The following is a 115,343-nucleotide window of genomic DNA, read 5'->3' on the forward strand; positions in this document are numbered from 1 at the left end:
AGCCGGCCACTTCTGTGACCGGGGTTCTGCGGCCCGGTCCCAGCTGCTCCTGCTGAAAAACCGCGTGTGGCGTGACCTCAGGGCCTGTGAGGGATTGAGGTCACGCCCGGCACGGAATTCCAGCAGGGCCGAGCCGTGGACCGTTCCTCCCCACACCCCGTTCATCCACAGGATCCGCGCCGCCCTGGAAGCGCCGCGTCGTGCCGAGGACGCTGAAGTCCATCGGCACCGTGCCGAGGCCGGGATGGTCCCGGCACCTCAGGAAGGACGACGCACCATGCGCGACATCCAGACCAGCATCACCGGCAACGCCACCGCCGACCCGGCCATCCACAAGCATCGCGACGGCAGCGAGAGCACCTCGGTGCGGATCGCGGTGACCGGCAGCTACTTCGACCGCGAGAAGGGCGAGTTCGTCGACCGCCGCACCGAGTTCATCACCGTGTACGCCCGGCGCGGACTCGGCCAGAACCTCGCGCACTCCGTGCGCAAGGGGCAGCCGCTCGTGGTCAGCGGTCGCCTCGGCAGCTCCGAGTGGGTCGACAAGGAGGGCGTGACGCGGTTCAGCCTCACCCTGTGGGCCGAGACCATCGGTCACGATCTCCGCTACGGCAGTGCCGTGTTCACCCGCCCGACCCGCGCCGCCGATGTGCCCGTGTTCGACCACGACACCGGCGTGATCCTGCCGGAGGACGTCTCCGACGGAGCGGACGATCTCCGTCAGGACGATGCCGAGGAGGAGACCTCCGAGGAGCGCGAGCTCGCCGGATCCGCGCCTTTCTGAGCGCAGCGACCGCGGCGGGCGCTCAGTCCGAGGCGAAGGTCTGCTGGAGGGCCGTGGTGATGTCCGGCAGCAGAGCAGCGCCCAGGGCGTATCCGCGCCCGTCGCCCCGGTCGACCGCAGACCAGGTCGTGCCGTCCGCCAGGGCCGCGACGACGACCCGCAGCTTTCCGAGAGGCCGGGCATCCGGCGCCTCGATCCCGCGAAGCTCCACCGCAGAAGGCGCCAGGTCAGCGGCGAGCGCGCCACCGGCGGCCAGGTCCGGCCACTGCACCTGCTCGAGGGCGGCCAGCGGATCGGTGGACTGGTCCGCGGTGCCGTCGTCGAGGTCGATCGGGGTGAGGTGCAGGGGATCCGGGGCCGTCGCCTGCCCGATACCCAGCAGGGCGGCGAGCGAGGGCGAGGCCTCCATCAGCTCGGCGCTGCGGGCCAGGGCGAACAGGCGCGGTGCGGGGAGGTCGCTCTCGCCGACGTGGCGGGCGATCTCCAGCACGCTCGCGGCCAGTGCCGCGGTGGGGGCGTCGAGGGGGTCCTGGGCGGGGATCGTCATCAGATCGAGAACTCTCTTCCAGGAAGGCCTGACAGAATGGTGTGGCCCTCGCCCTGCGCGGGGGCACTCCACTGTACCCGGACGTCGAGGACCGGTCCCGCGCTGCGGCGGGTGACCACCACGGCTCCGACCCCGAGGCCCTTTGAGGTACCCCGTGAGCTTCTCCGCCCCGTTCGGCGACGTCCCCCGCCCCTCTCCGAGACCGGCGTCGGGCGCCGGCGAGGAGGGGCCGCGTCGGATCTCCCCGCTGGCCATCACCGCCCTCGCGATCGGTCTGCTGCTCGTCGGCCTGGTCATCGCCTCGGAGGTGTGGACCAAGTACCTGTGGATGGATCAGCTGGGCGCGGCAGACGTCCTCCTGGTGCGTTGGGGGACGCAGGCGGTCCTCTTCGCGATCGCCTTCGTGGTGCTCGCCGTCCCGCTCTTCTTCAGCCTGCGGTTCTCCTACACGCAGCGTCCCGTCTACCCGCCGATCACCCGCGAGCAGGAGGCGCTGGAGCAGTTCCGCGCGGCCGTCGACCCGTTGCGCCGGGGCCTGACCTACGCCGCGCCGGTCGTGATCGGGGCCTTCGGCGGTCTCGCCGCCTCGCGCCGCTGGCAGGACGTGCAGCTGTTCCTGCATTCCCAGGACTTCGGGCAGACCGATCCGGTCTTCGGCAACGACATCGGCTTCTACGTGTTCACCCTGCCGGTCATCGACATGGTCGTGTCCTACGGGCAGTTCGTGCTCCTGGTCGCGATCGTCGGCGCCGTGATCGGCCACTTCATCTACGGCGGCGTCGCCTGGGGCCAGGAGCGCGGTCTCGAGGTCACCACCGCCGCCCGCCGTCATCTCGGCGTGCTCGCCGCGCTGTACGTGCTCTTCCTCGGCGCGGGGCACTGGTTCCAGCGCTACGACATGCTGGTCAACGAGCACGACCGCTTCGACGGGGCGAGCTTCACCGACGTCACCGCGATCCTGCCTGCCCAGACCATCATCGCGATCTCCTCGATCGTGGTCGCCGCGCTGTTCGTGCTGTGGATCCTGCGGGCGGACTGGCGGATCCCCGCCGTCGGCGCCGGACTGATGCTGCTGACCACCCTGGTGGTCGGCAACGCCTACCCGTGGGCGATCCAGCAGTTCCGCGTCCAGCCCAACGAGCGCGCCCTCGAGCAGCCGTACATCCAGGACAACATCGACTCCACCCGCGCGGCCTTCGGCCTCGATGCGATCGAGGAGGTGCCGTACACGGCGGCGACCGATGCGGAGCCCGGTGCCCTGCGCGCCGATGCCGCCACCACGGCGCAGATCCGCCTGATGGACCCCAACGTCGTCTCCCCGACGTTCGTCCAGCGCGAGGCGAACCGTCAGTACTGGGGCTTCGACGAGGTGCTCGCCGTGGACCGTTACGAGATCGGCGGGGAGCTGCAGGACACCGTCGTCGGCGTGCGCGAGCTGCGCCCTGACAAGTTCGGCCTCGCCGAGCGCTCCTGGGTCGATCAGCACATCATCTACACCCACGGCTACGGGCTCGCCGCGGCCTACGGCAACCGTCGCAGCTCCGACGGCGAGCCGAGCTTCCTGCAGTCCGGCGTCCCGGGGACCGGCGAGCTGGGGGAGTACGAGGAGCGCGTCTACTTCGGCCGCCACTCGCCGGACTACTCGATCGTCGGCGCCCCCGAGGGTGCGACCCCTGAGGAGTTCGACTACCAGCGCGGCAGCACCGACAGCGAGGAGGGCGGCGACCAGGTCTACAACACCTACCAGGGTGACGGCGGCCCCTCGGTGGGCAGCTTCGTCAACCAGCTGCTCTACGCGATCAAGTTCCGCGACCCGAACATCGTGATCTCGGGCTACGTGAACGAGGAGTCGCAGATCCTCTACGACCGCGATCCGGCGCAGCGGGTCCGCGAGGTCGCCCCCTTCCTCTCGCTCGACTCGCAGATGTACCCGGCGGTCGTCGACGGCGAGATGGTGTGGGTGATCGACGGCTACACGACCACCACCGAGTACCCGTACGCCCAGGAGGTCGACCTCGACGCGGTCGTGAACGACTCGCAGACCGACCCGCGGGCCAGCGCCGGCAACCGGTCCCGCAGCGCGAACTACATGCGCAACTCCGTCAAGGCCACCGTCAGCGCCTTCGACGGCTCGGTCACCCTCTACACCTGGGACACCGAGGATCCGATCCTCCAGGCCTGGTCCGAGGTGTTCCCCGAAGCCCTGCGCCCCGCCGATGAGATCAGCGACCAGCTGATGTCGCACCTGCGCTACCCGGCAGACCTCTTCAAGGCACAGCGCCAGCTGATCTCGACGTACCACATCACCGATGCGGACGACTTCTTCACCCAGCAGGACTTCTGGCAGGTCTCCCCGGACCCGACGGTGCAGCCCACCACCAACCCCGACGGGAGCGCGGGCACCCAGCCGCCGCAGCCGCCGATGTACCTCACCATGCAGATGCCGGGCGATGACTCGCCGCGGTTCATGCTCTCGTCGAGCTTCATCCCCTCGGACGGCCAGAGCGTGCTCACCGGCTTCCTCGCTGTGGACTCCGAGACCGGCAGCGACGGCGGCAATCCCGCCGAGACCTACGGCAAGATGACCCTGCTGGTCCTGCCCACCTCGAACCCGGTCAACGGCCCGGGACAGGTGCAGGCGACCTTCAACTCGGATCCGACCGTGTCGCAGGCGCTGAACCTGCTGCGCGAGGGTAACTCCGAGGTGATCAACGGCAACCTGCTCACGGTGCCCGTCGGCGGCGGCCTGCTGTACGTCCAGCCCGTCTACCTGCAGTCCTCGGCCGCCGGCGGCGGTACCCAGTACCCGCTGCTGCAGATGGTGCTGGTGTCCTTCGGCGACAAGGTCGGCTTCGCGCCAACCCTCGACGAGGCGATGGACCTGGTGTTCGGCGGCGATTCCGGCGCCGACGCGGGTGACGCCGAGGTGACCGGCTCGACCGAGCCCGCGGCCGGTGACGAGGAGTCGCTCTCCGGCGCCGTCGACACCGAGGGCGGCGAGAGCACCCCGGCGGAGCCGCCGGCGGACGGTGAGACCGCCGAGCCGACGCAGGCCCCCACGGAGGGGGGCACGCCGCAGCAGCGCCTCGACCAGGCCCTCGCGGACATGGACGCCGCGGTGATCGACGCCGAGGAGGCCATGGCCGCCGGGGACTGGGCCGCCTACGGCGAGGCCCAGGACCGGCTGACCGACGCGCTCAACCGCGCGAACACCGCCAACCAGGAGATCAACGGGGGAGGCGCCTCCGACGGCGGAGAGGGCTGAGAGCTCATCCCTCGCGAGGGCACCCCTCCCATGGCGCCCGCCGACTCGACCACGGTCGAGTCGGCGGGCGCCGTCGTGTCCGGGGCGGAACAGCCCCGCCCGGAGCGGACCGGACCTCTCCGGGTCGGAACCGTCCTGTCCTGGCCGTTCCGCCGTGGTCTGGAGCGGTCCGCAGTGATGCCGGTGCCCCGTGAAATCCCCGTGAACGTGCGATGGCACACGTCCGAGGGATCTCGCCTGGACTCGGCGGCCGGCTCGTCCTAGAGTTGTCGATGTCGCCGCGGGGTGGAGCAGTTCGGTAGCTCGCCGGGCTCATAACCCGGAGGTCGTAGGTTCAAATCCTGCCCCCGCTACGAATAAGGCCCCTTCTCAGCAGAAATGCTGAGGAGGGGTCTTTTGCTGTGCCCCCGGAGCCGCTCCACGGCGTCTGAGGGAGCAAGTTCGGCGTGGGATGCTCCCTGAGGCGCCGCTACAGCGCGACGGGACCCGGGGCCAGGGGTGGAGCATCGCCTCGGCGGGTCGGCGGGTCGGCGGGTCGGCGGGTCGGCGGGTCGGCGGGTCGGCGGGTCGCTCACCGTCGGGTCCCTCCGATGGCAGGATGTGCGCATGACCACGACGTCCGCGCCCACGCCGCGCACCCTCCTGTTTATCGGGGACTCCATCACCGACTGCGCGCGCGCCGAGGACCCGGCGGGTCTCGGCTTCGGCTACGTCCGCCTCCTCGCCGAGCACTTCGCGGCCCATGAGCCGACGGCCACCGTGATCAATCGCGGCATCAGCGGAAACAAGGCCCGCGACCTCCGGGCCCGCTTCGACGGGGACTGCCTCGACCTGAACCCGGACGTCGTGACGATCTACGTGGGCGTCAACGACGTGTGGCACGGCTTCACCAGCGGCGACGGCGTCAGCGACGCGGACTTCGAGCGGGACTACCGCTTCCTGCTCGACCAGCTGTCGGCGACCCGTCCGGCGGTCCCGGTGCTGCTCGTGGTGCCCTTCGTCGCCGATGTCGACGAGGAGAAGGCCGGGTATCACGGGGAACTCGACAAGAAGGTCGCGATCATCCGCGCCCTCGGCAAGGAGTTCGGGGCCGCGATCGTGGATCTCGAGGCGGTTCTCGAGGAGGCGTGGACCGTCGGGCACGCCCCGGCGAGCATCGCCGAGGACGGCGTGCACCCGACGATCGCGGGCCACCGCCTGCTCGCGGATGCGTGGCTGGACGTGTTCCGCACCGTCGACCACACCCTCGCCCGCTTGCGCTGACGCTCACCCGCCCGCTGCTCCACGCAGCGGGCCGGTGACGTCCACGGAGAGGAAGCCCCGGCGGAAGGTGCGCGCGTCGATGCGCAGCACCCGACCGGGCCGCACCGGATTGCGCAGCAGCACGTGGCCGGTCGTGGCGTCGGCACCGACCACGGCGAAGACGTGGCTGGGCGGTAGCGGACCCTGAGCGGTCCCGACCCGCGCACTCAGCGGATGGGTCGACGCGGCGATCGCCCGGCCCTCCTCCCGCCACGCGAGGATCTGCTCGGCCGAGGGGAGCCGCAGCTGCGTGCGCACCCGCTCCCCGAGCAGCAGCTCGAGGCCGAAGCGGGCGAAACCGCGCTGCAGCATCCCGTACCCGCCTGCGACGTGTACCGCCACGGCCTTCTCGAGCACTCCGGCCCAACCCGGGTTCGCGCCTTCGCGGCGTGCGTAGAGAAAGGCGCCGTCGGCGCCGACCGGCATCCGTCGATCCACCACGATCGGCTCGGCCACGGCGGGCAGGCGCACTGCGACCCGGCCGTCCTCCTGCACCGTGAGCAGGTCCGTGAGGCGCTCGGGTGCGGTCTCGTGAATCGCGAGCATCGAGGCGATCACCCAGCAGTCGCCGAGCTGCCCCTGCTGGGGGCGGAGGGGCCGCGGGGAGTCCAGCGGGCCGCTGTCCCGCCGCCATCCGACGGCGCGCGGGCCGGGCGGCGGATCCGCCAGCCCCGTGCTCCGCTCCTCCCGCTCCTGGAATGCGAGAGCGCGCGCCCGCCCGGTGTGGGCGAGCGCGCGCAGGCTGCGGCGCCAGGTCCGCACGCGGGGACGGGGGAGGGGCGATCCTTCGGTGCTCATCGGCTCCTCCTCCCGTCCCGCGGGGCGGGTCAGTGGGCGGCCGCGGGGGTGATCGTCTGGCCGGTGCGCTCCATGACGTCCGCGAACCAGGGCTGCTCGATGTCGAAGGCCTTGTGACCGGCGACCCGCTCGAACTCGACGGCGCGCAGCACGTTGCCGCGCTCCTCGTCGTGGCCGATGAGGCCCGAGCCGCCCTCGAGGGCGACCTGCACGGCCAGGTCGGTCATCGACTTGATCAGGCGCAGGTCCTCGGGGTTGGCCTTCGCCGACCGCGAGAAGTAGCCGGACTTCTGGACCATGACCTTCTCGGCGCCGAGCTTCTCGGCGAACTGCTTCGCGAACCACTGGCCGGGGTTGATGGTGTCGATCTTGACGTGGCCGAAGGGGTCCTTCTCCGGCTCCTCGCCGCGGGCCTGCATCTCGGCGACGATCTCGGGGATGCCCGCGCCCTCGGACAGGAAGATGTTCACGTTGCCCACCTCGTCCATGACGGTGCGCAGGCGCGCCGCCTCGGCCTCGATGTCGAGCGCCAGCTCGGGCAGGAACACGGCGTGCACGTCCCACTTCTCCGGGGCGAGGCCGATCTCGGGCAGCCACTCCTGCTTCGCGTGCCAGTCCTGGTAGTAGGCGGCGGCCTGGGCGGTCAGATAGCCGCAGGCGCGGCCCATGATCTCGTGGACGATCAGCATGCGCGGGTTCGAGCCGTGCTCGGCGATGATGTTCTGCGCGAAGATGCTCGTCTGCTCCGCGGCGGACATCGCACCGAGGGACTGACGGATCGGCACGATGTCGTTGTCGATGGTCTTGGGCAGGCCCACGACCTGGAGCGGGTAGTCGTTGTCCGCGAGGTACTTCGCGAGATCCGCGGCGGTGGTGTTGGTGTCGTCGCCGCCGATGGTGTGCAGCACGTCCACCCCGTCGGCCTGGAGCTTCTTCGCGGCGACCTCGAGGGCGTTCTCGCCCTCGGCGATCAGGCCGCGCCCCACGAGGTCCGCGGTGTTGGTGAGCTTCACGCGCGAGTTGCCGATGGGGGAGCCGCCGAAGTCGTGCAGCAGGCCGGCCTTCGCGCGGACCGTCTCGTCGACGACGATCTTCTCGTCGGAGAGCAGGCCCCAGTAGCCGTGCTTGTAGGCGATGATCTCGACGTCCGGCACCAGCTCGTTGTACCGCTCGATGAGGCCGCCGACGGCGGAGGACAGGCACGGGGCGTAGCCCCCGGCGGTGAGCAGTGCGACGCGCTTGACGGTCATGAGGCGAATCCTCCGAGAGTCCGGGAACGGGCGCGCGAGAGGGCAGGGGTTTCTCCCGACCTCCTCGCGACGCTGGGTCCGCTCATCGTAGCGAGGCCGCGCCGGACACGTCGCCGCGCCGGTCCCGACGGACGCCGTTCGCCTTCTCGTCACAGTGACTTGATGAAGTTTCGACGTTCCTCCTCGCCGTCCGACGGTCCGCGCTCGCGCCCCTCTCGCCCCCAGTGCGCTCGCGCGAGGGCCGGTGGACCCTGCAGAAAGGCCTGCCCATGTCCCGCACCTCCCGTGCGGCCCGTCCCGTGATCGCCCGCCTCGGCGCCCTCGCCGCGTGCGGTGCGATCGGTCTGACCGGTGCGCTCATGCTCCCCGCCCTCGCCGCCCCGGGGAAGTCCCACGGCGAGGCCCCGTACTCCACCCGCGTCGCGACCCTGCCGGCGTACGCGAACTCCGACGTCTCCGCGTCGGCGGTCGCCGAGATCTCGTCGGTCAGCCCCGACGGGATGACTGTGTACTCGACCGACGCCGGCGGCGGCCGCGTGGGCATCATCGACATCTCCGACCCATCGAACCCGCGCGCCCTCGGCGGCGTGGACGTCGAGGGCGAGCCCACCTCGGTGTACGCCCTCGAGGACTACGTGCTCATCGTCGTGGACACCACCGACGGCGAGTTCACCGACCCCTCGGGTCGCGTGTCCGTGCTCGACGCCGAGACCCTGAAATGATCCGCACGATCGAGCTCGGCGGCCAGCCCGACTCGATCGACACCACCTCCGACGGCTCCGACGACAATGCAGCTGGCGGCACCGGCGGCTCCAGCACTGGAGGCACCGGATCCGAGCAGTCGGCCGACGGCTCCCGTCCGGGTGCTCTCGCCCGCACCGGCGCCCAGGGCGTCGTGGCGCTGGTCGCCGGGGCGCTCGGCCTGACCGCGCTGGGCGGCGGCGCGCTCGCCCTCCGCGCCCGTCTGCGCCGCTGATCCCGCCCGCGGGAGCAGTTCCCGCGGAACGACGCAGCGTCCCGGTCCCCGTCGTGGGTCCGGGACGCTGTGCGTTGGGGGGCGGATCGTTCAGTGGGCGCGTCCGGGAGCAGACCCGGGGCGACTCGGCGCGCTCAGTCCTCGCCGGTGAGCGCGGCGAGGACGTCTTCGTGGAGCAGACCGTTGCTCGCGACCGCGCTGCCGCCGAAGCAGCCCGGCTCGCCCTCGAGGGAGGTGAAGCGGCCGCCCGCCTCGGTCACGATCGGCACCAGCGCGGCCATGTCGTGCAGGGCCAGCTCGGGCTCGCAGGCGACGTCCACGGCTCCCTCGGCGACGAGCATGTAGGACCAGAAGTCGCCGTAGGCGCGGGTGCGCCAGAAGCGCTGCATGAGGTTCAGCATCTCCCGCAGCCGCTCGCGCTCGGCCCAGCCGTGCAGCGACGAGTAGGACAGCGAGGCCTCTTCGATGCGGTCCACGCCCGAGACCTGCAGCCGCGTCGCGCTGCTCAGCCGGGAGCCGGTCCAGGCCCCGGCGTCCGTCCCGCCCCACCAGCGGCGCCCGAGGGACGGCGCGGAGACCAGACCCACGACGGGGCGGCCCTCCTCGATGAGCCCGATGAGCGTCGCCCAGACGGGCACGCCGCGCACGAAGTTCGCGGTCCCGTCGATGGGGTCGATCACCCACTGCCGGGGCGAGGACCCGGTCGAGCCGAACTCCTCCCCGATCACCTGGTCGCGGGAGCGGGAACGGGAGAGCTGGGCGCGCACCAGCTGCTCGGCGGCGCGATCGGCATCGGTGACCTCGGTGAGGTCCGGCTTGGTGGAGACCTCGAGGTCCTGCGCCTTGAAGCGGGACATCGTCAGCTGGTCCACGGCATCGGCGAGCACGTGGGCCAGGCGCAGGTCATCGGCGTAACGGCTGGACATGGGGGTCAGCCTAGGGGGAGGACCCGGCGGTGACCGGGAGCGACGCGGGGGCGGCGGCGCCGCGGCGTCCTCCGGGCGGGAGCGGGAGAGCTCCGAGCGGCCGACGGCGGACGGCTCAGAGCGCCCAGGGGTCGTTCTTCCGCAGCGCGACGGCGAGCCGGCGGAAGGAGGTCAGCCGGGCGGGGCCGGCGCTGCCCGCGGCGCCCGCCTCGACCTGCTCGTCGAGCGCGCAGTCCGGGGCGTCCTCGAGATGGGTGCAGCCGCGAGGGCAGGACTCCGCGAGGTCCGCGAGGTCCGCGAAGGCGTCGAGCAGCTCGTCGGGGTCGACGTGGCCGAGTCCGAAGGAGCGCACCCCGGGGGTGTCGATCACCCAGCCGCCGGCGCCCTCGGGCAGGGGCATGGCGAGCGCCGAGGAGGAGGTGTGCCGGCCACGACCGGTCACGTCGTTCACGTGGCCGGTGGCCCGGTCGGTGCCGGGCACGAGCGCGTTCAGCAGCGTCGACTTGCCGACCCCGGAATGGCCGATGAGCACGCTGACCCGTCCCGCGAGCCGCTCGCGCAGCGCGTCGAGCCCGTCGATCCCGCCCGCGGCGGTGCGCTCGGTCACCACATGCTCGAGGCCGAGCGGGGCGTAGGTGGTGAGGAAGTCATCGGGCGAGCGCAGGTCCGCCTTGGTGAGCACCAGCAGGGCATCGATCCCGGCGACGTACGCGGCGACGAGGCAGCGGTCGATCATGCCGCCGCGCGGCTCGGGGTCGGCCAGCGCGGTCACCATCACCATCAGGTCCACGTTCGCGACCAGGGGCCGCTCGGTGGGGTCGTCGTCGTCCGCGGAGCGGCGCAGGAAGGAGGAGCGCTCCTGGACCCGCACGATCCGGGCGAGGCTGCCGTCCCGGCCGGAGGTGTCGCCGACGAGCCCCACCAGATCGCCGGGGACGACGGGGGAGCGGCCGAGCTCCCGCGCCCGCATGGCCGTGACCTCGCGCGGCCCGTCGGGGCCGTCCTCGACCACGGTCCGCCAGCGGCCGCGGTCCACCGACACCACCCGCGCGGTGATCGCGTCGGCGTGGGCGGGACGGTCCTTGGTCCGCGGGCGGGAGCCGCGCCGGCTCGGCCGTACGCGGACGTCGGACTCGTCCCAGTCGCGTCGCGACCTGCTCACGCGTTCCCGTTCGCCGGCATCTCGGTGTGCAGCATCGACAGCCACATCCCCTCGAAGTCCGGGAGGGTCTTGCGGGTCGTGGCGATGTCGACCACCTGCAGGTCCGGGACGCGCAGCCCGATGATCGCTCCCGCGGTCGCCATCCGGTGGTCCTCGTAGGACTCGAAGACGTCGCCGCGCAGCGAGCCCGGGGTGATCTCCAGCCCGTCCTCGAGCTCGACGGTGTGCGCCCCGATCTTGGTCAGCTCGGTGGCGAGAGCCCGCAGCCGGTCGGTCTCGTGACCGCGCAGGTGCGCGACCCCGGTGATCCGGGAGGGCGAGTCGGCGAGGGCCGCGAGGGCCGCGATGGTGGGCACGAGCTCGCCGACGGCCGACATGTCCGTCTCGAGCCCGTGGATCGCCCCGCTGCCGCGCAGCGTCATCGCCCGGCCCTCGCGGAACACCTCGCCGCCCATGCGGGTGAGCAGGTCGCGGTAGGCATCGCCGGGCTGGGTGGTCGAGCGGGGCCATTCGTCGATCGAGATGGTCCCGCCGGTCACGAGGGCCGCGGCGAGGAAGGGACCCGCGTTGGAGAGGTCGGGCTCGACGGTGATGTCGAGGGCGTGCACCGCGCCGCGGCTCACGGTCCACACCGGGCGTCCCAGCTCGTCGCGGTGCGCGGCGGCCTCGATACCGACGGCCTGGAGGGTCTCCAGGGTCATCTCGATGTGCGGCAGCGAGGGCAGCGTCTCGCCGGTGTGCACCAGCTCGAGATCCGCCTCGCCCCGTGCTCCGACGAGCAGGGCGTTGGAGACGAACTGGCTCGAGGCGCAGGCGTCCAGCAGGATCCGACCGCCCGCGAGCCGACCGGTGCCGTGGACGGTGATCGGCAGGTGCCCGGGCACGCCGTGCTCGGTGACCTCGACCCCCTGCTGGCGCAGCGCGTCGATGACCGCGTGCATCGGTCGGACCAGCGCCGCCTCGTCCCCGGTGAAGCGCACGTCGCCGTGATGGAGCGCGGCGAGCAGCGGCACGAAGCGCATCACCGTCCCGGCGAGGCCGGTATGGATATCGATCAGCTCCGCGGGCTCGGCCGTGGCCGGGGGGATCGGGGTGATCCGGAGCGAGTCGCCGGCCACCTCGAGGGTCGCCCCGAGCCGCTCGAGGGCATCGCGCATCAGGCGGGTGTCACGGGAGATCAGCGCTCCGCGCAGTTCGGACGGGCCCTCTGCGGCGGCGGCCAGCACCATCCACCGGGCGGTGAGGGACTTCGAGCCCGGAACGCGCACCAGGGCGTCGACGGGGCCGTCGGCGACGGGGGCCCGCCAGAGCACCTCGGAGGCCACGGTCAGCGCTTCTGGTCGGCGAGCTGCTTCTGCGCGGTCTGCACCGCGTCGCGAGCCTGCGCCTCGAGCCTGCCGGCCTTCTTCTCGAGGCCCTTCTGCGTGGCGGCGGCCTTCTTCTGGCTGCGCTCGACGAACTTGTTCACCTGGTAACCGAGGGACGGACGTCCGTCGTGGTCCACGGCGGCGAGCAGCAGGCCGCCGAGCAGACCCGCGTCGGTGAGGATCGACTGGATCTCCGTGACCCGCTCCTCCCCGCGCAGCTGCAGCACGTTGCGGCGCCCGGCCCAGCCCACCGAGGTGGTCGCGAGCAGCGCTAGCGCGGCGAGGCGCGGGTTGCGGTTGGTCGCGTAGAGCACGCCGGCACCGGCGGCGACGACTCCGGAGACGCGGATGATGGTGCGCGCGTCGACGAAGGAGGGCAGGGAGGTCTTGGCGAGGCTTGCGTCCGCCGCGTCGAACGCCGGCGGGTAGACCTCGATCTCCCGCTCCGGACGCAGGGCGGTGCGCACACCCTCGAGGATGAAGGGTGCAGCGAGCAGGGGACGGGCGATGCGGCGGACCAGGGCCATGGTGTCCTCACGTTCTGGGCGTTCTCGGGCGGAGGCGGCCGCAGGGCCGACGGACGGCGTCGGCGGTCGCCGGGTCCACACTACCGCGCACGCGTGATCCGCAGGACAGCGGGAACACACCCGCGACCCCGGACGTTGAGACGGAGGACGAGACCGGACGAGACCGGACGAGACAGGACGAGAGAGGACGAGGAATGATCGCAGCTGTGCTCCCGCAGCCCTCCCCGTGCCGCGACGCGCCGTCGGCCGTCCGCTCAGCGGGCCTGCCTGACGTAGGTTGGGACGCGATGAACGCGACCGAACCCGCCCCCTCCGATGCCCTCGGACCTCAGGGCACCCCGGACACTCAGGGACCTCTGGGCACTCCAGACTCCCGAGGGGCCGAGGTGCCCGAGCCCTCGGCGGACTCCGAGACCGCGGAGCCCTTCGACTTCGAGGCCGAGGCGCTCTCCCACGTCGACTCCCTCTACGGCGGCGCGCTGCGGATGACCCGCAATCCCCATGACGCCGAGGACCTCGTCCAGGAGACCTTCATGAAGGCCTTCCGCGCCGCGGACCGCTTCACCCCCGGCACCAACATGCGCGCCTGGCTGTACCGGATCATGACCAACAACTACATCTCGACCTATCGCAAGCAGCAGCGCCGCCCCAAGGAGGCGTGGACCGACACGGTCGAGGACTGGCAGCTGGCCGAGGTCGAGTCGCACAGCTCGCGGGGCCTGCGCTCGGCGGAGAACGAGGCGCTGGACCACCTGCCCGACTCCGCCGTGAAGGAGGCGCTCGGCGAGCTGCGGGACGACTACCGGATGGCGGTCTACCTCGCCGACGTCGAGGGCTTCGCCTACAAGGAGATCGCGGAGATCATGGACACGCCCATCGGCACCGTCATGTCCCGCCTCCACCGCGGCCGCGGCCAACTGCGCGAGAAGCTGACGGACTATGCGGTGACCAGCGGCTACCTGCGCCCAGCGCGCGAGAACGAGACCACGACCGGCCGCGCCGATCGGGAGGAGGAACGATGAGCGAGGACCGCACCGGGGCGACGCCTGACGCCGAGACCGCGCGGGAGGCGCGCTACCGCCTGGCCGAGGCGCTCGACGGCGAGCTGCCGCGCGAGACCGTCGATCGCATGCTCGACCACGCCGCGGACTGCGTCGAGTGCCATGACGAGATCGAGCGCCTGCGCCGGCTCAAGGAGCTGGTGCGCCGCAGCTGCGTCGACCGCGCCCCGAGCACCCTGCGGGAGCGGATCGCCGTCCAGTGCCGCACCGTGTCGGTGACCAGCCGTGCGGACGGCACCGCCGCCTCCGTGCGCATCACCACCACGCGCCGGGAGATCACGGGTCGCTGAGCCGAGCTGCCCCGCAACAGAAGACCGGAGGCTCCTCCCCGCCAAGGGGAGGAGCCTCCGGTCTTCTCGCGCAGGGCGCGATCACGGTCAGGCGTTGGGGCGCTTGCCGTGATTCGCGCCGCTCTTGCGACGGGACTTGCGCTTGCGGCCTCGCTTGCTCATCACGATCTCCTTCCTCACCCGGGTAACCCGACGATTGTGCCACAGTGCCGTCGGAGCACCGAGGGTCCGTCTCTCACCGGCCCCGCGATGGGGCGCACCTCACGCGGAGGTGCCCAGCCAGCTCCCGAAGCCGCCGTGCAGCACGAGCCAGGCCATCAGCCCGTATCCCGTCTGCCCGGGGTGGTCGCCGCCGGAGCGCGCGATATCCGACTCCCACTGGTCGTGGCCGGAGAGACCGCCGACCGTGTCGATGTAGGGCACCCGCCGGCGCGAGCAGACGTCCTCGAAGGCGGCGGACAGCTCGCGGACCCCCGCGGTGGTGCCCGCATCGCGGCTCGGCGGCGGGCCGACCACGAACACCGGGACGCGCAGCCGCTCGAGGCCGTCGAGGACCTTGGCGAGGTTCAGTCGGGAGCGGGCCAGGGACAGGCCGGAGGAGACGTCCGCACGGCCGAGGGCCAGGACCACCTTGTGCTCGATGCTGCCGTCGGCCTGTGCCTCGGTGTCGGTGCGCAGCCGTACCTCCTCGTCCCACCGCTCCGCGAGCGCGGCGGACGTCTCGCCCGGCAGGGCCGCGGTGAAGACGTCCACCCGGTTGTCCGCCCCCTGCTCGCTGGCCACGGCCCGACCGAGCCAACCGAGCACGCGGGCGTCCCCGACGCCGGCGAGCAGCTCGTCGCCGAGGGCGATCAGACGGATCCGGGACTCCGCGGACGGAGCGGACTGCGTGGGCACGGACTGCACCGAGACCTCCAGGGGTGGGGATGGGGACGACCACTGTATCGGCGGGCTGCGGAGAGGGGCGAACCCTCGCCGCAGCCCGCCGTCGGCTCAGGCCTCGAAGGCCCGCACGAGCAGCTCCTCCTGCTCGAGCTTGTGGGTCGAGGTGGAGCCGGTGGCCGGCGAGGCCGAGGCGGGACGGGCGACGACCTTCAGCGTGCGACCGACGGAGACCGCGAAGTTCATGGCCATGAACCCCCAGGCGCCCTGGTTCTCCGGCTCGTCCTGGACCCACACCAGCTGCGCGTCGGGGTAGGCGGAGAGGATCGCGGTGAGCTGCTCGGCGGGCAGCGGGTACAGCTGCTCGATCCGCACGATGGCGGTGTCCTCGGCGCCGATCTGCTCGCGGCGCGCGACCAGGTCCCAGTAGAGCTTGCCCGAGACCAGCAGCACACGGCGCACCGCGGCGGGATCCGCGGTGGTGTCCGGCAGGACCGGCTCGAAGGCACCGGTGGTGAAGTCCTCGATCGGGCTGACCGCGGCCTTCAGGCGCAGCATCGACTTCGGGGTGAAGACGATCAGCGGCTTCTTCGGCTCCGTCCGGGCCTGCTTGCGCAGCAGGTGGAAGTAGCTCGCCGGGGTCGAGGGACGGGCCACGCGCATGTTGTCCTCGGCGCACAGCTGCAGGAAGCGCTCGATGCGCGCGGAGGAGTGGTCGGGACCCTGGCCCTCGTAGCCGTGCGGGAGCAGCAGCACGACCGAGGAGTTCTGGCCCCACTTCTGCTCCGAGGAGGACAGGAACTCGTCGATGATGGTCTGCGCGCCGTTGACGAAGTCGCCGAACTGCGCCTCCCAGAGCACGAGGGACTCGGGGTTCTCGACCGAGTAGCCGTACTCGAAACCGAGCGCGGCGAACTCCGAGAGGGAGGAGTCGTAGACGTTGAACCGTGCCTGGTCCTCGGAGAGATAGGTGAGGGGGGTCCAGGTGTCGCCGTTCTCGTGGTCGATGAGCACGCTGTGACGCTGCACGAAGGTGCCGCGGCGGGAGTCCTGGCCGGCCAGGCGCACGCGGGTGCCCTCCATGAGCAGGGTGCCGAAGGCCAGCAGCTCGCCGAAGGCCCAGTCCACCCCGCCCTCGACGGCCATCTGCTCGCGGCGCGAGAGCACCGTGGCGAGCTTCGGGTGGACCGTGAAGCCCTCGGGGACCTCGCCGTGCGCCTGTCCGATGCGCTGCAGGACGGAGGAGTCCACCGCGGTCTCGACCGGCTCCGCCGGGCCCGAGGAGCGCTGCGAGGCGGGCAGGTCCAGACCCTGCACGCTCGTCGCGGGATTCGCCTCGGAGCTGTTGCGGTTCGCGGCGAAGGCCTCGTCGAGGTGCTGCTGGAAGTTGCGGACCAGGCCCTCGGTCTCCTCCTCGGTGAGATCGCCGCGCTCGATCAGGGCCTCCATGTACAGCTTGCGCGTGGAGGGCTTCTCCTGGATCAGGCGGTACATCTCCGGCTGGGTCATCGAGGGGTCGTCGCCCTCGTTGTGACCGCGGCGGCGATAGCAGACCATGTCGATGACCACGTCGCGGTGGAACTTCTGGCGGTACCGGAAGGCGATCTCGGCGACCCGCACGCAGGCCTCGGGGTCATCACCGTTGACGTGGAAGATCGGCAGCTGTGTCGACTTCGCGACGTCCGTCGAGTAGTACGAGGAGCGCGACGAGTCGGGCAGGGTGGTGAACCCGATCTGGTTGTTGATGATCACGTGGATCGTGCCGCCGGTGCGGTAGCCGCGCAGCTCCGAGAGGTTCAGCGTCTCGGTGACCACGCCCTGGCCCGCGAAGGCCGCATCGCCGTGGACCAGCACGGGCAGCACCGGGAACTCCTCCGGCCGTTCGAGGCGGTCCTGCTTGGCGCGCACGATGCCCTCGAGCACGGGGTTGACGGCCTCGAGGTGCGAGGGGTTCGCGGCGAGGTAGACCTTCGTGGTCTCGCCGTCGTGCGAGGTGTAGGTCCCCTCCGTGCCCAGGTGGTACTTGACGTCGCCCGAGCCGAGGGTCTGGCCGAAGTTGCCCTCGAACTCCTGGAAGATCTGGCCGTAGCTCTTACCGGCGAGGTTCGAGAGCACGTTGAGGCGGCCGCGGTGCGACATGCCGATGCACACCTCGTCGATGCCCTCGTGCGCGGCGCCGTGGAGGACCGCATCGAGCATCGGGATGACCGACTCGCCGCCTTCGAGGGAGAAGCGCTTCTGGCCCACGAACTTGGTCTGCAGGAAGGTCTCGAACGCCTCCGCGGCGTTGAGGCGGTCCATGATGTGCGTGTGCTCGGCCTTGTCGAAGGCGCGCCGCGGGGTCTCCATCTCCCGCTGCAGCCAGGCCCGCTCCTCCGGATCGGAGATGTGCATGTACTCCACGCCGATGGACCGGCAGTAGGCGTCGCGCAGCACGCCGAGGATGTCGCGAAGGGTCATCTCCTCCTTGCCGCCGAGGCCGCGGGTGGGCCAGGTGCGGTCGAGGTCCCAGAGGGTGAGCCCGTAGGTCTCGACCTCGAGATCGGGATGGCTGCGGACCTTGTAGCGCAGCGGGTCGGTGTCGGCCATGAGGTGGCCGCGCACGCGGAAGGAGTGGATGAGGTCCATGACGCGGGCGAGGCGCTCGGACTTCGAGTCCTTGAAGGGGTTGTCCGGCACCCAGCGGATGGGCTGGTAGGGCAGGCGCAGCGACGCGAAGACCCGGTCGTAGAAGCCGTCCTTGCCCAGCAGCTTGTCGCTCATCCGCTTGAGGAACTCGCCCGAGGCGGCGCCCTGGATGATGCGGTGGTCGTAGGTCGAGGTCAGGGTCATGACCTTGGAGACCGCGAGCTCGGCGAGCGTTGCGGGGCTCGCGCCCTGGAACTGCGCGGGGTAGTCCATCGCGCCGACGCCGACGATGACGCCCTGGCCCTGCATGAGGCGCGGGATCGAGTGGACGGTGCCGATGCCGCCGGGGTTGGTCAGCGAGACCGTCGTCCCGGTGAAGTCCTCCATGGTCAGCTTGCCGGCGCGGGCCTTGCGCACGACCTCCTCGTACGCCTTCCAGAAGCCCTGGAAGTCGAAGCGCTGGGCGGCCTTGATGTTGGGGACCACGAGCCCGCGGGAACCGTCCGGCCGAGGCATGTCGATGGCCAGGCCGAAGTTCACGTCCTCGCGCTGGAGGAGGAGCGGCTTGCCCTTCTCGTCGACCGAGAAGCCGTTGTTCATGTCGGTGATCTCGGTGATCGACTCGATCATCGCCCAGCCGATGAGGTGGGTGAAGGACACCTTCCCGGCGCGATTGCGCTTGAGGTGGTTGTTGATGACGATCCGGTTGTCGAAGAGCAGCTTGACGGGCACGTCGCGCACGGAGGTCGCGGTCGGCACGGCGAGGGACTCGTCCATGTTCCGCACCACGGCGGCCGCCGGGCCGCGCAGCTTCACGGCGGTGGGCTCGCGCACCTCGACGGCCGGGATCTGCGCGGTGGTCGTGGGGACCTTCGCGGGACGGTCCGAGGTGGTCGAGACGGCCGGGGTCGCGGGGGAGGCGTTCACGGGGGCGGGGTCCTTCGCGGTGGGGGAGGTGGCCGGCGCGGGCGTCGCCGGGGCCGGATCGGCGGGAGTCGCGTCGGCGGGAGGTGAATCAGCGGGGTGCGGGTCGGCCGATGCCGTCCCGCCGGGGGCCGCGGCGTCGTGATCCTCCGGGACGGAGGACGCAGCGGCGGACGTCGCGGTGGAGGAGGCCGCGCCGTCGGCGCCGGTCCCGGTCGGCTCCTGCGACGCTGCAGGAGCCGATGCCGTGGAGGAGGAGCTCACGGGAGACGACGGACCCGTGGCGGCGAAGTGCTCCGCCCAACTGGGGTCCACGCTCGAGGGATCCTCCGCCCATTGCTCGCGCAGTGCGTCCACGAGCCATTGATTGGGGCCGAACTCCGGGCTTCCGGAGCCGTGTGTCTGCTGTGACACTCTAAGATCGCCAGCCTTCTCGAATCGAGCGGTACGGATGCGTCCAGCCTAACGGAGCGGGCGCAACCAGGTGGTGCGCACGGAGGGCCTGCCGAGGCGCTGCGGGGTGGGGGTCGTCACGTGGGCGCGATCACGTCGGGTCGTCGGGCAGGACGACGCGGATCAGGGAGGAACGGCCGTCCTCCGCGGCCTCGCTGCGCGGGTCGTCGAGGACCTCGATCGTGCCGCCGTGCAGTCCCACGGCCCAGCGGGCGATCGCGAGGCCCAGACCGGTCCCGCCGGAGGAGTCCGAGCGCCCTCCGCGCTGGAAGCGCTCGAACACGCGGTCGCGGTCCTCGCGCGCGATGCCGGGTCCTTCGTCGTGCACGTCGATCAGCACGCCGTCGTCGGCAGTGGTGCGCGCGGCGCCGACACGGATCCGACCCCCGGCGGGCGAGTGCCGCGCGGCGTTTTCCAGCAGGTTGTGGATCACCTGGTGCACGCGGGCGGCATCGGCGAGGACCCGCAGGTCCGGCGGCTCCACCTCGACGGTCCAGCGCACATCGCGTCCCCCGGACGCGAGCGCGGCGGAATCGACCACCTCGTGCAGGAAGGGGGTCAGCTCGATCTCCTCGAGATCGAGGTCGATCACGCCGGCGTCGAGCCGGGAGAGGTCGAGCAGATGGTCCACGAGCAGGGAGAGCCGCTCGGTCTCCGACAGGGCGACGGAGAGCGCGGCCGGGTCGGGCTCGGTGACCCCGTCGACGAGGTTCTCGAGTTGGGCCCGCAGACCGGCGACCGGGGTGCGCAGCTCGTGGGAGACGTTCGCGACCAGGTCCCGGCGCATGCGGTCGGTCTGTTCGAGCTCCGCGGCCATGGCGGAGAAGGCCGAGGCCAGCTGGCCGACCTCGTCCCGGCTCGTGGTGCGGACGCTCTGCGTGTAGTCGCCGCGGGCCATCGCCTGCGCCGCCCGGGTCATCTCCCGCAGGGGTGAGGTCATGCCGCGGGCCAGGACCTGGGTGAAGACCAGGGCGATGAGCACGACCAGCGGCAGGGCGAGCAACGGCTCGATGCCGGCCCGGATCGATACCTGGGTGAGCAGCGCGGCGAGGGTGACCACGAGGGCGACGAGCACCCCGAGCTTCACCTTGAAGGAGCGGACGCTGTCCAGCGGCCGCACGTCGAGCCGGTCCGGGACGCGGCGTCGATTGCCTCGGGCGGGGCGGACCGGGGCGCCGGGTGGCTGCGCCTCCGGCCCCGGCGCGGCGAGACCGCTCATGCGGCGGGCGTCATGAGGTGGAGCGGGGGTCCGCCCCGGCGGCGGGGGAGGAGGCGCCGTCCCCGGCGGGGGCGGGCTGCTCGGGATCGTCCTCCTCGGGGATCTCGAGCGCATAGCCGACGCCGTGCACGGTGCGCACCAGATCCGCGCCGAGCTTCCGGCGCAATGCCTTGACGTGCGAGTCGACGGTGCGGGTGCCCGTCGCGTCGACCCAGTCCCAGACGTCCGCGAGCAGCTGCTCCCGGGTCAGGACCGTGCCGGGAGCGTTGGCGAGGCACAGCAGCAGGTCGAACTCGGTGGGGGTCAGGTGCGCCGGGAGGCCCGCGCGCATCACCCGTCGGCCCGCACGGTCGATCACCAGATCGCCGATCTGCAGGGCGACCTGTTTCTCCTGCTCACTCGGGGCGACCGGGGCGGTCCGCCGCACCCGGCGCAGCAGCGCCTTCAGCCGGGCCACCAGCTCCCGGATGGAGAAGGGCTTGGTCATGTAGTCGTCGGCGCCGACCCCGAGGCCCACGAGCATGTCCGTCTCGTCGTCGCGCGCGGTGAGCATCAGCACCGGGACCGGCTCGTCGGCCTGGATCCGACGGCAGACCTCGAGCCCGTCGAAGCCGGGGAGCATCACGTCGAGCACGACCACGTCGGGCCGCATCTCCGCGACCGCGCGCACGCCTGAGGGGCCGTCACCGGCGGTCGAGACCTCCCAGCCCTCCGCGGTGAGTCGGTCCGCGATGGCGCGGGTGATGGTCGGCTCGTCCTCGATCACGACGACGCGCACCGGCGCGGACGCGGTGGAGTTGCTGGTGGGAGCGGCCTGCTCAGGGGTCGACATGCCGACACTCTAGACCGGGGCCCTCCACGTCGCCTCGGAATCGGGAGGCACCCGCGGAGCGGCCCTGCACTGTGAGCCGGGTCCCCCGCAACCGGGCGCGAAGGTCACGGGACGTGCTCCTCGCGACCGGGCTCGTCAAGACTTTCCCCACTTCGGGGCGTGACGGCAAAAACTTGGCAATGAGCCGGTTGACGTGCTCGTCTCTCGCCCGGGATGCCCCGTAGCGTGGATGCGGTTGTTCGGCGACGCGTACTTCCCCTGTCCTGCGTCCCGGGACAGACGCGAGAACACGGAATCAGTACGGTCGTTGAGGAAGCAGGTCGAGACGTGGCGAATCACCGCGCAGCAGGACGCGCTACGGTGCGCAAGCTCCGGGCTACCGGAGGCACCCACCGCGACGCGGCCCTCCCCGCGGGGATGATGAAGGCCGGCGTGCTCGGAGTCCTCGCCACCGCCACCATCGCCGCCCCCCTCGCCGCCGCCGCGGCCGGCATCGACGAGCCCGGTGCCGACAGCGTCGACACCGCCGCGCAGCTCGCCGAGGTCGCCCCCGTCGAGACCGCCGCCCCCGCCCCCGTCGCCCTGCCGGTCGCCCAGGCCGTGACCGCCGCACCGGAGACCCGCGAGGCCGATGACGCCTCCACCCGCTCCGAGGAGCGCACCGCCCCCGCCGAGGACGCGGAGAGCGACGAGGCGACCGAGGAGACCGCGACCGACGCGACCGGGATCGAGATCGAGGTCCCCGAGCCCGAGCCCGAGGTCGCCTCCACCGGGCCGGTCTCGGAGAGCGGCTTCATCCGTCCCGTCGACGGCCCCGTCACCTCCGGCTTCGGTGGCCGCATCCACCCCGTGCTGGGCTACTTCAAGGGTCACAACGGCGTCGACTTCGGCAACGCCTGCGGCACCCCCGTGCAGGCCTCCGCCGCCGGCACCGTCATCGCCGTCGAGTACAACAGCGCCTCCGGCAACCGGGTCAAGATCGACCACGGCAACGGCATCGTCACCGGCTACTACCACCTCCAGGGCTTCAACACCTCCGAGGGCGCCACCGTCGAGCAGGGCGACATCATCGGCTACGTCGGATCCACCGGCCGCTCCACCGGTTGCCACCTGCACTTCGCGAAGATGGACGAGTCCGGGAACTACTCCAACCCGATGTCGATCCTGCGGTGATCCGCCGCGGCGCGCCCGTGGTGCTGGGCGTCGAATCCTCCTGCGACGAGACCGGCTTCGGGATCGTCTCGGAGGGGGTGCTGCTCGGTCAGGGCCTCGCCTCGAGCGCCCGCCAGCACGCCGAGTTCGGGGGAGTGGTCCCCGAGATCGCCGCCCGCGCCCACCTCGAGGCCGCCGTCCCCATGCTCCACCTCGCCCTCGAGGACGCCGGCGTCGAGCTCGGTGACGTGACCCATGTAGCCGTCACCTCGGGACCGGGACTCGCCACCGCCGTGCATGTGGGCCTCGCCGCCGCGAAGTCCGTCGCCTGGGCGCTCGACCGCCCGCTCTACGGCGTCCACCACCTCGCCGGCCACGCCGCCGCCGACACCCTCGAGCACGGCCCCCTGCCGGAGCGCAGCATCATCCTGATCGTCTCTGGCGGCCACACCTCGATCCTCGCCGTGGGCGACCTCGTGCGCGACCCCATCGAGCACCTCGGCGACACCCTCGACGACGCCGCCGGCGAGGCCTTCGACAAGGTCGCCCGCCTCCTCGGCCTCGGCTACCCGGGCGGTCCCGCGATCTCCCGCGCCGCCCTCGAGGGCGACCCCACCGCCTTCGCCTTCCCCCGCGCGATGCTGCGGCCGGGCGATGCGCCCTATACCTTCTCGTTCTCCGGGCTGAAGACCGCCGTGGCCCGCACCGTCGAGACCCTCGAGCGGGCCGGGGACGCCGTCCCCGTGGCCGATGTCGCGGCGTCCTTCGAGCAGGCCGTGGTCGACGTGCTCGTCACCAAGGCGGTCCGGGCCGTAAAGGATCGCGGACTGGACACCCTCGTGATCGTCGGCGGGGTCGCCGCCAACGCGCGGCTCCGCGCCGCCGCCCAGGAGCGCTGCGACGCCGAGGGCATCGCGCTGCGCATCCCTCCGATCCGACTCTGCACCGACAACGGGGCGATGATCGCCGCCGTCGGCGACCTGCTGGTCCGCTCCGGCGCCGCACCCAGCGGCCTCGGCATCGCCGCGGACCCCTCGGCCGTGCTCCACGGCGCCCAGCTGCCGCTGCCGCGGTGACCTCCGTCTCCCTCCTCGGTCACGCGGACCCCTCGCGTCGCCATCGCCGGTGAGCAGTTGCTAGACTCACCGGGTCCGCCCGCGTAGCTCAGTGGATAGAGCGTCTGCCTCCGGAGCAGAAGGTCGTAGGTTCGAATCCTGTCGCGGGCACCATCGAGGGCCCCGGTCGTGCGTATTGCACAACCGGGGCCCTCGCGGTTCCGCCGGGTGGGAGGAGGAGACTTTGACCGTAGAGCCCGTAGAGCCCTCAGGGCCCGCGGCGTCCGACCGACCGCGATCGAGTTCGCGCCCTCCGGTCGCGCGCTTCGACGATCACTCCACCGGTCGCGCCCTCGAGCTCGGCCCCGCGCGGGCGGTCCTCGCCGCCCACGCCCCGGACGAGGTGCTGCCCGTCCTCCGCGCCGTCCAGGAGCACGTCGACGCCGGCAGGTACGCCGCGGGCATGATCGCCTACGAGGCCGCCTCCGCCCTCGACCCCGTCCTCACCACCCGCGCCCCGGATCCCACCCTGCCGCTGGTGCGCTTCGTGATCGCCGACGAGGTCCGGGAGATGCCCGCGGGCAGCCGGCCGGACTCTGTCGGCCCCTACCAGGTTGAGGGCTGGCGGTCGGAGACCTCCGAGGCCGAGCACGCCCGCAAGATCCAGCGGGTGCGCGAGGCGATCGCCGCGGGGGACACCTACCAGGTCAACCTCACCACCCGCCTGCGCGGACGGATCACCGGCGACCTCCTGGCCTGCCACCTGGACCTGCTCGACGCCCAGCAGGCTCGCTACGGCGCCTATCTCGACCTGGGGGACCGGACGGTGCTCAGCGCGAGCCCCGAGCTGTTCCTCGCCCGCGAAGGGGACCTCCTCACCACCCGACCCATGAAGGGCACCGCCGCGCGCGGCGGCACCCCCGCCGCCGACGCCGAGGTGCGGGCGCGCCTCCTGCGGAGCCCGAAGGAGCGGGCGGAGAACGTCATGATCGCGGATTTGCTCCGCAACGACCTCGCCCGCCTCGCCACGATCGGCGGCGTGGAGGTGCCCGCCCTGCTCGACGCCGAGCCGTATCCCACCCTGTGGCAGCTGACCAGCACGGTCACCGCGCGACTGCGCCCGGGGACCGACCTCGCGGACGCCCTCCGGGCGACCTTCCCCTGCGGTTCCATCACGGGCGCCCCGAAGGCGTCGACCATGGGGCTGATCCGCGAGCTCGAGGACTCGCCGCGCGGCGTCTACTGCGGCGCGATCGCCTTGCTCACCCCGCGTCGCGCCACGGCATCCGGGGAGGTCCGCGGCACCTGGCGTCTGTCCGTCGCGATCCGCACGGTCGTCGTCGACACCTCGCCCGGGGCCGACGGCACCGCCGAGTACGGGGTGGGCGGCGGGATCACGTGGGCCTCCGAGCCCGGGGCCGAGGCCGCCGAGCTGCGGATCAAGGCCCGCGTGCTCGATGCGCTGTCGGGGGACGGGCGGGGAGCGCCCGCCGTGTCCACCGCCGGGGCCGGGGTCACCGTCCCCGACCCGGCGGACTTCGCCCTGCTCGAGACCCTCGCCGTGCGCGGCGGGATCCCCGTCCACCTCGAGCAGCACCTCGACCGGATCCTCGCCTCCGCAGACCACTTCGCGATCCCCGCCGCGCGCGACCGGCTCGCCGCGCTGCTGCGCACTCGCGCCGCCGAGGGCGGCGACCGCGTGCTGCGGCTCGCGCTCGGCCTCGACGGCATGGCCCGGATCACCGAGCGACCGCTCCCGGAGGCCGCCGACGGGCCGGTCCGCCTCGCCCTCGACGATCGTGTCCGGGATCCCGACGACCCGGCGGTGCGGCACAAGACCACCGACAGGGACGACCTCGTCGCGGCCCTCGAGCGGGCCCGGACACGGGATCCGCGGGTGCAGGACGTGGTGCTGCGCGGGCGGGACGGTCGGGTGACCGAGACCGGCATCGCTTCTCTCGCCGTGCGCCGCGACGGGCGCTGGTGGACACCGCCTCTCGAGGACGGGCTGCTGCCCGGCGTGGGCCGGCGCCTCGCCCTCGAGGCCCGTCGGATCGCGGAGCGTCCCCTCACCCCGGAGGAGCTGCGCACCGCGGAGGAGATCGCGGTGCTCAGCTCCGTGCGCGGCTGGCGCCGGGCCGAGCTGCTCCTCGAGACCTGACCTGCCCCGCCCGGTGACGGGTGGCGGTCCCGGGGCGGGTCAACCGCCTCAGGCGCCGTCGCGGCGGGCGGCCAGCAGCGCCTCGAGCACGCCGCGCACCTCGTCGGTGCCCGCGATGCGGAGCGACGCCGCGGTGTCCCCGCCGCCGACCTTGATCCCCACGTCCCCCTCGCCGAGACGGCCGAAGACGGTCTCGTCGGTGACGTCGTCCCCGAGGTAGAGCCAGGCGTCGGCCGCGCACGCGCGGCTGAGGGCCTCCATCGCGGCGCCCTTGGAGGTGTGCACCACGGAGAACTCCACGACCTCCTTGCCCGGGGTCACGGTCACGTCCGGGAGGGTCATGGCCAGCTCGAGCGCCTCCTCGGTCGCATTCGCCCCGCCGCGACGGCGGGCATTGCGGGTGTGGAGCACCGCGGCGGCCGGCTTGGTCTCGACCTCCGCCCCTGGATGAGCCAGCGCGATCCGCTGCAGGGCGAGAGTGATCGAGTCCAGCAGCTCCCGGCGCTCCGGGGTCATGGTCAGCGCCGCCGAGTCGAGCACCTCGGCGTGCATCTCCGCCGGCAGGGCGCCCACCTCCGCTCCGTGCGAGCCGACCAGGACCACGGAGCTGGGCATCGAGGTGTGCTGGTCGAGGTCGGCCAGGGCCCGCCCCGAGACCAGAGCCACCGACACCCCGGGCAGGGTGGCGAGCTCCCGCAGCACCGCCAGAGAGCGCTGGTCGGGCTCGACCGCGTCACGGTCCGCGACGATCGGGGCGAGCACCCCGTCGAAGTCGGAGGCGATGAGGAGGCGGGGCCGCTCCACGAGGGCCTGGAGCGCCGCGTCGACCGCCGCGGGCTCGCTCACCGCATCCCCGCTGAGGCGGATCCGCGGGGGCAGACGGGTCTCGGGGGAGCCGGTCTGCTCGAGCTGCTCGAGGAAGCTGTGCGCCCAGGCCTGCACGTCGTGCTCCATCACCTGGTGGCGGAGCGAGGTCATCGCCTCCTCCTGATCCTCCGGCGCCATCTCCAGCGCGCGCAGGATCGCGCCCTTGAGCGCGTCGATGTCGTGCGGGTTGACGGTGATCGCGGCGCGCAGCTCGTCCGCGGCGCCAGCGAACTCGCTCAGCACGAGCACGCCGCGGAGGTCCGAGCAGGAGGCCACGTACTCCTTGGCGACGAGGTTCATGCCGTCGCGCAGCGCCGTCACCAGCATGACGTCCGCGGCCATGTACAGGGCGGTCATGTCGCGCCGGTCGAAGGAACGATGCTGGTAGGAGACGGCCGGGCGCCCGATCGGGGCGTGGTCGCCGTTGATCCGGCCGACGGTCAGCTCGACCTCGTCGCGCAGCTGCCGGTAGGCATCGACCCGCTCCCGCGAGGGGGTCGCGACCTGGATCATCACGGTGTCCTGCGGATCGATGACCCCCTCGTCCAGCAGCTCGCCCCAGGCCTTCAGGCGGTGACGGATTCCCTTGGTGTAGTCCAGGCGGTCCACGCCGAGGACGATCCGCCGCGGCTCGCCCAGTTCCCGGCGCAGCTGCGCGGCGCGCTCGATGATCTCCTCCTGCTGGGTGAGCTCGGAGACGGCCGCGGAGTCGATCGAGATGGGGAAGGTGCGGGCCTGCACCTGGCGGCCCGGGGCCGAGCCGATCCCGGGCACGTGCACCGTCTGCCCGTCGACGTGATGCCCCAGCAGCTTCCGCACGCTGGTGAGGAAGTTCTGGGTGTCGCTCTCCCGCTGGAAGCCCACGAGGTCCGCCCCCAGCAGGCCGCGGAGGATCTGGGTCCGCTTGGGCAGCTGCGAGAACAGCTCGACCGAGGGGAACGGGATGTGGTTGAAGAAGCCGATGCGCAGGTCGTCGCGCTGCTCGCGGATCAGGCGCGGGGCCAGCTGCAGCTGGTAGTCGTGCACCCAGACCGTGCCGTGGACACCCGCCACCTCGGCGGCGGTGCGCGCGAAGCGGCGGTTCGCGGCGACGTACGAGTCCCACCAGCCGCGATGGAACTCGGGGTCGACGATCACGTCGTGGTAGAGCGGCCACAGCGTCGCGTTGGAGAAGCCCTCGTAGTACTTCTCCACGTCCTCCGCGGAGAGGGCCACGGGGAAGAGGCTCATCCCGTCGGCCTCGAAGGGCTCCGGGGCCTCGCCGGGCGACCCGGCCCACCCGACCCACGCCCCCGAGTCGACGGTGCGCATCACCGACTCCATCGCCGTCACCAGCCCACCGGGGCTCGTCACCCACTCGGTGGCGCCATCGGGCAGGGTGCGGGAGTCGACGGGGAGGCGGTTCGCGACGACGACGAGTTCGTGGCCGGTCGGGGTCACGGGCGCGGGAGTGGGCATGCGGCGGCTCCTTGCGAGGTCTGGGGGTCGGCCCGAGACTATCAAGTGGGCTCCGTCACCCGGTGCCGGCCGCGGATCCACGCCGTGCCGTCCGTCCTCGGCCTGACCGGGCAGAATGGTCCCCGGCTTCCCCGGCACCTGCCCCGGCGTCGGGTCCCGGACCGCTGGCCGGACGACCCGGCCGGCACCGCCCGTCCCGCCCTACTCTCGGGACTCGACCCTCCACCCCCGATCGAGGAGCAGAATGCGCGCCCACGAGGCCGGAGCACTCCACGGCAACGACGCGGCCCCCACCTGGCTGCCGTACCCCGCCGACGTCAACACCCTCATCCCCGGTCTGTGGTCCGAGACGACCGTGCGCGGGGCCGACGGCGCCGTCGAGGTGGGCGGCGTGAGCGTCGCCCGCATCGCCGAGGAGGTGGGCACCCCGGCCTTCGTGCTCGACGAGGCCGATTTCCGTGCCCGCGCCCGCGCCTTCCGCGACGCCTTCGCCGAGGCCTTCCGCCCCCACGCCGGGGCCGACGTCTACTACGCCGGTAAGGCCTTCCTGTGCGGCGCCGTCGCGCGCTGGATGGAGGAGGACGGTCTGGGACTGGACGTCTGCACCGGCGGAGAGCTCGCGGTCGCCCTGCGCGCCGGGTTCCCCGCGGAGCGCATCGCCCTGCATGGCAACAACAAGTCCGACGCCGAGATCCGTCGCGCCCTCGACGCCGGGGTGGGCCGGATCGTGGTCGACTCCCTCGACGAGATCGGCCGGGTCGACCAGCTCGCCGCCGCCGCCGGGGTGCGGGCCGCGGTGATGCTGCGCGTGACCACCGGCGTCGAGGCGCACACCCACGAGTTCATCGCCACCGCCCACGAGGACCAGAAGTTCGGCCTCTCGCTCACCGGTGGCGCCGCCTTCGAGGGGGTGCGGGAGGTGCTCGGCGCCGGCCATCTCGAGCTCGTCGGCCTGCACTCCCACATCGGCTCGCAGATCTTCGACACCGGCGGCTTCGAGGTCGCCGCCCGTCGGGTGCTCGACTTCGTCGCCCGAGTCCGCGAGGAGCTCGGACACACGATTACCCAGCTGGACCTCGGCGGCGGCTTCGGCGTCATGTACAACACGCAGCACACCCCCTCGACCCCCGAGGCGCTCGCCGCGGGCATCGCCGGGATCGTCGAGAAGCAGTGTCACGAGCTCGAGCTCGAGGTCCCGCACGTCTCCTTCGAGCCGGGCCGCGCGATCGCGGGCCCGTCCACGCAGACCCTCTACTCGGTCGGCACCGTGAAGGACGTGCGTCTGGGCGGACCGCATCACCGCGTGTACGTCTCCGTTGACGGTGGCATGAGCGACAACATCCGCACCGCCCTCTACGACGCCGACTACTCCTGCCTGCTCTCCTCGCGCATCTCGGGGGAGCGGCCCGAGGTGGTGCGCGTGGTCGGCAAGCACTGCGAGAGCGGCGACATCGTGGTCAAGGACGAGTACCTCCCCGCCGACGTCCAGCGCGGTGACCTCGTCTCGGTGCCGGTCACCGGCGCCTACTGCTACTCGTTGGCCTCCAACTACAACCACGTCCCGCGCCCGCCGGTGGTCGCCGTCCGGGACGGCGAGATCCGCACCCTCGTGCGCCGCGAGACGGAGGAGGACCTCCTCGGCCTCGACCTCGGCTGAGGATCCGTCACGCACGTTCATCGACGGTCACCGACCACGAGCGTCCTCGGCTACAGTGCGAGGGCCCTCACGGCCCGCCCGTCGGCCCCTGCCCAGGGAAGGAAACCCCCGGAGATGACTGAGAACCCCCCTGTCGGCACCGACCTGCCGGTGCTCCGCGTCGCCGTCCTCGGAGCCGGGACCGTCGGCACCGAGGTGCTGCGGCTGATCGCCGAGCAGGGCGAGGACCTCGCGCACCGCATCGGGGCCCGCCTCGAGGTGATCGGCGTCGCCGTCCGCGACCTGACCCGCGACCGCGGCGAGTTCGTGCCCGCGGGCCTGCTCACCGAGGACGCCGGCGCGCTCGTCGACGACGCCGACCTCGTCATCGAGGTGATGGGCGGCATCGAGCCCGCGCGCACCCTGCTGCTGCGGGCCATGGAGGGCGGCGCGAGCGTCGTCACCGCGAACAAGGCTCTGCTGGCCCAGGAGGGCGCGGAGCTGTACGAGGCCGCCGACCGCCACGACGTCGACCTCTACTTCGAGGCCGCCGTCGCGGGGGCGATCCCGCTGGTGCGCCCGGTGCGCGAGTCCCTCGCGGGCGACCGCATCCAGCGCGTGCTCGGCATCGTCAACGGCACGACGAACTACATCCTCGACGCCATGACCCGCTCCGGCGCGGACTTCGGGGACGCCCTCGCCTCCGCCCAGGAGCTCGGTTACGCCGAGTCGGATCCGACGGCCGACGTGCAGGGGCACGACGCCGCGGCGAAGGCGTCGATCCTCGCCTCCCTGGCCTTCCACTCCCGGGTGCGGCTCGCGGACGTCTACTGCGAGGGGATCACCGAGGTCTCCGCGCAGGACATCGCCGCGGCCGCCCGCATGGGCCGCACGATCAAGCTGCTCTCGATCGTCGAGCGCGTCGAGGACGAGTCCGGGGAGCGCATCTCCGCCCGCGTCTACCCGGCGCTGATCGCCGACAGCCACCCGCTGGCCTCCGTCTCCGAGGCGTACAACGCCGTGTTCATCGAGGCCGACGCCGCGGGCTCGCTGATGTTCTACGGACAGGGGGCGGGCGGCGCCCCGACCGCCTCGGCCGTTCTCGGCGACGTCGTCTCCGCGGCGCGGCTGCGGGTGCGCGGCGGCATGGGCCCGCGCGAGTCGCGCTACGCCGCCCTCGAGGTGGCGCCGCTCGAGGAGCTGCGCAGCGCGTTCTACGTGTCGCTGACGGTCGAGGACCGCCCGGGCGTGCTCGCGGAGATCGCCGGCACCCTCTCGGGACGCGGCATCTCGATCTCGACCATCCACCAGGAGCTCGGCCGCGACCGGAGCGCGGACGGCCCCGCGACGGCGCACATCGGCATCAGCACGCACCGCGCGCTCGAGTCTGCGATGACCGCCGCGCTGGACGAGTTCTCCTCCACGGTGACCGTCCTCAGCATCGACTCCGTCCTGCGCATCGAAGGAGACTGACCCATGGCCCACCAGTGGCGCGGCGTCCTCGCCGAATACCGCGAGCACCTGCCCTTCGCCGACGGCGACACCCTGCTGACCCTCGGCGAGGGCGGCACCCCGCTGGTCCCCGCCCCGGCACTGTCCCGGCGCGTGGGCGCCGACGTGCACATCAAGGTCGAGGGTCAGAACCCGACGGGCTCCTTCAAGGACCGCGGCATGGTCTCGGCCATGTCCCGCGCTGTCTCCGACGGGGCGACCGCGGTCGTCTGCGCCTCGACCGGCAACACCTCGGCCTCCGCCGCCGCCTATGCGACCGCCGCGGGGATCACCTGCGCCGTCCTGCTCCCGCAGGGCAAGATCGCCGCCGGCAAGCTCGCCCAGGCGGTCGTGCACGGCGCGAAGCTGATCCAGGTCGACGGCAACTTCGACGACTGCCTCGAGCTGGCCCGCAAGCTCGACGCGGAGCATCCGGTGGAGCTCGTCAACTCCGTCAACCCCTATCGGCTGCAGGGGCAAAAGACGGGTGCCTTCGAGATCGTCGACGCGCTCGGCGAGGCGCCGGACATCCACATCCTCCCGGTGGGCAACGCGGGCAACATCTCGGCCTACTGGATGGGCTACCGCGAGTACCACGAGAAGGGCCTCGCCCGGTCGCTCCCCGCCATGTGGGGCTTCCAGGCGGAGGGCGCCGCGCCCTTCGTCGCCGGACGCCCGATCACCGATCCGGAGACCATCGCCACCGCGATCCGCATCGGCGCCCCCGCATCCTGGGATCTCGCCGTCGCCGCGCGCGACGGCTCCGGCGGCCTCATCGACGCGGTGAGCGACCAGCAGATCCTCGACGCGCAGAAGCTGCTCGCCGGCGAGGTGGGTATCTTCGTCGAGCCGGCCTCGGCCGCGGGCGTGGCGGGACTGCTCCAGCAGGCCGAGCGCGGGCTGGTGCCCGCCGGCGCGCGGATCGCGATCACCGTGACCGGCAACGGGCTCAAGGACACCGACACCGCCCTCACCCAGCACGACCTGACTCCCACCGTCATCCCGGTGGATCTGGTCGCGGCCGCGGAGGCCATCGGCCTGTGAGGATCCAGAACCAGCGGGTGTCGGTGCGCGTCCCGGCGACCTCCGCGAACCTCGGCCCGGGCTTCGACGCCCTCGGCCTCGCCCTGGACCTCTGTGACGACCTCCTGATCGAGGCCACCACCGGCGGCGTGGAGATCCACGCCGAGGGCGAGGGGGCGGACGAGGTGCCGACGGGGGAGGAGCACCTCGTGGTGCGCGCGATTCGACGGGGCCTCGACCACGCGGGCGCCCCGCAGACCGGCCTGCGACTGCGCACCGTGAACCGCATCCCGCACGGCCGGGGACTCGGCTCGAGCGCCGCCGCGACCGTCGCGGGACTGCTGCTCGCGCGCGGCCTGATCGCCGACCCCGCGGCCCTGGATGACCAGGCCGTGCTCGATCTGGCCTGCGAGTTCGAGGGGCATCCGGACAACGCCTCCCCGGCCCTGCTGGGCGGCGCGGTGCTCTCCTGGACCGTCGGCGACGTGGTCCGGGCCGCCCCGCTGCGCCTCGGGCCCGGCGTGCTCCGGCCGCTCGTGCTGCTGCCCCGCACGACCCTCTCGACGCATGCCGCCCGCGGACTGCTCCCCGCGGAGGTCCCGCATCGCGATGCCGCGGTCAACGCCGCCCGCGCGGCGCTGCTGGTGCACGCCCTCGCCGGATCGCCCGAGCTCCTGCTCGAGGCGACGGAGGACCGCCTCCACCAGGAGCAGCGCGCCCCGGGCATGCCGCAGAGCGTCGAGCTGATGCGCGTCCTGCGCCGCGAGGGGTTCCCCGCGGTGATCTCCGGGGCTGGCCCGTCGGTGCTCGTCCTCGCCGCCGCGCGGGACGAGGTCGCGCCGCTCGTGCGCCGCTTCGTGAGCGATCCCGCCGCCTGGCGGATCGCTGAGGTGCCGCTGCGGGAGACCGCCTCGAGCCCTGTGGTAGGTTGACCCTGCGTCCAGGCGGCATCGATCCGTGCAGCCTCTCGCTCTCATATCGATGAGTGGAGATCCGCGCCCGATGCACCCCTGAACGGCTCCCGCATTCACCCTCCGCTCCGCGCATGGCGCGCTCAGCAGGTGCGTGCTGCGAGGCCGACGCATCCCGAAGCACCTCAGCAGGCCGATCACCGGTGCCCTGCACCGCGGGACGAGCCCTGCGCGACCGTGCCGCTGCGCCCTCGGACCTCCGGTCCCCGCAGCGACCGGCCACCCCCAGCCCAGATGAGGACCGGATCACCGGTCCGACAGGAAGGAAACCGGGTGAACGACACCACCTCCGGTGCAGACCTTGCCGCCAAGAAGCTCCCCGAGCTGCAGGCCCTCGCGGGCTCGCTCGGGATCAGGGGCGCGCGCCGTCTGCGCAAGAGCGAGCTGATCGATGCGATCCGCTCCGGCGGCCAGGGCGCACAACCCGCCTCCGCGTCCTCCGACACCGCGCCGAGCTCCGCTCCGTCAGCCGGCAGTGCGTCTGCGGCCCCCGCCTCCGCGCGGCGCACCGCCGCCGCGGACTCCGCCGCCGAGGCACCGCAGGAAACCCAATCCACCGGCCGCGCGACCCGCAGCCGCTCCCGCGGGGCCTCCGCCCCGCAGGGCGCTCCCGCCCCCGATCTCGGGATCGATCTGCCCGCGCGTTCCGGCGAGGAGCAGGGCGGTACCGAGCGCACCGGCCGCTCCCGGCAGAACCGCGATCAGCAGAACCGCCACCAGCAGGGCGAGGACCAGTCCTCCAGCCGGGACTCCGCGGAGTCCCGCCCGGAGCGCGACCGCCGCCGTGAGCAGCAGGATCGCGAGGCGCAGGACGGCGCTCCGAGCCGCGAGGGTCAGGACCGCTCGGGCCAGGGCGATCGCCGCCGCGACCAGCAGCAGGACCGCGGCCAGCAGCAGGACCGTGGCCAGCGCCGTCGCCTCGAGGACATCGAGCTGCCCGATCGCTCGGGCGAGCGCGAGGACGACCGTTCCGGCGGCGAGGACGACGACCGTCGCGGACGCTCCCGCAGCCGCAACCGCTCGCGCGACCGCAAGCGTCGCGGTCGCGGCGGCGAGGGCGCCCCGCAGCAGGGCGGCCAGCAGCAGGGCGGCGGCCAGCAGCAGGGCTCGCAGGACGATCCCGAGGTCCGCGAGGGCGACGAGCTGATGACCGTCGCCGGCATCCTCGACATCCGCGACAACAACGCTTATGTGCGCACGACCGGGTACCTCCCCGGGCCGAGCGACGTCTTCGTGACCACCAACCAGGTCAAGCGCTACGGCCTGCGCAAGGGCGATGCGATCACCGGACAGGTCAAGGCTCCCCGCGACGGCGAGGAGCAGCCGCAGGTCGAGCAGCAGCACTACTCCGGCGGCCGCAACCGCCGCAGCAAGGGCAACCAGGGCAAGGGCAACTTCCCGGCGCTGGTGCAGGTCGACACCGTCAACGGCCTGCCCGTCGAGCGCGCTCGCCAGCGCGTCGACTTCGGCAAGCTCACCCCGCTGTACCCGGACGAGAGCCTCCGCCTGGAGACCGCCCCGAACGCGGTCGCCCCGCGCATCATCGACCTGGTCTCGCCCATCGGCAAGGGCCAGCGCGGTCTGATCGTCGCGCCCCCGAAGGCGGGCAAGACCATCGTCATGCAGCAGATCGCCAACGCGATCACCACCAACAACCCCGAGGTCCACCTCATGGTCGTGCTCGTCGACGAGCGCCCCGAGGAGGTCACCGATATGCAGCGCACGGTGAAGGGCGAGGTCATCGCCTCGACCTTCGACCGTCCGGCGACGGACCACACGATCGTCGCCGAGCTCGCGATCGAGCGGGCCAAGCGACTGGTGGAGATGGGCCGCGACGTGGTCGTGCTGCTCGATTCCCTCACCCGCCTCTCCCGCGCCTACAACCTGGCGGCCCCGGCGTCCGGGCGCATCCTCTCCGGTGGTGTGGACGCCTCGGCGCTCTACCCGCCGAAGCGGTTCTTCGGCGCGGCGCGCAACATCGAGAACGGCGGCTCGCTGACCATCCTCGCCTCGGCACTGGTGGAGACCGGCTCCAAGATGGACGAGGTGATCTTCGAGGAGTTCAAGGGCACCGGCAACATGGAGCTGCGCCTGTCCCGTCACCTCGCGGACAAGCGGATCTTCCCCGCCGTGGACGTCAACGCGTCCGGCACCCGCCGCGAGGAGGTGCTCATGGGCAAGGAGGAGCTCTCCATCATGTGGAAGCTGCGTCGCGTCCTGGGCGCCCTCGAGCAGCAGCAGGCCCTCGAGCTCCTGCTGGAGCGGGTCAAGAAGACCCAGTCCAACACCGAGTTCCTGATGACGGTCGCGAAGAACACGCCGAGCGTCGGCCAGCGCACCGACGGCTGATTTCCCCGCATCGCGCACGACGGGCCGCCCTCCGGCAGGAGGGCGGCCCGTCGTGTGTCCAGGGCGGGAAAGGGTGTCGAGGACGCTCAGCCCTTGAGCGCTCCGGCGGCGATGTTCGCGATGAAGTGCCGCGAGCCGATGATGAACACCCCGATCAGCGGGAGCACGCTGACCAGCGCGCCCGCCATGACCATCCCGTAGTCCGTGAGGTACAGGGAGTTGAGGTTCTGCAGGGCGGTCTGCAGCGTCTGCCGCTGCGGGTTCACCAGCACGATCAACGGCCAGACGTAGTCGTTCCAGGCCGTGATGAAGGTGAAGATGCCCAGGAACGCGAGACCGCCGCGCATCATCGGCACCCCGATCCGCCAGTAGGTGGTGAAGAACCCCGCGCCGTCGATGCGTGCCGACTCGATGAGCTCGTTGGGGATCGATCCCGACGCCATCTGCCGCAGCAGGAAGATGCCGAAGGCGTTCGCGGCGCCCGGGACGATGAGCGCCTGCAACGTCCCCACCCAGCCGAGCGAGGACATGAGCATGAAGCTCGGCACCAGGGAGAGGCTGCCCGGGATCAGGAACGTCGCGATCATCAGCACGAACAGCACGTTCTTGCCCGGGAAGTCGAACTTCGCGAAGGCGAAGGCCGCGAGCGAGTCGAAGAACATCACCAGCACCGCGCAGGCGCTCGAGACGATCAGAGTGTTCACGAGCGCGCCGAGGATGTCGACGCTCGCGAAGAGATTCTGCAGGTTCGTCGCGAAGGAGTCCGACGGGATCAGCCGGGGCGGGTAGCCGAAGATCTCCCCGGTCGTCGAGGTGGACATGACGAACAGCCAGTAGAAGGGGAAGACCGACAGCAGCACCCCGATCACGATCAGGAGGTGCGTGATGACCGCCTCGACGCGACCGGCGGCGATCGCCCGCCGGTCCCGCGCGCTGGGCGCCGCCCGATGGGGCGGGGGAGCGGCGGACGCGGCGGAGGTGGTGGGCACGGTGGTGGGATCGGCGGCGCTCATCGGCGGGCCTCCTGCTTCTGCCGACGGGGAGTACGGTCACGATCGCTCAGCAGGCGCCAGTTGATGATCGCGAAGACCGAGGCGAGCACGAACAGCGCCCAGGCGATGGCGGAGCCGTACCCGAAGTCGAACTGGGTGAACGCCTGGTTGTACTGGTAGAGAACGATCGTCATGCCGGCCTCGCCGGTGCCGCCCGAGTCGCCGAGCAGCACCTGCGGTTCGGTGAAGAGGCTCAGGCCGCCGACGGTCGAGGTGATGACGGTGAAGAGGATGACCGGGCGCAGCATCGGCACCGTGATCCTCGTGAAGATCTGCCAGGTCGAGGCGCCGTCGACCTTCGCCGCGTCGTACAGGTCGGTGGGGATCGACTGCAGCCCGGCGAGGTAGATGATCGCGTTGTAGCCGGTGAAGCGCCAGATCACCATGACGGCGATCGTGATCTTGATGCCCCAGCTGCTCGACAGCCACGGGACGGTGTCCACCCCGATCGCGGTGAGCGCCGAGTTGACGAGCCCGAAGGTGTCCGAGAAGACCGAGCCGAACACGATGGCCATGGCGACCATCGAGGTGACATTGGGCAGGAAGAACGCCACCCGGTACACGCCGCGGAAGCGGATGTTCTGGTGGAGCAGGAAGGCGATCCCGAGGGCGAGGCACAGCATCGGCACCGTCGAGAGGAACCAGATGATGAAGGTGTTGCCCACCGCGTTCCAGAACCGCGAGTCCTGGATCAGGAAGGCGTACTGCGAGAGGCCGGCGAACTCGATCTGGCCCATGCCGTCCCAGTTCGTGAAGGACAGCACGATCGAGAAGACGATCGGGAACAGGCCGAAGATCAGGAAGAGCACGTAGAACGGGGCGATCGCGAGGTACTGGGGCCAGTGCGCGAGCACGCCGCGCCAGCCCTTCGTGCGCGTGCGGGGCACTGCGGCGTCGGAGGTCCGGCCGGCGCTCACGGGCGGGGGAGCGGTCATCGAGCTCATGCCATCACCCCCCGCTTGCGCAGCACCGTCTCCGCGGAGGCGACGGCGTCCTCCCACGCGACCTCGGGGTCCTTGCCCGAGAACTCGACGTTGTCGAGCTCGAAGGAGAAGCTGCCCGAGACCAGCGACTCCCAGGTGGAGATGAAGGAGCTGGGCACCGACTCGGCCGCCGTCTTGAAGAAGGCCAGCGGGTCCTGGTCGCCGAAGAACTCGCCCTGGTACTGCATCAGGTCTCCGTCGTAGGAGGCGGGTGTGGAGGGGATCAGTTGCACGTCGTTGTAGGCGCGGGCCTGGTTCTCGGCGGAGTTGATCCACTGGATGAAGGCGAAGGCGCCCTCGGGGTCCTTGCAGGTCTCGGGGATCGCCGCGAAGGAGCCGCCGGAGTTCCCGGCGCGGACCGGCTGCTCGGCGATGCGCCACAGCCCAGCGGTGTCCGGTGCCGACTCCTGGAGGATCTGCGCCCACCAAGCGGCCTGGATGTGGCCGGCGGTCGCCCCGCTGGACCAGGCGGCGTTCTGGTCTGTGCCCCGTGAGTCGGGGATCCCGGCGGTGATGTCGGCGTCGATCGCCGCGACCGCCAGGCGCCACGCCTCGCGCACGGCCGAGCCATCTTCGAGGTAGAGCGGCGCGTCCTCGGCGTCGAGGTAGCGCTCGGGGCTGGCGTTGAGGTACTGCTCGTAGACGTGGCGGGCGGTGTTGACCATCGCGGAGCCGGTCGCGGCCCGGAGCTCGGTGCCCAGGGCGATCCAGTCCTCCCAGGTGCTGCCCGCGGAGGCGACCTCCTCGGGATTCGTGGGCAGGCCGGCCTCGTCGAAGACGTCCTGGCGGAAGTAGAAGCCGGTGGGTCCGATGTCGAGCGGGAAGAAGCAGAAGCGCTGCTGCGGGGTCACGCCCAGGTTCCACTTCCACTCGAAGAATTCCGAGGAGACCTCCCCCGCGCCGAGCTCGTTCATGTCGAGGAACTTGCTCTCGTTGCGGAAGTAGAGGGCGTTGTTGGAGTTGATGTACGTGATGTCGGGGATGTAGGCGCCGCCGGCGAGGCTGGTGCGGAGCTTGGTGTCGAAGTTCGTGCCGATCACGTCGGCGCGCACGTGGACGTCGGTCCCGGGGATGGACTCGGCGGCTTCGGCGAGGAGCTCCGGACTGGCCGAGCGGTTCCAGTACCAGAGCACGAGTTCCTCGGGATCCGAGGAGATGGAAGGAGAGGACCCGCAGGCTGCGAGCGCCCCGGACCCGAGGGTCGCGAGCGCTGTGGCCTGCAGGATCGTTCGTCGTGTGGGCGGGGTCATGCGCAGTCCTCATCGTCGAGCGGCACGGACCGTGAGCGTTCACGGTGGGAGGAGGATGCCCATCGGCGCCCGGGTGTGTCAAGGGTCACGACCCGACGGGGAGCGGGCGGGAGGTGGGGTCTCAGGGCATTTCTGCACGCGGTGGCGTCGGCTGCGACGGACGTGTAGCGTGATCTCAGCGTGAACGTTCACGCACCGTGTCACCCGATGAGAAGGACGACGACGTCTCCATGAGCACCGCATCCGCACCGTTCCGCTGGGCCGTCCTCGGCCCCGGCTCCATCGCCCGCCGTTTCGCGAGCCAGCTCCCGCACAGCGAGCACGGCGTCCTGGTCGGCGCCGGCAGCCGCGACCCCGACCGCGCCCGCGTCTTCGCCGACGAGCACGGCGTGAAGGACGCCCTGATCGGCACCTACGAGGAGATCCTCGCCTCGGACCAGGTCGACGCCGTCTATGTCGCCACGGTCCACACCGGCCACGCCGAGCTCGTCATCGCCGCGCTCGAGGCCGGCAAGCACGTGCTGTGCGAGAAGCCGCTGGCACCCAACCACGGCACCGCCATGGCCCTGGCCGATGCCGCCCGCCGCACCGGCGGGACCCTGCTCGAGGCCTTCATGTACCGCTTCCACCCGCAGACCCTGCAGGTCCTGGACCTCGTCGCCCAGGGCGCGATCGGCGAGCTGGTCCACGTCGACGCCTCCTTCTCCTTCGACACCGGTCGCCGCGAGGGACGCCTGTTCGATCCGGAGATCGCCGGCGGCGGCATCCTCGACGTCGGCTGCTACCCGCTCTCCTTCGCCCGCCTCGTCGCGGGTGCTGCGGCGGGCACCCTCGTCGCCGAGCCCACCGCGCTCGTCGGGCGCGGCACCCTCGGCCCCACCGGGGTCGACGAGTGGGCCGCCGCCGAGCTCACCTTCGCCGGCGGTGCCACCGCCTCGCTGCGCACCGGTGTGCGCCTCTCCGACCCGCAGTCCGCCACGATCACCGGAACCCGCGGCGTGATCCGCCTCGCCGACCCGTGGGCCCTCGGCGCCGAGCAGGTCATCGAGCTCGATGTCGTAGGGGAGGAGCCCCGTCGGATCGAGGTCGAGGCCGCTCATCCCTACGCCCTCGAGGCGGATGCCCTCGCGCGCGCCGCCGGCAGCGGCGAGGTGCCCGAGCTGCCAGTCGAGTTCAGCCTCGCGCAGTCCCGCCTGCTCGACTCCTGGCGCGCCCAGATCGGGCTGCGCTACCCCTTCGAGCGAGACGACGCCCGGATCCCCACCGTGTCCGGCCGCGCCCTGCGCGTCGCGGACGACGCCCCGATGGTCTACGGCGAGCTGCCCGGCATCGACAAGAAGATCTCCCGCCTGGTCATGGGCTGCGACAACCAGCCCGACCTCGCGCACGCCTCGGCCCTCTTCGACGCCTTCTTCGAAGCCGGCGGCACCACCTTCGACTCCGCCTACATCTACGGCGGGGGCCACCACGAGGTCCTCCTGGGGCAGTGGGTCCGCAACCGCGGCATCCGCGAGGACGTCGTGGTGATCACCAAGGGCGCCCACACCCCCCACTGCGACCCCGAGTCGATCACCCGTCAGCTGCTCGAGTCCCTCGAGCGCCAGGGCACCGACTACGCGGACCTCTACATGATGCATCGCGACAACCTCGACATCCCCGTCGGGGAGTTCGTCGACGTCCTCGACGAGCACGTGCGCGCCGGCCGCATCCGCGCCTTCGGCGGATCCAACTGGACCCCCGCCCGGGTCGACGAGGCCAACGCCTACGCCGCCGCCCACGGCAAGCAGGGTTTCAGCCTGTTGAGCAACCACTTCGGTCTCGCCGAGGCGCTCGACGTCCCCTGGGCCGGCTGCGTGCACGCGACCGATCCCGACTCGAAGGCCTGGCTCGCCGAGCGGAAGATCCCGCTGTTCCCCTGGTCCTCCCAGGCGCGCGGCTTCTTCACCGGGCGCGCCCACCCCGAGGACCGGTCGGATGCCGAGCTCGTACGCTGCTACTACTCCGACGGCAACTTCGAGCGACTCGAGCGGGCGCGCGCTCTCGCCCGGGAGTTCGACGTGCCGCCCACGGCGATCGCGCTCGCGTACGTCCTCGCGCAGCCCTTCCCGACCTTCCCGCTGTTCGGCCCGCGCTCGATCACCGAGATGCGCTCGTCGATGACGGGCCTCGGCGTGCAGCTCACCGAGCAGCAGGTCGCCTGGCTCGATCTGCGCGCCGACTCCCCGTCGGCGTGACACACTCCCGACCATGACCGAGCAGGCCACCCGCGGCGGGCGCCGCGCGACGATCATCGACGTCGCGGCGCTCGCCGGGGTCTCCCGGCAGACGGTGTCGCGGGCGATCAACGACATGCCGGGCATCTCCGGGGCCACGCGGCAGCGGGTCCTCGAGGCGGCCGAGCGGCTGAACTACCGGCCGAGTCGCTTCGGGCGCGGGCTCGTCTCCGCCGGGCCGCCCACACTGGGGCTGCTCGTCGACGACCTCGCCAACGCCTACTTCCCCGAGATCGCCCGCGCCGTGGTGCGCGCGGCGACTGCCCGCGGCTGGAACGTGCTGGTGGTCGAGACCGCGACGGGGGATCCGGCCGAGATCGGCCGCGACCTCGTGCACCGGGTCGACGCGCTCGTGGGCTACGGGCTGCCGCACCGTGCCGGGAACGAGGTCCCCGACCGCATGCCCCTGGTCCGGCTCGACGTCCCGGCCGAGAGCGATGCCGCCGGGGTGCTGTATGCGACCGAGGAGGGCTTTGCGGCGCTCGGTGCGCATCTCGCCGCGACCGGGGTACGGGTCGTCGCCGTCCTCGACTCGGAGCACGAGGGCGAGGGCTCGGCGCGCGCCCACCGTCTGCTCGAGGCGCTCGACGGCTCCATCGCCGCGAGCATCCTCCCGCTCGGGCACGAGCCGACCGTCGCCGCCCGCGCCGCGCGCCAGGTCGATCTAGCGCTCGCCCTGGACCCCGTACCCGACGTGCTGATCGGCTGGAACGACGCGCACGCGCTCGCGACCCTCAAAGCCCTGCGACTGCGGGACATCGACGTGCCCGGGCGGATGCGAGTGGTCGGTATCGACGGCCTCGAGCTCGGCACCCTTCTCAGCCCGGAGCTGACCAGTATCGGCGTCGACATCGACCGGGTCGCCCAGCACGCCGTGGACCTCGTGGACGGCATGTTCGAGGGCCGGCTGCCGATGTCGGGGGAGCAGGTGCGGCGCAGCGTCCCGTATCGCCTGATCGTCCGCGAGACCGCCTGAGCCGTCCGGCGGCGACCGGCGGGTGAGCTCGGAAGGTGCGATGTTGCGCACAGGAGCCCCGGCCCCTCGCGGCGGGAGGCCCCCGCGTGGCAGACTGGTGCGTCGGTTCTGGTTCACGGTGCCCGCCCGGCGCGCCGACCCAGCGACCACGACGAAGGAGACCCCATGAAGGCTGACATCCACCCGACCTACGTGGTCACCCAGGTCACCTGCACCTGCGGCAACACGTTCACCACGCGCTCGACCAAGGCCGACGGAGAGATCCGCGCCGAGGTCTGCTCCGCGTGCCACCCGTTCTACACCGGCAAGCAGAAGATCCTGGACACCGGCGGCCGCGTGGCCCGCTTCCAGGCCCGCTACGGCAAGAAGAGCTGACGTCCCGAGTCTTCTCCGACGCCGGTGCACGCCCCTGGGCGTGCACCGGCGTCGTCGTCTGAGACCCGCCGCCCCGTGGGGCGCACCGAGCACGAGAGGGCGTCGATTTGCGGTCGACCGAGGGATCCGACACCGAGCGGCTCGCCCCGCTGCGGGCCGAGCACGGCCGTCTCCAGCAGGAGATGGCCGATCCGTCGCTGCATGAGGACGCCGGCCGGGCCCGGCGCGTCGGCCGGCGCTACGCCGAGCTGACCGCGGTGCTCGAGGTCGCCGATCGCCTCGAGGCGACCGCTGCGGATCTCGCCACCGCCCGGGAGCTCGCCGAGATCGGCGAGGACGATCTGGAGGTCGCGGCGGAGGCCGAGGCGCTCGCCGCCCGTCTCGAGGAGGACCGTGCGGCGCTCGAGGAACTGCTCGCGCCCCGTGACCCCGACGATGCCCGTGACGTGATCCTGGAGATCAAGGCGGGGGCCGGGGGAGAGGAGTCCGCCCTCTTCGCCGCCGAGATGCTGCGCATGTACCGCTCGTACGCGGAGTCGAAGGGCTGGCGGCTGGAGGTGCTCACGAGCGCGGACTCCGAGCTCGGCGGGCTGCGCGACGTGACCGCCGCGATCACCGCCCGCTCCACGGCGACCCCGGCCGACGGCGTCTATGCGCATCTCAAGCACGAGGCCGGCGTGCACCGGGTCCAGCGCGTCCCGGTCACCGAGTCGGCCGGGCGCATCCACACCTCCGCCGTGGGCGTGCTGGTGCTCCCCGAGGCCGACGAGACCGACGAGAGCGAGCTGCTCGCCGAGGCGATGGCGCCGGCGAACCTGCGCATCGACGTGTTCCGTTCCTCCGGTCCCGGCGGGCAGAGCGTGAACACCACCGACTCGGCGGTGCGCATCACCCATCTGCCGACGGGGCTCGTCGTCTCCTGCCAGGACCAGAAGAGCCAGCTGCAGAACCGCGAGCAGGCACTGCGGATCCTCCGCACCCGGCTGCTGGACGCGCGCCGCGCCGAGCAGGACCAGGCCTCCTCCGCCGCGCGCCGCTCCCAGGTGCGCACGGTCGACCGCTCGGAGCGGATCCGCACCTACAACTTCCCCGAGTCCCGCGTGGCCGACCATCGCACCGGATACAAGGCCGGCAACCTCGCCCAGGTGCTCGCGGGCGATCTCGAGGACCTCATCGCCTCCTCCCGCGCCGCCGAGCGCGATGCCCGCCTCGCCGAGGCGCAGCAGGACGGCGCTGCGGAGGACGCCGGATGACGCTCCCGCCCGCTGCGGCGACCGAGCCGCGGCACGTGCTGCGCGCCGCGCTCGCCGCGACCACCGAGCGCCTCGGCCGCGCCGGAGTCCCCTCGCCGAGCGTCGACGCCCGCGCCCTGCTCGCCGCCGCCGCGCGCACCGACGGTCCGCTGGTCCTGCTCGACGCCCTCCCGGCCGACTTCGCCGCGGAGCTCGAGCGCCTCACCGCCCGGCGCGAGGCCCGCGAGCCGCTCCAGCTGATCCTCGGCCGCGCCCCCTTCCGCCGCCTGGACCTGATCGTCCGCCCCGGGGTGTTCATCCCGCGGCCGGAGACGGAGCTCGCCCTGGATCTGCTCCGCGAGCACCACCGGGGTCCGCTCGAGAGGCTGCTCGACCTGTGCACCGGGAGCGGAGCCCTCGCCGCGGCCGCGCTCGACGAGCTGCCCGGCCTCGAGGTCCTCGCCGTCGAGGTCGATCCGCTCGCCGCCGCGCTCGCTCGCGAGAACCTCGCGGCGGTCGACCCGCGGCGGGGGAGCGTGCTCGAGGGCGACCTGCTCGGCGAACCGGCCGGTCTCGCGGCGGCGGGGCCCGTCGACGCGATCCTCTCGAACCCGCCGTACATCCCTGCGGAGGCGGTCCCGCGCGAGGCGGAGGTGCTCGCGCACGATCCGCATCGCGCCCTCTTCGGCGGCGGGGAGGACGGCCTCGAGGTGCCGCGCGCGGTGATCGGTTGGGCCCGGCGGCTGCTGCGTCCCGGAGGACTGCTGGTGATGGAGCACGCCGACGTGCAGGGCGCCTCGGCCCGCGCGGCCGCCCGCGAGACCGGCGGCTTCTCCGAGATCTCCACCGCCGCCGACCTCACCGGCCGGGACCGCTTCCTGATCGCGCGTCGGACGACGGCGGAGCCCGCAGACGGAAGTGAGAGACTGACCCGGTGAGCGTGTATGACACCCAGAACCCCGAGTCCCGCGAGTCGGCGCTGACGGCCGCCGTCGAGGCCGTCCGAGAGGGCCGCCTCATCGTCCTGCCGACGGACACCGTCTACGGCATCGGCGCCGACGCCTTCTCCCCGGAGTCCGTCGAGGCGCTCCTCGAGGCGAAGGGACGCGGTCGGGACACCCCGCCGCCGGTGCTCATCGGCGACCACGCGGTGCTGCTCGCCCTCGCGGTCGACCTCCCTCCGTACGTCGAGGACCTCGCCGACGCCTTCTGGCCCGGCGCGCTGACCCTGATCCTGCAGGCGCAGCCCTCGCTCACCTGGGATCTGGGGGAGACCCGGGGCACTGTCGCCCTGCGCATGCCCGATGACGAGGTGGCGCTGGACCTGCTGCGCCGCACCGGACCGCTCGCCGTCTCGAGCGCGAACCGCCACGGCAAGCCCGCGGCGCTGACCGTCCTGAACGCAGCGACCCAGCTCGGCGACGCGGTCGAGGTGTACCTCGACGGCGGCACCGCTCGCATCGGCACCAGCTCCACCATCATCGACACGACCGTGACCCCTGCGGAGATCGTCCGCGAGGGGTCGCTGAGCAAGGAGCAGATCATCGAGGCGGTCGGCGACATCTTCGCGGCGCCGCACAGCGAGGAGCCTGGCGAGGAGTCGGGCGAGGAGCCCGCTGCCGCGACGGTCGAGCCCGGCGAGGGCGAGCCCGCAGCGGCGCCGGCGAGCACGGTCGATGTCACGGGGGAGACCGCCGGCGAGGGCCCCGAGGACGCTCCCGCCCCGGCCCTCGACCTCCCGTCGGAGCCCGAGCTCGCCGGGCTCTCGGAGAGCGCCGAGCCCGTCCCGGCCGAGCCCGCGACGGATCCGGCGGCCGGCGAGGAGAAGCCCGCCGGGTGAGGATCTACCTGTTCATCCTGCTCGTCTCCGCGGCCGTCACCTTCCTGACCACGCCCGCCGTGAGGCTGATGGCCCGGCGCGCGGGCGCGATGACCGCGGTGCGCTCCCGGGACGTCCACGACGCGGTCACCCCGCGTCTGGGCGGGGTGGCCATGCTGGCCGGGGTGGTGGCCGCGATGCTGATCGCGTCGAACGTGCCCTTCCTCGAGGGGCTCTTCCGCGACTCGCGCCAGGCCTGGGGCATCCTCGCGGCGGCGGCCCTGGTGTGCCTGCTCGGCGCGGCGGACGACAAGTGGGACCTGGACTGGATGACCAAACTGGCCGGGCAGATCCTCGCCGCGCTGCTCCTGGCCTGGCAGGGCGTGCAACTGGTGACCCTGCCTATCGGCGGGGTCACGCTCCTCTCGCCCCGAGCCTCGCTGATCCTCACCGTGCTGGTGGTGGTGGTGAGCATGAACGCCGTCAACTTCGTCGACGGCCTCGACGGGCTCGCCGCCGGCGTGATGGCGATCGGCGGCAGCGCCTTCTTCGCCTACGCCTACCTCCTCACCCGCAGCGCCTCGGCGACGGACTACTCCTCCCTGGCCGCCCTCCTCACCGCGATGATGATCGGCGCGTGCGTCGGCTTCCTACCGCACAACCTCACCCGGGCGCGCATCTTCATGGGCGACTCCGGGTCGATGCTCCTCGGGCTGCTCCTCGCCGCCTCGACCATCGCGGTCACCGGTCAGGTCGACCCCGCCCGCCTCTCGGGGGCGGACTTCTTCGGGCAGTTCCTGCCGATCCTGCTGCCGATCGGCGTCATGGTGATCCCGTTCCTCGACTTCGCGCTCGCGGTGGTGCGCAGGATCGGCTCGGGCCGGTCGCCCTTCCACGCCGACAAGCTCCACCTCCATCACCGCCTGCTGGGCCTCGGCCACTCCAAGCGCACGGCCGTGCTGATCATGTACCTGTGGACCGTCGTAGTCTCCACCGGGCTGCTCGCGCCACTCGTGCTCGACACCCGCGGCGTGGTGCTCTTCTGGACCGGCGGCGTGCTGCTGGCCCTCCTGCTGACCTTCGACCCGCTCAGGTGGCGACATGCCCGTCACCGGAAGGACCCCACCGATGCCCGCTCCGTCTGATGAGACCACCCCGCACGGCGCGGAGCGCGCCGCCGCGCCCCGTCCCGGCGGCTCCCGCCGTCATCGTGCCGTCGGCGATCGCGCCATGCGTCGCGCGACCGGGATCGCCCTGATCGTCGGCCTGGTGCTCGACCTGATCGTGCTCGCAATCGCCGTGGTCCGAGGGGAGGGGCCCGCCGTCAACGGCGCCCTGATCGGCACCGGACTGACTCTCGTCATCATCGTGCCGACACTGGTGATCACCCTCGTCGGCGCGCGCATGTCACCGTTGACCATGGCAGCCACCGTGCTCGGGAGCTGGGCGGGGAAGATGCTGATTGTGATCCTCGTCCTGGTCCTGGTGAAGGACCTGGCCGCGGCCTCGTCGCTCTGGATCGGGCTCGCCCTGCTGGTCGGAGCGGTTCCGGCGATCACGATCGAGGGCGTGCTCATGGCTCGCTCTCGCCAGCCCCTCGACGTGGACCCGCGGGAGGACCCCACGGGGGACTCTCGCGACCGGGCTGGGGCCTGACTCTCTGTTATGCTTCCCAAGGCGCCGACACCGCGGCTCGCGGACACCCGACAGGGCAGGTGGGAGCGCTGATCGACCACCCCGTACGCCCTGGCGCAGACCATCGCCGCACACACGGTGGCCGTCAACTGGGAGTGGACTCGATCGACGTGACAGCTTGTGCCGACGCCGCCGCGCGTCAGGCCTGAAACGCCTGGGAGACCGTGCTGGACACCGCAGACCACAGCCCCGCCCTGTACGCGGAGGGCGAATCGTTCTTCCACATCCCGACGCTCGGGGAGTTCTTTCCCGACGCCATCCTCTTCGCGGGAACTCCGTTCGAGTTCAACCGCGTGCAGCTGGTGCGCCTGATCATCCTGGTCGCGGTGCTGCTGCTCACCTGCATCATCGCCTCTCGCGCGAAGCTGGTCCCCGGCCGGATGCAGAGCGTGATCGAGCTGCTGATGGACTTCGTGAACAACACGATCATCGCGAACACGCTGGGTCTCAAGGACGGCAAGCGGTTCTCGCCGATGCTCATCACGATGTTCTTCTTCATCCTGTCGATGAACCTCGCGGGCGTCATCCCCGGCCTGAACCTCGCGGGCACCTCCGTGATCGGCCTGCCGCTGCTCATGGCCCTGTGGACCTTCGTCACCTACGTCGGCGCGGGCATCAGCAAGCACGGCTTCCTCGGCTACTTCAAGTCCGAGACCATGCCGCCCGGCATCCCGTGGCCGATCTACATCCTGCTGATCCCGATCGAGCTGCTGCAGGTGCTCGTGATCCGCTGGGCCTCGCTGACCATCCGACTGCTCGCCAACATGGTCGCCGGCCACATGATGATCGTCGTGTTCATCGGCATGACCCATGCGCTCGTGTTCTCGGGCGACTGGCTCATGGCGATCAGCCCCTTCGCGGGTGCCATGGCGATCGGAATCTACGGCTTCGAGATCTTCGTCGCGGCGCTGCAGGCCTTCATCTTCACGATGCTGACCGCCGTCTACATCCAGCTCGCCACGAGCGACGAGCACTGACCTCCGCGCCGGCGGGAGGCCCAGGGGCCACCGCCTGCGGATCCCGCACCACCCCCGACCCCAGACCTGATCGTCGCGCCACAGCGACACGATGAAAGGAAACACCCCATGGAGCCCACGATCCTCGCCGAGCTGACCGGAAACATCGGCACCATCGGCTACGGCCTCGCCGCGATCGGCCCCGGCATCGGCCTCGGCATCCTCGTCGGCAAGACCGCCGAGGCGCAGGCCCGTCAGCCCGAGATGCGTTCGCAGCTGCAGACCACCATGCTGATCGGTGTCGCCTTCACCGAGATCCTCGCGCTGCTGGCGATCGTCACCGGCCTCATCTTCGTCTGAGCCCCAGCCCATGATTCTGGCTGAAGGAGCAGACACCGTCCCCGGCTGGCGCCTGCTGATCCCGCTCCCCGAGGAGATCTTCTGGTCGGCGCTCTTCCTGCTGATCTTCGCGATCGTCTTCATGAAGTTCGTGCTCCCCCGCATGAACGCCGTGCTCGACGAGCGTGCCGAGAAGATCGAGGGCGGCATCCGCCACGCCGAGAAGATCCAGGAGCAGGCCGACTCCCTCCGCGCTGAGCAGGAGAAGGAGCTGGCCGCCGCCCGTCAGGAGGCCGCCGCGATCCGCGAGAAGGCCCGCCAGGACGGCCAGGCCATCGTCGACGACGCCAAGGCACGCGCCGAGGCCGAGTCGGATCGCGTGCTCACCGCCGGCCGTCAGCAGCTGCACGCGGAGCGGATCGCCGCCTCCACGCAGCTGCGCGGAGAGGTGGGCTCGCTCGCGAGCGACCTGGCCTCCAAGATCGTCGGCGAGTCCCTCTCCGACGACGAGCGCTCCCGCCGTGTGATCGACCGGTTCCTGGACGACCTCGAGTCGACCCAGACCACCACCCGATAAGGACCTGTGATGCGAGGAACCTCCTCCGCCTCCTTCGACGAGGCGCTCCGGCAGGCCGAGACCGTGTTCCGCACGGTCTCCGGCTCCGGTCCGCTCGAGCCCCTCGCCGAGGAGCTGTTCTCGACGGCGGATGCCGTCGACGGCAGCAACCAGCTCGTGCGCCTGCTCTCCGACCCCGGCCGTCCGGCCGCGGTGAAGGAGGAGGCCGTCCGCTCGCTGTTCGCCGGCAGGATCAGCGCCGAGGCTCTCGAGCTGCTTCTCGAGGTCGTCCGTCGACGCTGGTCCGAGCAGGAGGACATCCTCGACGCCCTCGAGCTGCTCGGCGTCTCCGCCCTGCTGGCGCAGGCGGAGAGCGAGGGAGTGCTCGAGCAGGTCGAGGTGGAGCTGTTCCAGGTCAAGCGCCTCATCGACGGCAGCGGTGAACTCACCGGTTCCCTCGACGGGGAGCGCGAGAACCCGGGGCGACGCGCCCAGATCCTCTCCACCCTGCTCTCGGGCCGCACGCACCGCCTGACCGCGGCGCTGGCCGCCCGGGCCGCCGGCCGCCGCTCCGACGTCAAGCCGGCGCGGCGGGTCGCGGAGCTCGCGAGCTTCGCCTCCGAGCGCCGCCGCCGGGCACTCGCGTCGGTGTCCAGCGCGGTGCCGCTGAGCGAGGCCCAGCAGGGCCGCCTGAGCGGCATCCTGGCGGGCCTGTACGGCCGCCAGGTGCAGATGAACTTCCAGGTCGACCCGGATGTCGTGGGCGGTCTGCGGATCCAGGTCGGAGACGACCTCTACGACGCCACCGTACTGGCCCGGCTCGCCCAGGCGCGCCGGCAGCTGGTGGCCTGAACGGCCCGACCGACGCCCCGGCGTCCCCAGCATTTTCCAGACCATCCCCGGTGACGGGGAGACCGAGAGGAAGCGAAGCAGCACATGGCTGAGCTCACGATCAGCCCGGAGGAGATCCGGAACGCCCTGGACACCGCGGTGTCCACCTACCAGGCCGGCGCCACCGTGCGCGAGGAGATCGGTCGCGTCAGCGAGGCCGCCGACGGCATCGCGCGCGTCGAGGGTCTGCCCGACGTCATGGCCAACGAGCTGGTCAGCTTCGAGGACGGCACCCTCGGCCTCGCCCTGAACCTCGAGCTCCGCGAGGTCGGCGTCGTCGTCCTCGGCGAGTTCAGCGGCATCGAGGAGGGCCAGCAGGTCCGCCGCACCGGTCAGGTGCTCTCCGTGCCCGTCGGCGACGGCTACCTTGGCCGCGTGGTCGATCCCACCGGTGCCCCGATCGACGGTCTCGGCGAGATCGAGACCGTGGGCCGCCGCGCCCTCGAGCTCCAGGCCCCCGGCGTCATGCAGCGCAAGGCGGTCAAGGAGCCGATGCAGACCGGTCTCAAGGCCATCGACGCGATGACCCCGATCGGCCGCGGCCAGCGTCAGCTGATCATCGGTGACCGCCAGACCGGCAAGACCACGATCGGCATCGACACGATCCTCAACCAGAAGGCGAACTGGGAGTCCGGCGACCCCGACAAGCAGGTCCGCTGCATCTACGTCGCGGTCGGCCAGAAGGGCTCCACCATCGCCTCGGTCCGCGCCACCCTCGAGGAGAACGGCGCGCTCGAGTACACCACCATCGTGGCGGCTCCGGCCTCCGATCCGGCGGGCTTCAAGTACATCGCGCCCTACACCGGCTCCGCGATCGGCCAGCACTGGATGTACGAGGGCAAGCACGTCCTCATCGTCTTCGACGACCTCTCGAAGCAGGCCGAGGCCTACCGCGCCGTGTCCCTGCTGCTGCGCCGTCCGCCGGGCCGCGAGGCCTACCCGGGTGACGTCTTCTACCTGCACTCCCGTCTTCTCGAGCGCTGCGCGAAGCTCAGCGACGAGATGGGCGGCGGCTCGATGACCGGTCTGCCGATCATCGAGACCAAGGCCAACGACGTCTCGGCGTACATCCCGACCAACGTCATTTCGATCACCGACGGCCAGTGCTTCCTGCAGTCGGACCTGTTCAACGCGAACCAGCGCCCGGCAGTCGACGTCGGCATCTCGGTCTCCCGCGTCGGCGGCTCCGCGCAGACCAAGGCCATGAAGGCGGTCTCGGGCACCCTGAAGATCTCGCTCGCGCAGTTCCGTGATCTGGAGGCCTTCGCCATGTTCGCCTCGGACCTCGACGGCGCGTCGAAGCAGCAGCTGAGCCGTGGCGCCCGCCTGATGGAGCTGCTGAAGCAGTCCCAGAACTCGCCGTTCCCGGTCGAGGAGCAGGTCGTCTCGATCTGGGCGGGCACCACCGGCAAGCTCGACGAGATCGAGGTCGAGGACGTCCGCGAGTTCGAGGCCCAGCTGCTCGAGCACCTGCGCCACAACGGCGGCGTGCTCGACGCCATCCGCACCACCGGCAAGTTCGAGTCCTCCACGGAGGAGGAGCTCTCGCGCATCCTCGACGAGGTCAAGCGGGACTTCCTGGCCGGCCGCGGCGAGGATGCGGCACGCAGCGACGTGCACGCCCGCGCCGACGCCGATCAGATCGAGCAGGAGCAGATCGTCCGCGGCTGATGCGAGCGCCGCCGCCCCGGAGACGGGGCGGCGGCACCGCCCGGACGCATCCACCCCGCACGAGGAGAGACATGGGAGCCCAGCAGAGGGTCTACAAGCAGCGGATCCGGTCCGCTCAGGGCATGAAGAAGATCTTCAAGGCCAAGGAGATGGTCGCGGCATCGCGCATCGCCAAGGCGCACGCGCGCGTGCTCGCCACCACGCCCTACGCCGAGGCGCTTACCCGCGCCATCGGCTCGGTGGCCACGCACTCCGACGAGATCGCCCACCCCTTCCTGCAGGCGGACCGCGCTTCCTCGGGCCGGGTCGGCATCCTGATGATCACCGCGGACCGCGGTATGACCGGGCCGTACTCGCACAACGTGATCCGCGACGCCGAGCAGCTGGCGAACCTGCTGCGGGACCAGGGCAAGGAGCCGGTCATGTACGTCGTCGGCCGCAAGGGCGACACCTACTACCGCTTCCGCAACCGTCCGCCGCACCGCGCCTGGACCCCCTACAAAGAGGCGGAGCTGCCCGAGCTCGGTCGCGAGATCGCCCAGGCGGTCACGGCCGACCTGCTCGACGAGGATCCCTCGGTCCACCTCGACGAGCTGTACGTGGTGGGCACGCGTTTCCGCTCCCGCTTCGTGCAAGAGACCCGTTCCGTCCGCCTGGTCCCGATGGGCCTGGTGGACGCGGAGGAGAGCGAGGAGCGTCCGGTGTACCCGCTGTACGCCTTCGCCCCCGATGCCGAGAGCGTCGTCGCCGAGCTGCTCCCGCGCTACGTCGAGGCCCGCATCATCAACATCCTGCTGCAGGCGATGGCGTCCGAGCACGCGTCGACCCAGCGGGCGATGAAGACGGCCACGGACAACGCCGAGACCCAGATCAGGAAGTTCACCCGACTGGCGAACACCGCGCGCCAGGCGGAGATCACCCAGGAGATCACGGAGATCGTCGGCGGTGCCGACGCCCTCGCCGGCTCCGGCCGCGCGGAACGCTGAGACCCCGCAGACACCCGGGCGGTATCGCCCCGCCCCGCCGACGCACCCATTGGAGACACCGCACATGACCACCACCGCCCCCTCGCCGACCCAGACCGCCACCGGGCGCGTCGCACGCGTCACCGGCGCCGTGATCGACATCGAGTTCCCCCCGGGCAACATCCCCGATCTGTACAACGCCCTGCAGATCGAGATCCACGCCGAGGGTTCCGGCCTCGAGGACTCGACCCTGACCCTCGAGACCGCCCAGCACCTCGGCGACGGCATGGTCCGCGCCATCGCGCTGAAGCCGACCGACGGCGTGGTCCGCGGGCAGGCCGTGACCGACACCGGCGCCGCGATCTCCGTGCCCGTGGGCGACGCGACCCTCGGCACCGTCTTCGACGTGGTCGGCAACCCGCTGAACAAGCCCGCCTCCGAGCTGCAGGTCTCCGAGCGCTGGCCGATCCACCGCAAGGCCCCGAACTTCGACCAGCTCGAGTCGAAGACCACCATGTTCGAGACCGGCATCAAGTCGATCGACCTCCTCACCCCGTACGTGCAGGGCGGCAAGATCGGCCTGTTCGGCGGCGCGGGCGTGGGCAAGACGGTGCTCATCCAGGAGATGATCTACCGCGTGGCCAACAACCACGACGGCGTCTCCGTGTTCGCCGGCGTCGGCGAGCGCACCCGTGAGGGCTGGGACCTCATCGAGGAGATGACCGAGTCGGGCGTCATCGACAAGACCGCCCTGGTCTTCGGCCAGATGGACGAGCCGCCGGGCACCCGTCTGCGCGTGGCGCTGTCGGCTCTCACCATGGCGGAGTACTTCCGCGATGTGCAGAGCCAGGACGTGCTGCTGTTCATCGACAACATCTTCCGCTTCACCCAGGCGGGCTCCGAGGTGTCGACCCTGCTGGGCCGCATGCCCTCCGCGGTGGGCTATCAGCCCAACCTGGCCGACGAGATGGGTGTGCTCCAGGAGCGGATCACCTCGACCCGCGGCCACTCGATCACCTCGATGCAGGCGATCTACGTCCCGGCGGACGACTACACCGACCCGGCCCCGGCGACCACCTTCGCCCACCTGGACGCGACCACCGAGCTCTCCCGCGAGATCGCCTCGCGCGGTCTGTACCCGGCGATCGACCCGCTGGCGTCGACCTCGCGCATCCTCGACCCGCGCTACGTGGGCCAGGACCACTACGACACCGCGGTGCGTGTGAAGCAGATCCTGCAGCGCAACAAGGAGCTCCAGGACATCATCGCGATGCTCGGCGTCGACGAGCTCTCCGAGGAGGACAAGGTGATCGTCTCGCGCGCTCGCCGCATCCAGCAGTTCCTCTCGCAGAACACCCACCTCGCGAAGCAGTTCACCGGTGTGGACGGCTCGGACGTCCCGCTGAAGGACACCATCGAGGGCTTCAAGGGCATCTGCGACGGCGAGTTCGACCACATCACCGAGTCGGCCTTCTTCAACGTCGGCGGCATCGACATGGTGCTCGAGAACCAGCACCGCATCGACAAGGAGCTCGGGGCGTGAGTGCTCTCGAGGTCACCTTCGTCACCGCGGACCGCACGGTCTGGAGCGGCCGCGCCGCACAGGTCGTGGTCCCGGCCGTCGACGGCTCGATGGGCATCCTGCCGCAGATGCAGCCGACCCTCGCCATTCTCGGCGACGGCGCGGTGCGCATCCTGGCCGAGGACGGCACCGCCACCGAGCGCGTGGTCCACGGCGGCTTCGTCTCGGTCGACTCGGATGTCGTGACCATCGGCGTGGACGACGCCGAGCAGGTCGACGCCCAGGCGCGCTGATCCGCGACCGACTCCGATGAACCATGTGAGCATCCCGATCCTCCTGCTGGGGATCGGGATGCTCGTCGTTCTGGCGGCGGGTGCGATCGTGCTGCGGCACGTGGGGCTCAGCCGCCAGCGCGGCGCGTTCGACTGCACCCTGTGGCGGTCCGCCTGGGTGGGCGGGACCAGTTGGCAGCACGGCATGATGCGCTTCGGCCCGGACCGGCTCCGCTGGTTCCGGGCCTTCTCGCTGCGACTGGGCCCGGAGGTGGTGATCCGCCGGGAGGAGATCCTCGACGTCCGCCGGGAGTTCCTGCCCCCGCAGCTCGACGGGGAGCCCGAGCGCTGCCTGCTCGAGTTCTCCCTCCTGGGGGAGCGCCGGCTCCGCGCCGTCGTCGACCGGGACTCCGGGGCGGCGATGACTTCCTGGCTCGAGGCCGCTCCCACCGGGATGGTGCTCGGCGACGCCGACTGATCGGTCGGCGACGACGCCGACGGGTCAGTCGGCGACCCGGACTCCGCCGCGCAGGACCTCCAGCGGCCGCAGCTCGCGGTCGACGAGGACCGCGTCGGCACGACGACCTGCCGCGAGGGAGCCGATCCGGTCCTGCTGCCCGAGCACTTCCGCGGGCACGAGGGAGGCCGCGCGGACCGCGTCGACCAGGTCCACCCCGGCCTCGAGCACGGCGCAGCGCACCACGTCGAGGAGGTGCGCGGTGCCGCCCGCGATCGCCCCCTGCTCGGTGAGGGTCGCGACGCCCTCCGCCACCGTGACGTCCAGCGACCCCAGCCGGTACTTCCCGTCGGGCATGCCGGCGGCGGCCATCGCATCGGTCACCAGGACGACCGCGCCCTCCGCGGCGACGGCGAAGACGTGGGCGACGGTGCGGTGGTCGAGATGGACGCCGTCCGCGATCATCTCCACCACGAGCTCCCCGCGGGAGGCGGCGTCGAGCGCGGCGAGGGCCGGCCCCGGATCGCGGTGGTGGATCGGCCGCATCCCGTTGAACAGGTGGGTCGCGGTGGGGCGGGGGGAGCGACCCTGTTCGCGGCGCAGCTCCCGACGGGACCGCGCCACGGCCTCCGTCATCGTCGCGCTCGAGCCGTCGGTGTGCCCGAGCGAGGGGATCGCGCCCACCTCGGCGAGGGCGTCGATCACGGCGTCGGCCTGCTCTGCCTCGGGGGCCACGGTCATGGTGGCGAGGGCGCCGCCGGCAATGTGGGCGAGCTCCCGCACGAGGTCGGCGTCCCCGGCGACGATGTGCTCGGGGTTCTGGGCGCCGCACCGGGCAACGGAGAGGAAGGGGCCCTCGAGGTGGATGCCGGCGATCTCGTCGTCGGCGGCGAGGCGGGCGAGGTCCGCGACCCGGGCGCGCAGCGTGTCGGCGTCGGCGGTGACGAGGGAGGCGACGAGCGAGGTGGTGCCGTGGCGACGATGCTCACGCACCGCGGTGAGCATCTCCGCGGCATCGGCCGCATCGGGGAAGGAGGCTCCGCCGCCGCCGTGGCAGTGGAGGTCGACGAGCCCCGGCAGCAGCAGTCCGTCGTGGGCCCGCTCGGCGAGAGCCGTGTGCTCGGGGGACGCCGGCGCGGCGCCCGCCCAGACGATGTGCTCGCCGGTGATGAGCACGAGCGCGTCGGGGACGAGGCCCTGGGGGAGCACGGCGGTGCCGCGGAGGGCAAGGTCGACCCTCAGCGGCGTGGACCGATCGGCGAGCGTGCTCATGGGTCTCCGGACGCGAGAGGGGGGAGGGGTCAGAACAGGCGGGACTCGACGTCGTCGATACCGCGCAGGGCGTCGTAGTCGAGGGTCACGCAGTCGATGCCGCGGTCCCCGGCGAGGACGCGCGCCTGGGGCTTGATCGCCTGGGCGGCGAAGATCCCCCGCACCGGGGCGAGCAGCGGATCGCGGTTGAGCAGCTCGAGGTAGCGGGTCAGCTGCTCGACGCCGTCGATCTCCCCGCGGCGCTTGATCTCGATCGCGACGGCGCGGCCCTCGGGATCGCGCGCGAGGATGTCGACCGGACCGATCGCAGTGCCGTACTCGCGGCGCACGAGCGACCACCCGCTACCGAGGGTCTCGATGTTGTCCGCGAGCAGCGCCTGGAGGTGCGCCTCGACGCCGTCCTTCTGCAGGCCCGGATCGACGCCGAGCTCATGGGCGGAGTCCTCGTAGGTCTCGTGCAGGCGCACCCGGAGGCGGTCGCCGGTCTTGTCGTGCACCACGTCCCACTGCTCGAGCCAGTCGCCCTCGGGATCCGCCGCGGCCTCCTCGGCGCTGCGGGTGCTGGTCTGCAACGTCGCGGGCGGGCTCATCCAGTTCAGGGGCTTGTAACTGCCCCCGTCGGAGTGGACCAGCACGCTGCCGTCGGCCTTGACGATCAGCAGGCGCGGAGCCAGGGGCAGGTGGGCGGTGAGTCGACCGGTGTAGTCGACGGAGCAGCGGGCAACGACGAGACGCACCCCGACAGAGTACGTCAGGCCACCTTATGAGACGCCGATGAGACGCTCATGAGAGGGTCTTTACCCAGGTGGAGGACCTCACGTGGAGGTATCCCCGGCGGGCTCGTCCGCCTATCGTGGACGGGTCCACCACCTCGTGCCCGGTCCGGGCCGCCTGATACGGAGCTTCCACGTGCAACGACTCCTCGCCGTCCTCCTGGTCCTGCTCGGACTGATCGGACTGGTGCTGGGCCGCCTCGGCGAGACCACCTGGGCCCCCGACACCGAGACCACCGCGACCGTCTCCCTCTCCGATCCGGGGCCCGCGGTGCTCATCGATCCCGGCGTGCTCTACGTCGGCGGCGAGGAGGGCACCGTGACCATCGAGGGCGCGAGCGACGTCTCGATCATCACCGCCTCCAACGCCGACCTCGAGGCCTACCTCGAGGGCACCCGCTACACCCGCATCACCGGGGCGAGCGACTGGACCACCCTGAGCACGCAGGAGGTCAACCCCGACGGGTCCGCCGAGCTGACCGATCCGACCACCTCGGACCTGTGGCGCTCCGTGGAGACCACCCCGAGCCCCGCGACGATCGACGTGGCCGACTTCCACGCCGGCGAGCACGGAGAGAATGCGCAGGTGTACCGCGCGATCCTCGTCGTCACCGACGGCACCGCCCCCGGAGCGGACCAGGTCTCGATCACCTGGCCCGTGCACGACGAGAACGAGTGGGTCCCCTTCGCCTACGCCGGCGGTGCGGCCGTCGCCGTGATCGGCTTGGTGCTCCTCGTGGTCTCCCTCGGAGGACGCCGCGGCGAGCGGCGCGACGAGGACGAGATCGAGGAGACGGAGGAGAGCGACGCCCTCGAGGGCGCGGAGCCGGGTGCGTCCGCTCCGATCGTGGTCGGCGGGTCCGCGGCGGCCGGCGCCGCGGGCGATGCCGACGACCGGGCGGAGGCCGAGGACGCCGACGCCTGGTCCGTCGCCGGGGCGCCCGCTGACCGCGCCTCCGCCGACGGCGAGGACACCGCGGTGCTCGCGCCCGTCGAGGCCGAGGACCCGGCAGACGCCGAGTCCGCAGAGACCGCAGAGACCTCGCTGACCGCCGGTTCCGATAGCTCCGCCGATGCCGACGCGTCGTCCGATGCTGACTCGTCCACCGAGCTCGCTCCGTCTGCTCCGTCCGACCCGTCCGCGGAGTCCGACGAGCAGCCCGCTCCGGGGCAGGAGCCCCGATGACCCGGCCCGCTCCGCACCCGCCCCTGAGGAAGGACCTCACGATGACTTCTCGCCCGCTCGCCCGCCGCAGCCTCTTCGCGGGCTCCGGTGCGCTCCTCGTCGGCGGCGTCCTCTCCGCCTGCGCCTCCGAGCCGGAGGCACCGCCCGCCCCGCCCGCCGGACCGGAGATCGCTGAGCCCACCCCGGCGCAGACCACCGAGCAGCTCGACGCCGTCGTCGCGGAGATCAGCACCGCGGTGACCGCGGCCGACGAGGCCCGCGACCCCGCCCAGCTGGCACCCCGCGTCATCGGCTCCGCGGTCGAGTTCCGCACCGCCGCCTACGCGCTGATCGCCAAGGCCGAGGAGTGGACCGCACAGCTCACCGTGCCCGGGGCCGCCCTCGTGGTGCCGATGTCCACGACCGGCACCGACTTCCCGCGCACCGCGATCGGCCTGGTCGAGAACTCGGCCGCTGACGGCGTGCCCTTCTTCCTCGCCCTGCAGCAGGCCGACGCCCGCTCGCCGTACACCACCTGGGGCTGGGCCCAGCAGGCGGTCGACGTGGCCATGCCCACCGTCGCGGACGCCGCCGTCGGCTCCGAGGCCGTCGCGATCGACGCCGCGGACCTGGTGATGACCCCCGCGGAGGCGCTGGCCCTCTACGCGACGGTGCTCACCGACGGCGACGCGAAGGATCCCGAGGACCAGCTGGCCGTCGACCCCTTCATCACCTCGCGGCACAGCGAGATCCAGGAGGAGCGCAAGGCGCTCAACGCCGGGGTCGAGTGGGACGAGGGCGCGACCATCCGCGAGACCTACGCGGTGCGCGAGGACGAGTTCGCGGGCCTGCGCACGGACGACGGCGGGGCGCTCGTCATGGGCACCCTCACCTCCACCCGCAAGGTCACCATCAAGGACGGCGCGACCATGCGCTACGCCGAGGACAACGCGTACACCAAGGTGGTCGGCACCCGCGAGTTCACGAAGGAGTTCGTGCGCACCTTCGGCACCCACGTCGCGCTGTACATCCCCTCGGCCGAGGCCGGCGGGCAGGTCCAGCCCGTCGGGGCCACCCTCACCGCGCTCACCGCCACCGGCTCCTGAGACGGAGGGCGCGACGACGCACCCGGGGAGAGTTCCCTAGACTGTCAGGGTCCTGAACCCGTCGAAGGAGCTTCTCCGTGACCGATCCCTACGGCATCATCGATCTCGCCGCCCTCAAGCAGCCCGCCGACGGCGGCGCCACCGCGGGGGAGGCCTCCGCGCACGAGGTGACGGTCACCGAGCAGGGGCTGCAGCAGATCGTCGCGGACTCGCAGCAGGTCCCGACCCTGCTCCTGGTCACGAGCTCCCGCGTGCCCGAGGGCGCCGGCTTCCTCGCCTCCCTGCGCCGCGGCGTGGACGCCCACGCCGGGGCGGTCCGCCTCGCGGTGGTCGACGCCGACACGCAGCCGCGCGTCGCCCAGGCGCTCCAGGTCCAACAGCTGCCGAGCCTGCTGCTGCTCCTGCTCGGCCAGGTCCAGCCGATCGTCGCCGGGGTGCTGCCCGACGGCGAGATCGACACGCTGCTCACGCAGGTCCTCGACCTCGCGCGCCAGCAGGGCCTCGAGGTGCCCGCGGGCGAGGGGTCCGAGGGCGCCGAGGAGCCTGCCGCCGAGCCGCTGCCGCCGCTCATCGCGGAGGCCTACGAGGCGATCGACCGGGGCGACCTCGACGGTGCCGTCGCCGCCTTCGAGAAGCATCTGCGCGAGAACCCCGCCGACGCCGAGGCGCGGACCGGACTCGCCACCGTCACCCTCATGCGACGCACGCAGGGCGTCGATCTCGACGAGGTGCGCCGGGCGGCCGCCGAGAAGCCCGGCGATCTCTCCGCCCAGATGCTCGCCGCCGATGTGGACATGCTGGGCGGTCATGTCGACGATGCCTTCGGGCGTCTGCTGGACCTGCTGCGCGGCGCCGATCAGGACACGAAGGACGCGGTCCGCACCCGCCTGCTCGAGCTCTTCGAGATCGCCGGCACCGAGGATCCGCGCGTCGGACCCGCCCGCAAGCGCCTCGCGAACCTCCTGTTCTGAGGCGCCTGCCGGCGGGCGGGACTCAGCCGGCGCGCAGCCGCTCGGGGATCAGCACCACCGCTCCGAGCGGCGGGACCGACAGCCGCACGGAGTGCTCGCGACCGTGCATCCCCACCGGCTCGGCGTGGACCCGGCCGAGGTTCCCGACCCCGCTGCCGCCGTAGACCGGGGCGTCGGAGTTGAGCACCTCGAGCCAGGTCCCGCCCTCGGGCAGCGGGATCCGGTGCTCGTGCCAGGCCTGCGCCGAGTAGTTCAGCACCACGACCACGGGGTCGCCCGCCTGGTCCCGGCGCAGGTAGGCGAAGACGTTGTGGACTGCGTCGTCGCCCAGCAGCCACTCGAAACCGCCCGGATCCTGATCCCGCTGGTAGAGCGCGGGCAGCTCCCGCTGGAGGGCATTGAGGTCCTTGACCAGCTGGTGGGTGCCGCGATGCACCGGGTACTCGAGCAGCCACCAGGGCAGGCCCGCCTGCTCCGACCATTCGGTGCCCTGGGCGAACTCGGTGCCCATGAACAGCAGCTGCTTGCCGGGATGCGTCCACTGCAGGGCGAGAGTCGTCCGCAGCGTGGCCGCCTGCTGCCAGTCGTCCCCCGGAGCCTTGCGCAGCAGGGAGCCCTTGCCGTGCACGACCTCGTCGTGGCTGATGGGCAGCACGAAGTTCTCGGAGTATTGGTACACCATTGCGAAGGTCATCTCGCCGTGGTGGTACTGGCGGTTGATCGGGTCCTGACCCACGTAGGCGAGGGTGTCGTGCATCCAGCCCATGTTCCACTTGAAGTGGAAGCCGAGCCCGCCCTCGGAGGTGGGCCGGGTGACGCCGGGGAAGGACGTGGACTCCTCGGCGATCATCACGATGCCGGGGGCCCGTTTGGCGGCGGTCGCCGTGGCCTCCTGCAGGAAGCCGATGTTCTCCAGGTCCTCGCGTCCGCCATGTCGGTTGGGGATCCACTGCCCCTCGGCGCGCGAGTAGTCGAGGTACAGCATCGACGCCACCGCGTCGACCCGCAGGCCGTCCACGTGGAACTCCTCGAGCCAGTAGCAGGCGTTGGCCACGAGGAAGTTGCGCACCTCGTGCCGGCCGGTGTCGAAGACGTACGTGCCCCAGTCCGGATGCTCGCCGCGGCGCGGGTCGGCATGCTCGTACAGCGGGGTGCCGTCGAAGCGCGCGAGCGCCCACTCGTCCTTCGGGAAGTGGGCGGGGACCCAGTCCAGGATGACGCCGATCCCGGCCTCGTGCAGGGCGTTGATCAGATGGCGCAGCTCGTCGGGGGTTCCCAGCCGGGAGGTCGGGGCGTAGTAGCCGGTGACCTGGTAGCCCCACGAGCCGCCGAAGGGATGCTCCGCGACGGGCATGAACTCGACATGGCTGAAGCCCATCTCGCGCACGTAGTCCACCAGCTCGACGGCCAGCTCGCGGTAGCCGAGCCCGGGGCGCCAGCTCGCGAGATGGACCTCGTAGACGGACATCCGGGTGGCGAGCGGATCGTGGTCGGCGCGCTCGGCGAGCCAGGCGTCATCGCTCCACTCGAAGTCCGAGTCGGTCACGATCGATCCGGTCGCCGGCGGCACCTCGGTGCGTCGGGCCATGGGGTCGGCCTTGTCGCGCCAGGTCGAGTCGGCGCCGAGGATCCGGAACTTGTACACCTCGCCGACGCCGACGCCGGGCACGAAGATCTCCCACACGCCCGAGGCTCCGAGGCTGCGCAGCGCGTGGCCGCGTCCGCGCCAGCCGTTGAAGCCGCCGACGACCTGCACGGCGCGGGCGTTGGGGGCCCACACCGTGAAGGAGGTGCCCGCGACCCCGTCGAGCGTGCGCACGTGCGCGCCGAGCGCCCGCCACAGCTCCTCGTGGCGGCCCTCGCGGATGAGGTGCAGGTCGAGCTCGCCGATCGTGGGCACGAAGCGGTAGGGCTCCTCGAGGTCCACCGGGTCCGCGCCCTCGGACCACGTCACCCGCACCAGGTAGGAGGGCAGGTGGGGCTGCGGCAGGACCGCGGTCCAGATGCCGTCGTACTCATGCTCCATCGCCGCGGTGGTGCCGTCGGGCAGGAGCACCGCGACCTCGTGCGCGAGGGGCTTGAGGGTCCGCACGGTGACGGCGCCCTCGTACTCGTGCGCGCCGAGCACGGAGTGCGGGTCGTGGTAGCTGCCGGTGGCGGCCGCCCCGAGCTCATGCTCCCCGAGCGGCATGCGCGGTGCGGGGCCCGGAAGTCCGTCGGTGCCCTGGGTGGTCGATGCCATGTCAGCTCTCCTCGGGATGGATGATGCGCAGGACGTGCGCCGGCCGGTCGGCGGCGCGGAGGATCACATAGGGCGCCGCATCCCAGCGGAACCGCTCCCCGGTCAGCAGATCCTCGACCTCGAAGGCCGTGGCACCGGGCTCCAGGCCCAGCGAACCGAGGTCCAGGCGCAGGGTCGTCCAGGCGTCGCGGTCGTGCTCGGTGAGGGACACGACCAGCACCGTGTCCGGCGCGCCGGTCCCGGAGGACGCCGCGTCGAGGTGCTTGGAGAAGACCAGAACCTGCGGGTCCTCGGCCTCGTGGAAGGAGATCGCGGTGAGCGACTGCAGAGCCGGGTGCTCGCGCCGGATCCGGTTCAGCGCGGTGAGCAGCGGCTGCAGGCTCTCCCCGCGGGCGAGCGCCCCGGCGTGGTCGCGGGGCTTGTACTCGTACTTCTCGTTGTCGATCTGCTCCTGCGCCCCCGGCCGGGGGACGTCCTCGACGAGCTCGTACCCGGCGTAGATGCCCCAGGTGGGCACCAGGGTCGCGGCGAGGATCGCGCGCAGCGCGAAGGCCGCTCGCCCGCCGCCGCTCATGAACGGGGTGAGGATGTCGTGCGTCGTGGGCCAGAAGCTGGGGCGCATGTACGGCGCGGCCGCGACGAGTTCCTCGAGATACTCGCGCAGCTCCTCGGGGGTGTGGCGCCAGGTGAAGTAGGTGTAGCTCTGGTGATAGCCGACCTTGCCCAGGGCATGCATCATCGTGGGCCGGGTGAAGGCCTCCGCCAGGAAGATCACCTCGGGGTGCTTCGCGTCGAACTCCGCGAGCAGCTCCTCCCAGAAGCGCACCGGCTTGGTGTGCGGGTTGTCGATGCGGAAGAGGGTGACCCCGTGGTCGACCCAGTGCTCGAGCATGTCCCGGATCGCCGCGTAGAGGCCCTCGTAGTCCGTGTCGAAGCTGAGGGGGTAGATGTCCTGGTACTTCTTCGGCGGGTTCTCGGCGTAGGCGATGCTGCCGTCGGAGCGGACCACGAACCACTCCGGATGCTCGGCGACCCAGGGATGGTCGGGGGAGCACTGCAGGGCGATGTCCAGGGCCACTTCGAGCCCGAGCTCCTGCGCCCGGGCGACGAAGGCGTCGAAGTCCGCGAGCGTCCCGAGATCGGGGTGGATCGCGTCGTGCCCGCCGTCCGCGGAGCCGATCGCGTACGGCGAGCCGGGATCGCCGGGCTGCGGCTCGAGCGTGTTGTTGCGGCCCTTGCGGAAGGTCGACCCGATCGGATGGATCGGGGTGAGGTAGGCGACGTCGAAGCCCATCTCGGCGATCCGGTCGAGGGACCGGGTCGCGGTGGCGAAGGTCCCGGAGGTCCAGCCGACTCCCTCCTCGAAGCGCGCGCCTTCGGAGCGGGGGAAGAACTCGTACCACGAGCCGTAGAGCGCCCGGCGGCGATGCACGATCAGACGATGGGGACCGGAGACGGTCACGCCCTCGCGCAGCGGCCGGACCGTCATCAGCCCGCGGAGGTCCTCGGCGAGCGCCGGGGCGACGCGGGCGGCGGGGGAGAGGGAGGAGCTGCGCAGCGAGGCGAGGGCCGCGCGGACCACGGGCCCGTCGGCCTCGGGGCGGGTGCCCGCGGTGATCTCCGCGAGGATCGCCTCGAGCACGACGGCGCCGTCGGCGCAGACCAGCTCGACGTCGAGGCCCGCAGGGATCTTCACCTCGGCGACATGGGCCCAGGTCGCATACGGCGCCGAGAAGGCCTCGACGCGGAAGGACCAGTGGCCGGTGGCGTCCGGGCGCACCGGCGCCTCCCAGAGGTCCAGGCCAGGGTTCGTCGAACGCATGGGGGTGACGGTCTCGGAGCCGTCCGGGGCGGTGAGCACCACCTGAACACCCATCGCATCGTGGCCCTCGCGGAAGGCGTTCGCCCGCACGGTGACCGTCTCGCCCTCGACGCAGGAGGCGGGGAAGCGGCCGCCGTCGACGACGGGCTGCACGTCCATGATCGGGATCCGGCCCACGCCGGCGTCGAGACCGTCCGGCCCGCCCGGACCGCGCGATGCGGCGGGGGCGGGCGCGATCGGCTCCGTCGCGGCTGACGAGACAGACAGCGCCGACGGGGCCGACGGGGTTGTCGGGTCCGCCGCGGCCGACGCGGTCTGGGGGGCCGGAGTCCCGCTCGACGCGGTGGGGTCGGTGGTCTCGGTCATGGCCTCTCCTGCCTGGCACCGCAGGGTGCCTGCGACGGTCACGGTGACACGCCTCACGATAGCGTCTGAGCAGGCTCCTGCGGACCGCGGGCCGGGAGTCCGAGCACCACCACCGAGCCCCCGGCGACCTCGAGCGAACCGTCGACGATCGGGGTGAGCGAGCGGTCCCGCGGACGCTCCGCCGCCGTGTCGAGCAGCACCCGTGCGGTGCCCTGCGGCCAGGGTGCGCGCGGCAGGCGGACCGTCGTCGGGCCCTCCTCGGAGGAGAGGATCACCAGCAGGTGCTCGGCGCCCTCGCGGCCCTGCACCGCGGGGCGGAGCATGGTGAGCAGATGACGGGAGGGGTCCATCCAGCTCCGGTGGTCCATCTCCTCCCCGTCGGCCCCGAACCAGGCGATCTGCCCGGCGTCCAGCGCCGTCGGATCTGCCGGTCGCAGGAAGTGCGGGGAGCGCAGCTGCGGATGCTCCCCCCGCAGGCGCAGCAGCTCCACGACCGTCTCGCGCAGCGCCGTGGCCCGGCCCTCGAGGCGCCAGTCGATCCAGGAGATCTCGTTGTCCTGGCAGTAGGCGTTGTTGTTGCCCCGCTGGGTGCGGCCGATCTCATCGCCCGCGGTGAGCATCGGGGTCCCCGAGGCGAGCAGCAGTGTCGCCAGCAGGCTCCGCGCGCTGCGCCGTCGTGCCGCCTCGATCTCCGCGGCGCCCTCCTGCGTGGCATCGACCTCGCCCTCGTGGCCGTGGTGGTAGGAGCGGTTGTTGGAGGTGCCGTCGCGGTTGTCCTCGCCGTTGGCCTCGTTGCGCTTGGTCTCGTACACCGTGAGGTCCCGCAGCGTGAAGCCGTCGTGGGCGGTGACGTAGTTGATCGACGCCCACGGGGAGCGCAGGCTCCTGCCCTCCGGCAGCTCGGGCGGGTCCTGCGCGGAGAACAGGTCGGAGGAGCCGGCGAGGCGGGTCGCGAGGTCGCGGACCCCGCCCACCCCCATCTCGCCGGTGCGTGCCCGGTGCCCGCGATCGGCGAGCCAGAAGGAGCGCACGTCGTCACGGAAGGCGTCGTTCCACTCGGCGAAGGGCACGGGGAAAGAGCCGGTCTGCCAGCCGCCCGTGCCCACGTCCCAGGGCTCGGCGATCAGCTTGACGGTGCGGAGCACGGGGTCCGTCGCGATCGCCCGCAGCAGCGGGTGGTCGGGGCGGAATCCGCGGTCGTCGCGGCCCAGGGTCGCGGCGAGGTCGAAGCGGAAACCGTCCACGTGCACCTCGGTGACCCAGTAGCGCAGCGAGGAGAGGATGAGGTCCATGACGTGGACCGAGCGCGGATCCAGGGTGCCGCCGGTGCCGGTCACGTCCTGGAAGGTGCCGCCGTCGGTCCAGTAGTACTCGAGGTTGTCGAGGCCCCGCAGGGACAGCGAGGGCCCGTCGGCGCCGCCCTCGGCGGTGTGGTTGTAGACGACGTCGAGGACGACCTCGAGCCCCTCCGCATGGAGGTTGCGCACCATGGTCTTGACCTCGTCGAGCACCGCCTGGGCGCCGGCCTGCTGCGCGGCCGTCGTGGCGAGCGAGGGATCCGGGGCGAAGTACGACAGGGTCGAGTAGCCCCAGTAGTTGGTCAGCCCCAGCCGCGTCAGGTGCGGCTCGTCCATCGCCGCGTGGATCGGCAGCAGCTCGACCGTGGTCACGCCCAGGCTGCGCAGGTACCCCGTCACCGCGGGATGCCCGAGCCCCGCATAGGTGCCGCGCTGCTCGTGCGGCAGATCCTCCTGCAGCCGGGTGAAACCCTTGACGTGCAGCTCGTACAGCACCGTAGCGTCCCAGTCGACGAGGGGGCGCAGGTCGTCCTGCCAGTCGAAGTCGTCGGAGACCACGACCGACCACACGGCGCTGTCCGCCGAGTCGGTCCTCGAGAGATCGTGCCCCTCGCCCACGCGATCCAGCATCGAGTCGACCTCGAAGGGGAAGAAACTGCTCAGCAGCGGTGCGGAGTGCGAGATGCCACGCGCCCACGGGTCCAGCAGCAGCTTGTGCGGGTTCGAGAACAGGCCCCGGGCGGGATCCCACGGACCGTCGACCCGCAAGCCGTACTCGGTACCCGGGACCATCCCGGTCACGTGGTCCCAGCGCAGACCGCCGTCGAAGTGGCGCAGACGCTGCCGGCGCTCGGCCGCCCCCTGCCGGATGCACAGGTCCACCGCCCGGGCCCGCGGCGCGGCGACGGCGAAGGTGCCCCGACCCTGCTCGTCCACCGAGAGTCCCGGCGACGTGGGGGCGACCGGGGGCGTGGCGCGGTCGAAACGATCTGCTTGCACGAGCGCATTCTCGCATCGGGCGCGCACCACGCCGGGGCGCTGGGAGGACGTGGCAGGGGGAGGGCGCTAGGATCGACCCGGCGCAGGTGGCCCGGATCACGGGCCTGCCCGCCCGTCGGCGTCGGGGGAGGGGCCCGCGCCGGGATCATGCCGCGCATGACCACTGCACGTTGACCGCACGAGAACCGCACGACGGGGGAGCCGCAGCACATGAGCATTCCACCCAGCCAGCCGCCCGCCCGCCCGGCCGGGCCCGCACCGAGCCCGGCCGGAGGGCCGGGTCGGCCTCCGTCGACGGGAGGGGGACGGCCCCCGGGGCAGTTCGCGCCCTCGTCCGCGGCGATCACGCCGCGCGACCTCGAGCGCAGCGGCGCGATCGTCTCGACCATCACCCGGGTCTTCCAGTCCCGCGTGGTCGGCCAGGAGAACCTGCGCCTGACGCTGCTCGCGGCGCTCGCCGCGGGCGGTCACGTGCTGCTGGAGTCGGTGCCCGGTCTGGCCAAGACCACCGCGGCGAGCGCGCTGGCGTCCTCGATCACCGGCTCCTTCGCACGCATCCAGTGCACCCCCGACCTGATGCCGAACGACATCATCGGCACCCAGATCTTCAACTACGGCTCGGGCACCTTCACCACGCAGCTGGGGCCGGTGCACGCGAACGTCGTGCTGCTCGACGAGATCAACCGCTCGAGCGCCAAGACGCAATCGGCGATGCTCGAGGCGATGCAGGAGCGGCAGACCTCGATCGGCGGCGAGGTGCACCGCCTCCCCGAGCCGTTCATGGTGCTCGCGACCCAGAACCCGATCGAGGAGGAGGGCACCTACGTCCTCCCCGAGGCGCAGATGGACCGCTTCCTCATGAAGGAGATCCTGACGTATCCGCGTCCCGCGGAGGAGCACGAGATCCTCGACCGCTCGACCTCCGGGAGCCTCACCGGGCAGCGCGAGGCCGTCGCCACGGTCTCCCTCGAGGACGTCCGCTTCCTCCAGGAGATGGTCGACGCGGTCTACGTCGATCCCGCCGTGAAGCGGTACATCATCGATCTGGTCTTCACCACGCGCGGCTCGGGCCCGCGACCGGTCCCGAACCTGACCCAGTCCGTGCGGGTCGGGGCGAGCCCCCGCGGCTCCCTCGCCCTGATGAAGGTCGGTCAGGCGCATGCGCTGCTGCACGGGCGCGACTACGTGACCCCGGACGACGTGCGGGCGATGCGCTACGGCGTGCTCCGTCACCGTCTCGTCCTCACCTTCGACGCCCTCGCCAGCGGCATTAAGCCCGAACAGATCATCGACGCGGTCTTCCACGCCGTGCCGATGCCCTGACCGGATCCGAGCAGGGGGCAGGGCGCATGGCGGTCTCGCTGATGACCCGGGTGAAGGCCCGGGTCGATCTGCACACCTCGAAGCGGGCGCGCGGACTGATCCAGGGGCGCGGCCGCTCGCTCTTCAAGGGCAGCGGCGAGGACTTCGACGACCTGAAGTACTACCAGCCCGGGGACAAGATCTCCGACATCGACTGGAAGGCCACGGCCCGCTCCGGCGAGCCGCTGATCCGCCAGTTCAACGAGGAGCGGGTGCGGCACCTGTCGATCGTCGCGGACACCTCGAGCGCGATGGCCGCGACCGCGGCCGACGGCTCCTCGAAGCGCGATGCGATGATCCTCGCGGCCGGCATGGTCTGCTTCCTCGCCCAGCAGTCGGGTGATCTCGTCGGACTCGTCGCCGGCGGCGAGAACCGGCCTATCCAGCTGCCCTCGCGCTCGAGCGACGGCCACCTGGAGATGCTGCTGCGCACCATCCAGCAGTCGACCACCGCCGCGGCGCCGTCGCCGGACAGCGCCTGGCTGCTCGAGCGGGCCTTCCGCGTCACCGCGCGCCCCACCCTGATGACGATCATCACCGACGAGGCCCACCCCTCGGTCGAGGACTTCTCCCTGCTCCGTCGCCTCACCACACGGCACGACCTGCTCGTGGTGCGCATCGCGGATGCCGACCCGTTGCTCGCCGGGGACCTCGACCACGAGGTCGTCGACGTCGAGAACCCGCGCGAGGTGGCCTCCCTCGCCCGCACCTCGGCACGGGTCGCCCGGGACGTCGCGGCCTATCGGCGGGCGCGCAGCGAGGGCATCACCGAGATGCTCGACCGCCTCCACATCACCCACGTGCTCGCGCAGGGGGAGACGACCGTGGTCGACGACATGGTCGCCATGCTGCGCTCGAGGGAGTACCGCCATGCCCGTCCCTGACGCGACCGCCCGGCTCGGCGCGCTGCTCGCCGCCCCCGAGCCCGAGATCATCGACCCGCCCCAGTACTCGATCGCATGGCTGATCCTCGCAGCGCTCTGCGTGCTGGTGATCGCCGCGCTGATCGTGGGCACCCTGAAGATCACCCGCGCGATCGAGAAGCGCATCGCCTACCGCTCGCGGCCCGACGAGGTGGAGGGACTCAAGGCCGAGTTCCTCCGTGCCGTGAACGACATCGCCGATCGCCACGAGGCGGGCGGGATCGAAGCGCGGGCCGGTCACCACGAGCTGACCGGGGTGATGCGCCGCTTCGTGCGCCGCACCACCGGACACGACGTGACCAGCCAGGACATCGCGACCCTCGTCGCCGATGAGCGGACCCGCGCAGTCGGGGAGCTGATCAGCGACCTCTACGAGCCCGACTTCGCCCGCGCCTCGGACGCCGAGCTGCGCGATTCGGTGCGCCGCGCGAGGGAAGTGATCCGCGCATGGTCATGATCTTCTGGTGGGTCACCGCCCTGCTCCTGATCGCCGCGATCGTCGTCTGGGCGATCACCTTCGTGAACCGGCGGGCGATGCGGAAGTCGCCCGTGCTGGTCGCGAACTCCCGCTTCCTCGACCGGGTGCCGAGCTTCGTGCGCGCCCAGCGCACGGCCCGGGTGGTGCGCGTGCTGCAGGTGGGCATCGCGGTGCTCGGCGTGATCGCCGCGAGCATCCTCTCGGGCCGCATCGCCTCCGAGCGGATCGAGACCCCCGAGTTCGCCTCCCGAGACATCGTGCTGTGCCTGGACGTCTCGAGCTCCATGTACCAGTACGACGCGGAGATCCTCGCGACCTTCGCCGAGCTCGTGGACGGCTTCGAGGGCGAGCGGGTGGCGCTGTCGATCTTCAACTCGACCAGCCGCACCGTGTTCCCGCTGACCAACGACTACGACCTGATCAAGCGCGAGCTCGAGGAGGGGGCCGAGGCGATCGACTTCGACGAGTTCGGCTATCGCGTGGGCAGCCGCGACTACTCGCAGGAGAAGGTGCGCCAGTACGTCGAGTTCATCGAGGGCACCCAGGGCATCCCCGACGAGGCCTCGGTGGTGCCCGACGGGCTCGCCTCCTGCGCGCAGGTCTTCGACCAGGCCGAGGAGGACCGCTCGCGGTCGATCATCTTCGCGACCGACAACGAGGTCAACGGCGAGCCGATCTTCACCCTGCAGGAGGCCACGGAGTCTGTCGCGTCGCGGGGCATCGACCTCTACACCTTCTACCCCGGCGCGTACGAGTGCGGGCCCGGCTGCTTCGAGGAGCTGCAGGAGGCCACCGAGGACCAGGACGGCGAGCTCTACGAGTCCTCGGACCCCGAGGCGATCCCGTCGATCATCAACGAGATCCAGAAGACCCAGGCCGAGGTGCTCGGGGCCAGCCCCACCGTGATCCGCACGGATCATCCGGGGACCGGCTTCGTGCTCACCTTCCTCTCCCTCGTGGCGATCCTGGCCCTGGGCTGGAGGGCGCGCTGATGCGGCTCGAGTTCCTGATGCCCCTCTGGGCCACGATCCCGCTCTTCGGCGCCATGCTGACCCTGTGCGTGGTGCTGCTGGTGCGGCGTCCCCGCCAGCGGAGGGCCTGGCTGCGGCGCCTGCTCATGGTGCTGCTGCTCGCCGTCGTCGCGCTGCGACCGGTCACCCCGATCGACGCCGAGCAGACCGAGCGGATGAACGCCAACGTCTTCTTCGTCGTCGACCGCACCGGATCGATGAACGCCGAGGACTACGCCGAGGGGCAGCCCCGCCTCGAGGGGGTGAAGGCGGACATGCAGCGGATCATGGGCATGACCGAGGGTGCGCGCTACTCGATCATCGCCTTCGACTCCTCGGCCACCTCGCAGCTGCCGTTGACCACCGATGCGGGGGCGGCGGCCGCCTGGATCGACACCCTCGAGACCGAGCCGACCGCCTATTCGCAGGGCTCGAACGTGGACCGGCCCCTGGCCACCCTCCTGTCCGAGATCACCACCGTGCGCGAGGAGGACCCCGACTCCCACGTCCTGGTCTACTTCCTCTCCGACGGGGAGAACACCGACGAGCGGGAGTCCGAGTCCTTCTCCGCCGCCCAGGGCTACGTCGACGGCGGGGCCGTGCTCGGCTACGGCACGCCCGAGGGCGGCCCGATGAAGGCGCAGGGCGGAGCGACCGACGGCGAGTACATCACCGACTCCTCCGGTCAGCAGGGCATCTCCATGATCGACAGCGCGCAGCTGGAGACGATCGCGGGCGAGCTCGGGGTGCCCTATCTCCACCGCACCGACCCCGAGGAGCCGATCGAGGGCACGATGGAGGGCATCACGCTGCGGCCCATCCCCTCGGAGGACTCCCGCGACGTGACCAGCTTCGAGGACTGGTACTGGGTGGCGTCGATCCCGCTGACCGCCCTGCTGATCTGGGAGCTGGGCGAGATGACCTACCGACTGCCGCGGAAGCTGGACCGCTACGACGTGTCAGGAGCACAGCGATGAGCACCTCCCTCGAGCAGCGCCCGGAGCCCGCCCCGGAGACCCCGACCCGGGACGAGTCCGCCGCCGGGCGCGACCGTCGCCCCTCGGGGGCGCGGCGCGACTACGGGCTGAACGTGCGCCGGCTGCGGATCACCCGGGCGATCGTCTTCGCGATCCTGGCCCTGCCGATCCTGGCGCTCGCCGGTCTGACCGTCCGTTTCGTGTCCATGCCGATCGCGCAGGCGCATCATCTGGCCGCCTACGAGGACGGCGACTACCCGGAGGCCATCGAGCGGCTCGGGCCGCTGGACAGGCTGAACTGGTTCGAGCCGTACATGCCCCATCTGGATCGCGGCACCGCCCTGCTGCAGCAGGGCGAGGACGCCGCCGCCGAGGCGGAGCTGCGCGTGGCGATGTCCGAGTGGGAGTCGCGCACCGACCTCAACGCCCCGCTGCACGCGCAGTGCAAGATCGCCAACAACCTCGCGATCTCCATCGAGCGCCAGGCGGACCTGCTCGAGGACCCGCAGCAGCGCGCCGACCGGCTCTTCGAGGCCGAGGAGATCCTCCAGCCCTGCCGCGGCGGCGGAGGCGGCGGCGAGGGCGAGGGCCAGGGCCAGGGCGGCTCCGGCAGCGGCAACGAGGACGAAGAGACCACCGAGGGGAACGGCGAGCGCGTGGAGGAGAAGCGCCGCGACGCCGACGAGGAGGCCGGCAACGATCCCGACGCCCGCGGCGGCGAGGAGCAGGGGGATGACGGCGGCACCACGCCGATGGACCCGGGCGAGCCGGTGCGCGAGGATCCCGAGGGCGACGGCCCGGACGAGGAGAAGCCCACCGAGGGCGACCCCGAGCAGCAGCAGAAGGACGAGGAGCTCGAGCAGCGCAACCGGGACGCGCAGGAGGAGGGCGGCGACGGCGAGGGCGACGGCGGCGCGCCGCAGGATCCGAGCAAGCCGTGGTGACCGCGGCGGACACCCACCCCGCGCAGCGCGCCTATCTCGACCACGCCGCGACCACCGTGCTGCGGCCCGCCGCCCGCGAGGCCTTCCTCGCGGCGTCGGCCGTGCACGGCAACCCCTCCTCGGTGCACGCCGCGGGCCGACGCGCCCGAGCCGTGCTCGACGAGGCGCTCGAGCGGATCGGCGGGCTGCTGGGCGTCCCGCGCAGCTGGCTGATCATGACCTCGGGGGGCACCGAGGCGGACAACCTCGCCCTCCGCGCCGTGCCCCGCGCCGTCGTGGCCCGGGATCCCCGGCGCACCGCCGTCGCGGTCGCCGCGACCGATCATCCGGCCGTGCTGGCCACCGCCCGCTCCCTCCAGGACGGCTCCCCCTCGCTCACCGCGCGGTTCCTCCCCGTCGACTCCTCCGGGCTGCTCCGGGACGAGGCGGTGCGCGAGGCCCTCGCCGACGGCACCGTCTCCCTGGTCAGCGCCGCCCTCGTGAACAACGAGACCGGCGCCCTGCAGGACCTCGCCGCGCTCGCCGCGGCCGCCCGCCCCCACGGGACGCTCGTGCACACCGACGCCGTCCAGGGGCTCGGCACCGCACCGCTGCCCGATCTCGCGGACATCGACCTGATGTCGCTGTCGGGGCACAAGATCGGGGCCCCCGTCGGCGTGGGCGTGCTCGTGGCGCGCCCCGAGGTCCCGTTCGCGGCGATCAGCACCGGCGGCGGGCAGCAGCGCGGGGTCCGCTCCGGCACCCTCGATGCCGCCCAGGCCGCCGCCTTCGCCGCGGCCCTCGAGGAGACGCTGCGGGAGAAGGCCGAGGAGACCGCGCGCGTCCGGGCTCTCGCCCGGCGCCTGCGTGCCGGGATCCGGGAGCTCGACCCCGGGGCACGGTTCACCCTGCCGGAGGACTCCCCGCAATCGGGCCACATCGTGCACGTGGTCTTCCCCGGCGCGGACTCCGACTCCCTGATGTTCCTGCTGGACGAACGCGGCGTGGACTGCTCCGCCGGCTCGGCCTGCTCGGCGGGCGTGACCCAGGCGAGCCCCGTCCTCGCGGCGATGGGCTTCGAGGGCGCCGACGCGCGCGGCGCGCTGCGGCTCTCCCTCGGCTGGACCACCACCGGGGACGATGTCGAGCGCGCGCTCGCGGCGCTGCCCGAGGCGCTCGCCCGGGCCCGCGCCGTCGGCTCCCTCTTCGGCTGAGCGCGCGGGGACGGTGACCGTCCGTACCGGACGCATCTCACGCCCCGCGAGCCTGTCGGCGGGCCCTCGCCTCCGTACACTCGATCGGGTGCACAGCGAGGAGGTGGCACCCCGATGAAGGTGCTCGCAGCGATGAGCGGGGGAGTCGACTCCGCCGTGGCGGCCGCACGCGCCGCCGAGGCCGGCCACGAGGTCGTCGGCGTGCACATGGCGCTGTCCAAGAGCCGCGACCAGACCCGCACCGGCTCGCGCGGCTGCTGCACCGTCGAGGACGCCTCCGATGCGCGCCGCGCGGCGGACAGGATCGGCATCCCGTACTACGTCTGGGACCTCTCCGACGACTTCCATGACCTGGTCGTGGAGGACTTCCTCTCCGAGTACGCGGCCGGACGCACCCCGAATCCCTGCGTGCGCTGCAACGAGCGGATCAAGTTCGCCTCGCTCCTCGAGCGCGCCACCCTGCTCGGCTTCGACGCCGTGTGCACGGGGCACTATGCCTCGATCCGCACGGACGGCCCCGGCGGGGCGCCCTCCCTCCACCGCTCCCGCAACCAGGCGAAGGACCAGTCCTACGTGCTCGCGGTGATGGGACCGGACGCGGTCGGCCGCTCGCTCTTCCCCCTCGGCGAGTACGAGACCAAGGACGAGGTCCGGGAGGAGGCGCGCGCCCGCGGCCTGGGCGTCTCGACCAAGCCCGACAGCTACGACATCTGCTTCATCGCGGACGGCGACACCCGCGGCTTCCTCGAGCGCAGCCTCGGGGAGGTGCCCGGGGAGGTCGTCGACGCCGACGGGTCGGTGCTCGGCACCCATCGCGGCACCCACGGCTTCACCATCGGCCAGCGCAAGGGCCTCGGTCTCGAGCGCCCCGCCGCCGACGGTGCCCCGCGCTACGTCGTCGACCTCGACCCCGCCTCCCGCCGCGTCGTGGTGGGCGCCGCCGAGCTGCTGTCGACCCGCGAGCTCGAGGCCGCGGACCTGATCTCCTTCGAGGAGCTGCCCGTGGGCCGCTCCGTCCGCGCCCAGATCCGGGCCCACGGCGAGGCCACGCCCGCCACCGTCCTCGAGTGCGACGGGCGGCGGGTGCGCGTCGCCCTCGAGCGGCCGATCCGTGGCGTCGCCCCCGGCCAGACTCTCGTCCTCTATGACGGCGACCGCGTGCTCGCCGCCGCCACCCTGGAGCACCGCGCATGAGCAGACTCGTCACCCTCACCGGGGACGGCACCTTCCGAGCACCCACCGCCGAGGAGGCGCAGCGGCTCGGCCTGCCCGAGGACCCGCACCTCGCCGCGCTGGTGCGCCTGCGCGCGCTGCTCGGCGACGACCTCGAGGAACAGATCGGGACCCGTCTCTACCTGCCCTCGGCGCTCGGCCTCGACGAGACCGACCACCTGCTGCCCGCGAGCCTCGCTCTGCTCGCCGAGACCACCGGCGACCTGGTCAGCTACGGCTGGCGCCTCGGGCCCGGCAGCGGTCGCGCCTGGCTCCACGCGCGGGAGCTGCGCGAGCGGATGCTCGACGCCGCGCGCATCGCGCTGCTCGGCTACGAGGGTCCGCTGATGGTGACGGCGCTCGGCCCCGCGACCCTGGCCGGGGCGACCTTCCTGCAGTCCGGGGAGCGGACGCTCGGCGACCCGGGCGCCGTGCGTGACCTGCCGATGCTGCTCGCGGAGGGCCTGGTCGACCATCTCACCGCCCTGCGGGAGCGGGTCCCGGGCGCTGCTCAGCGCGTGCTGCTGCGCGAGGACGCCGTCGCCGCGATCCATGAGGGGCGCATCTCCACGCCCTCGGGCCGCAGCCGCTACCCGGCCGTCCCCGCGCCGGAGATCGGGGCGCTGTGGCGGTCCCTGTTCGTCGCCCTGGGCGACTACGGGCTCGATGCCCGCTCCGTCACCCTGGGTGTCGGGGCGGACCTGCGCCTGCTCCGTGCGGCCCGCGAAGCCGGCGCGCGCCGGATGGCGATCGCCCCGCGGCGCCTGCCCCCGCTGTCCACCCCCGTCGGCCGCGCGCTCTGGGAGGGCATCGCGGAGGCGGCCGACGACGGCTGCGCTTTCGAGATCGTGGTCGATCCGCGGCCGGGTGGGCGTCTCGGCCCCGAGGTGGAGATGATGCTCGAGACCTGGCGCCGCCTCGGCCATGCGGAGGCCGATGCCGCCGGCGTCACCGTCATCGCCCACACCGGCGCCTCCCACGGCCTGCACACCGGGCAGGTCGACCCCTCGGCCCAGCCGGCCGTCTCGACGCTGCTGGACGAGGCGGCGCTCGAGGCGATGCTGCGGATCGCCCCCACCTGGGCGGAGCGCCTGGCCTCCTGAGCGGAGCGCCCCGTTTCCCGTGCGGGGCGGCGGGCACTCCGGCCCCGACCCGGTCGTCGGGGGCGTGCGCGACAATGGTCCGGTGAACGACGCCGCCCCGGACTCGCCCTCCCCGAACTCCCAGACCTCCTCGACCTCCTCGACGTCCTCGACGTCCTCGACGTCCTCGACCGTGCATCGCGGGACCGAGGACGCCCAGCAGCGCATCGCCGCCCTGACCGCGCAGATCGAGCAGGCCCGCGCGGACTACTACGAGCGCGACGCCCCGACGATGACCGACGGGGAGTACGACGCCCTCGAGAAGGAGCTGCGCGCCCTCGAGGCGGAGCACCCCCAGCTGGCCTCCGAGGACTCGCCCACCCGCACCGTCGGCGGTGCGGCCGCGAGCGGGCTGCCCACCGTCGTGCACGCCGAGCGGATGCAGTCCCTGGACAACGTCTTCTCGGTCGAGGAGCTGCGGGAGTGGTGCGAGCACGCCGCGACCGAGCTCGGGGGCGCGCCCCGCTTCCTCACCGAGCTGAAGATCGACGGCCTCGCGATCAACCTCCGTTACGAGGATGGGGTGCTGGTCACCGCCGCGACCCGCGGCGACGGCCGCACCGGCGAGGACGTCACCGCGAACGCCCTCCGCATCGAAGGCATCCCCGAGCGACTCGAGGGCGAGGGACACCCGCCGCTGGTGGAGGTGCGGGGTGAGGTGTTCATGCCCACCGAGGCCTTCGAGCGCTTGAACGCGCTGCAGGTCGAGCTGCGCGAGCGCGCCGTCGAGGAGGCCCGCACCCGCTGGGAGTCCCGCGCCGCGAGCGGTCGACGGGAGTTCGACGAGGCCCGTGAGGAGCTCGTCGCGACCCGTCGCTTCCCCACCTTCGCGAATCCCCGCAACACGGCCGCGGGCGGCCTGCGTCAGCAGCTCGACAAGAAGGACGGCCTCGAGCGGGAGGCGGGCGAGGCCCGCCTCGCGGGACTGCGCCTGACCGTGCACGGGCTCGGCGCCTGGCCGGATCCGCCGGTGGACTCCCAGAGCGAGGTGTACGAGCTGCTCGCCTCCTGGGGCCTGCCCACGAGCGCCCACCTCGGCGTGGCCGAGACCGTCGAGCAGGTCATCGCCTACGTCGAGCACCACGGGGAGCACCGGCACGACCTCGAGCACGAGATCGACGGGATCGTGGTGAAGGTCGACGCCTTCGCCCAGCAACGGGCCCTCGGCTCCACCTCCCGCGCCCCGCGCTGGGCGATCGCGGTGAAGTTCCCGCCCGAGGAGGTCACCACCAAGCTCCTGGACATCCAGGTGCAGGTGGGGCGGACCGGGCGCGTGACTCCCTTCGGGTTGATGGAACCGGTGCTCGTGGCCGGGTCGACCGTCGAGAAGGCGACGCTGCACAACCAGTTCGACGTCGAGCGGAAGGGCGTGCTGATCGGCGACACCATCGTGCTGCGGAAGGCGGGGGACGTCATCCCGGAGATCCTCGGCCCCGTCGAGTCCCTGCGCGACGGCTCCGAGCGGCCCTTCGTCATGCCGACCGAGTGCCCCGCCTGCGGCACCGAGATCCGGCCCGAGAAGGAGGGGGACAAGGACTGGCGCTGCCCCAACCGCCGCACCTGCCCCGCCCAGGTGACCGGGCGCGTGGAGCACGCCGGCTCCCGCGGCGCCTTCGACATCGAGTCCCTAGGCGAGGAGAGCGCGATCGCGCTGACCGATCCGGACAAGCGACGCGGCGAGGCCCTGGCAGCGCTCGCCGAGGGGCACGCGGTGTACCTGCCGATCCGGGAGGTGGCAGACACCGAGCTGGACGCTTTCGTGGTCGTGAAGAACGGCCAGGTCGTCCAGGGCACCGACGGGGTGCCGCTGCTGCGGATCACGGACGTCGACGACCCGCTCCTCCCCGCCCCGCAGCGGCCCGTGATCGACACCGGTGCCGACCTCTTCGACCTCACGGCCGAGGCGCTCTCCGAGGTGTTCGTCTGGCAGCCGGAGCGCCGCGACGGCGAGCCGACCGGGGACTGGCGCATCCAGCCCGCCTTCTGGACCCGGCCCCAGTTCCGTCACTACAAGCGGGACGGGGAGTGGCGGGAGGTCAAGGCGCCCGCCGCGCTGAAGCCCACCGAGGAGCTGATCGCCGAGCTGGAGAAGGCGAAGGCACAGCCGCTGTGGCGAGTCCTGGTCGCCCTCTCGATCCGCCATGTCGGCCCCGCCGCGGCGCGTTCCCTCGCGACGGCCTACGGCACGATGGACGCGATCCGTGCGGCGAGCGTCGAGCAGCTGGCGGAGACCGACGGCGTCGGGCAGATCATCGCCGAGGCGCTCGTGGAGTGGTTCGCGGTGGACTGGCATCGGGAGATCGTCGACGGCTGGGCGGCCTCCGGGGTGCGCATGGCCGACGAGGTCGAGGAGGGCTTCGTGAAGACCCTCGAGGGCCTGACGGTCGTCGTGACCGGCGGGCTCGAGGGCTTCTCCCGCGACGGCGCGAAGGAGGCGATCATCTCCCGCGGCGGCAAGGCCTCCGGATCCGTCTCGAAGAAGACCGATTTCGTGGTGGTCGGCGAGAATGCCGGCTCGAAGGAGACCAAGGCGCGCGACCTGGGGCTGCGCATCCTCGACGAGGCCGGCTTCGTGGCGCTGCTCGAGGGTGGCCTGGACGCCGTGGCCCTGCCGGAGGAGGAAGCGGCGGGGGAGAGCGGCGAGACCGCTGAGGAGCCCGAGGAGTGACCACGTGGATGCGCGGACTCAGTGCCTTCCCGCTCACCCCGCTGCGAGACGGAGGTGTGGATGAGGCGGCGCTCGAGGGACTCCTCGACCGGCTCGTGGAGGCCTCCGTCGACTCGATCGGCGTGCTCGGCTCCACCGGCGCGTACACCTACCTGACCCGGGAGCAGCGGCGCCGTGTGGTCGAGATCGCGGTCGGTCGCAGCGGGGACCTGCCGGTGCTCGCGGGCATCGGCCACTGCGCGACGGACGAGGTGCTCGCCCTCGCCGAGGACGCCCAGCGCGCCGGAGCCGACGCCGTGCTGCTCGCCCCCGTCTCCTACCAGCGGCTCACCGACGACGAGGTGGTGGGGCTGTACGAGGACGTCGCCCGCGAGCTGTCCGTCCCCCTGGTGGTCTACGACAACCCGGCGACGACGCATGTGGAGCTGTCGCTCGAGACCTATGCCCGGGTCGCAGCGCTGCCGCAGGTCGCCGCGGTGAAGATCCCTCCCGTGCCCGCGGGTCCCGCGGCGGCCCGGGAGCGCGTCGCCGCGGTGCGGGAGGCTCTGCCGGAGCGAATGCGGATCGGCGTCTCCGGCGACGCGGTCGGGGCGACCGGACTGCTCGCCGGGTGCGACCTGTGGTTCTCCGCCCTCGCCGGCACGCTGCCGGGACCGCTGATCGCGATCACCAGGGCTGCGATCGAGGGGCGGGCCGGGGAGGCGCAGGAGCTCTCCGCCCGTCTCGACGGGCTGTGGGAGCTGTTCGTCGAGTGCGGCGGCAGCCTCCGCGTCGTGGCCGCCGTTGCGCAGCAGTTGGGCCTCGTGGGCGGGCGGGTCCTTCCCCGGCCGCTGCGCCCCATCGACGCGGCGCAGCAGGAACGGGTCGCCGAGGTGCTCGCCGCGCTCGAGGGATGAGCTGAGGTTCCGGCGCTGTCCGCGACCTCACGCCTCCTGCGCGAGCGCGAGCGGCAGCACGGGACCGGACCCGGCCCGGCGGAGCAGACGGGCGGCGATCGCCATGGTCCAGCGGGTGTCGATTCGGTCGTCGACCAGCAGGATCGGGGCGCCGTCGAGCTCCTCGAGACGAGCCTGCAGAGCGGGACCCACGTCGAAGCGGTCCCAGAGGGCGGCCACGCTGAAGGCGCTGTTGCGGGCGCCGCGGAGCGGGGCGGCGTCGGCGGCGAGATCGAGCGAGCCGAGGTCCTCGAGCTGTCCGATGGAGGCGATGCCGGAGGCGAGGGAGGTCACGAGCTGCGGCCGGGTGGTCGAGGGGACGGCGAGGACCGCCGCAGGGCGCTCCTCCCAGTCCCAGTCCTTCAGCACCTCGACGATCCGCCCGCCGATCCGCTCCGGCACGACGGCGTCGACCGGGCGGCCGTCCTCGTCGGTGCGCAGCAGCTCCCGCAGCGGCACCGCCCATCCCAGGTCCGACATGCGGGCGATGACCCGGCCCTCCGCAGCGCGCTCGCCTTCGGGGATCCGGCCCTTCGGCGCCTCCGCGCCGAGCAACCGGTCCAGGCCCGAAGGCCAGCTGGCGCGCGGTTCCACGGGGACGCCGACGCGGTCGAGCAGCGCCGCCACGCGCGCCTCTGCCGCGTCCCGGTCCGAACCCTCGGCGGGGGCGGTGCCCGTCGTGGGGTCGCCCTCAGAGCCGCCGCGAGCGGCGGTGCTGGCCGCTGCGCCGGGAGCGGGGTACCAGGCACCAGCGCACACATCGCAGCGGCCGCAGGGCACGGCGGTGGTGTCGTCGAGCTGCCGGGCGAGGAACATCATCCGGCACTGCTCCGGGCCGCCCGCGAGCTGCTCGTAGGCGAGCATCGCCTGCTGCTCGTCGCGGCGGGCCCGGGCGACGGTCTCGTAGCGCTCGGCGTCGTAGTGCCACGGTGCACCGGTCGCGATCCAGCCGCCCTTGACCGCCTGCACCGCCCCGTCGACAGCGAGCACCTTGAGCAGCAGCTCGAGGGCGCCGCGCCGCACATCGACCCGGGCCTCGAGCGCGGGGGTGCTGAGGGGCGAGCCGGACTGGCCGAGCACCCCGAGGACCTGCGCGGCGGACTCCTGCGAGGGCATCGAGGCCGTCGCGAAGTACTCCCAGATCGCCCGGTCCTCCTTGCCGGGGAGGAGGAGCACGTCCGCCCGGTCCGTGGCGCGACCGGCACGACCGACCTGCTGGTAATAGGCGACGGGGGAGCTCGGTGCCCCGAGGTGGATCACGAAGCCGAGATCCGGCTTGTCGAAGCCCATGCCCAGGGCGCTCGTCGCGGCGAGGGCCTTGACCTCGTTGCGCTTGAGCGCCTGCTCGAGCTCGGCCCGCTCCTCGGCGTCGGTGCGGCCCGTATAGGCGCGCACCCGCCGGCCGGGTCGATCCAGCAGCGCCGCGAGGTCCTCCGCCGCGGCGACGGTGAGGGTGTACAGGATCCCGGACCCCTCGAAGGCGTCGAGGTGCCGCACCAGGTAGTCGAGCCGGGCGCGATCATCTGACAGGGACAGCGAGCCGAGTCGGAGCGACTGCCGAGTGAGCGGTCCGCGCAGCGTCAGCACCCCCGAGTCGCCGTCGGCCGCGCGGGCACCGATCCCCAGCTGCTCGGCGACATCGGCCACCACGCGGGAGTTCGCGGTCGCCGTCGTGGCGAGCACCGGAACCTCCGGACCCATCTGCGCGACGAGGTCCCGCAAACGCCGGTAGTCCGGCCGGAAGTCATGCCCCCAGTCGGAGATGCAGTGCGCCTCGTCGATCACGAGCAGGCCGCAGCGGGCGATCAGCCGCGGCAGCTGCTCCTCCCGGAAACGGGGGTTGACCAGGCGCTCGGGGGAGACCAACAGCACGTCGATCTCGTCGCGGGCGAGCGAGGACTCGATGTCCTCCCACTCCACCGCGTTCGCGGAGCTGATCGCCGCCGCCCGGACACCGGCACGGGCCGCGGCGGAGACCTGGTCGCGCATCAGGGCGATCAGCGGGGAGACGATCAGGGCGGGCCCCGCCCCGCGGGCGCGCTGCAGATGCGCGGCGAGGAAGTACACGGCCGACTTCCCCCAGCCGGTGCGCTGCACGACGAGGACCCGTCGGCGGTCGTGCACCAGCGCGCGGATCGCCTCGTACTGGCCGTCGCGGAAGGCGGCGTCCTCGCGGCCGGTGAGGGCGCGCAGGGCGAGGAGCGCCTCGTCGTGCAGCGGGTCGGTCGGGGCGCCGAGCGCGGTGTCATCCATGCCCCCAGTCTCCCCGTCCGCCCCGACCGATGGGGCCCGGCGAGAGACGCTGTGGATGACGGCGCCGTGGGGAGGAGAGATCGTTCCTCCGGTTGTCCTGCGGCGATGCCGGCCGGATCGCGATCGCTGAGAAGGCTCTCATGCACTTCTCACTCGGAGCCGGGGTGCGTCTCATCACTCCCGATTACGGTGCCGGCATGTCCGCAGACGCTCTCCTCCCACCGCACGCACCGCCCGCCGCCTCGATCCCCGACGGTCCCCTCACCCGGGTCCTCGCGGGAGCCCTCGCCGCCGCACTGCTCGGCGCCGTCTCCCTGCCGATCCGCCGCTACGCCCGCCCCGAGGACGAGGTCCGGGACAGCTTCCCCTTCAGCCACTACCCGATGTTCTCCGCGACGCGGAAGTCCCACTACTGGGTCACGCACCTCCTCGGGGTGCGGCAGGACGGCACCGTCGCCCCGCTCCACTACTCCTACCTCGGCACGGGCGGGCTGAACGCCGTACGCCGCCAGGTCCGCCGCCGCGTCGCCGAGGGTGACGGCCAGGTCATCGCCGACCGGGTCGCCGCTCGCATCGCCTCCCGGGACCGAGTGCAGGACCGTGATGTCGTCCGCGTGCACGTGGTCCGCGGTCGCTACCTCGTCGCTCCCTTCATGGACGGCGCGGACCGCGACACCTTCACCTCCAAGCTCGATGTGCGCGGCAGTGCCGACGTGCCCGGCCGCGGGACGTCCTCGACGGACGTGCCAAAGACAGCAGAGGAGTCGGCATGAGTCTCCGCAGCCTGCTCCGCTCCGTCCCGGGCCCCACCGCCGAGGTCGGACGCCGCCTCGCCCCTCGCAGCGGTGCCGCCACCCCCGCCGTGCTCCGTCTCGCCGTCGGCGCGTACCACCTCTGGCACGTCGGCAGCCGTCGTCGGCTGTATCGGGGCGTGCACCGCACGGACCAGGAGAGCTTCGCCCCGGTGGGAGTCGTGCGCGTGCTGAAGCGACCTCTGCCCCCGGTGGTCGCCGACCGACTGGTGGATGCGTCCCTCGTGACCGGAGCGCTGGTCACGGCGGGCGTCGCGCATCGCGTGATCGGACCGCTGCACGCCGCGCTGCAGACCTGGAACTTCACCTACCGCAACTCGTGGTCGATGGTGTACCACCACGAGAACGCGCTCGTGCTGCACACCGTGGTGCTCGGTGTGGCCCCTGCCGCGGATGCCCTCAGCGTCGACGCGCTGGTGCGGGACGGACAGCTGCTGCCGCCGCGCAGGTCCTGGATGTACGGGGCGACGCCGATGGTGATGAACGCCGCCGTGGCCATGACCTACCTGCTCGCCGGCGTCGCGAAGCTCGTGCGCGGCGAGGGCGTGCGCTGGGCCGACGGGGAGCAGATGCGCGGTCAGGTGGCCTTCGACGCACTGCGCAAGACGATGCTGGGGGAGGAGCCGTCACCGGTCGGTCGCGCGCTGTACCCGCACGCCTGGATGTTCACCGGCATGGCGGTCATGTCCCTGGTCCTCGAACTGGGCGCACCGCTCGCGCTGGTGGACCGCCGCCTCGGGAGGGTGTTCGCCGTCGGCGCCTTCGCGATGCACTGGGGCATCAAGGTGATCATGCGGATCACGTTCCCGTACAACCTGTCCGGGGTGATGTACCTGCCGCTGCTGCTGATGCCGAGACCGGAGCGCGATCGCTGAGGCGCAACACGGTCCAAGGGGCGGTGCCGGCAGGTACGGCGCCGGCACCGCCGGGGATCAGTCCTGAGACTCGGCGTCCTGCCCGGTGCCCTCGGCACGTGCGGCGTCCGCGGCATCTGCGTCATCGGCGTCGGAGTCCTGCGCGGCGAGCCGGCGCAGGCGCTCGACGGTGGACTCGTCATCGCGCAGCGGGTCCTCCTTCGTCGCGAGGGCGCGACGCATACGGGCCTCGAGCTCCTGGGCCTCGCGGATCGCGGGATCCTCGGAGATCCCCTCCCCGTCCTCGGGGTCGTGCGAGGCGTAATCGATGTGGGGGTCGACGGACATGACGGTCTCCTCCGGCGTTGCCTGCAGGTCGTGGAGGCACGGAGTCTACCGCCGACCCCTACGATGCCCAGGTGAGCAGAGCACCCCGCCCCCTGACCGGACGCCCGCTCGTCGAGGCGCTGATCGGCGGTTGGCGACCCCTGGCACGACTCGATGTCGACGGCTTCGCGCTGCTGCGCTCCCGCGGCGTGACGCGGCGCGCCCACAGCGCCGTCGCGCACGACGCCCCCGACTCCCCGTCGGCCCTGCTCCGCGCCGTCGAGCGCATCGAGGGGCTGTGCGCCGCGGCGGGGGAGCCGGCCACCTTCCGCATCCTCGACCTCCACGGTCCGGCGCCCCTGGACGCGCTGCTCGCCGAGCGCGGGTACACCGTCGAGGGTCGAAGCGCCGTCCAGGAACTCGCTGTGGACCGCGCGCCCGCGCCGGTGCCCGCCGCGGAGATCCACGTCGGCGGACTCGACGAGGAATGGTTCGAGGCCGCCTGGCGCCTCGCACCGCGTCCGGGCGAGGAGGCGCGCCGCACCCTGCACGACATCCTCGCGGGCACCCCCGCGGTGCAGGTCCTGCTCCGTCCCGCCCCCGGGGAGGCGCCGGTGGCCGTCGGCCGGGCGGCTCTGGTGCAGACGGGTCGAGAGCGCACCGCCGTGCTGAACCAGATCGCTGTCGACCCCGCGCACCGCCGCCAGGGCCTGGGCCGGGACGTGTCGAGCACGCTCCTCGCGGTCGCCTCGGGGCAGGGCGCGGTCCGTGCCCTGCTCGAGGTCGAGGAGGACAACCCCGCCGCCCGCGCGCTCTATCGCGGCCTGGGCTCCCGTGAGGTCGGCGGCTACCACTACCGGGTGGGAGCCGCCCCGGCGGAGCACGCCTAGACTGTCGGCATGCCTTCGATCGGACGAGATGACGTCGCACGCCTCGCCGACCTCGCACGGATCCAGCTCACCGAGGAGGAGATCGCCCGCTTCGCCGGCGAGTTCGACTCCATCATGGACGCTGTCGCCTCCGTCTCCGAGGTCGCCACCGAGGACGTTCCGGCGACCAGCCACCCCATCCCGATGAACAACGTCTTCCGCGAAGACGTCGTCACCGACACCCTGAGCCAGGAGCAGGCCCTCTCCGGGGCCCCCGAGGCGCAGGACGGCCGCTTCGCCGTGCCGCAGATCCTGGGGGAGGAGTGATATGACCAGCACCGACATCCTGCGCCGCTCCGCGGCCGAGCAGGCCGCCGCGCTCGGGACCGGGGAGATCTCCTCGAGCGAGCTGACCGCCGCGCACCTGGACCGCATCGACGCCGTCGACGGCGACCTGAACGCCTTCCTGCACGTCAGCCGGGACGAGGCGCTCGCCACCGCGCGCGAGGTCGACTCCCTCCGCGCTGCGGGCGAGGAGCTGCACCCTCTCGCCGGCGTGCCCATCGCCGTGAAGGACGTGGTGGTCACCGAGGGGATCCCGACCACCGCCGCCTCCAAGATCCTCGAGGGGTGGATCCCGCCCTACGACGCGACCCTCGTCGAGAAGCTGCGCGCGGCGCGCCTGCCGATCCTCGGCAAGACCAACATGGACGAGTTCGCCATGGGCTCCTCCACGGAGTCCAGCGCCTTCGGCCCGACCCGCAACCCCTGGGACCGCGAGCGCATCCCGGGCGGTTCGGGCGGCGGCAGCGCCGCGGCCGTCGGCGCCTTCGAGGCACCCCTCGCGATCGGCACCGACACCGGCGGCTCGATCCGCCAGCCCGCATCGGTCACCGGAACCGTGGGCGTCAAGCCCACCTACGGCTCGATCTCCCGCTACGGCCTGATCGCCATGGCCAGCTCCCTGGACCAGGCCGGTCCCGTCACCCGCACCGTGGCCGATGCCGCCCTGCTGCACGAGCTGATCGCCGGGCACGACGCGCGCGACTCGACCTCCCTGCCGGATCCCGTCGGCGCCTACGCGGCCGCCGCGGGCCGCCGCGACGTCCAGGGCCTGCGCATCGGCGTCATCGCCGAGCTCGAGGGCGAGGGCTTCGCCCCGCTCGTCGGCCAGCGCTTCACCGAGTCCCTGGCCCTGCTCGAGCAGGCGGGGGCCGAGATCGTGCGGGTCTCCTGCCCGAACTTCGGCTACGCGCTCGGCGCCTACTACCTGATCATGCCGTCGGAGGCGTCCTCTAACCTCGCGAAGTTCGACGGCATGCGCTTCGGGCTGCGGGTCGTCCCCGAGGAGAGCCCCACCGCGGAGTCGGTCATGAAGGCGACCCGCGGAGCCGGCTTCGGCGACGAGGTCAAGCGCCGCATCCTGCTGGGCACCTACGCCCTCTCCGCCGGCTACTACGACGCCTACTACGGCAGTGCGCAGAAGGTCCGCACCCTGGTGCAGCAGGACTTCGCCGCGGCCTTCGAGCAGGTCGACGTCCTCGCCTCGCCGACCTCCCCGACCGTCGCCTTCCGTCTCGGCGAGAAGGTCGACGACCCGCTGGCGATGTACGCCAACGACATCGCCACCATCCCCGCCAACCTCGCCGGCGTGCCGGGGATCTCGCTGCCCAGCGGCCTCGCCGAGGACGGTCTGCCGGCCGGCATCCAGTTCCTCGCCCCCGCCCGCGGGGACGAGCGGCTGTACCAGGTGGGCGGCGCCCTCGAGGCGCTGCTCGAGGACTCCTGGGGCGGGCCGCTGCTGGCCCAGGCCCCCGATCTCACCGGAGGTGCGCTCTGATGTCCGCCAACGTCTCCGACCTCGTCGACTACGACGACGCGATCGACCGCTACGACCCGGTGCTCGGCATCGAGGTCCACGTCGAGCTCGGCACCGCCACCAAAATGTTCGACGGCGCGCCGAACATCTTCGCCGCCGAGCCGAACACCGCGATCACCCCGGTGTCCCTGGGCCTGCCCGGCTCGCTGCCCGTCGTCAACGGCAAGGCGGTCGAGTACGCGATCCGCATCGGCCTGGCCCTGAACTGCCAGATCGCCGAGACCTGCCGTTTCGCGCGCAAGCAGTACTTCTACCCGGATCTGACGAAGAACTTCCAGACCTCCCAGTACGACGAGCCGATCGCCCACGACGGCTGGGTCGACGTCGAGCTCGAGGACGGCGAGATCGTCCGGGTCGAGATCGAGCGCGCCCACATGGAGGAGGACGCCGGCAAGAACACGCACGTCGGCGGCGCCTCCGGCCGCATCCACGGGGCGACCCACTCGCAGGTGGACTACAACCGCGCCGGCGTGCCGCTGGTCGAGATCGTCACCCGGCCGATCCCGAACACCAAGGGGCGCGCCCCGGAGGTCGCGGCCGCCTACGTCCGCACCCTGCGGGACATCTTCCGGGCCCTCGACGTCTCCGAGGCGCGGATGGAGCGCGGCAACGTCCGCGCCGACATCAACGTCTCCCTGCGCGCGGACGCCGAGTCCCCGCTCGGCACCCGCACCGAGACCAAGAACGTCAACTCGTTCCGGTCGATCGAGCGGACCGTGCGCTTCGAGATCTCCCGCCAGGCGGGCATCCTCGACGACGGCGGCAGCATCGTGCAGGAGACCCGCCACTTCCACGAGGACACCGGCGAGACCTCCTCGGGTCGCCCCAAGTCCGACGCCGAGGACTACCGCTACTTCCCCGAGCCGGACCTCGTCCCCGTCGCGCCGAGCCGCGAATGGGTCGAGGAGATCCGGGCGGGCCTGCCCGAGCTGCCGGCTGCGCGGCGACGTCGCCTGCTGGGGGAGTGGGGCTTCAGCGACCTCGAGATGCGCGACGTGATCAACGCCGGCGCCCTCGACCTCATCGAGCAGACGGTCCTCGCCGGATCCTCCGCCCAGGCCGCCCGCAAGTGGTGGATGGGCGAGCTGGCCCGGACCGCCCGCGAGCAGGAGACCGAGCTGGAGGCCCTCGCGGTCACCCCCGCGCAGGTCGCCGAGCTGCAGGGCCTCGTCGATGAGAAGAAGATCAACGACAAGATCGCCAAGCAGGTGCTCGCGAAGGTCCTCGAGGGTGAGGGCGACCCCGCCGCGATCGTCGAGGCCGAGGGTCTCGCCGTGGTCTCCGACGACTCCGTGCTCACCGGCGCCGTGGATCAGGCGATCGCCGACAACCCCGACGTCGTCGCCAAGATCCAGGGCGGCAAGGTTCAGGCGATCGGGGCGCTCATCGGTCCGATCATGAAGGCGACCCGCGGCCAGGCCGACGCCGGCCGCGTCCGCGAGATCATCATGGAGAAGCTCGGCGTGAGCTGAGCCGGGCTCCGGAGGCGGCAGCCAGGAGCGCCGCATCCCGTCACGGGGTGCGGCGCTCCTGGCGTGTCCGGGGCGTCTGGCGTGTCCGGGCCGTCGGCCCGGCGCCCGGCCCACCCGGCTCTGAGGTACGCCACCTGAAAGGTCAACAGAAGGTCCGCGAGCGCCTTCGCGACCGTCGCGGACTGGTTCCCGGTGCTGCTCACCATCGCGGTGGTGCTGTTCGGCTTCTCGACCATCCTCGCGTACGCCTACTACCGCGAGCCCAGCGCGAAGTACCTCGTCGGCAGCTCGGCGCTGGTGCAGAACGGGTTCCGCATCGCCTGGGTGCTCGCCGTCGTGGTCGGCGCCGCGATCTCCCTGGACTCCGTCATCGCCTTCTCCGACGCGATCTTCTTCCTGATGTCGATCCCGAACCTGCTCGGCCACTACTTCCTCGCCCGGACCCTGCGCCTGGAGATCCTCCGTCACAAGTACCGCGTCAGCGTCGGCGCACTGACCGAGGTCGAGCCCGCGCTGCAGGTCGGCATGGGCGACCACGAGCCCACCGCGGAACAGATCGCCGCCGAGGAGCGCCGCACCCTCACCGAGGAACTGCGCCTGGCCGAGCTGCACCGCCAGCTCGCGGAGGACCGGGAATTCCCCGTCCGCGCCGATCACCACGACGACGACCTCGCCTGCCCGATGGGGGAGACGGATGACGAGGGCTGGAGCGGCGAGCCGGAACCGGAGAGCGGGAACCGCACTCCTGCGCCCGCCGGCACCTGAGTCCGACGGGACGAGGCGAGGTTCGCGGTCATGCTGTCCACGTCCGGATGCTGATATCCCCATCTCGCATCTCGGAGAGTAGACTCGCCCCATGCCTCAGCTCCGTTCCCGCACCTCGACCCACGGCCGCAACATGGCCGGCGCCCGCGCCCTTTGGCGCGCCACCGGTATGACGAGCGGCGACTTCGGCAAGCCGATCATCGCGATCGCGAACTCGTACACCCAGTTCGTGCCCGGCCACGTCCACCTCAAGAACCTGGGCGATCTCGTCGCGAGCTCGATCGCGGAGGCCGGCGGCATCTCCAAGGAGTTCAACACCATCGCGGTCGACGACGGCATCGCGATGGGCCACGGCGGCATGCTCTACTCGCTGCCGAGCCGCGACGTCATCGCCGACTCGATCGAGTACATGGTCAACGCGCACACCGCGGACGCCCTGGTGTGCATCTCGAACTGCGACAAGATCACGCCCGGGCACCTCATGGCCGCGATGCGCCTGAACATCCCGGTCATCTTCGTCTCCGGTGGGCCGTCCGAGTCCGGCAAGCCCGTCGAGGGCGTCACCGAACACCGCCTGGACCTGGTCGACGCCATGTCGCTGTCGGCGGACGACTCGATCACCGATGCGCAGCTCGCCGAGGTCGAAGAGAACGCCTGCCCGACCTGCGGTTCGTGCTCGGGCATGTTCACCGCGAACTCCATGAACTGCCTGACCGAGGTGCTCGGGCTCTCCCTCCCCGGCAACGGCACCACGCTCGCCACCCACGCCTTCCGCAAGGAGCTCTTCCTCGAGGCGGGACGGAAGATCGTCGAGCTCACCAAGCGCTACTACGAGGAGGACGACGAGTCGGTCCTGCCCCGCTCGATCGCCACCAAGGCCGCGTTCTCCAATGCCATGGCGATGGACGTGGCGATGGGCGGATCCACCAACACGATCCTGCACATCCTCGCCGTCGCGATCGAGGGCGGGGTCGACTTCGGCCTCGACGACATCGACCGCATCTCCCGGTCCGTGCCGACCCTGTCCAAGGTCGCGCCCAACGGCACTGCGCACGTCGAGGACGTCCACCGCGCCGGAGGCATCCCCGCGATCCTCGGCGAGCTCGACCGGGCCGGGCTGCTGGACCACGCCGTCCACACCGTCCACTCCCCGGATCTGCAGAGCTGGCTCGACGAGTGGGACGTGCGCGGCGGGAAGGCCTCGAAGAAGGCCGAGGCGCTGTTCCACGCCGCTCCGGGCGGGGTGCGCACCACCCAGGCGTTCTCCACCACGAACACCTGGGACGAGCTCGACCTCGACGCCGAGAACGGCGTGGTCCGCTCCGTCCCGCACGCGTACACGAAGGACGGCGGCCTCGCGGTGCTCAAGGGCAACCTCGCCCGCGAGGGTGCCGTGTTCAAGACCGCGGGCGTCACCGAGGACCTCTTCCACTTCGAGGGCACAGCCGTGGTCTGCGACTCCCAGGAGGAGGCGGTCCAGAAGATCCTGGACAAGACCGTGAAGGCCGGCGACGTGGTGGTCATCCGCTACGAGGGCCCGCAGGGCGGTCCCGGCATGCAGGAGATGCTCTACCCCACCTCCTTCCTCAAGGGGCGGGGCCTCGGCAAGACCTGCGCGCTGATCACCGACGGCCGCTTCTCCGGCGGCACCAGCGGCGTCTCCATCGGCCACATCTCCCCGGAGGCGGCCGAAGGTGGTCTGATCGGGCTCATCGAGGACGGCGACAAGATCATCATCGACGTCGACAAGCGCCTGCTCGAGCTCGACGTGCCAGGCGAGGAGATCGCCCGCCGTCGCGAGAGGAAGGGCCCGTTGCCGTGGCGTCCCGAGCACCGCGAGCGCCAGGTGTCGCAGGCGCTCAAGGTCTACGCGCACCTGGTCCGCTCGGCGACCTACGGCGCGACCCGCCGCCCGCTGGACTGAGCACGGGGCGCGAGGCGCGAATCCAGCGGTCGCTTTCGGACGCGATGACGGCGGGGGACCCGCGAGGCCCGGAGGGGGCTCGTAGGTCCCCCGCCGTCACGTCAGGGTGGGTGCGCCGCCGGTTCAGGCCCCCAGTGCGGCCTCGTAGCGCTCGAGTGCGATCTCGGCGACGAGCTCGTGGTCACCGAGGGGGGCGGCGACCGCATCGGCCCCGGCACCCGACACCAGGTCGTGGAAGTGCCCGGGGGCGAGCACATAGCTCGCGACGACCACCCGCGCACCGTCGGCCAGCCCCGTGCGCGCCGCGGCGACGGCCTCCGTGACCGACGGTGTCGCCGCATAGGCGAAGCCGACGGTGACCTCCCGCCCGAGTCGCGCGGCGAGCTGCCGCGCCATCTCCTCGACCTGGGCGACGCCCTCCGGATCGCGGGTGCCCGATCCCGCCATGACCACGGCGTCGCCGTCCCGCAGCCCTGCGTCGTCGAGGCGCTGCGCCATCACCTCGGCCAGGCGCGGATCGGGGCCGAGCGGTCCGGCGGCCGTCGCGGCACGGCCCGCGACCGCCCCGCCGATGTCGTCCTTGACGTGATAGCCGACCGAGAGGAGCAGCGGCACGACCACCGCCTGCACCGCATCCGCCTCGCGGGTGCGCATCTCGGCGAGCTCCGCATGAGCGGCGACCACGGCCGCGACATCCGGGGCCTGGACGTCCACGAAAGCCTCGCGCACGGGACCCGGCGCCTGCGCGGCGATCCGGGTCAGCAGGGCGCGCAGCACGTCGCGGCCCTCCCGTGAGCGGGTGCCGTGGGAGCAGCCGATCAGCACCGGCGCCGTGCCGGGCGGGACCGGTGCCGGGACACCGTCGGCCGGGTGCAGTTCCCCGACCTCGGTGCCGTCCGCGAGCGACTCCCGGCCCGCGCCGTGCGCCGGGGCGGCCGCCGCGGCAGTTCCGTCGTGCGGGTGCAGGAAGCCCGGGGCGGCGGTGCGCCCCACCACGATCACCGCCGGATGTCCGATGCCGGCCTCGGCGACCACCCGCTCGATGTCGGCGAGGGTGCCGCGCACCTCGCGCTGTCCCGGGAGGGTCGCCTCCTGCACCACCGCGACCGGGGTCTCGGGGTCGATGCCGTTCAGCCGGGCCTGGGCGACCAGTCGCGGCAGCCAGCCGACGCCCATCATCAGCACCGTGGTGGTGCCGGGGTCGGCGAGGGCCGCGAGGTCCGCGGGGCCCAGGTCGCCGTGGGCATTGACGATGTGCACCGCGACGGCGGTGCCGCGCTGGGTGACCGGCACATCTCCCGCCGCGGGTCCTGCGAGCGCCGAGGTCACCCCGGGCACCACCTGCACGGGGACGCCGGCGGCACGGCAGGCGAGGACCTCTTCGCCGCCGCGTCCGAGCACGAAGGGGTCCCCGCCCTTGAGACGCACCACGCGATGCCCGGCCTGCGCGGTCCGCACCAGAAGTGCCCCGATCTCCTCCTGCGGCAGCGCATGCGCCCCGGGGCGCTTGCCGACATCGATCACCTCGACCCCGTCCGCGAGCTCGCCGAGCAGCGAGCGGGGGCCGAGCCGGTCGGCCACGACCACGTCGGCCTGGCGCAGCAGCCCCAGTCCGCGCACCGTGATCAGGTCCCAGGCGCCGGGGCCGCCGCCCACGAGGGCGACGGTGCCGGGTTCGAGAAGGGCCTCGACCAGGCCGTTCGCGGACGGCCCGGTCTCGGACGGCCCGAGCTCGGGCAGCCCGCTCACGCCTCGCCGTCCTGCGGCCCGGTTCCCGGGCGCGGGGCGGTGGATACGTGGACCTGGCCGCCTCGGATCTCGACGTCGAAGACCGCAATCGGGTGTGCGGCGCCGCCACCGGCGTCGATCACGGCGCCCGTGTCGAGGTCCCAGGTCTGCTTGTACATGGGGGAGGAGAGGGTGGGGACCAGCCTCTCCTCCGACTCGCCCTCGACCGTGAGCCGGTGGGTCCCGACGAGGCCGCGGGAGAGGATGTGCGTGCCCGAGTAGGGGTCGAGCTGCTGGACGGCATGGACGCTGCCGTCATCCAGCAGGAACACCCCGATCTGGGTGCCATCGGGCAGGAGCGCTGCCGCGCCCCGCTCGGGGGTCAGGGCCTCGAGCGCGCAGATCGGCACGAGAGCGCCGGTGGGGGCGGTCATCACTGGTCCTCCTGGGAGATGTGTGCGGCGCCGGCGAGGGCGTGCTCCTTCGCCGCGAGCGGCGTCGGGAAGGTGGTGGCCGGGTCGTCCTCCGGTCGGGCCGGGCGGATCTGCTCGCGCTCGACCACGTAGCGCAGGCTCGGATCGTGCTGGTCGGGGGCGTTGAGGAAGGACACGAACTTCGCGCGGCGCTCGGGATCCTGCACCGCCTCCGCCCACTCGTCGACGTAGGAGTCGGCATGGCGCTGCATGGCGGCCTCGAGCTCCTCGCCGATGCCGAGGGAATCCTCGACCACCACGCGCCGCAGTTCCGCGATCCCGCCCGGGTACTCCTCGACCCAGCGCGCGGTGCGCTGGAGCTTGTCCGCCTGGCGGATGTACAGGATCAGGAAGCGGTCGATGCAGCGCTGCAGCGTGTCGTCGTCGAGGTCCTCGACGAGCAGCTGGGCATGGGCGGGCTGGGCGCCGCCGTTCCCGCCGACGTACAGGTTCCAGCCGCGATGGGTCGCGATCACTCCGACGTCCTTGGCCTGGGCCTCCGCGCACTCGCGGGCACAACCGGAGACGCCGATCTTCAGCTTGTGCGGGGAGCGCAGGCCGCGGTAGCGGGCCTCGAGACGGGCCGCCATCGCCGTCGAGTCGCCCACGCCGAAGCGGCACCAGTTCGTGCCCAGGCACGACTTCACCATCCGGAGGGACTTGCCGTAGGCGTGACCGGACTGGAACCCGGCCGCGACCAGCCGCTCCCAGATCTCCGGGAGCTGCTCGAGACGGGCCCCGAACATGCCGATGCGCTGGGCGCCGTTGACCTTCACGTACAGGCCGTAGTCCTTCGCGACCTGCGCGAAGGCGAGCAGCTTCTCGGGGGTGACCTCGCCGGCGGGCATGGCGGGGATCACCGAGTAGGTGCCGTCCTTCTGGATGTTCGCCATGACGTGGTCGTTGGTGTCCTGCAGCGAACCCAGCTGACGTCCCACCGGGTTGTGGCGGCGGCCGCTGAGCGCCCCGAGCGAGGAGAGGATCGAGGCGACCGTCGGGCGGCACACCGCGCAGCCGCGCCCCGCGCCGGAGCCGTGCGCGGCGACCACCTCGGTGAAGGTCTCCTGCCCGCCCTCCTCGACGAGCTGGTACAGCTCGGCGCGGGAGTGGTCGAAGTGCTCGCACAGGGCGCGGGACACCTCGACGCCGCTCTTGGCCAGCTCCTGGTTCAGGATCTTCGTGAGGGTGGGGACGCAGGAGCCGCACACGGTGCCGGCGGTGGTGCACTCTTTGATCGCGCCGACGGTGTGGCAACCCTGCTCGTTCACCGCATGACGCACGGCGCCGGCGGCGATGTTGTTGCACGAGCAGACCACCGCATCGTCCGGCAGCTCGGCGCCCGCGAGCGCGTCGCCGCCGCCCTCGGGGGCGATCACGGCCGACGGGTCCGCTCCGAGGGGACGCCCGGTCAGCGGCCGCAGCTGCGAGTAGAGGGAGATGTCGCCGACGAAGACCCCGCCGAGCAGGGTCGTCGCGTCGTCGGAGAGCACCAGCTTGCGGTACTGACGGTGGACCGGGTCGACGAAGGAGACCTCGAGCGCGTCCGGGGTGGTGGCGTTGACGTCGCCGAAGGCAGCGGCGTCCACGCCCACGCCCTTGAGCTTCGTGCCGTCCTCGGCCCGGGTGTGCGTGCGGGTCCCGCCGAGGAAGCGGTCCACGACCACGTCGGCCATGTCATTGCCGGGGGCGATCAGGCCCGCGCACACCCCGTCGAAGGACGCGCACTCGCCGATCGCCCAGATGTCCGGGTCGGAGGTCTGGCAGCTCTCGCCGACGACCACGCCCCCGCGCTCGCCGATCGCGAGCCCGGCCTCGCGGCCGATGCGGTCCCGGGGACGGATGCCGGTGGAGAAGACCACGACGTCCGCGGGCAATTCGCCGCCGTCGGTGAGCTCCGCGGTGCCCATCGCTCCGTCCGGGGCAGGACGGAAGGCGGTGGCGCCCACACCGGTGCGCACCTCGATGCCCTTGTCCTGGATGAGCAGGCGCAGCATCTCGCCGCCGCCGTCGTCGAGCTGGACGGCCATCAGCCGGTCGGCGAACTCGACCACGGTCGAGTGCGCGCCGAGTCCCTGCAGCGCGGCCGCGGCCTCGAGGCCGAGCACGCCGCCGCCGACGACGACGCCGCGCACCTGCCGGCCCAGGGCCTCGCCGCGCTCGGCGACCCAGGCGGCGAGGTTCTCGACGTCCTCGACCGTGCGATAGCTGAAGGAGCCCGGCAGGTCCTTGCCCTCGGCGCGGGGCGCCCAGGCCCAGGAGCCGGTGGCGAGCACGAGCCGGTCGTAGTCGTGGACGGTGCCGGAGGCGCAGGTGACGGTGTGCGCGGAGCGGTCCACGGCCTCCGCGGCGTCTCCTGTGACCAGGGTGATGCGCGGGTCCTCCCATACCCCGGTGTCGAGGGAGAGGAGGTCCTCGCGGCGGTGGTCGAACCAGTCCGAGAGGTGCACGCGGTCGTAGGGGCGCTGCGGCTCCTCGCCGATCACTGTGAGGGTCCAGTCGCCGTCGGGATCCGCCGCGCGCAGGCGCGCCGCGAAGCGGTGCCCGGTCATGCCGCCGCCGACGACGACGAGCCGCTCCCCGGCCAGCGGGTGCTGCTCCGGGGCGGGGGCGAGGGGGGAGTGTCCAGGGGTGCTCATGGTCGGCTCACGTGCCTCTCTCCGAAGGGGGTCGACAGGAGCAACGGTAGGCGCGGTGCGAGTCCCTGCGCAGGGACTTCCGTCAGCTGGGCGGCCCTCGCGCGTCCGCTAGGCCGGGAGTGGTCCCGGGCGGCTCCGGGGCCGGGTGCGGCCCGTGCCGGGGGAGCAGGTCCCCGGCACGGGCGCGGAGATCAGGCGCGCAGGTCCGCCTGGACCATGCCCGCGGCGAGCGTGGTGCCCGATTGCGGATCGATCACGAGGAAGGAGCCTCCGTCCCGCGTGGCGGCGTAGGGCTCGAGCGGCAGCGGCTCCGCCAGCTGCAGCTGGACCTGTACGAGGTCGTTGAGCTCGGCCGTGTCCGTGGGGACGGTCTCGAGGGACTCGATGTCCAGCCGCTCGGAGATCCCCTGGACCCGGGCCTGCACGGTGCGGGTGCCGTGCTTGACGAGCACCCGGGCCCGCTCGCGCAGCGGGGTCTCCGAGAGCCAGCAGAGCACCGCCGCGGTGCTGTCCGTGGGCACCGGGACGGTCCCCCCGGCGAGGACGTCCCCGCGGGAGATGTCCAGCTCGTCGGCGAGGCTCAGGGTGACCGAGAGCCCGGCGGCCGCCCGCTCGACGGGGGAGCCGGCGACGTCGATCGCGGTCACGGTCGTGGAGCGGCCCGAGCCGGCCACCGTGACGGGATCGCCGAGCGCGACGGTGCCGGAGGTGATCAGGCCCGCGTAGCCCCGGTAGTCCACGTGCGCGGGATCCACCGCGCCGTGCTGCGGACGGATCACCAGCTGCACGGGCAGGCGCAGATCCCCTTCGCGCTGATCGGCGCCCGGGGGGAGGGTCTCGAGCAGCGCGAGCAGCGTCGGCCCCTCGTACCAGGCGGTGCGCTCCGAGCGGGTCACGACGTTGTCGCCGTGCAGGGCCGAGACCGGGACCACGTGCACGTCCCGCAGGGCGAGGGAGTCGGCGACGCGGCCCAGCTCCGCGGCGACCGCGGCGTGGACGGCCTGCGGGTCCTCGACCAGGTCGATCTTGTTCAGCGCGACGAGCACGTGCGGAACCCGCAGGAGCGCGGCGATCGCGAGGTGGCGACGGGTCTGCTCGACCACGCCGTTGCGGGCATCGACGAGCACGACGACGACATCGGCGGTCGAGGCGCCCGTGACCGTGTTGCGGGTGTACTGCACGTGCCCGGGCGTGTCGGCGAGCACGTAGGAGCGCTCGGCCGTCGCGAAGTAGCGGTAGGCGACGTCGATCGTGATGCCCTGCTCGCGCTCGGCGCGCAGGCCGTCCGTGAGCAGCGCGAGATCGGCGAGCTCGCCCTTCCAACCCCGCTGGCGGCTGGCCGCCTCGACGGAGGCCAGCTGGTCGGCGAAGACGGACTTCGTGTCGTGCAGCAGGCGACCGATGAGGGTCGACTTGCCGTCGTCCACGCTGCCGGCGGTGGCCAGGCGCAGCAGGGTCGGGCCGCGATGACCCTCGGCCGTGCCCTCGGGGGCCAGGAGCAGATCGGCGGTGGTCATCAGAAGTAGCCCTCCTTCTTGCGGTCCTCCATGGCGGCCTCGGAGATCCGGTCGTCCGCCCGGGTGGCCCCGCGCTCGGTGATGGTGCTCGCGGCGACCTCGGCGAGGACGGCCTGCACGTCGAAGGCCTCGGAGAGCACGGCCCCCGTGCAGGACATGTCGCCGACGGTGCGGTACCGGACCGTGCGCCGGGTGGTCTCCTCGCCCTCGCGCAGTCCGCCCCAGTCGCCGGGGCAGAGCAGCATGCCGTCGCGCTCGACGACGTCGCGCTCGTGCGCGTAGTACAGGGAGGGCAGCTCGATCTGCTCGCGGGCGATGTAGCGCCATACGTCCAGCTCGGTCCAGTTCGACAGCGGGAAGACGCGGACGTGCTCGCCGGGGCGGTGGCGGGTGTTGTAGAGGTGCCACAGCTCGGGTCGCTGGTTCTTGGGGTCCCACTGCCCGAAGGCGGAGCGCAGGCTCATGATGCGCTCCTTGGCGCGAGCCTTGTCCTCGTCGCGGCGGCCGCCGCCGAAGACCGCCGTGAACCGGTGCTCCTCGATCGCGTCGAGCAGCGGCATGGTCTGCAGCGGGTTGCGCGTGCCGTCGGCCCGCTCCTCGAGCCGGCCGTCGTCGAGGTAGTCCTGCACCGAGGCGACGAGGAGCTCGACGCCCATCTCGGCGACCGTCCGGTCGCGGAACTCGATCACCTCAGGGAAGTTGTGGCCGGTGTCCACGTGCAGCACCGGGAAGGGGATCGGCGCGGGCCACAGGGCCTTCGCCGCGAGGTGCAGCATCACCACCGAGTCCTTGCCGCCGGAGAAGAGCATGACGGGACGCTCGAGCTCGGCGACGGTCTCGCGGATGATGTGGATGGCCTCGGCCTCGAGGGCGTCGAGCAGGCCGGCCGGGGCGTCCACGCGCGGAGCGGGGGCGAGGGCGGTCATCGGTCCTCCTGGGTGGGGCTGAGCGAGATCAGGACGGGGGCGGTGCGGATCGCCGGGGCGGGGTCGGCCGACGATCCCGCGGCGGTGCCCGCCTCGGTACCGCCGTCGCCTGGGTGGAGCCCGCATTCGGTCTTCTGCGTGCCGGCCCAGCGGCCGGCGCGGGGGTCCTCACCGGGGGCGACCGGTCGGGTGCAGGGGGCGCAGCCGATGCTGGGGTAGCCCTGGTGCAGCAGCGGGTTCTCCGGCAGGGAGTGCTCGCGCGAGTACGCCATGAGCCGATCGTACGACCAGCTGACGAGCGGGTTGATCTTGACGAGCCCGAAGGCCTCGTCGAAGGTCACCACGGGGGAGCCCGCACGGGTCGGTCCCTCGTCGCGGCGCACCCCGGTGACCCAGGCGTCGTAGCCGCCGAGCGCCTTCTTCAGGGGAGCGACCTTCCGCATGCCGCAGCAGGACGCGGGATCGCGGTCGTGGAGCTTCGCGCCGTGCTCGGCGTCCTGCTCCGCGACGGTGCGCTCGGGCAGTACGTCGACCACCGTCACGTCGAGCTCGCGGGCGACGCGGTCGCGGGTCGCGAGGGTTTCGGGGAAGTGGTAGCCGGTGTCGAGGAAGAGCACGTCCACACCGGGGCGATAAGCGGCGACGACGTGGGGGAGCACCGCATCGGCCATCGAGCAGGCCACCGTGAGCGAGTCTCTGAAGGTCTCCGCGGCCCACCGAGCCGCGGCCTCGGCGAGCTCCTCGGGGCCGAGCTCCGTCTCGAGGGCGGCGAAGCGCTCGGCACCCTCCGCCGCGAGGGCGCGCAGGCGGGCGATCCGCTCGTCGGGGGTCTCGAGGGCGCCCGGCGTCTCGTGGGCGGGATCGGTCGTGGTCATCGCAGCTCCTCCTCCTCGGCACGGTGCGCCCAGGCCGCGAAGGTCTCCCCATCGGTGCGACCGTCCGCGAAGCGGCGGACGACGCGCTCGACGTAGTCCGCCAGCTCCGTGGCCGCGACCTTGTGCTGGCGCAGCGTGCGCCCCAGCTGGGGCCCCTCGAGACCGGGTGCTGAGAGCGATCCTCCCAGATGGACCTGGAACCCGGGGACCTGCTCGCCGTCCTCGGTCGTGATGATCTGTCCCTTGAGCCCGATGTCGGCCGTCTGGATGCGGGCGCAGGAGTTGGGGCAGCCGTTCAGGTGCAGGCTGATCGGCTGTCCGAGACGCGGCTCGACGTCTGCGAGGCGGCGCTCGAGCTCGTCGACCGCCGCCGTCGCGGTGTCCTTGGTGTCCACGATCGCGAGCTTGCAGAACTCGAGGCCGGTGCAGGCCATCGTCGAGCGGCGCAGGGCGCTGGGCCGGGTGCGCAGCCCGAGGGCCTCGAGGCCCTCCACCGCGTCCTGGACGCGGTCGGCGGGGACGCCCAGCACCACGAGCTTCTGGAAGGCGGTCAGGCGCACGGACTCGGCGCCGACCTCCTCCACCAGATCGGCGAGGCGGGTCAGGAGGTCGCCGCGGATCCGGCCGACGGTGGGGGCGGCGCCGATGTACGAGCGGCCGTCCTTCTGGAGATGCACGCCGACGTGGTCGCCCGGCCCGGTGGCCGGGGCGGGCGCCGGGCCGTCCGGGAGGGCGTAGCCGAGGTACTCGGACTCGAGCACCTCGCGGAACCGCTCCGTGCCCCAGTCGGCGAGCAGGAACTTCAGCCGCGCCTTGTTGCGCAGGCGGCGGAAGCCGTAGTCGCGGAAGATCCGCACCACGCCGTGCCACACGTCGGGTGCCTGCTCCTCGGTGACGAAGACGCCCAGGCGCTCGCCGAGCCGCGGGGCGGTGGAGAGCGCGCCGCCCACCCAGAGGTCGTAGCCGGGGCCGAGCTCGGGGTGGACCACGCCCACGAGTGAGATGTCGTTGATCTCGTGGGCGACGTCGAGGCTGGGGTGCCCGGTGATCGCGGTCTTGAACTTGCGCGGCAGGTTCGCGAGCTCGGGGTCGCCGATGTAGCGGCGCTTGATCTCGGCGATCACCGGGGTGGGGTCGATGATCTCGTCGGCGGCGATGCCGGCGACGGGGCTGCCGAGGAAGCCGCGCGGGGTGTCGCCGCAGGCCGTGGTGGTCTCGAGGCCGACGGTGTCCAGGCGGCGCCAGATCTCGGGGACGTCCTCGATCTCGATCCAGTGGTACTGGACGTTCTGGCGATCGGTGAGGTCGGTCGCGCCGCGGGCGAAGTCGGTGGAGATCGAGCCGAGCACGCGCAAGGCGGCGGGGGAGAGGGCGGCACCGTCGGTGCGCACGCGGAGCATGAAGTAGCGGTCCTCGAGCTCGTGCGGCTCGAGCTGCGCCGTGCGGCCGCCGTCGATCCCGGGCTTGCGCTGGGTGTACAGGCCCCACCAGCGGAAGCGGCCGTGGAGATCGTCACAGGGGATCGCGTCGAAGCCCTCGCGGGCATAGGTCTGCTCGATGCGGGCGCGGACGTTGAGCCCGTTGTCCGCGGCCTTGAACTCCTCGTTGGGGTTCAGCGGCGCCGTGCCGTCGACCTTCCACTGCCCCTGCGGCTTGCCCGAGCGGGAGGGGCGCACCCGCGACGGAGCGGCGTGCGCGGGAGCTCCGTCGGCGGGCGGACGGGTGCTGAGATCGGTGGACTCCATGCTCACAGAATGACGAGTTATGGAGGCGATTACAAACGCTTTGGTCATCCGGTGTCATGCACGGCACTCCCGCGTCATGCGTGGGCATCGGACGTCTCGCATCCCGGACCGGGGTGGCTCGGCGGAGGTGAGGGCCTATGCTGTCGCCATGCATCTCGACATCCTCGTAGTTCCCGAGCGCGGCTGACGCCCGTTCGTCCTTCGAGCACGTCACCGCGCCCCTCCCTGAGCCCCAGGCGGAGGGGCTTTTTCGTGCCCCCGGTCGGGTGCGATCCCTCGGGAGGGGAACGGCCGCAGTCCCCGCCACGACCACCGTCCGAGACGACGAAGGAGTTCCGATGACCGGACAGCAGATGACGGGCGCCCAGGCGCTGGTCGAGTCCCTCGAGCATGCCGGGGCCGAGGTCGTCTTCGGCCTCCCCGGCGGGGCGATCCTGCCCACCTACGACCCGCTGATGGACGCGAAGACGCTGCGCCACGTGCTGGTCCGCCACGAGCAGGGCGCCGGCCACGCGGCGAGCGGCTACGCCCACGCCACCGGCAAGGTCGGCGTGTGCCTCGCGACCTCGGGCCCCGGGGCGACCAACCTGATCACGGCGATCGCCGACGCGCAGATGGACTCGATCCCGCTCGTCGCGATCACCGGCCAGGTCGGCTCGTCCTTCATCGGGACAGACGCCTTCCAGGAGGCCGACATCGTGGGCATGACCATGCCCGTGACCAAGCACAACTTCCTGGTCTCCGATGCCGACGAGATCCCCAAGGTCATCAAGCAGGCCTTCCACATCGCCTCGACCGGTCGGCCCGGCGCCGTGCTGGTGGACGTCACCAAGGACGCGCAGCAGGCGATGACCGAGTTCGTCTGGCCCGAGACCCTCGACCTGCCGGGCTACCGCCCCGAGTCGCGCCCGCACAGCAAGCAGATCCGTGAGGCGGCGACCCTCCTGCTCGAGGCCAAGCGGCCCGTCTTCCTCCTCGGCGGCGGCGTGCTGCGCGGCCGCGCCTGGCAGGAGGTCGGCGAGCTCGTGGACGTCTCCGGCGCCCCCTTCGTCACCACTCTCATGGCCCGCGGCGCCCTCCCGGACTCGCACCCCAGCCACCTCGGCATGCCCGGCATGCACGGGACTGTCGCGGCGGTCTCGGCCCTGCAGCGGGCCGACCTGATCGTGAACATCGGTGCCCGCTTCGATGACCGCGTCACCGGTCGCCTGGACTCCTTCGCCCCGAACGCGGCGATCGTCCATGCCGACGTCGACCCCGCAGAGATCTCCAAGAACATCGAGACCGACGTGCCGATCGTGGGCCAGGCCGCCGATGTCGCCCGGGCCCTCACCGCCGAGCTGCGCAGCCGGCTGGACGCGGCGGAGAGCGACCCCCGCGACTACGACGCCTGGTGGAGCGCGCTGGACCTCCTGCGCGACAACTACCCGCTGGGCTGGACCGAGACGGAGGACGGCCTGACCGCCCCGCAGAAGGTCATCTCCCGTCTCGGCGCGCTCTCCGGACCGGAGGCGATCATGGTCGCCGGCGTCGGACAGCACCAGATGTGGTCCGCGCAGTTCGTCCAGTACGAGAACCCGCTCACCTGGATCAACTCGGGGGGCCTCGGGACCATGGGCTACTCGGTGCCCGCGGCCATGGGTGCCAAGGTCGGGCAGCCGGACCGCGTGGTCTGGTCGATCGACGGAGACGGGTGCTTCCAGATGACCAATCAGGAGCTCGCCACCTGCGTCATCAACGACATCCCGATCAAGGTCGCGGTCATCAACAACTCGAGCCTCGGCATGGTGCGCCAGTGGCAGAACCTCTTCTACGACCAGCGCTACTCCAACACCGAACTCAACACCGGTCACGGCAGCCGCCGCATCCCCGACTTCGTGAAGCTCGCCGACGCCTACGGCGCCGCGGGCCTGCGCTGCGAGCGCGACGAGGACATCGACGACACCATCCGCCAGGCGCTCGAGATCAACGACCGCCCCGTGGTCGTCGACTTCACGGTGAGCGCCGACGCGATGGTGTGGCCGATGGTCCCCGCCGGCGTCTCCAACGACGAGATCCAGATCGCCCAGGGCATGAGCCCCGAGTGGGAGAGGGACATCTGATCATGAACGCCGCTTCCGCCCCGTCCACCTCGGAGTACGTGATGACCCCCCACAGCCAGACCCTGTCCGTCCTGGTGGAGAACAAGCCCGGCGTGCTCACGCGCGTCGCCGCCCTGTTCTCGCGCCGCGGCTACAACATCTCGTCCCTCGCCGTCGGCCCCACCGAGCACCCGGAGATCTCCCGCATCACCGTGGTGGTCGACGTCGACCAGCGTCGTCTCGAGCAGATCACCAAGCAGCTCAACAAGCTCGTCAACGTGCTCAAGATCGTCCAGCTCGAGCCGCGCCAGACCGTCCAGCGCGAGCTGATCCTGATCAAGGTCACCGCGGACTCCTCGAGCCGCACCTCGGTGCTCGAGATCGTCCAGATGTTCCGGGCGAAGGTGGTCGACGCGGCGACCGACTCGGTCACCATCGAGGCGACAGGCACCCAGGACAAGCTCTCGGCGCTGCTGGGGATGCTCGAGGAGTTCGGCATCCGCGAGATCGTGAAGTCCGGCGAGGTGGCCATCGGTCGCGGCGCCCGGGCGATCACGGACCGCTCGCTACTCGGCTGAGCGCGAGCCGCTCGCGCGGTCTCACATCCGGAGACATCCTCTCATCATGCAAGACTTCCGGCGCTAGGATCGACCTGACGCCGGCGCCGCTGCACCGCATCGCGGGCGGCGCGGACCCCGACCCACAGAACAAGGAGCACATCGTGGCGGAGATCTTCTACGACGACAACGCTGACCTCTCGATCATCCAGGGCAAGAAGGTCGCGGTGATCGGCTTCGGCTCGCAGGGCCACGCCCACGCCCTGAACCTGCGCGACAGCGGCGTCGAGGTCCGCGTGGGCCTCCGCGAGGGCTCGAAGTCCGCCGCGAAGGCGCAGGAGGAGGGCCTGGGCACCGGCACCGTCGCCGAGGTCTCCGAGTGGGCCGACCTGATCATGATCCTCACGCCGGACCAGGACCAGCGGAAGGTCTTCGCCGAATCCATCCAGCCGCACCTCACAGAGGGCAAGGCGCTCGCCTTCGCGCACGGCTTCAACATCCGCTTCGGCTACATCGAGGTCCCCGCCGGCGTGGACGTCCTGCTCATCGCCCCCAAGGCCCCCGGCCACACCGTGCGTCGCGAGTTCGTCGCCGGCCGCGGCATCCCGGACATCGTCGCCGTCGAGCAGGACGCCACCGGCTCCGCCTGGGACCTCGCGCTGTCCTACGCCAAGGGCATCGGCGGCACCCGCGCCGGCGTCATCAAGACCACCTTCACCGAGGAGACCGAGACCGACCTCTTCGGCGAGCAGGCCGTGCTCTGCGGCGGCATGAGCCACCTGGTCCAGGCCGGCTTCGAGACCCTCTCCGAGGCGGGCTACCAGCCGGAGATCGCCTACTTCGAGGTCCTCCACGAACTCAAGCTCATCGTCGACCTGATGTGGGAGGGCGGCATCGCCAAGCAGCGCTGGTCGATCTCCGACACCGCCGAGTTCGGCGACTACGTCTCCGGCCCCCGCGTCGTCACCGACCAGACCAAGGCCGACATGAAGGCGATCCTCGCCGACATCCAGTCCGGCGCCTTCGCGAAGCGGTTCATCGAGGACCAGGACAACGGTGCGAAGGAGTTCCAGGAGCTGCGCGCGAAGGAGGCCGAGCATGAGATCGAGAAGGTCGGCCGGGACCTGCGCAAGATGTTCTCCTGGTCCACCTCGGGCCTCGACGACGACTACACCGAGGGCAGCGCCGCGCGCTGACCCCTCGCGTCCCACGGCCGACGGCGGGTGCACCGGAGGGTGCCCCGCCGTCGTCGTCCCCGCGCCGCCGCGCCCCGGCGGGTCTCGCATCGTGACCCCCGTTCCCGCATGGCGGACACCGGACTACTCTGGTCCCGAAGGCCCTGAAACCCGTCGCCCCCGAGGATGAGTGCGACGACCACCATCCGCACCGGAGGAGATTCCGTGACGCGTCCTGTCGTGCTCATCGCTGAGGAACTGTCGCCCGCCACCGTCGAGGTCCTCGGCCCCGACGTCGAGGTGCGCAGCGTGGACGGCACCGACCGCCCGGCGCTGCTCGCCGCCGTGGCCGAGGCCGATGCCCTGCTGGTCCGCTCCGCCACCCAGGTCGACGCGGAGGTCTTCGCCGCCGCGGGACGGCTCAAGGTCGTCGCCCGCGCCGGCGTGGGCCTGGACAACGTCGACGTCGCCTCCGCCACGACCGCCGGGGCGATGGTCATCAACGCTCCCACCTCGAACATCGTCTCGGCGGCGGAGCTCGCCGTGACCCTGATCCTCTCTTCGCTGCGCCACCTGGCCCGCGCCGATGCCTCGGTGAAGGCCGGCAAGTGGGAGCGGAAGCAGCTCACCGGCGTCGAGCTGCTCGGGAAGACGGTCGGCGTCGTCGGCTTCGGCCGCATCGGACAGCTCGTGGCCGAGCGCCTGGCCGGGTTCGGCGTCGAGCTGCTCGCCTACGACCCCTACGTGAACCACACCCGGGCCGCCGAGCTCGGTGCGCGCGTGGTCGAGCTCGACGAGCTCATGCGCGCCTCCGACATCGTCACCGTGCACATGCCCAAGACCCCGGAGACCACCGGGCTGATCGGCGCCGAGCAGTTCGCGCTCGCCAAGCCCACCCTGCACATCGTCAACGCCGCCCGCGGCGGGCTGATCGACGAGGAGGCGCTGTACACGGCGCTGACCACCGGGCAGATCGCCGGCGCCGGCCTGGACGTCTACACCTCCGAGCCGCCCGCCACGAGCGAGACCGCAGCGCGCCTGCTCGAGCTCGACAACGTCACCCTCACCCCGCACCTCGGCGCCTCGACGGCCGAGGCGCAGGAGAAGGCCGGCGTGGCCGTCGCCAAGTCCGTGCGCCTCGCTCTCGCGGGCGAGCTCGTCCCCGACGCCGTGAACGTCGCCGGCGGCGCGATCGACGACCTGGTCCGCCCGGGCGTGGCACTCGCCGACCGCCTCGGCCAGCTCTTCACCGCGCTCGCGGCCGAGTCGCCCGAGCTGCTCGAGATCGTCGTGCGCGGCGAGATCGCCACCCACGACGTCACCGCGCTCAAGCTCTCCGCCCTCCGCGGACTGTTCCGCGGCGTGGTCACCGACCAGGTCAGCTACGTCAACGCCCCCGTCATGGCCGAGGAGCGCGGCATCACCGTGCAGCTGCAGACCGAGGAGGCCTCCGAGCGGTTCCGCAACGTGATCTCGCTGCGCGGCACGCTCCGCAGCGGCGAGGTCGTCTCCGTCTCCGGCACCCTCAGCGGCGTCGAGCAGGCCCACAAGCTCGTCGAGGTGGGCGGCCACGCGCTCGAGGTCCCCCTCAGCGACCACCTGCTGCTGATCCGCTACGAGGACGGACCGGGCCTGATCGGCCAGTACGGCGCCCGTCTCGGCGAGGCGGGCGTGAACATCGCCGGCATGCAGGTATCCCGCGCGGGCAAGGGCCCCGGCGCCGAAGCCCTCGTGGTCCTCGACCTGGACTCCTCCGTGGACCGCGAGCTCGCCGAGCGCATCGGCGAGGACATCGGCGCCCACTCGATCCACGCCGTCGACCTCGTCTACTGACCCCGACCCTCGCGACCGAGCGTCACCGAAGGAGCACCACCATGAGCACGACCTCCGCGTCCACCACCCTGCGCCTCGCCGTCATCGAGGGAGACGGCATCGGCCAGGAGGTCGTCCCGCAGGGCCTGCGAGCCCTCCGGGCGGCCCTCGAGCCGGCCGGCGTCACGGTCGAGACCACCGACTTCGACCTCGGGGCGGGCCGCTGGCACCGCACCGGCGAGACGCTCACCGACGATGACATGGCCCGCCTCGCCGAGCACGACGCGATCCTGCTCGGCGCGGTCGGCGATCCCGGGGTCCCCTCGGGCGTCCTCGAGCGCGGCCTGCTGCTGAAGCTCCGCTTCGGCTTCGACCACTACGTGAACCTGCGTCCCACCCGGCTCTTCCCGGGCGTGGCGACACCGCTCGCAGAGCCCGGCGAGATCGACTTCCTGGTGGTGCGCGAGGGCACCGAGGGCCCGTACGTCGGCAACGGCGGCTCGATGCGCACCGGCACCGAGCTGGAGGTCGCCACCGAGGTGTCCCTCAACACCGCCGTCGGCGTCGAGCGGGTGGTCCGCTACGCCTTCGAGCAGGCCGCGGCCCGCCGGGGGAAGCTCACCCTGGTGCACAAGCACAACGTGCTGGTCCACGCCGGGCACCTGTGGCGGCGGATCGTCGAGCAGGTCGGGGCCGAGTACCCGGCGGTCACCGTCGACTACGCCCATGTCGACGCGATGATGATCTACCTCGTGCAGGACCCCGCGCGCTTCGACGTGATCGTCACCGACAACCTCTTCGGCGACATCGTCACCGATCTCGCGGGCGCCATCGGGGGCGGCATCGGCCTGGCGGCGAGCGGCAACGTGAACCCCACCGGGGCCTTCCCGTCGATGTTCGAGCCCGTGCACGGATCGGCACCGGACATCGCCGGCCAGGACAAGGCCGATCCCACCGCCACGGTGCTCTCGGTCGCGCTGATGCTGGACCACCTGGGGCACGTCGAGCCGGCCGCCGCCGTGCGCGCCGCGGTCGAGAACGACCTCGCCGCCCGGGCCGAGGACCCCTCGCTCGCTGCCCGCGGGACCGTCGCGATCGGCGACGCGCTCGTCGCCGCGATCTCCGGGCGCTGAGCCCGCACCTGCCACACTGACCCCACCCGCCCGATCCTCGAGGAGGAGCCACCCGTGAGCGCGCTCGCCTACCCCCAGTCCGACACCACCCGTCGCATCGGCGACGACGAGCGCGCCCGCATCCTCGCCGCCCCCGGCTTCGGCCAGCACTTCACCGACTTCATGACCCATGCCCGGTGGACCGTCGAGGGCGGCTGGGCCGGGGGAGAGGTCATCCCGTTCGGACCGCTGCAGCTCTCCCCGGCCTCGGCCGTGCTGCACTACGGCCAGGAGATCTTCGAGGGGCTCAAGGCGTTCCGCCACGCCGACGGCTCGGTGTGGACCTTCCGTCCCGAGCGCAACGGGGAGCGGCTCGCGGCCTCCGCCCGTCGCCTCGCCCTGCCCGAGCTGCCGGTCGAGGACTTCCTCGCCTCGCTGCGCGCGCAGGTCGCGGCCGACGAGCCGTGGGTGCCGGAGCCGACCGGCGAGCAGTCGCTGTACCTGCGTCCCTTCATGATCGCCAACGAGGAGTTCCTCGGGGTCCGGGCCTCCCACGTGGTCGACTACTACGTCATCGCCTGCCCGGCGGGCGCCTACTTCCCGCGCGGGGTGCAGCCTCTCGTCGTGTGGATCACGGACGAGTTCGCCCGCGCCGGCGCCGGGGGCACCGGCGCCGCGAAGTGCGGCGGCAACTACGCGTCCTCCCTCCTGGGCAAGGCGCAGGCGGCCGAGCACGGGGCCGACGAGGTGCTCTTCCTCGACTCCGAGACGCACACCTCGATCGACGAGCTCTCGGGCATGAACGTCTTCGCGATCACGGCCGACGGCAGGATCCTCACGCCGTCCCTCAGCGGGTCGATCCTCGAGGGCGTCACCCGTTCCTCCATCCTCACCCTCGCCGCGGATCGCGGTCTCGAGCCCGTCGAGCAGCGCCTGGTGATGGACGAGGTGCTCGCGCAGCTCGCGAATGGCGAGATCACCGAGATGTTCGCCTGCGGCACGGCCGCCGTGATCACGCCGATCGGGGAGTTCTGCCATCCGGGCGGCGCGCAGGCCGTCGGCGACGGCGGCTCCGGCGAGACCACCCTCGCCCTGCGCCAGGAGCTCACGGACATCCAGTACGGACGGGTGCCCGACCGCCACGGCTGGCTCTCCCGGCTGGTGTGAGATGACGAGCACCGCCCGCCCCACACTCAGCGCCGTGGACGGCTTCCACCTCTACGACACGACCCTCCGCGACGGCTCCCAGCAGGAGGGCCTGACGCTCTCCGTCGCGGACAAGCTCGCCGTCGCGCGCTTGCTCGACGAGCTGGGCGTGACCTACATCGAGGGCGGCTGGCCGGGCGCGGTCCCGCGCGACACCGAGTTCTTCGCCCGCGCGGCGACCGAGCTCGAGCTGCGCACCGCCCGTCTCGCCGCTTTCGGCGCGACCCGCAAGGCCGGCGCCTCCGTGACGGAGGATCCGCAGGTCGCGGCGCTCGTGGTCTCGGGGGCACCGACCATCACGCTCGTGGCCAAGTCGGATCTGCGCCATGTTCTCGGCGCCCTGCGCACCACGGCCGAGGAGAACCTGGCGATGGTCCGGGACACCGTCGAGCATCTGCGGGGCCTGGATCGCGAGGTGTTCGTCGACGCCGAGCACTTCTTCGACGGCTACCTGCACGATGCCGACTACACCGCCTCCGTGGTGATCGCCGCCTACGAGGCCGGTGCGGCGGCGGTGGTGCTGTGCGACACCAACGGCGGGATGCTCCCGCACCACGTGACCGAGATCGTCGAGGACCTCCGCGGCCGACTCGACGCCGCCGGGCTCGCCGGCGCGCGCCTCGGCGCACACACCCACAACGACTCCGGCTGCGCGGTCGCGAACGCCCTCACCGCCGTGCGTGCGGGCATCACCCACGTGCAGGGATGCGTCAACGGCTACGGGGAGCGCACCGGCAACGCGGACCTCGTCACGCTCCTCGCCGACCTCCAGCTGAAGATGGGCCTCGAGCTCGTCTCCCCGGAGACCCTCGCCGAGACGACGCGCATCGCCCACGCGATCGGGGAGATCGTGAACATGCCGGTCACCTCCCGCGCGCCCTATGTGGGGGCGAGCGCTTTCGCGCACAAAGCCGGCCTGCACGCCAGCGCGATCCGGGTGGACCCGGATCTCTACCAGCACATGGATCCGCGCGGGATCGGCAACGACATGCGCATGATCATCTCGGACATGGCCGGCCGCGCCTCGATCGAGCTCAAGGGCCGCGAGCTCGGCTTCGACCTCGCGGGGGATCAGGAGCTGCTCTCGCGGCTCGCGGCGACCGTCAAGCAACGCGAGGCGGAGGGCTACTCCTACGAGGCGGCCGATGCCTCCTTCGAGCTCCTCGTCCTGGACGAGCTCGGGCAGGTGCCGTCCTACGCGACGGTCGAATCGTGGCGCGCCACCTCCCAGCAGCTGCGCGACGGCACCCTCGAGTCCGAGGCGACGGTGCGCCTGCTCGCCGGGACGGGCGAGGACGCAGAGCGGCGGGTCGCGATCGCCGAGGGCAACGGCCCGGTCAACGCGCTGGACCTCGCGCTGCGCTCCGCCCTACGCGAGCACTACCCCGAGATCGACGACTTCGAGCTGCAGGACTTCAAGGTGCGCATCCTCGACGCGCAGCACGGCACCGATGCGACCACCCGGGTGCTCGTGCGGACCTCCGGGCGCGGTCTCGAGTTCCAGACCGTGGGCGTCGGCCCGAACGTCATCGAGGCCTCGTGGGAGGCCGTCCTCGACGCCTACACCTACGGCCTGCACAAGTCGGGCGTCTGAGGCCTCGAGCCACTACGCTGTGGCCATGACCACTTTCGTGCTGACCGCCATCGGCGAGGACCGCCCCGGCCTCGTCTCTGCCCTCGCCTCCGTCGTCGACGAGCACGGAGGCAGCTGGGTCGACAGCCAGCTCGCCCTGCTCGCCGGCCACTTCGCCGGGATCGTGCAGGTCGAGGTCCCGGCCGAGCGGACCGAGGCGTTCCTCGACGCCCTCCCCGCCCTCGCGGGAGAGGTGGGTCTGCAGGTCGAGGCAGCGAGCGGGACCGGCGCGGCGGCGCAGGGTGGGGAGTCCTTCCGACTCCACCTGCTCGGCCAGGACCGCACCGGCATGGTGCGCGAGGTGACCTCGGCGCTCACCGCGCAGGGGGCCACCATCGACGGTCTGCGCAGCTGGACTCGGGACGCCCCCGAGGGCGACGGCGTGCTCTTCGAGGCGGAGGCCGAGGTGCGCCTGCCCGCGGGCGGCTCGGACGCGGCGGTGCGAGAGGCGCTCGAGCAGATCGCCGCCGAGCTCATGGTCGACCTGGAGCTCGACGCCCCGGAATGAGGGGTCGAGAGCGCGAGGAGGACGAATTCGATGATCTCCGGATCGCATAATTCTCTGCTTTCCGACGAGTGACGGAAGAATTCTTCGAGAAGGGGCTCGATCGGGACTGAAGTCCCCTATGGTGGCCGCACGGGCCGAAGATGCTGGAGGCGCACAGAGTCCCCCCTGTGGTGCGTCGTCGAGATCTGGTCGACCCGCGCGTCCGCACTCGTCCGAGGAGCGCCTCGATGTCTGGGTCCCCGTCCTCCGCCGTCACCTCGACCGCCTACCCGTCGACCGTCCCGCCCGGGGCCTGGCGAGCCCTTCTGCTGGTCACGCTGGGCTTCGGGGTGAACTTCTGGGCGTGGGCGCTGCTGAGCCCGCTCGGCCCCGTCTACGTCGAGCAGGGCCTCGCCCAGGACGCCTCGTTGATCGTGGCGCTGCCCGTCCTCGTCGGCTCCCTGGGCCGGATCCTCATGGGCGGGCTGTCCGACCGCTTCGGTGGGCACGTCATGTTCCCGCTCGTGTCGCTGCTGACCGTCATCCCGGTCCTGTTCCTCGGTCTCGTCGGCCAGTACTCGTATTCCACGCTGCTGCTCGGAGGATTCTTCCTGGGCATCGCCGGCACCACCTTCGCCATCGGCGTGCCCTACGTGAACTCCTGGTTCCCGCCCGCGAAGCGCGGCATGGCCACCGGCCTCTACGGCGTGGGCATGGGCGGCACCGCCATCAGCGCCTTCACCACCGTGCCGCTGGTCGATGCGGTCGGGGACGTCGCCCCCTTCGTGCTCACCGCGATCGCGCTCGTGGCCTACGCCGTGGTCGGCTGGCTGTTCATGCACGACGCCCCTACCTGGACGCCGTCGAAGCGGAGCATCATCGCCCAATCCCTCGCGGTGATGAAGCTGACGGTGACCTGGCAGGCTTGCTATCTCTACGCCTTGTCCTTCGGCGGCTACGTCGCCTTCTCTGTCTTCCTGCCCACGATGCTGAAGAACTGGTACGGGCTGGAGACCGCCGACGCCTCCTTCCGGATGGCCGGATTCGTCATCGTCGCCGTGATCATGCGCCCGCTCGGCGGGACCCTCTCGGACCGCCTCGGCGCGGTGCGCACCCTGCTGATCTCCTACACCGCTGTCGCTCTCGCCGCGCTGCTTCTGGCCTTCCAGCCCGCGCTGATGCCGCTGGGCACGATCGCCTTCATCGTCATGGCCGCCGGGCTCGGACTCGGCTCCGGCGCCGTCTTCGCCCTGGTCGCGCAGACCTCCGAGCCCTCCGTGGTCGGCTCCGTGACCGGCTTCGTCGGCGCCGCGGGCGGCCTGGGCGGATTCGTCCCGCCGCTGGTGATGGCCGCGATCCACGCCGGCAGCGGCAGCTACTCCCTCGGCATCGTCCTGCTGCTGCTCGCCACGCTCGGAGCGATCGTCGTCACCCTCTTCGTCGCGCGCGGCGCCCGCTCCGCCGCTCGCTCTGACGCCCCCGCCACCTGACCCCGTCCCGTCCGAGGAGGAGCACCCATGAGCATCCAGGACCGCACCACTGCCGGCGGAGGGATGGACTCGCCGCTGTTCGACGCGCTGATCGGCGCCCGGCGCATGTTCAGCCGTTCCGAGCGGATCAGCGAGGACAACCGCGAGACCCATCGTGTGGGCGGCCGCGGCGGCGACTCCTTCTACCGCGAGCGCTGGAGCCACGACAAGGTGGTCCGCTCCACCCACGGCGTCAACTGCACCGGCTCCTGCTCCTGGAAGGTGTACGTCAAGGACGGGGTGATCACCTGGGAGTCGCAGGAGACCGACTACCCCTCCGCGGGCCCCGACCGGCCCGAGTACGAGCCGCGCGGCTGCCCCCGCGGCGCCTCCTTCTCCTGGTACACCTACTCGCCCACCCGGGTGCGCTATCCCTACATCCGCTCCGAGCTGCTGCGCATGTTCCGGGAGGAGAAGGCGAAGGCCCCGGGGAACGACCCGGTCGAGGCGTGGAAGGCGATCGTCTCCGACCCCGAGAAGGCGAGGCGCTACAAGCGCGTCCGCGGCAAGGGCGGTCTCGTGCGGGCGAGCTGGGAGGAGGCGGAGGAGCTCGTCGCCGCCGCCTACGTCCACACCGTCAAGGAGTTCGGCCCGGACCGCGCCACCGGTTTCTCGCCGATCCCGGCGATGAGCCAGGTGTCCTTCTCCTCCGGCGCCCGCTTCCACCAGCTCATCGGCGGCTCGATGCTGTCCTTCTACGACTGGTACGCGGACCTCCCGCCTGCCTCGCCGCAGGTCTTCGGCGACCAGACCGACGTGCCCGAGTCAGGGGACTGGTGGGACGCCTCCTACCTCATCATGTGGGGCTCGAACGTGCCCCTGACCCGGACCCCCGACGCCCATTGGATGGCCGAGGCGCGCTACCGCGGCCAGAAGGTCATCTCCGTCGCCCCCGACTATGCCGAGAGCGTCAAGTTCGCCGACGAGTGGCTCGCCCCGCATCCCGGCACCGATGCGGCGCTCGCGATGGCGATGGGCCACACCATCCTGCGTGAGTTCTATGTCGAGCGGCAGGTGCCGTACTTCGAGGAGTACTCCCGGCAGTACACCGACCTGCCCTTCCTCGTGCAGCTCGAGCGGCGCGAGGACGGTGCCCTCGTGCCAGGAAAGTTCCTCGTCGCGAGCGAGGCGGGGGAGCACCGCACCGCCGAGGCCTCGACCGAGCACGCCGACTTCAAGCCGATGATGTTCGACCGCGCGACCGGCCGGGTCGTCGTCCCGAACGGCACGCTCGGCCACCGATACAGCGCTGACGGGGAGGGTCGCTGGAACCTCGAGCTCGGCGAGCTCGACCCGGCGCTCACCTTGCTGGGCCATCACGAGGACGTGGCCGAGGTGCTGTTGCCCCGCTTCGACACGGCAGGTCAGGGCGGACGCGGCGATGTCGTGCGCGGCGTGCCCGTGCGCGCGATCGACGGGCGCATCGTGACCACCGTCTTCGACCTGCTGCTGGCCGAGTACGGGGTGGGCCGCGAGTCGCTGCCCGGGCAGTGGGCCACGGGTCTCGACGACGCGGACGCGCTCTACACCCCCGCCTGGCAGGAGGCCATCACCGGCGTGCCGGGTGCGGCCGCGGCGCGCATCGCCCGCGAGTTCGCCCAGAACGCCATCGACTCCGGCGGCCGCTCGATGATCATCATGGGCGCTGGCACCAACCACTGGTTCCACTCGGACACCATCTACCGCTCCTTCCTGACCCTCACGAACCTCTGCGGGACCCAGGGCGTGAACGGCGGCGGCTGGGCCCACTACGTCGGCCAGGAGAAGGTCCGCCCGATCACCGGCTGGCTCCACCTCGCCAACGCGCTGGACTGGAGCCGGCCGCCACGTCAGATGACCCAGACGACGTATTGGTACATGCACACGGACCAGTGGCGCTACGACCGCTTCGGCGCCGACACCCTCGCTGCGACGACGGGCGCGGGCCGCTTTGCGGGCACCACCACGGCCGATGCCGTCGCCCTGTCCCAGCGCCTGGGCTGGCAGCCCTTCTACCCCCAGTTCGACATCTCCTCGCTCGACGTCGCCGACCGTGCCGCCGAGGCGGGCCGAGAGACGATCCCGTACCTCGTCGACCAGCTTCGGAGCGGCGGCATCAGCTTCGCCGCCGAGGACCCGGACGCCCCGCAGAACCATCCGAAGATTTGGTCGATCTGGCGGGCGAACACCCTGGGCTCCTCCGCCAAGGGCGATCAGTACTTCTTCCGCCACCTGCTCGGGGTCGACTCCGCCGCCACCGAGGAGGAGACCCCGGAGCACCTCCGGCCCCGGGACGTGCGCTGGCGGGACGAGGCGCCTATCGGCAAGGTCGATCTGATGCTCACCCTCGACTTCCGCATGACCAGCCACACCCTCCACTCGGACGTCGTGCTGCCGGCGGCGACCTGGTACGAGAAGCACGACCTGTCCACGACGGACATGCATCCCTTCGTGCACTCCTTCAACCCGGCGATCTCCAACCCCTGGGAGTCGCGCACCGACTGGGAGACCTGGGCCGGGATCGCGCGGCGCTTCAGCGAGCTCGCCGAGACCCATCTCGGCACCCGCACCGACGTTGTTGCCTTCCCGCTCCAGCACGACACCCCCGGTGAGCTGGCGACCCCGCACGGGCGCGTGCGCGACTGGAAGAAGGGCGAGTGTGAGCCGATCCCGGGCTTGACGATGCCCACCCTCGTCGAGGTCGAGCGGGACTACACGCAGATCCACGCGAAGTTCACCTCGATCGGCCCGCTGCTGGAGACGCTCGGGATGACCACCAAGGGCATTACTTACGACGTGAAGGACTACGTCGCCGAGCTCGGCCGCCTCAACGGCGTCCACCGCCACGGCTCCGCCGCCGGGCGGCCGAGGCTCGAGACCGACCTGCAGGCCTGCGAGTTCATCCTGGGCTTGTCCGGCACCACCAACGGCCACATGGCTACCGAGGGCTTCAAGACCCTCGAGAAGCGCACCGGCATGGCCCTGCACGACCTCGCCGCCGAGAACGAGGGCAAGCGGATCCATTTCGCCGACACCAAGGCCGCCCCGGTCCCGGTGATCACGAGCCCCGAATGGTCCGGCTCGGAGTCCGGCGGGCGCCGGTACAGCCCCTTCACCATCAACGTCGAGCGCAAGAAGCCCTGGCACACCCTCACCGGCCGCCAGCACTTCTACCTCGACCACGACTGGATGCTCGAGATGGGCGAGGCGCTGCCGGTC

Annotated in this window: 92 protein-coding genes, 2 tRNA genes and 3 pseudogenes (1 of these 97 only partly in view); 67 read left to right on the forward strand and 30 right to left on the reverse strand. The window is 72.0% G+C overall.

Going from position 1 to position 115,343, the window contains the following annotated elements:
• The first annotated feature begins 277 nt into the window (after window positions 1-277).
• Window positions 278-784: a single-stranded DNA-binding protein gene (locus ACZCAH_RS00895; protein WP_464339291.1), complete on the forward strand. Its 507-nt coding sequence runs from the start codon at window positions 278-280 to the stop codon at window positions 782-784.
• A gap of 22 nt (window positions 785-806) precedes the next feature.
• Here the strand turns inward: ACZCAH_RS00895 and ACZCAH_RS00900 are convergent, their stop codons facing one another.
• Entirely contained in the window at window positions 807-1,331 is a 525-nt protein-coding gene (locus tag ACZCAH_RS00900; protein ID WP_464339292.1) for a PPA1309 family protein, read from the reverse strand.
• A gap of 154 nt (window positions 1,332-1,485) precedes the next feature.
• Here ACZCAH_RS00900 and ACZCAH_RS00905 point away from each other — a divergent pair, with 154 nt between their 5' ends.
• The 3 genes from ACZCAH_RS00905 to ACZCAH_RS00915 all read left to right on the forward strand — a co-directional run bounded on the left by ACZCAH_RS00905 (window position 1,486) and on the right by ACZCAH_RS00915 (window position 5,859).
• Entirely contained in the window at window positions 1,486-4,596 is a 3,111-nt protein-coding gene (locus tag ACZCAH_RS00905) for a UPF0182 family membrane protein (protein WP_464339293.1), read from the forward strand.
• Window positions 4,597-4,875: 279 nt separating this feature from the next.
• A tRNA-Met gene (locus ACZCAH_RS00910) sits at window positions 4,876-4,949 on the forward strand.
• A 253-nt stretch (window positions 4,950-5,202) separates the two neighbouring features.
• Window positions 5,203-5,859, forward strand: coding sequence for an SGNH/GDSL hydrolase family protein (locus ACZCAH_RS00915; protein WP_464339294.1), 657 nt, complete (start codon window positions 5,203-5,205; stop codon window positions 5,857-5,859).
• Window positions 5,860-5,862: 3 nt separating this feature from the next.
• Here the strand turns inward: ACZCAH_RS00915 and ACZCAH_RS00920 are convergent, their stop codons facing one another.
• Window positions 5,863-6,696 (reverse strand): C2 family cysteine protease, encoded by an 834-nt coding sequence (locus ACZCAH_RS00920; RefSeq protein WP_464339295.1) that lies wholly within the window; start codon window positions 6,694-6,696, stop codon window positions 5,863-5,865.
• 29 nt (window positions 6,697-6,725) lie between these two features.
• Entirely contained in the window at window positions 6,726-7,946 is a 1,221-nt protein-coding gene (locus tag ACZCAH_RS00925; protein ID WP_464339296.1) for a pyrophosphate--fructose-6-phosphate 1-phosphotransferase, read from the reverse strand.
• 269 nt (window positions 7,947-8,215) lie between these two features.
• On the opposite strand from ACZCAH_RS00925, the gene ACZCAH_RS00930 reads away from it, so the two are divergent.
• Together ACZCAH_RS00930 and ACZCAH_RS00935 are read left to right on the forward strand one after the other, a co-directional pair.
• Window positions 8,216-8,668 carry a hypothetical protein gene (locus ACZCAH_RS00930; protein WP_464339297.1) on the forward strand — a complete coding sequence of 151 codons (453 nt, stop codon included), beginning with the start codon at window positions 8,216-8,218 and terminating at the stop codon, window positions 8,666-8,668.
• The gene (locus tag ACZCAH_RS00935; protein WP_464339298.1) at window positions 8,665-8,922 is read left to right on the forward strand and encodes a hypothetical protein; all 258 of its coding nucleotides are present in this window, start codon (window positions 8,665-8,667) and stop codon (window positions 8,920-8,922) included. Before ACZCAH_RS00930 ends, ACZCAH_RS00935 begins: the two co-directional genes overlap by 4 nt.
• Before the next feature lie 134 nt (window positions 8,923-9,056).
• Here the strand turns inward: ACZCAH_RS00935 and ACZCAH_RS00940 are convergent, their stop codons facing one another.
• The 4 genes from ACZCAH_RS00940 to ACZCAH_RS00955 form a co-directional block, all read right to left on the reverse strand.
• Window positions 9,057-9,848 (reverse strand): inositol monophosphatase family protein, encoded by a 792-nt coding sequence (locus ACZCAH_RS00940; protein ID WP_329745259.1) that lies wholly within the window; start codon window positions 9,846-9,848, stop codon window positions 9,057-9,059.
• 115 nt (window positions 9,849-9,963) lie between these two features.
• Window positions 9,964-11,010, reverse strand: a complete 1,047-nt coding sequence (rsgA, locus tag ACZCAH_RS00945; RefSeq protein ID WP_464339299.1) for a ribosome small subunit-dependent GTPase A — start codon at window positions 11,008-11,010, stop codon at window positions 9,964-9,966.
• The gene (aroA, locus tag ACZCAH_RS00950) at window positions 11,007-12,335 is read right to left on the reverse strand and encodes a 3-phosphoshikimate 1-carboxyvinyltransferase (RefSeq protein ID WP_464339300.1); all 1,329 of its coding nucleotides are present in this window, start codon (window positions 12,333-12,335) and stop codon (window positions 11,007-11,009) included. The genes rsgA and aroA overlap by 4 nt, the downstream gene beginning before the upstream one ends.
• Window positions 12,336-12,337: 2 nt before the next feature.
• Window positions 12,338-12,904, reverse strand: coding sequence for a hypothetical protein (locus ACZCAH_RS00955; RefSeq protein WP_464339301.1), 567 nt, complete (start codon window positions 12,902-12,904; stop codon window positions 12,338-12,340).
• Window positions 12,905-13,098: 194 nt separating this feature from the next.
• Here ACZCAH_RS00955 and ACZCAH_RS00960 point away from each other — a divergent pair, with 194 nt between their 5' ends.
• Both ACZCAH_RS00960 and ACZCAH_RS00965 read left to right on the forward strand, forming a co-directional pair.
• A complete protein-coding gene (locus tag ACZCAH_RS00960; protein ID WP_464339302.1) occupies window positions 13,099-13,926 on the forward strand; it encodes a sigma-70 family RNA polymerase sigma factor in 828 nt (275 codons plus the stop codon).
• Window positions 13,923-14,255 (forward strand): anti-sigma factor, encoded by a 333-nt coding sequence (locus ACZCAH_RS00965; protein ID WP_464339303.1) that lies wholly within the window; start codon window positions 13,923-13,925, stop codon window positions 14,253-14,255. The genes ACZCAH_RS00960 and ACZCAH_RS00965 overlap by 4 nt, the downstream gene beginning before the upstream one ends.
• An 87-nt stretch (window positions 14,256-14,342) precedes the next feature.
• Here ACZCAH_RS00965 and ACZCAH_RS00970 read toward each other — a convergent pair whose 3' ends face one another.
• The 5 genes from ACZCAH_RS00970 to ACZCAH_RS00990 form a co-directional block, all read right to left on the reverse strand.
• A complete protein-coding gene (locus ACZCAH_RS00970; protein WP_370297284.1) occupies window positions 14,343-14,417 on the reverse strand; it encodes a 50S ribosomal protein bL37 in 75 nt (24 codons plus the stop codon).
• Window positions 14,418-14,516: 99 nt separating this feature from the next.
• Window positions 14,517-15,161 carry a GDSL-type esterase/lipase family protein gene (locus ACZCAH_RS00975; RefSeq protein WP_464339304.1) on the reverse strand — a complete coding sequence of 215 codons (645 nt, stop codon included), beginning with the start codon at window positions 15,159-15,161 and terminating at the stop codon, window positions 14,517-14,519.
• Between the two features lie 87 nt (window positions 15,162-15,248).
• A complete protein-coding gene (locus ACZCAH_RS00980) occupies window positions 15,249-19,103 on the reverse strand; it encodes a multifunctional oxoglutarate decarboxylase/oxoglutarate dehydrogenase thiamine pyrophosphate-binding subunit/dihydrolipoyllysine-residue succinyltransferase subunit (protein WP_464339305.1) in 3,855 nt (1,284 codons plus the stop codon).
• Between the two features lie 130 nt (window positions 19,104-19,233).
• Window positions 19,234-20,361 (reverse strand): sensor histidine kinase, encoded by a 1,128-nt coding sequence (locus tag ACZCAH_RS00985; protein ID WP_464339306.1) that lies wholly within the window; start codon window positions 20,359-20,361, stop codon window positions 19,234-19,236.
• Between the two features lie 10 nt (window positions 20,362-20,371).
• A complete protein-coding gene (locus ACZCAH_RS00990) occupies window positions 20,372-21,193 on the reverse strand; it encodes a response regulator transcription factor (RefSeq protein WP_464339307.1) in 822 nt (273 codons plus the stop codon).
• A 360-nt stretch (window positions 21,194-21,553) separates the two neighbouring features.
• Here ACZCAH_RS00990 and ACZCAH_RS00995 point away from each other — a divergent pair, with 360 nt between their 5' ends.
• From ACZCAH_RS00995 to ACZCAH_RS01010, 4 genes are all read left to right on the forward strand, one after another.
• A complete protein-coding gene (locus ACZCAH_RS00995; RefSeq protein WP_464339308.1) occupies window positions 21,554-22,366 on the forward strand; it encodes a M23 family metallopeptidase in 813 nt (270 codons plus the stop codon).
• Entirely contained in the window at window positions 22,363-23,421 is a 1,059-nt protein-coding gene (gene tsaD, locus ACZCAH_RS01000) for a tRNA (adenosine(37)-N6)-threonylcarbamoyltransferase complex transferase subunit TsaD (RefSeq protein ID WP_464339309.1), read from the forward strand. Before ACZCAH_RS00995 ends, tsaD begins: the two co-directional genes overlap by 4 nt.
• Window positions 23,422-23,498: 77 nt before the next feature.
• Window positions 23,499-23,574: transfer RNA gene (locus ACZCAH_RS01005), tRNA-Arg, on the forward strand.
• Window positions 23,575-23,644: 70 nt separating this feature from the next.
• The gene (locus tag ACZCAH_RS01010) at window positions 23,645-25,561 is read left to right on the forward strand and encodes a bifunctional chorismate-binding protein/class IV aminotransferase (RefSeq protein ID WP_464339310.1); all 1,917 of its coding nucleotides are present in this window, start codon (window positions 23,645-23,647) and stop codon (window positions 25,559-25,561) included.
• A 48-nt stretch (window positions 25,562-25,609) separates the two neighbouring features.
• Here the strand turns inward: ACZCAH_RS01010 and ACZCAH_RS01015 are convergent, their stop codons facing one another.
• Entirely contained in the window at window positions 25,610-27,886 is a 2,277-nt protein-coding gene (locus tag ACZCAH_RS01015; protein WP_464339311.1) for a bifunctional alpha,alpha-trehalose-phosphate synthase (UDP-forming)/trehalose-phosphatase, read from the reverse strand.
• Between the two features lie 244 nt (window positions 27,887-28,130).
• Between ACZCAH_RS01015 and lysA the strand changes: the two genes are divergently transcribed.
• The 5 genes from lysA to rho all read left to right on the forward strand — a co-directional run bounded on the left by lysA (window position 28,131) and on the right by rho (window position 35,356).
• On the forward strand, window positions 28,131-29,543 hold the full coding sequence (gene lysA, locus ACZCAH_RS01020) for a diaminopimelate decarboxylase (RefSeq protein WP_464339312.1): 1,413 nt from the start codon (window positions 28,131-28,133) through the stop codon (window positions 29,541-29,543).
• 114 nt (window positions 29,544-29,657) lie between these two features.
• On the forward strand, window positions 29,658-30,995 hold the full coding sequence (locus ACZCAH_RS01025; protein WP_464339313.1) for a homoserine dehydrogenase: 1,338 nt from the start codon (window positions 29,658-29,660) through the stop codon (window positions 30,993-30,995).
• A 3-nt stretch (window positions 30,996-30,998) separates the two neighbouring features.
• Window positions 30,999-32,057, forward strand: coding sequence for a threonine synthase (gene thrC / locus ACZCAH_RS01030; RefSeq protein WP_464339314.1), 1,059 nt, complete (start codon window positions 30,999-31,001; stop codon window positions 32,055-32,057).
• Complete coding sequence (gene thrB, locus ACZCAH_RS01035; protein WP_464339315.1) at window positions 32,054-32,968, forward strand: homoserine kinase; 915 nt, start codon at window positions 32,054-32,056, stop codon at window positions 32,966-32,968. The genes thrC and thrB overlap by 4 nt, the downstream gene beginning before the upstream one ends.
• Window positions 32,969-33,280: 312 nt before the next feature.
• A complete protein-coding gene (gene rho, locus ACZCAH_RS01040; protein WP_464339316.1) occupies window positions 33,281-35,356 on the forward strand; it encodes a transcription termination factor Rho in 2,076 nt (691 codons plus the stop codon).
• 86 nt (window positions 35,357-35,442) lie between these two features.
• On the opposite strand, the gene ACZCAH_RS01045 is transcribed toward rho, so the two are convergent.
• From ACZCAH_RS01045 to ACZCAH_RS01055, 3 genes are read right to left on the reverse strand one after another with little or no spacing between them, the layout of a single operon-like run.
• A complete protein-coding gene (locus tag ACZCAH_RS01045; RefSeq protein WP_329745278.1) occupies window positions 35,443-36,369 on the reverse strand; it encodes a carbohydrate ABC transporter permease in 927 nt (308 codons plus the stop codon).
• A complete protein-coding gene (locus ACZCAH_RS01050) occupies window positions 36,366-37,343 on the reverse strand; it encodes a carbohydrate ABC transporter permease (protein WP_464339317.1) in 978 nt (325 codons plus the stop codon). Before ACZCAH_RS01050 ends, ACZCAH_RS01045 begins: the two co-directional genes overlap by 4 nt.
• A gap of 5 nt (window positions 37,344-37,348) precedes the next feature.
• Window positions 37,349-38,641: an ABC transporter substrate-binding protein gene (locus tag ACZCAH_RS01055; protein ID WP_464339318.1), complete on the reverse strand. Its 1,293-nt coding sequence runs from the start codon at window positions 38,639-38,641 to the stop codon at window positions 37,349-37,351.
• A 230-nt stretch (window positions 38,642-38,871) separates the two neighbouring features.
• Here ACZCAH_RS01055 and ACZCAH_RS01060 point away from each other — a divergent pair, with 230 nt between their 5' ends.
• From ACZCAH_RS01060 to ACZCAH_RS01140, 17 genes are all read left to right on the forward strand, one after another.
• The gene (locus tag ACZCAH_RS01060) at window positions 38,872-40,875 is read left to right on the forward strand and encodes an aldo/keto reductase (RefSeq protein WP_464339319.1); all 2,004 of its coding nucleotides are present in this window, start codon (window positions 38,872-38,874) and stop codon (window positions 40,873-40,875) included.
• A gap of 13 nt (window positions 40,876-40,888) precedes the next feature.
• Window positions 40,889-41,890: a LacI family DNA-binding transcriptional regulator gene (locus ACZCAH_RS01065; RefSeq protein WP_464339320.1), complete on the forward strand. Its 1,002-nt coding sequence runs from the start codon at window positions 40,889-40,891 to the stop codon at window positions 41,888-41,890.
• A 165-nt stretch (window positions 41,891-42,055) separates the two neighbouring features.
• Window positions 42,056-42,265, forward strand: coding sequence for a 50S ribosomal protein L31 (rpmE, locus tag ACZCAH_RS01070; RefSeq protein ID WP_329745283.1), 210 nt, complete (start codon window positions 42,056-42,058; stop codon window positions 42,263-42,265).
• Window positions 42,266-42,372: 107 nt separating this feature from the next.
• Window positions 42,373-43,518, forward strand: coding sequence for a peptide chain release factor 1 (prfA, locus tag ACZCAH_RS01075; RefSeq protein WP_464339321.1), 1,146 nt, complete (start codon window positions 42,373-42,375; stop codon window positions 43,516-43,518).
• Window positions 43,515-44,435 (forward strand): peptide chain release factor N(5)-glutamine methyltransferase, encoded by a 921-nt coding sequence (gene prmC / locus ACZCAH_RS01080; protein ID WP_464339322.1) that lies wholly within the window; start codon window positions 43,515-43,517, stop codon window positions 44,433-44,435. Before prfA ends, prmC begins: the two co-directional genes overlap by 4 nt.
• Complete coding sequence (locus ACZCAH_RS01085; protein WP_464339323.1) at window positions 44,432-45,337, forward strand: L-threonylcarbamoyladenylate synthase; 906 nt, start codon at window positions 44,432-44,434, stop codon at window positions 45,335-45,337. Before prmC ends, ACZCAH_RS01085 begins: the two co-directional genes overlap by 4 nt.
• Window positions 45,334-46,461 carry an MraY family glycosyltransferase gene (locus ACZCAH_RS01090; RefSeq protein WP_464339324.1) on the forward strand — a complete coding sequence of 376 codons (1,128 nt, stop codon included), beginning with the start codon at window positions 45,334-45,336 and terminating at the stop codon, window positions 46,459-46,461. Before ACZCAH_RS01085 ends, ACZCAH_RS01090 begins: the two co-directional genes overlap by 4 nt.
• Window positions 46,445-46,972: a hypothetical protein gene (locus ACZCAH_RS01095; RefSeq protein WP_464339325.1), complete on the forward strand. Its 528-nt coding sequence runs from the start codon at window positions 46,445-46,447 to the stop codon at window positions 46,970-46,972. Before ACZCAH_RS01090 ends, ACZCAH_RS01095 begins: the two co-directional genes overlap by 17 nt.
• Before the next feature lie 203 nt (window positions 46,973-47,175).
• On the forward strand, window positions 47,176-47,988 hold the full coding sequence (gene atpB, locus ACZCAH_RS01100) for a F0F1 ATP synthase subunit A (RefSeq protein ID WP_329745289.1): 813 nt from the start codon (window positions 47,176-47,178) through the stop codon (window positions 47,986-47,988).
• Window positions 47,989-48,096: 108 nt separating this feature from the next.
• Window positions 48,097-48,327: an ATP synthase F0 subunit C gene (gene atpE / locus ACZCAH_RS01105; protein WP_329745290.1), complete on the forward strand. Its 231-nt coding sequence runs from the start codon at window positions 48,097-48,099 to the stop codon at window positions 48,325-48,327.
• A 10-nt stretch (window positions 48,328-48,337) separates the two neighbouring features.
• Window positions 48,338-48,883, forward strand: coding sequence for a F0F1 ATP synthase subunit B (locus tag ACZCAH_RS01110; RefSeq protein ID WP_464339326.1), 546 nt, complete (start codon window positions 48,338-48,340; stop codon window positions 48,881-48,883).
• A 9-nt stretch (window positions 48,884-48,892) separates the two neighbouring features.
• Window positions 48,893-49,714, forward strand: a complete 822-nt coding sequence (locus ACZCAH_RS01115; protein WP_464339327.1) for a F0F1 ATP synthase subunit delta — start codon at window positions 48,893-48,895, stop codon at window positions 49,712-49,714.
• An 84-nt stretch (window positions 49,715-49,798) separates the two neighbouring features.
• The gene (gene atpA / locus ACZCAH_RS01120) at window positions 49,799-51,424 is read left to right on the forward strand and encodes a F0F1 ATP synthase subunit alpha (RefSeq protein WP_329745293.1); all 1,626 of its coding nucleotides are present in this window, start codon (window positions 49,799-49,801) and stop codon (window positions 51,422-51,424) included.
• A 71-nt stretch (window positions 51,425-51,495) separates the two neighbouring features.
• Window positions 51,496-52,410, forward strand: a complete 915-nt coding sequence (locus tag ACZCAH_RS01125) for a F0F1 ATP synthase subunit gamma (RefSeq protein ID WP_464339328.1) — start codon at window positions 51,496-51,498, stop codon at window positions 52,408-52,410.
• Window positions 52,411-52,474: 64 nt separating this feature from the next.
• A complete protein-coding gene (atpD, locus tag ACZCAH_RS01130) occupies window positions 52,475-53,932 on the forward strand; it encodes a F0F1 ATP synthase subunit beta (protein ID WP_329748032.1) in 1,458 nt (485 codons plus the stop codon).
• Complete coding sequence (locus ACZCAH_RS01135) at window positions 53,929-54,204, forward strand: F0F1 ATP synthase subunit epsilon (RefSeq protein ID WP_329745296.1); 276 nt, start codon at window positions 53,929-53,931, stop codon at window positions 54,202-54,204. The genes atpD and ACZCAH_RS01135 overlap by 4 nt, the downstream gene beginning before the upstream one ends.
• A 16-nt stretch (window positions 54,205-54,220) precedes the next feature.
• Complete coding sequence (locus ACZCAH_RS01140; RefSeq protein WP_464339329.1) at window positions 54,221-54,661, forward strand: DUF2550 family protein; 441 nt, start codon at window positions 54,221-54,223, stop codon at window positions 54,659-54,661.
• A 24-nt stretch (window positions 54,662-54,685) separates the two neighbouring features.
• Here the strand turns inward: ACZCAH_RS01140 and ACZCAH_RS01145 are convergent, their stop codons facing one another.
• Window positions 54,686-55,912 (reverse strand): N-acetylglucosamine-6-phosphate deacetylase, encoded by a 1,227-nt coding sequence (locus tag ACZCAH_RS01145; RefSeq protein WP_464339330.1) that lies wholly within the window; start codon window positions 55,910-55,912, stop codon window positions 54,686-54,688.
• Window positions 55,913-55,941: 29 nt separating this feature from the next.
• Window positions 55,942-56,649: an endonuclease NucS gene (gene nucS / locus ACZCAH_RS01150; protein WP_329745299.1), complete on the reverse strand. Its 708-nt coding sequence runs from the start codon at window positions 56,647-56,649 to the stop codon at window positions 55,942-55,944.
• Between the two features lie 172 nt (window positions 56,650-56,821).
• Here nucS and ACZCAH_RS01155 point away from each other — a divergent pair, with 172 nt between their 5' ends.
• The 3 genes from ACZCAH_RS01155 (at window position 56,822) to ACZCAH_RS01165 (ending at window position 59,927) form a co-directional block, all read left to right on the forward strand.
• Entirely contained in the window at window positions 56,822-57,871 is a 1,050-nt protein-coding gene (locus ACZCAH_RS01155) for a hypothetical protein (protein WP_464339331.1), read from the forward strand.
• A 41-nt stretch (window positions 57,872-57,912) separates the two neighbouring features.
• Complete coding sequence (locus tag ACZCAH_RS01160; RefSeq protein ID WP_464339332.1) at window positions 57,913-58,956, forward strand: DUF8094 domain-containing protein; 1,044 nt, start codon at window positions 57,913-57,915, stop codon at window positions 58,954-58,956.
• Between the two features lie 77 nt (window positions 58,957-59,033).
• Window positions 59,034-59,927 carry a co-chaperone YbbN gene (locus tag ACZCAH_RS01165; RefSeq protein ID WP_464339333.1) on the forward strand — a complete coding sequence of 298 codons (894 nt, stop codon included), beginning with the start codon at window positions 59,034-59,036 and terminating at the stop codon, window positions 59,925-59,927.
• Between the two features lie 22 nt (window positions 59,928-59,949).
• On the opposite strand, the gene glgB is transcribed toward ACZCAH_RS01165, so the two are convergent.
• The 3 genes from glgB to glgX all read right to left on the reverse strand — a co-directional run bounded on the left by glgB (window position 59,950) and on the right by glgX (window position 66,654).
• Window positions 59,950-62,169, reverse strand: coding sequence for a 1,4-alpha-glucan branching protein GlgB (gene glgB / locus ACZCAH_RS01170; RefSeq protein ID WP_464339334.1), 2,220 nt, complete (start codon window positions 62,167-62,169; stop codon window positions 59,950-59,952).
• Between the two features lies 1 nt (window position 62,170).
• On the reverse strand, window positions 62,171-64,150 hold the full coding sequence (locus tag ACZCAH_RS01175; RefSeq protein WP_464339796.1) for an alpha-1,4-glucan--maltose-1-phosphate maltosyltransferase: 1,980 nt from the start codon (window positions 64,148-64,150) through the stop codon (window positions 62,171-62,173).
• A 260-nt stretch (window positions 64,151-64,410) separates the two neighbouring features.
• A complete protein-coding gene (glgX, locus tag ACZCAH_RS01180; protein WP_464339335.1) occupies window positions 64,411-66,654 on the reverse strand; it encodes a glycogen debranching protein GlgX in 2,244 nt (747 codons plus the stop codon).
• Window positions 66,655-66,864: 210 nt separating this feature from the next.
• On the opposite strand from glgX, the gene ACZCAH_RS01185 reads away from it, so the two are divergent.
• The 12 genes and pseudogenes from ACZCAH_RS01185 (at window position 66,865) to ACZCAH_RS01240 (ending at window position 79,459) form a co-directional block, all read left to right on the forward strand.
• The gene (locus ACZCAH_RS01185) at window positions 66,865-67,977 is read left to right on the forward strand and encodes an AAA family ATPase (RefSeq protein ID WP_464339336.1); all 1,113 of its coding nucleotides are present in this window, start codon (window positions 66,865-66,867) and stop codon (window positions 67,975-67,977) included.
• A gap of 26 nt (window positions 67,978-68,003) precedes the next feature.
• A complete protein-coding gene (locus ACZCAH_RS01190) occupies window positions 68,004-68,900 on the forward strand; it encodes a DUF58 domain-containing protein (protein ID WP_464339337.1) in 897 nt (298 codons plus the stop codon).
• Complete coding sequence (locus ACZCAH_RS01195) at window positions 68,887-69,396, forward strand: hypothetical protein (RefSeq protein WP_464339338.1); 510 nt, start codon at window positions 68,887-68,889, stop codon at window positions 69,394-69,396. Before ACZCAH_RS01190 ends, ACZCAH_RS01195 begins: the two co-directional genes overlap by 14 nt.
• A complete protein-coding gene (locus ACZCAH_RS01200; RefSeq protein ID WP_464339339.1) occupies window positions 69,387-70,409 on the forward strand; it encodes a vWA domain-containing protein in 1,023 nt (340 codons plus the stop codon). The genes ACZCAH_RS01195 and ACZCAH_RS01200 overlap by 10 nt, the downstream gene beginning before the upstream one ends.
• On the forward strand, window positions 70,409-71,404 hold the full coding sequence (locus tag ACZCAH_RS01205) for a vWA domain-containing protein (protein ID WP_464339340.1): 996 nt from the start codon (window positions 70,409-70,411) through the stop codon (window positions 71,402-71,404). The genes ACZCAH_RS01200 and ACZCAH_RS01205 overlap by 1 nt, the downstream gene beginning before the upstream one ends.
• A complete protein-coding gene (locus tag ACZCAH_RS01210) occupies window positions 71,401-72,348 on the forward strand; it encodes a hypothetical protein (protein WP_464339341.1) in 948 nt (315 codons plus the stop codon). The genes ACZCAH_RS01205 and ACZCAH_RS01210 overlap by 4 nt, the downstream gene beginning before the upstream one ends.
• Window positions 72,342-73,541 (forward strand): cysteine desulfurase family protein, encoded by a 1,200-nt coding sequence (locus tag ACZCAH_RS01215; protein WP_464339342.1) that lies wholly within the window; start codon window positions 72,342-72,344, stop codon window positions 73,539-73,541. The genes ACZCAH_RS01210 and ACZCAH_RS01215 overlap by 7 nt, the downstream gene beginning before the upstream one ends.
• Before the next feature lie 114 nt (window positions 73,542-73,655).
• Entirely contained in the window at window positions 73,656-74,735 is a 1,080-nt protein-coding gene (mnmA, locus tag ACZCAH_RS01220; RefSeq protein WP_464339343.1) for a tRNA 2-thiouridine(34) synthase MnmA, read from the forward strand.
• On the forward strand, window positions 74,732-75,856 hold the full coding sequence (locus tag ACZCAH_RS01225; RefSeq protein ID WP_464339344.1) for a hypothetical protein: 1,125 nt from the start codon (window positions 74,732-74,734) through the stop codon (window positions 75,854-75,856). The genes mnmA and ACZCAH_RS01225 overlap by 4 nt, the downstream gene beginning before the upstream one ends.
• Before the next feature lie 172 nt (window positions 75,857-76,028).
• Window positions 76,029-78,047, forward strand: a pseudogene (locus ACZCAH_RS01230) (NAD-dependent DNA ligase LigA); the annotation flags it as partial.
• Window positions 78,021-78,563 (forward strand): annotated as a pseudogene (locus ACZCAH_RS01235) (helix-hairpin-helix domain-containing protein); the annotation flags it as partial. The pseudogenes ACZCAH_RS01230 and ACZCAH_RS01235, both read left to right, overlap by 27 nt.
• Window positions 78,564-78,571: 8 nt before the next feature.
• The gene (locus ACZCAH_RS01240) at window positions 78,572-79,459 is read left to right on the forward strand and encodes a dihydrodipicolinate synthase family protein (RefSeq protein WP_464339345.1); all 888 of its coding nucleotides are present in this window, start codon (window positions 78,572-78,574) and stop codon (window positions 79,457-79,459) included.
• Between the two features lie 27 nt (window positions 79,460-79,486).
• On the opposite strand, the gene ACZCAH_RS01245 is transcribed toward ACZCAH_RS01240, so the two are convergent.
• Window positions 79,487-81,751 (reverse strand): RecQ family ATP-dependent DNA helicase, encoded by a 2,265-nt coding sequence (locus ACZCAH_RS01245; RefSeq protein WP_464339346.1) that lies wholly within the window; start codon window positions 81,749-81,751, stop codon window positions 79,487-79,489.
• Window positions 81,752-81,948: 197 nt separating this feature from the next.
• Here ACZCAH_RS01245 and ACZCAH_RS01250 point away from each other — a divergent pair, with 197 nt between their 5' ends.
• A complete protein-coding gene (locus tag ACZCAH_RS01250; protein ID WP_464339347.1) occupies window positions 81,949-82,524 on the forward strand; it encodes a hypothetical protein in 576 nt (191 codons plus the stop codon).
• Window positions 82,521-83,438 carry a hypothetical protein gene (locus ACZCAH_RS01255; RefSeq protein ID WP_464339348.1) on the forward strand — a complete coding sequence of 306 codons (918 nt, stop codon included), beginning with the start codon at window positions 82,521-82,523 and terminating at the stop codon, window positions 83,436-83,438. The genes ACZCAH_RS01250 and ACZCAH_RS01255 overlap by 4 nt, the downstream gene beginning before the upstream one ends.
• A 57-nt stretch (window positions 83,439-83,495) precedes the next feature.
• On the opposite strand, the gene ACZCAH_RS01260 is transcribed toward ACZCAH_RS01255, so the two are convergent.
• The gene (locus ACZCAH_RS01260; RefSeq protein WP_464339349.1) at window positions 83,496-83,765 is read right to left on the reverse strand and encodes a hypothetical protein; all 270 of its coding nucleotides are present in this window, start codon (window positions 83,763-83,765) and stop codon (window positions 83,496-83,498) included.
• A gap of 71 nt (window positions 83,766-83,836) precedes the next feature.
• On the opposite strand from ACZCAH_RS01260, the gene ACZCAH_RS01265 reads away from it, so the two are divergent.
• From ACZCAH_RS01265 to ilvD, 6 genes and pseudogenes are all read left to right on the forward strand, one after another.
• A complete protein-coding gene (locus ACZCAH_RS01265) occupies window positions 83,837-84,634 on the forward strand; it encodes a GNAT family N-acetyltransferase (protein WP_464339350.1) in 798 nt (265 codons plus the stop codon).
• Between the two features lie 9 nt (window positions 84,635-84,643).
• Window positions 84,644-84,940 (forward strand): Asp-tRNA(Asn)/Glu-tRNA(Gln) amidotransferase subunit GatC, encoded by a 297-nt coding sequence (gene gatC, locus ACZCAH_RS01270; RefSeq protein WP_464339351.1) that lies wholly within the window; start codon window positions 84,644-84,646, stop codon window positions 84,938-84,940.
• A gap of 1 nt (window position 84,941) precedes the next feature.
• A complete protein-coding gene (gene gatA, locus ACZCAH_RS01275) occupies window positions 84,942-86,453 on the forward strand; it encodes an Asp-tRNA(Asn)/Glu-tRNA(Gln) amidotransferase subunit GatA (protein ID WP_464339352.1) in 1,512 nt (503 codons plus the stop codon).
• Window positions 86,453-87,964: an Asp-tRNA(Asn)/Glu-tRNA(Gln) amidotransferase subunit GatB gene (gatB, locus tag ACZCAH_RS01280; RefSeq protein WP_464339353.1), complete on the forward strand. Its 1,512-nt coding sequence runs from the start codon at window positions 86,453-86,455 to the stop codon at window positions 87,962-87,964. The genes gatA and gatB overlap by 1 nt, the downstream gene beginning before the upstream one ends.
• Window positions 87,965-88,138: 174 nt before the next feature.
• A pseudogene (locus tag ACZCAH_RS01285) lies at window positions 88,139-88,729 on the forward strand (alanine:cation symporter family protein); the annotation flags it as partial.
• Window positions 88,730-88,820: 91 nt separating this feature from the next.
• Window positions 88,821-90,653, forward strand: coding sequence for a dihydroxy-acid dehydratase (ilvD, locus tag ACZCAH_RS01290; RefSeq protein WP_464339354.1), 1,833 nt, complete (start codon window positions 88,821-88,823; stop codon window positions 90,651-90,653).
• A 123-nt stretch (window positions 90,654-90,776) separates the two neighbouring features.
• Here the strand turns inward: ilvD and cobA are convergent, their stop codons facing one another.
• From cobA to ACZCAH_RS01325, 7 genes are all read right to left on the reverse strand, one after another.
• Complete coding sequence (gene cobA, locus ACZCAH_RS01295) at window positions 90,777-92,402, reverse strand: uroporphyrinogen-III C-methyltransferase (RefSeq protein WP_464339355.1); 1,626 nt, start codon at window positions 92,400-92,402, stop codon at window positions 90,777-90,779.
• Window positions 92,399-92,815, reverse strand: coding sequence for a nitrite reductase (NAD(P)H) small subunit (locus ACZCAH_RS01300; protein ID WP_464339356.1), 417 nt, complete (start codon window positions 92,813-92,815; stop codon window positions 92,399-92,401). Before ACZCAH_RS01300 ends, cobA begins: the two co-directional genes overlap by 4 nt.
• Window positions 92,815-95,490 carry a nitrite reductase large subunit NirB gene (nirB, locus tag ACZCAH_RS01305; protein WP_464339357.1) on the reverse strand — a complete coding sequence of 892 codons (2,676 nt, stop codon included), beginning with the start codon at window positions 95,488-95,490 and terminating at the stop codon, window positions 92,815-92,817. Before nirB ends, ACZCAH_RS01300 begins: the two co-directional genes overlap by 1 nt.
• Window positions 95,491-95,681: 191 nt before the next feature.
• Window positions 95,682-97,007, reverse strand: coding sequence for a sulfate adenylyltransferase subunit 1 (locus ACZCAH_RS01310; protein ID WP_464339358.1), 1,326 nt, complete (start codon window positions 97,005-97,007; stop codon window positions 95,682-95,684).
• Window positions 97,007-97,933, reverse strand: coding sequence for a sulfate adenylyltransferase subunit CysD (gene cysD / locus ACZCAH_RS01315; RefSeq protein WP_464339359.1), 927 nt, complete (start codon window positions 97,931-97,933; stop codon window positions 97,007-97,009). The genes ACZCAH_RS01310 and cysD overlap by 1 nt, the downstream gene beginning before the upstream one ends.
• A complete protein-coding gene (locus ACZCAH_RS01320; protein WP_464339360.1) occupies window positions 97,930-98,808 on the reverse strand; it encodes a phosphoadenylyl-sulfate reductase in 879 nt (292 codons plus the stop codon). Before ACZCAH_RS01320 ends, cysD begins: the two co-directional genes overlap by 4 nt.
• Window positions 98,805-100,553 (reverse strand): nitrite/sulfite reductase, encoded by a 1,749-nt coding sequence (locus tag ACZCAH_RS01325; protein ID WP_464339361.1) that lies wholly within the window; start codon window positions 100,551-100,553, stop codon window positions 98,805-98,807. Before ACZCAH_RS01325 ends, ACZCAH_RS01320 begins: the two co-directional genes overlap by 4 nt.
• A gap of 338 nt (window positions 100,554-100,891) precedes the next feature.
• On the opposite strand from ACZCAH_RS01325, the gene ACZCAH_RS01330 reads away from it, so the two are divergent.
• The 10 genes from ACZCAH_RS01330 to ACZCAH_RS01375 all read left to right on the forward strand — a co-directional run.
• The gene (locus ACZCAH_RS01330; protein ID WP_464339362.1) at window positions 100,892-102,655 is read left to right on the forward strand and encodes an acetolactate synthase large subunit; all 1,764 of its coding nucleotides are present in this window, start codon (window positions 100,892-100,894) and stop codon (window positions 102,653-102,655) included.
• Between the two features lie 41 nt (window positions 102,656-102,696).
• On the forward strand, window positions 102,697-103,212 hold the full coding sequence (ilvN, locus tag ACZCAH_RS01335) for an acetolactate synthase small subunit (RefSeq protein WP_464339797.1): 516 nt from the start codon (window positions 102,697-102,699) through the stop codon (window positions 103,210-103,212).
• A 143-nt stretch (window positions 103,213-103,355) separates the two neighbouring features.
• Window positions 103,356-104,387, forward strand: a complete 1,032-nt coding sequence (gene ilvC, locus ACZCAH_RS01340) for a ketol-acid reductoisomerase (RefSeq protein WP_329748065.1) — start codon at window positions 103,356-103,358, stop codon at window positions 104,385-104,387.
• 204 nt (window positions 104,388-104,591) lie between these two features.
• The gene (gene serA / locus ACZCAH_RS01345) at window positions 104,592-106,199 is read left to right on the forward strand and encodes a phosphoglycerate dehydrogenase (RefSeq protein ID WP_329745341.1); all 1,608 of its coding nucleotides are present in this window, start codon (window positions 104,592-104,594) and stop codon (window positions 106,197-106,199) included.
• Window positions 106,200-106,240: 41 nt separating this feature from the next.
• The gene (locus ACZCAH_RS01350; protein WP_464339363.1) at window positions 106,241-107,311 is read left to right on the forward strand and encodes a 3-isopropylmalate dehydrogenase; all 1,071 of its coding nucleotides are present in this window, start codon (window positions 106,241-106,243) and stop codon (window positions 107,309-107,311) included.
• 54 nt (window positions 107,312-107,365) lie between these two features.
• Window positions 107,366-108,457, forward strand: coding sequence for a branched-chain amino acid aminotransferase (locus tag ACZCAH_RS01355; RefSeq protein WP_464339364.1), 1,092 nt, complete (start codon window positions 107,366-107,368; stop codon window positions 108,455-108,457).
• Window position 108,458: 1 nt separating this feature from the next.
• Window positions 108,459-110,090 carry a citramalate synthase gene (gene cimA / locus ACZCAH_RS01360; RefSeq protein ID WP_464339365.1) on the forward strand — a complete coding sequence of 544 codons (1,632 nt, stop codon included), beginning with the start codon at window positions 108,459-108,461 and terminating at the stop codon, window positions 110,088-110,090.
• Window positions 110,091-110,115: 25 nt separating this feature from the next.
• The gene (locus ACZCAH_RS01365) at window positions 110,116-110,637 is read left to right on the forward strand and encodes a glycine cleavage system transcriptional repressor (protein ID WP_464339366.1); all 522 of its coding nucleotides are present in this window, start codon (window positions 110,116-110,118) and stop codon (window positions 110,635-110,637) included.
• A gap of 227 nt (window positions 110,638-110,864) precedes the next feature.
• On the forward strand, window positions 110,865-112,106 hold the full coding sequence (locus ACZCAH_RS01370; RefSeq protein ID WP_464339367.1) for a nitrate/nitrite transporter: 1,242 nt from the start codon (window positions 110,865-110,867) through the stop codon (window positions 112,104-112,106).
• A 27-nt stretch (window positions 112,107-112,133) separates the two neighbouring features.
• On the forward strand, window positions 112,134-115,343 hold the 5' portion of the coding sequence (locus tag ACZCAH_RS01375; RefSeq protein ID WP_464339368.1) for a nitrate reductase subunit alpha. 528 nt of this gene lie beyond the right edge of the window; the window shows 3,210 of its 3,738 coding nt (coding positions 1-3,210); it begins with the start codon at window positions 112,134-112,136; its stop codon lies off the right edge, out of view.

The sequence above is a fragment of the Brachybacterium sp. B718/18 genome (genome assembly GCF_055454375.1).

Bases quoted from the DNA above. Each gene is read 5' to 3' on its own strand.
- rpmE (WP_329745283.1), top strand. From the start codon at position 42,056: ATGAAGGCTGACATCCACCCGACCTACGTGGTCACCCAGGTCACCTGC.
- atpE (WP_329745290.1), top strand. From the start codon at position 48,097: ATGGAGCCCACGATCCTCGCCGAGCTGACCGGAAACATCGGCACCATC.
- ACZCAH_RS01160 (WP_464339332.1), top strand. From the start codon at position 57,913: ATGACTTCTCGCCCGCTCGCCCGCCGCAGCCTCTTCGCGGGCTCCGGT.
- ACZCAH_RS01205 (WP_464339340.1), top strand. From the start codon at position 70,409: ATGCGGCTCGAGTTCCTGATGCCCCTCTGGGCCACGATCCCGCTCTTC.
- ACZCAH_RS01055 (WP_464339318.1), bottom strand. From the start codon at position 38,641: ATGACCCCGCCCACACGACGAACGATCCTGCAGGCCACAGCGCTCGCG.
- ACZCAH_RS00955 (WP_464339301.1), bottom strand. From the start codon at position 12,904: ATGGCCCTGGTCCGCCGCATCGCCCGTCCCCTGCTCGCTGCACCCTTC.
- ACZCAH_RS01045 (WP_329745278.1), bottom strand. From the start codon at position 36,369: ATGAGCGCCGCCGATCCCACCACCGTGCCCACCACCTCCGCCGCGTCC.
- ACZCAH_RS00920 (WP_464339295.1), bottom strand. From the start codon at position 6,696: ATGAGCACCGAAGGATCGCCCCTCCCCCGTCCCCGCGTGCGGACCTGG.
- gatB (WP_464339353.1), top strand. From the start codon at position 86,453: ATGTCCGCCAACGTCTCCGACCTCGTCGACTACGACGACGCGATCGAC.
- ACZCAH_RS01370 (WP_464339367.1), top strand. From the start codon at position 110,865: ATGTCTGGGTCCCCGTCCTCCGCCGTCACCTCGACCGCCTACCCGTCG.
- ACZCAH_RS01320 (WP_464339360.1), bottom strand. From the start codon at position 98,808: ATGACCACGACCGATCCCGCCCACGAGACGCCGGGCGCCCTCGAGACC.
- ACZCAH_RS00960 (WP_464339302.1), top strand. From the start codon at position 13,099: ATGATCGCAGCTGTGCTCCCGCAGCCCTCCCCGTGCCGCGACGCGCCG.
- ACZCAH_RS01260 (WP_464339349.1), bottom strand. From the start codon at position 83,765: ATGTCCGTCGACCCCCACATCGATTACGCCTCGCACGACCCCGAGGAC.
- ACZCAH_RS01015 (WP_464339311.1), bottom strand. From the start codon at position 27,886: ATGCCCACTCCCGCGCCCGTGACCCCGACCGGCCACGAACTCGTCGTC.
- mnmA (WP_464339343.1), top strand. From the start codon at position 73,656: ATGAAGGTGCTCGCAGCGATGAGCGGGGGAGTCGACTCCGCCGTGGCG.
- ACZCAH_RS01110 (WP_464339326.1), top strand. From the start codon at position 48,338: ATGATTCTGGCTGAAGGAGCAGACACCGTCCCCGGCTGGCGCCTGCTG.
- ACZCAH_RS01025 (WP_464339313.1), top strand. From the start codon at position 29,658: ATGACTGAGAACCCCCCTGTCGGCACCGACCTGCCGGTGCTCCGCGTC.
- ACZCAH_RS00930 (WP_464339297.1), top strand. From the start codon at position 8,216: ATGTCCCGCACCTCCCGTGCGGCCCGTCCCGTGATCGCCCGCCTCGGC.
- ACZCAH_RS01065 (WP_464339320.1), top strand. From the start codon at position 40,889: ATGACCGAGCAGGCCACCCGCGGCGGGCGCCGCGCGACGATCATCGAC.
- atpD (WP_329748032.1), top strand. From the start codon at position 52,475: ATGACCACCACCGCCCCCTCGCCGACCCAGACCGCCACCGGGCGCGTC.
- cimA (WP_464339365.1), top strand. From the start codon at position 108,459: ATGACGAGCACCGCCCGCCCCACACTCAGCGCCGTGGACGGCTTCCAC.
- gatC (WP_464339351.1), top strand. From the start codon at position 84,644: ATGCCTTCGATCGGACGAGATGACGTCGCACGCCTCGCCGACCTCGCA.
- cysD (WP_464339359.1), bottom strand. From the start codon at position 97,933: ATGACCGCCCTCGCCCCCGCTCCGCGCGTGGACGCCCCGGCCGGCCTG.
- ACZCAH_RS00935 (WP_464339298.1), top strand. From the start codon at position 8,665: ATGATCCGCACGATCGAGCTCGGCGGCCAGCCCGACTCGATCGACACC.
- ACZCAH_RS01245 (WP_464339346.1), bottom strand. From the start codon at position 81,751: ATGGATGACACCGCGCTCGGCGCCCCGACCGACCCGCTGCACGACGAG.
- lysA (WP_464339312.1), top strand. From the start codon at position 28,131: ATGCGCGCCCACGAGGCCGGAGCACTCCACGGCAACGACGCGGCCCCC.
- ACZCAH_RS00940 (WP_329745259.1), bottom strand. From the start codon at position 9,848: ATGTCCAGCCGTTACGCCGATGACCTGCGCCTGGCCCACGTGCTCGCC.
- ACZCAH_RS01050 (WP_464339317.1), bottom strand. From the start codon at position 37,343: ATGACCGCTCCCCCGCCCGTGAGCGCCGGCCGGACCTCCGACGCCGCA.
- ACZCAH_RS01115 (WP_464339327.1), top strand. From the start codon at position 48,893: ATGCGAGGAACCTCCTCCGCCTCCTTCGACGAGGCGCTCCGGCAGGCC.
- atpA (WP_329745293.1), top strand. From the start codon at position 49,799: ATGGCTGAGCTCACGATCAGCCCGGAGGAGATCCGGAACGCCCTGGAC.
- ACZCAH_RS01185 (WP_464339336.1), top strand. From the start codon at position 66,865: ATGAGCATTCCACCCAGCCAGCCGCCCGCCCGCCCGGCCGGGCCCGCA.
- ilvN (WP_464339797.1), top strand. From the start codon at position 102,697: ATGACCCCCCACAGCCAGACCCTGTCCGTCCTGGTGGAGAACAAGCCC.
- ACZCAH_RS00965 (WP_464339303.1), top strand. From the start codon at position 13,923: ATGAGCGAGGACCGCACCGGGGCGACGCCTGACGCCGAGACCGCGCGG.
- ACZCAH_RS01365 (WP_464339366.1), top strand. From the start codon at position 110,116: ATGACCACTTTCGTGCTGACCGCCATCGGCGAGGACCGCCCCGGCCTC.
- ACZCAH_RS01240 (WP_464339345.1), top strand. From the start codon at position 78,572: ATGCGCGGACTCAGTGCCTTCCCGCTCACCCCGCTGCGAGACGGAGGT.
- ACZCAH_RS01330 (WP_464339362.1), top strand. From the start codon at position 100,892: ATGACCGGACAGCAGATGACGGGCGCCCAGGCGCTGGTCGAGTCCCTC.
- ACZCAH_RS01060 (WP_464339319.1), top strand. From the start codon at position 38,872: ATGAGCACCGCATCCGCACCGTTCCGCTGGGCCGTCCTCGGCCCCGGC.
- ACZCAH_RS01095 (WP_464339325.1), top strand. From the start codon at position 46,445: ATGCCCGCTCCGTCTGATGAGACCACCCCGCACGGCGCGGAGCGCGCC.
- ACZCAH_RS01125 (WP_464339328.1), top strand. From the start codon at position 51,496: ATGGGAGCCCAGCAGAGGGTCTACAAGCAGCGGATCCGGTCCGCTCAG.
- ACZCAH_RS01140 (WP_464339329.1), top strand. From the start codon at position 54,221: ATGAACCATGTGAGCATCCCGATCCTCCTGCTGGGGATCGGGATGCTC.
- ACZCAH_RS00990 (WP_464339307.1), bottom strand. From the start codon at position 21,193: ATGTCGACCCCTGAGCAGGCCGCTCCCACCAGCAACTCCACCGCGTCC.
- ACZCAH_RS01250 (WP_464339347.1), top strand. From the start codon at position 81,949: ATGTCCGCAGACGCTCTCCTCCCACCGCACGCACCGCCCGCCGCCTCG.
- ACZCAH_RS01325 (WP_464339361.1), bottom strand. From the start codon at position 100,553: ATGGAGTCCACCGATCTCAGCACCCGTCCGCCCGCCGACGGAGCTCCC.
- ACZCAH_RS01145 (WP_464339330.1), bottom strand. From the start codon at position 55,912: ATGAGCACGCTCGCCGATCGGTCCACGCCGCTGAGGGTCGACCTTGCC.
- ACZCAH_RS00900 (WP_464339292.1), bottom strand. From the start codon at position 1,331: ATGACGATCCCCGCCCAGGACCCCCTCGACGCCCCCACCGCGGCACTG.
- nirB (WP_464339357.1), bottom strand. From the start codon at position 95,490: ATGAGCACCCCTGGACACTCCCCCCTCGCCCCCGCCCCGGAGCAGCAC.
- ACZCAH_RS00915 (WP_464339294.1), top strand. From the start codon at position 5,203: ATGACCACGACGTCCGCGCCCACGCCGCGCACCCTCCTGTTTATCGGG.
- gatA (WP_464339352.1), top strand. From the start codon at position 84,942: ATGACCAGCACCGACATCCTGCGCCGCTCCGCGGCCGAGCAGGCCGCC.
- ACZCAH_RS01175 (WP_464339796.1), bottom strand. From the start codon at position 64,150: ATGGACGTGCAGCCCGTCGTCGACGGCGGCCGCTTCCCCGCCTCCTGC.
- ACZCAH_RS01255 (WP_464339348.1), top strand. From the start codon at position 82,521: ATGAGTCTCCGCAGCCTGCTCCGCTCCGTCCCGGGCCCCACCGCCGAG.
- ACZCAH_RS01300 (WP_464339356.1), bottom strand. From the start codon at position 92,815: ATGACCGCCCCCACCGGCGCTCTCGTGCCGATCTGCGCGCTCGAGGCC.
- ACZCAH_RS01310 (WP_464339358.1), bottom strand. From the start codon at position 97,007: ATGACCACCGCCGATCTGCTCCTGGCCCCCGAGGGCACGGCCGAGGGT.
- prmC (WP_464339322.1), top strand. From the start codon at position 43,515: ATGACGCTCCCGCCCGCTGCGGCGACCGAGCCGCGGCACGTGCTGCGC.
- ACZCAH_RS01195 (WP_464339338.1), top strand. From the start codon at position 68,887: ATGCCCGTCCCTGACGCGACCGCCCGGCTCGGCGCGCTGCTCGCCGCC.
- ACZCAH_RS00895 (WP_464339291.1), top strand. From the start codon at position 278: ATGCGCGACATCCAGACCAGCATCACCGGCAACGCCACCGCCGACCCG.
- glgB (WP_464339334.1), bottom strand. From the start codon at position 62,169: ATGGCATCGACCACCCAGGGCACCGACGGACTTCCGGGCCCCGCACCG.
- ACZCAH_RS01190 (WP_464339337.1), top strand. From the start codon at position 68,004: ATGGCGGTCTCGCTGATGACCCGGGTGAAGGCCCGGGTCGATCTGCAC.
- thrC (WP_464339314.1), top strand. From the start codon at position 30,999: ATGGCCCACCAGTGGCGCGGCGTCCTCGCCGAATACCGCGAGCACCTG.
- ACZCAH_RS01350 (WP_464339363.1), top strand. From the start codon at position 106,241: ATGAGCACGACCTCCGCGTCCACCACCCTGCGCCTCGCCGTCATCGAG.
- ACZCAH_RS01200 (WP_464339339.1), top strand. From the start codon at position 69,387: ATGGTCATGATCTTCTGGTGGGTCACCGCCCTGCTCCTGATCGCCGCG.
- ACZCAH_RS00985 (WP_464339306.1), bottom strand. From the start codon at position 20,361: ATGAGCGGTCTCGCCGCGCCGGGGCCGGAGGCGCAGCCACCCGGCGCC.
- ilvD (WP_464339354.1), top strand. From the start codon at position 88,821: ATGCCTCAGCTCCGTTCCCGCACCTCGACCCACGGCCGCAACATGGCC.
- ACZCAH_RS01225 (WP_464339344.1), top strand. From the start codon at position 74,732: ATGAGCAGACTCGTCACCCTCACCGGGGACGGCACCTTCCGAGCACCC.
- ACZCAH_RS00925 (WP_464339296.1), bottom strand. From the start codon at position 7,946: ATGACCGTCAAGCGCGTCGCACTGCTCACCGCCGGGGGCTACGCCCCG.
- ACZCAH_RS01210 (WP_464339341.1), top strand. From the start codon at position 71,401: ATGAGCACCTCCCTCGAGCAGCGCCCGGAGCCCGCCCCGGAGACCCCG.